Origin of the sequence: Sphingomonas chungangi (assembly GCF_013778325.1) — a bacterium.
Lineage (GTDB): Bacteria > Pseudomonadota > Alphaproteobacteria > Sphingomonadales > Sphingomonadaceae > Solisphingomonas > Solisphingomonas chungangi.
In genome coordinates this window covers 451584-565719 of sequence record NZ_JACEIB010000003.1, presented here as the reverse complement: position 1 = coordinate 565719, position 114136 = coordinate 451584, and the positions used below count along the sequence as shown (strand labels likewise).

Annotated in this window: 104 protein-coding genes (2 of these 104 only partly in view); 58 read left to right on the top strand and 46 right to left on the bottom strand. The window is 66.7% G+C overall.

Going from position 1 to position 114136, the window contains the following annotated elements; all coding sequences use genetic code 11:
- Positions 1-177, top strand: the 3' end of a protein-coding gene (locus HZF05_RS06960) for a TonB-dependent receptor (protein WP_160363633.1). The gene continues 2046 nt to the left of window position 1, outside the view; only the last 177 of its 2223 coding nucleotides appear in the window; its start codon lies beyond the left edge, outside the window; it ends in the stop codon at positions 175-177.
- A 63-nt stretch (positions 178-240) separates the two neighbouring features.
- Here the strand turns inward: HZF05_RS06960 and HZF05_RS06955 are convergent, their stop codons facing one another.
- Genes HZF05_RS06955 through HZF05_RS06945 form a run of 3 tightly spaced genes read right to left on the bottom strand, consistent with a single transcriptional unit; the run spans position 241 to position 3917 of the window.
- Positions 241-993 (bottom strand): SDR family oxidoreductase, encoded by a 753-nt coding sequence (locus HZF05_RS06955; protein ID WP_246331652.1) that lies wholly within the window; start codon positions 991-993, stop codon positions 241-243.
- An 11-nt stretch (positions 994-1004) separates the two neighbouring features.
- The gene (locus HZF05_RS06950; RefSeq protein ID WP_281367484.1) at positions 1005-1655 is read right to left on the bottom strand and encodes a TetR family transcriptional regulator; all 651 of its coding nucleotides are present in this window, start codon (positions 1653-1655) and stop codon (positions 1005-1007) included.
- Between the two features lie 60 nt (positions 1656-1715).
- Positions 1716-3917, bottom strand: a complete 2202-nt coding sequence (locus HZF05_RS06945; protein ID WP_160363631.1) for a molybdopterin-containing oxidoreductase family protein — start codon at positions 3915-3917, stop codon at positions 1716-1718.
- Positions 3918-4086: 169 nt separating this feature from the next.
- Here HZF05_RS06945 and HZF05_RS06940 point away from each other — a divergent pair, with 169 nt between their 5' ends.
- Positions 4087-5301, top strand: coding sequence for an acyl-CoA dehydrogenase family protein (locus tag HZF05_RS06940; RefSeq protein ID WP_160363630.1), 1215 nt, complete (start codon positions 4087-4089; stop codon positions 5299-5301).
- Positions 5294-6340 (top strand): phosphotransferase family protein, encoded by a 1047-nt coding sequence (locus HZF05_RS06935; protein WP_160363629.1) that lies wholly within the window; start codon positions 5294-5296, stop codon positions 6338-6340. Before HZF05_RS06940 ends, HZF05_RS06935 begins: the two co-directional genes overlap by 8 nt.
- On the opposite strand, the gene HZF05_RS06930 is transcribed toward HZF05_RS06935, so the two are convergent.
- Complete coding sequence (locus HZF05_RS06930) at positions 6337-7521, bottom strand: aromatic ring-hydroxylating oxygenase subunit alpha (protein WP_160363628.1); 1185 nt, start codon at positions 7519-7521, stop codon at positions 6337-6339. The genes HZF05_RS06935 and HZF05_RS06930 overlap by 4 nt on opposite strands.
- A gap of 86 nt (positions 7522-7607) precedes the next feature.
- On the opposite strand from HZF05_RS06930, the gene HZF05_RS06925 reads away from it, so the two are divergent.
- The 5 genes from HZF05_RS06925 to HZF05_RS06905 are packed head-to-tail and all read left to right on the top strand — an operon-like array spanning position 7608 to position 11886.
- The gene (locus HZF05_RS06925; RefSeq protein WP_160363627.1) at positions 7608-8366 is read left to right on the top strand and encodes an SDR family NAD(P)-dependent oxidoreductase; all 759 of its coding nucleotides are present in this window, start codon (positions 7608-7610) and stop codon (positions 8364-8366) included.
- A complete protein-coding gene (locus HZF05_RS06920) occupies positions 8363-8764 on the top strand; it encodes a Zn-ribbon domain-containing OB-fold protein (protein WP_160363626.1) in 402 nt (133 codons plus the stop codon). Before HZF05_RS06925 ends, HZF05_RS06920 begins: the two co-directional genes overlap by 4 nt.
- Positions 8761-9909, top strand: coding sequence for a thiolase C-terminal domain-containing protein (locus HZF05_RS06915; protein WP_160363625.1), 1149 nt, complete (start codon positions 8761-8763; stop codon positions 9907-9909). The genes HZF05_RS06920 and HZF05_RS06915 overlap by 4 nt, the downstream gene beginning before the upstream one ends.
- Positions 9906-10949, top strand: a complete 1044-nt coding sequence (locus HZF05_RS06910) for a phosphotransferase (protein ID WP_160363624.1) — start codon at positions 9906-9908, stop codon at positions 10947-10949. The genes HZF05_RS06915 and HZF05_RS06910 overlap by 4 nt, the downstream gene beginning before the upstream one ends.
- Before the next feature lie 10 nt (positions 10950-10959).
- A complete protein-coding gene (locus tag HZF05_RS06905) occupies positions 10960-11886 on the top strand; it encodes a DUF7064 domain-containing protein (RefSeq protein ID WP_160363623.1) in 927 nt (308 codons plus the stop codon).
- Positions 11887-11993: 107 nt separating this feature from the next.
- Here HZF05_RS06905 and HZF05_RS06900 read toward each other — a convergent pair whose 3' ends face one another.
- The 3 genes from HZF05_RS06900 to HZF05_RS06890 all read right to left on the bottom strand — a co-directional run bounded on the left by HZF05_RS06900 (position 11994) and on the right by HZF05_RS06890 (position 16802).
- The gene (locus HZF05_RS06900) at positions 11994-13178 is read right to left on the bottom strand and encodes an aromatic ring-hydroxylating oxygenase subunit alpha (RefSeq protein WP_160363622.1); all 1185 of its coding nucleotides are present in this window, start codon (positions 13176-13178) and stop codon (positions 11994-11996) included.
- 98 nt (positions 13179-13276) lie between these two features.
- Complete coding sequence (locus HZF05_RS06895; RefSeq protein WP_160363621.1) at positions 13277-14473, bottom strand: acyl-CoA dehydrogenase family protein; 1197 nt, start codon at positions 14471-14473, stop codon at positions 13277-13279.
- A gap of 1 nt (position 14474) precedes the next feature.
- A complete protein-coding gene (locus tag HZF05_RS06890; RefSeq protein WP_160363620.1) occupies positions 14475-16802 on the bottom strand; it encodes an enoyl-CoA hydratase-related protein in 2328 nt (775 codons plus the stop codon).
- Between the two features lie 144 nt (positions 16803-16946).
- On the opposite strand from HZF05_RS06890, the gene HZF05_RS06885 reads away from it, so the two are divergent.
- The 6 genes from HZF05_RS06885 (at position 16947) to HZF05_RS06860 (ending at position 22527) form a co-directional block, all read left to right on the top strand.
- Complete coding sequence (locus tag HZF05_RS06885) at positions 16947-17726, top strand: SDR family NAD(P)-dependent oxidoreductase (protein WP_160363619.1); 780 nt, start codon at positions 16947-16949, stop codon at positions 17724-17726.
- An 89-nt stretch (positions 17727-17815) separates the two neighbouring features.
- Positions 17816-19429, top strand: coding sequence for a GMC family oxidoreductase (locus tag HZF05_RS06880; protein WP_160363618.1), 1614 nt, complete (start codon positions 17816-17818; stop codon positions 19427-19429).
- Positions 19422-20417 carry a phosphotransferase family protein gene (locus HZF05_RS06875; protein ID WP_220129731.1) on the top strand — a complete coding sequence of 332 codons (996 nt, stop codon included), beginning with the start codon at positions 19422-19424 and terminating at the stop codon, positions 20415-20417. Before HZF05_RS06880 ends, HZF05_RS06875 begins: the two co-directional genes overlap by 8 nt.
- Positions 20414-20833, top strand: coding sequence for a DUF6285 domain-containing protein (locus tag HZF05_RS06870; protein ID WP_160363617.1), 420 nt, complete (start codon positions 20414-20416; stop codon positions 20831-20833). Before HZF05_RS06875 ends, HZF05_RS06870 begins: the two co-directional genes overlap by 4 nt.
- Positions 20817-22136 carry an acyl-CoA dehydrogenase family protein gene (locus HZF05_RS06865; protein WP_160363616.1) on the top strand — a complete coding sequence of 440 codons (1320 nt, stop codon included), beginning with the start codon at positions 20817-20819 and terminating at the stop codon, positions 22134-22136. Before HZF05_RS06870 ends, HZF05_RS06865 begins: the two co-directional genes overlap by 17 nt.
- A 28-nt stretch (positions 22137-22164) precedes the next feature.
- Entirely contained in the window at positions 22165-22527 is a 363-nt protein-coding gene (locus HZF05_RS06860) for an STAS/SEC14 domain-containing protein (protein ID WP_160363615.1), read from the top strand.
- Positions 22528-22530: 3 nt separating this feature from the next.
- Here HZF05_RS06860 and HZF05_RS06855 read toward each other — a convergent pair whose 3' ends face one another.
- Positions 22531-23592: an oxidoreductase family protein gene (locus HZF05_RS06855; RefSeq protein ID WP_160363614.1), complete on the bottom strand. Its 1062-nt coding sequence runs from the start codon at positions 23590-23592 to the stop codon at positions 22531-22533.
- A gap of 129 nt (positions 23593-23721) precedes the next feature.
- On the opposite strand from HZF05_RS06855, the gene HZF05_RS06850 reads away from it, so the two are divergent.
- Positions 23722-24282 carry a carboxymuconolactone decarboxylase family protein gene (locus tag HZF05_RS06850; protein ID WP_160363613.1) on the top strand — a complete coding sequence of 187 codons (561 nt, stop codon included), beginning with the start codon at positions 23722-23724 and terminating at the stop codon, positions 24280-24282.
- A gap of 105 nt (positions 24283-24387) precedes the next feature.
- Here the strand turns inward: HZF05_RS06850 and HZF05_RS06845 are convergent, their stop codons facing one another.
- The gene (locus tag HZF05_RS06845; protein WP_181638809.1) at positions 24388-24732 is read right to left on the bottom strand and encodes a 2Fe-2S iron-sulfur cluster-binding protein; all 345 of its coding nucleotides are present in this window, start codon (positions 24730-24732) and stop codon (positions 24388-24390) included.
- A 54-nt stretch (positions 24733-24786) separates the two neighbouring features.
- On the opposite strand from HZF05_RS06845, the gene HZF05_RS06840 reads away from it, so the two are divergent.
- From HZF05_RS06840 to HZF05_RS06825, 4 genes are all read left to right on the top strand, one after another.
- Entirely contained in the window at positions 24787-25797 is a 1011-nt protein-coding gene (locus HZF05_RS06840; RefSeq protein WP_160363611.1) for an NADPH:quinone oxidoreductase family protein, read from the top strand.
- 69 nt (positions 25798-25866) lie between these two features.
- Positions 25867-26628 (top strand): SDR family NAD(P)-dependent oxidoreductase, encoded by a 762-nt coding sequence (locus HZF05_RS06835; protein ID WP_160363610.1) that lies wholly within the window; start codon positions 25867-25869, stop codon positions 26626-26628.
- 40 nt (positions 26629-26668) lie between these two features.
- Complete coding sequence (locus HZF05_RS06830; protein WP_160363609.1) at positions 26669-27448, top strand: SDR family NAD(P)-dependent oxidoreductase; 780 nt, start codon at positions 26669-26671, stop codon at positions 27446-27448.
- A gap of 73 nt (positions 27449-27521) precedes the next feature.
- Positions 27522-28166 carry a TetR family transcriptional regulator gene (locus tag HZF05_RS06825; RefSeq protein ID WP_281367483.1) on the top strand — a complete coding sequence of 215 codons (645 nt, stop codon included), beginning with the start codon at positions 27522-27524 and terminating at the stop codon, positions 28164-28166.
- A 3-nt stretch (positions 28167-28169) separates the two neighbouring features.
- Here HZF05_RS06825 and HZF05_RS06820 read toward each other — a convergent pair whose 3' ends face one another.
- Complete coding sequence (locus tag HZF05_RS06820) at positions 28170-29588, bottom strand: aldehyde dehydrogenase family protein (RefSeq protein WP_160363608.1); 1419 nt, start codon at positions 29586-29588, stop codon at positions 28170-28172.
- Between the two features lie 150 nt (positions 29589-29738).
- Between HZF05_RS06820 and HZF05_RS06815 the strand changes: the two genes are divergently transcribed.
- The 3 genes from HZF05_RS06815 to HZF05_RS06805 are packed head-to-tail and all read left to right on the top strand — an operon-like array spanning position 29739 to position 33833.
- Positions 29739-31163 (top strand): aldehyde dehydrogenase family protein, encoded by a 1425-nt coding sequence (locus HZF05_RS06815; protein ID WP_160363607.1) that lies wholly within the window; start codon positions 29739-29741, stop codon positions 31161-31163.
- A 3-nt stretch (positions 31164-31166) separates the two neighbouring features.
- The gene (locus tag HZF05_RS06810; RefSeq protein ID WP_160363606.1) at positions 31167-32699 is read left to right on the top strand and encodes an acyl-CoA synthetase; all 1533 of its coding nucleotides are present in this window, start codon (positions 31167-31169) and stop codon (positions 32697-32699) included.
- A 9-nt stretch (positions 32700-32708) separates the two neighbouring features.
- Positions 32709-33833 carry an acyl-CoA dehydrogenase family protein gene (locus tag HZF05_RS06805; RefSeq protein ID WP_160363605.1) on the top strand — a complete coding sequence of 375 codons (1125 nt, stop codon included), beginning with the start codon at positions 32709-32711 and terminating at the stop codon, positions 33831-33833.
- Between the two features lie 4 nt (positions 33834-33837).
- Here HZF05_RS06805 and HZF05_RS06800 read toward each other — a convergent pair whose 3' ends face one another.
- From HZF05_RS06800 to HZF05_RS06780, 5 genes are all read right to left on the bottom strand, one after another.
- Entirely contained in the window at positions 33838-34896 is a 1059-nt protein-coding gene (locus HZF05_RS06800; protein ID WP_160363604.1) for an aldo/keto reductase, read from the bottom strand.
- A 17-nt stretch (positions 34897-34913) separates the two neighbouring features.
- The gene (locus HZF05_RS06795) at positions 34914-37118 is read right to left on the bottom strand and encodes a TonB-dependent receptor (RefSeq protein ID WP_160363603.1); all 2205 of its coding nucleotides are present in this window, start codon (positions 37116-37118) and stop codon (positions 34914-34916) included.
- 224 nt (positions 37119-37342) lie between these two features.
- Positions 37343-39172 carry an N-acyl-D-amino-acid deacylase family protein gene (locus tag HZF05_RS06790; protein ID WP_160363602.1) on the bottom strand — a complete coding sequence of 610 codons (1830 nt, stop codon included), beginning with the start codon at positions 39170-39172 and terminating at the stop codon, positions 37343-37345.
- A gap of 33 nt (positions 39173-39205) precedes the next feature.
- The gene (locus tag HZF05_RS06785) at positions 39206-40369 is read right to left on the bottom strand and encodes a thiolase C-terminal domain-containing protein (RefSeq protein WP_160363601.1); all 1164 of its coding nucleotides are present in this window, start codon (positions 40367-40369) and stop codon (positions 39206-39208) included.
- Complete coding sequence (locus HZF05_RS06780; RefSeq protein ID WP_160363755.1) at positions 40366-40764, bottom strand: Zn-ribbon domain-containing OB-fold protein; 399 nt, start codon at positions 40762-40764, stop codon at positions 40366-40368. The genes HZF05_RS06785 and HZF05_RS06780 overlap by 4 nt, the downstream gene beginning before the upstream one ends.
- A 138-nt stretch (positions 40765-40902) precedes the next feature.
- Between HZF05_RS06780 and HZF05_RS06775 the strand changes: the two genes are divergently transcribed.
- Entirely contained in the window at positions 40903-42504 is a 1602-nt protein-coding gene (locus tag HZF05_RS06775) for a GMC family oxidoreductase (RefSeq protein ID WP_160363600.1), read from the top strand.
- A gap of 7 nt (positions 42505-42511) precedes the next feature.
- Here the strand turns inward: HZF05_RS06775 and HZF05_RS06770 are convergent, their stop codons facing one another.
- From HZF05_RS06770 to HZF05_RS06750, 5 genes are all read right to left on the bottom strand, one after another.
- Positions 42512-42940 carry a lipocalin-like domain-containing protein gene (locus HZF05_RS06770; RefSeq protein ID WP_160363599.1) on the bottom strand — a complete coding sequence of 143 codons (429 nt, stop codon included), beginning with the start codon at positions 42938-42940 and terminating at the stop codon, positions 42512-42514.
- Positions 42937-44136, bottom strand: a complete 1200-nt coding sequence (locus HZF05_RS06765) for an aromatic ring-hydroxylating oxygenase subunit alpha (RefSeq protein WP_160363598.1) — start codon at positions 44134-44136, stop codon at positions 42937-42939. The genes HZF05_RS06770 and HZF05_RS06765 overlap by 4 nt, the downstream gene beginning before the upstream one ends.
- A gap of 76 nt (positions 44137-44212) precedes the next feature.
- Complete coding sequence (locus tag HZF05_RS06760) at positions 44213-44836, bottom strand: glutathione S-transferase family protein (protein WP_160363597.1); 624 nt, start codon at positions 44834-44836, stop codon at positions 44213-44215.
- A 24-nt stretch (positions 44837-44860) separates the two neighbouring features.
- Positions 44861-46360 carry a class I adenylate-forming enzyme family protein gene (locus tag HZF05_RS06755; RefSeq protein WP_160363596.1) on the bottom strand — a complete coding sequence of 500 codons (1500 nt, stop codon included), beginning with the start codon at positions 46358-46360 and terminating at the stop codon, positions 44861-44863.
- Positions 46361-46436: 76 nt separating this feature from the next.
- A complete protein-coding gene (locus HZF05_RS06750; RefSeq protein ID WP_160363595.1) occupies positions 46437-47051 on the bottom strand; it encodes a TetR/AcrR family transcriptional regulator in 615 nt (204 codons plus the stop codon).
- Between the two features lie 123 nt (positions 47052-47174).
- Between HZF05_RS06750 and HZF05_RS06745 the strand changes: the two genes are divergently transcribed.
- The 7 genes from HZF05_RS06745 to HZF05_RS06715 all read left to right on the top strand — a co-directional run bounded on the left by HZF05_RS06745 (position 47175) and on the right by HZF05_RS06715 (position 57451).
- Entirely contained in the window at positions 47175-48650 is a 1476-nt protein-coding gene (locus HZF05_RS06745) for an aldehyde dehydrogenase family protein (protein WP_160363594.1), read from the top strand.
- A gap of 120 nt (positions 48651-48770) precedes the next feature.
- Positions 48771-49190, top strand: a complete 420-nt coding sequence (locus HZF05_RS06740; RefSeq protein WP_160363593.1) for a GFA family protein — start codon at positions 48771-48773, stop codon at positions 49188-49190.
- Between the two features lie 21 nt (positions 49191-49211).
- Positions 49212-51530, top strand: coding sequence for a CaiB/BaiF CoA-transferase family protein (locus tag HZF05_RS06735; RefSeq protein ID WP_160363592.1), 2319 nt, complete (start codon positions 49212-49214; stop codon positions 51528-51530).
- Positions 51527-52402 (top strand): alpha/beta fold hydrolase, encoded by an 876-nt coding sequence (locus HZF05_RS06730; protein ID WP_160363591.1) that lies wholly within the window; start codon positions 51527-51529, stop codon positions 52400-52402. Before HZF05_RS06735 ends, HZF05_RS06730 begins: the two co-directional genes overlap by 4 nt.
- Positions 52399-53190, top strand: coding sequence for an SDR family NAD(P)-dependent oxidoreductase (locus HZF05_RS06725; protein WP_246331650.1), 792 nt, complete (start codon positions 52399-52401; stop codon positions 53188-53190). Before HZF05_RS06730 ends, HZF05_RS06725 begins: the two co-directional genes overlap by 4 nt.
- Positions 53191-53209: 19 nt before the next feature.
- Entirely contained in the window at positions 53210-54709 is a 1500-nt protein-coding gene (locus HZF05_RS06720) for a class I adenylate-forming enzyme family protein (protein WP_160363590.1), read from the top strand.
- A gap of 303 nt (positions 54710-55012) precedes the next feature.
- The gene (locus HZF05_RS06715) at positions 55013-57451 is read left to right on the top strand and encodes a TonB-dependent receptor (RefSeq protein ID WP_160363589.1); all 2439 of its coding nucleotides are present in this window, start codon (positions 55013-55015) and stop codon (positions 57449-57451) included.
- Between the two features lie 94 nt (positions 57452-57545).
- Here the strand turns inward: HZF05_RS06715 and HZF05_RS06710 are convergent, their stop codons facing one another.
- The 6 genes from HZF05_RS06710 to HZF05_RS06685 all read right to left on the bottom strand — a co-directional run bounded on the left by HZF05_RS06710 (position 57546) and on the right by HZF05_RS06685 (position 64463).
- A complete protein-coding gene (locus HZF05_RS06710) occupies positions 57546-58763 on the bottom strand; it encodes a cytochrome P450 (protein WP_160363588.1) in 1218 nt (405 codons plus the stop codon).
- A gap of 28 nt (positions 58764-58791) precedes the next feature.
- Entirely contained in the window at positions 58792-59919 is a 1128-nt protein-coding gene (locus HZF05_RS06705) for an amidohydrolase family protein (protein WP_160363587.1), read from the bottom strand.
- A gap of 83 nt (positions 59920-60002) precedes the next feature.
- Positions 60003-61145 carry an acyl-CoA dehydrogenase family protein gene (locus HZF05_RS06700; protein ID WP_160363586.1) on the bottom strand — a complete coding sequence of 381 codons (1143 nt, stop codon included), beginning with the start codon at positions 61143-61145 and terminating at the stop codon, positions 60003-60005.
- Positions 61146-61162: 17 nt separating this feature from the next.
- A complete protein-coding gene (locus HZF05_RS06695; protein WP_160363585.1) occupies positions 61163-61960 on the bottom strand; it encodes an enoyl-CoA hydratase/isomerase family protein in 798 nt (265 codons plus the stop codon).
- Positions 61961-62037: 77 nt separating this feature from the next.
- A complete protein-coding gene (locus HZF05_RS06690; RefSeq protein WP_160363584.1) occupies positions 62038-62340 on the bottom strand; it encodes a putative quinol monooxygenase in 303 nt (100 codons plus the stop codon).
- Between the two features lie 14 nt (positions 62341-62354).
- On the bottom strand, positions 62355-64463 hold the full coding sequence (locus HZF05_RS06685; RefSeq protein ID WP_160363583.1) for a PQQ-dependent dehydrogenase, methanol/ethanol family: 2109 nt from the start codon (positions 64461-64463) through the stop codon (positions 62355-62357).
- Positions 64464-64601: 138 nt separating this feature from the next.
- On the opposite strand from HZF05_RS06685, the gene HZF05_RS06680 reads away from it, so the two are divergent.
- The 6 genes from HZF05_RS06680 to HZF05_RS06655 are packed head-to-tail and all read left to right on the top strand — an operon-like array spanning position 64602 to position 70374.
- Entirely contained in the window at positions 64602-65360 is a 759-nt protein-coding gene (locus tag HZF05_RS06680; RefSeq protein ID WP_160363582.1) for an SDR family oxidoreductase, read from the top strand.
- A complete protein-coding gene (locus tag HZF05_RS06675; protein WP_160363581.1) occupies positions 65357-66352 on the top strand; it encodes a phosphotransferase in 996 nt (331 codons plus the stop codon). The genes HZF05_RS06680 and HZF05_RS06675 overlap by 4 nt, the downstream gene beginning before the upstream one ends.
- Positions 66349-67335: a DUF7064 domain-containing protein gene (locus HZF05_RS06670; RefSeq protein ID WP_160363580.1), complete on the top strand. Its 987-nt coding sequence runs from the start codon at positions 66349-66351 to the stop codon at positions 67333-67335. The genes HZF05_RS06675 and HZF05_RS06670 overlap by 4 nt, the downstream gene beginning before the upstream one ends.
- 26 nt (positions 67336-67361) lie before the next feature.
- Entirely contained in the window at positions 67362-68459 is a 1098-nt protein-coding gene (locus tag HZF05_RS06665; protein WP_160363579.1) for an LLM class flavin-dependent oxidoreductase, read from the top strand.
- An 11-nt stretch (positions 68460-68470) separates the two neighbouring features.
- Positions 68471-69412 carry an alpha/beta hydrolase gene (locus tag HZF05_RS06660; RefSeq protein WP_160363578.1) on the top strand — a complete coding sequence of 314 codons (942 nt, stop codon included), beginning with the start codon at positions 68471-68473 and terminating at the stop codon, positions 69410-69412.
- Positions 69409-70374: an SDR family NAD(P)-dependent oxidoreductase gene (locus HZF05_RS06655; protein WP_160363577.1), complete on the top strand. Its 966-nt coding sequence runs from the start codon at positions 69409-69411 to the stop codon at positions 70372-70374. The genes HZF05_RS06660 and HZF05_RS06655 overlap by 4 nt, the downstream gene beginning before the upstream one ends.
- Here the strand turns inward: HZF05_RS06655 and HZF05_RS06650 are convergent.
- The 4 genes from HZF05_RS06650 to HZF05_RS06635 form a co-directional block, all read right to left on the bottom strand.
- Complete coding sequence (locus HZF05_RS06650) at positions 70364-70663, bottom strand: putative quinol monooxygenase (protein ID WP_160363576.1); 300 nt, start codon at positions 70661-70663, stop codon at positions 70364-70366. The two genes, HZF05_RS06655 and HZF05_RS06650, sit on opposite strands and share 11 nt — an antisense overlap.
- A gap of 14 nt (positions 70664-70677) precedes the next feature.
- Positions 70678-71139: a PaaI family thioesterase gene (locus HZF05_RS06645; RefSeq protein WP_160363575.1), complete on the bottom strand. Its 462-nt coding sequence runs from the start codon at positions 71137-71139 to the stop codon at positions 70678-70680.
- 10 nt (positions 71140-71149) lie between these two features.
- Positions 71150-72310, bottom strand: coding sequence for an acetyl-CoA C-acetyltransferase (locus HZF05_RS06640; protein WP_160363574.1), 1161 nt, complete (start codon positions 72308-72310; stop codon positions 71150-71152).
- An 86-nt stretch (positions 72311-72396) separates the two neighbouring features.
- Entirely contained in the window at positions 72397-73314 is a 918-nt protein-coding gene (locus HZF05_RS06635; RefSeq protein ID WP_160363573.1) for a DUF2889 domain-containing protein, read from the bottom strand.
- Between the two features lie 287 nt (positions 73315-73601).
- Here HZF05_RS06635 and HZF05_RS06630 point away from each other — a divergent pair, with 287 nt between their 5' ends.
- Genes HZF05_RS06630 through HZF05_RS06620 form a run of 3 tightly spaced genes read left to right on the top strand, consistent with a single transcriptional unit; the run spans position 73602 to position 77732 of the window.
- Positions 73602-74855 (top strand): acetyl-CoA C-acetyltransferase, encoded by a 1254-nt coding sequence (locus HZF05_RS06630; RefSeq protein ID WP_160363572.1) that lies wholly within the window; start codon positions 73602-73604, stop codon positions 74853-74855.
- Positions 74856-74857: 2 nt separating this feature from the next.
- The gene (locus tag HZF05_RS06625; protein ID WP_343046843.1) at positions 74858-75607 is read left to right on the top strand and encodes an SDR family NAD(P)-dependent oxidoreductase; all 750 of its coding nucleotides are present in this window, start codon (positions 74858-74860) and stop codon (positions 75605-75607) included.
- A 10-nt stretch (positions 75608-75617) separates the two neighbouring features.
- Positions 75618-77732: a molybdopterin-containing oxidoreductase family protein gene (locus tag HZF05_RS06620; RefSeq protein WP_160363571.1), complete on the top strand. Its 2115-nt coding sequence runs from the start codon at positions 75618-75620 to the stop codon at positions 77730-77732.
- Positions 77733-77738: 6 nt separating this feature from the next.
- On the opposite strand, the gene HZF05_RS06615 is transcribed toward HZF05_RS06620, so the two are convergent.
- From HZF05_RS06615 to HZF05_RS06605, 3 genes are read right to left on the bottom strand one after another with little or no spacing between them, the layout of a single operon-like run.
- Positions 77739-78908 carry a CaiB/BaiF CoA transferase family protein gene (locus tag HZF05_RS06615; RefSeq protein ID WP_160363570.1) on the bottom strand — a complete coding sequence of 390 codons (1170 nt, stop codon included), beginning with the start codon at positions 78906-78908 and terminating at the stop codon, positions 77739-77741.
- Between the two features lie 13 nt (positions 78909-78921).
- Positions 78922-79542, bottom strand: a complete 621-nt coding sequence (locus HZF05_RS06610) for a TetR/AcrR family transcriptional regulator (protein WP_160363569.1) — start codon at positions 79540-79542, stop codon at positions 78922-78924.
- A complete protein-coding gene (locus HZF05_RS06605; protein ID WP_160363568.1) occupies positions 79542-80693 on the bottom strand; it encodes an aromatic ring-hydroxylating oxygenase subunit alpha in 1152 nt (383 codons plus the stop codon). The genes HZF05_RS06610 and HZF05_RS06605 overlap by 1 nt, the downstream gene beginning before the upstream one ends.
- A gap of 110 nt (positions 80694-80803) precedes the next feature.
- On the opposite strand from HZF05_RS06605, the gene HZF05_RS06600 reads away from it, so the two are divergent.
- Positions 80804-81508: a nitroreductase gene (locus tag HZF05_RS06600; protein WP_160363567.1), complete on the top strand. Its 705-nt coding sequence runs from the start codon at positions 80804-80806 to the stop codon at positions 81506-81508.
- A gap of 39 nt (positions 81509-81547) precedes the next feature.
- Here HZF05_RS06600 and HZF05_RS06595 read toward each other — a convergent pair whose 3' ends face one another.
- Positions 81548-82327: an enoyl-CoA hydratase gene (locus HZF05_RS06595; RefSeq protein ID WP_160363566.1), complete on the bottom strand. Its 780-nt coding sequence runs from the start codon at positions 82325-82327 to the stop codon at positions 81548-81550.
- Positions 82328-82420: 93 nt separating this feature from the next.
- On the opposite strand from HZF05_RS06595, the gene HZF05_RS06590 reads away from it, so the two are divergent.
- The 3 genes from HZF05_RS06590 (at position 82421) to HZF05_RS06580 (ending at position 85381) form a co-directional block, all read left to right on the top strand.
- The gene (locus tag HZF05_RS06590) at positions 82421-83608 is read left to right on the top strand and encodes an oxidoreductase (RefSeq protein WP_160363565.1); all 1188 of its coding nucleotides are present in this window, start codon (positions 82421-82423) and stop codon (positions 83606-83608) included.
- Positions 83609-83672: 64 nt separating this feature from the next.
- Complete coding sequence (locus HZF05_RS06585; protein ID WP_160363564.1) at positions 83673-84566, top strand: enoyl-CoA hydratase-related protein; 894 nt, start codon at positions 83673-83675, stop codon at positions 84564-84566.
- A 26-nt stretch (positions 84567-84592) separates the two neighbouring features.
- Positions 84593-85381, top strand: a complete 789-nt coding sequence (locus HZF05_RS06580) for an SDR family oxidoreductase (RefSeq protein ID WP_160363563.1) — start codon at positions 84593-84595, stop codon at positions 85379-85381.
- A 3-nt stretch (positions 85382-85384) separates the two neighbouring features.
- Here HZF05_RS06580 and HZF05_RS06575 read toward each other — a convergent pair whose 3' ends face one another.
- Entirely contained in the window at positions 85385-86170 is a 786-nt protein-coding gene (locus tag HZF05_RS06575) for an enoyl-CoA hydratase-related protein (RefSeq protein ID WP_160363562.1), read from the bottom strand.
- 102 nt (positions 86171-86272) lie between these two features.
- On the opposite strand from HZF05_RS06575, the gene HZF05_RS06570 reads away from it, so the two are divergent.
- Together HZF05_RS06570 and HZF05_RS06565 are read left to right on the top strand one after the other, a co-directional pair.
- Positions 86273-87265 carry an NAD(P)H-dependent flavin oxidoreductase gene (locus tag HZF05_RS06570; RefSeq protein WP_160363561.1) on the top strand — a complete coding sequence of 331 codons (993 nt, stop codon included), beginning with the start codon at positions 86273-86275 and terminating at the stop codon, positions 87263-87265.
- A gap of 10 nt (positions 87266-87275) precedes the next feature.
- Positions 87276-88421: a CaiB/BaiF CoA transferase family protein gene (locus tag HZF05_RS06565; protein ID WP_160363560.1), complete on the top strand. Its 1146-nt coding sequence runs from the start codon at positions 87276-87278 to the stop codon at positions 88419-88421.
- On the opposite strand, the gene HZF05_RS06560 is transcribed toward HZF05_RS06565, so the two are convergent.
- Positions 88370-89932, bottom strand: a complete 1563-nt coding sequence (locus HZF05_RS06560) for an AMP-binding protein (RefSeq protein WP_160363559.1) — start codon at positions 89930-89932, stop codon at positions 88370-88372. The two genes, HZF05_RS06565 and HZF05_RS06560, sit on opposite strands and share 52 nt — an antisense overlap.
- A gap of 91 nt (positions 89933-90023) precedes the next feature.
- On the opposite strand from HZF05_RS06560, the gene HZF05_RS06555 reads away from it, so the two are divergent.
- A complete protein-coding gene (locus HZF05_RS06555; RefSeq protein WP_160363558.1) occupies positions 90024-90806 on the top strand; it encodes an enoyl-CoA hydratase-related protein in 783 nt (260 codons plus the stop codon).
- Between the two features lie 3 nt (positions 90807-90809).
- Here the strand turns inward: HZF05_RS06555 and HZF05_RS06550 are convergent, their stop codons facing one another.
- From HZF05_RS06550 to HZF05_RS06510, 9 genes are read right to left on the bottom strand one after another with little or no spacing between them, the layout of a single operon-like run.
- Positions 90810-91547 (bottom strand): SDR family NAD(P)-dependent oxidoreductase, encoded by a 738-nt coding sequence (locus HZF05_RS06550; RefSeq protein ID WP_160363557.1) that lies wholly within the window; start codon positions 91545-91547, stop codon positions 90810-90812.
- Positions 91548-91561: 14 nt separating this feature from the next.
- A complete protein-coding gene (locus HZF05_RS06545; RefSeq protein ID WP_160363556.1) occupies positions 91562-93067 on the bottom strand; it encodes an aldehyde dehydrogenase in 1506 nt (501 codons plus the stop codon).
- Positions 93068-93088: 21 nt separating this feature from the next.
- Complete coding sequence (locus HZF05_RS06540) at positions 93089-93838, bottom strand: SDR family NAD(P)-dependent oxidoreductase (protein WP_160363555.1); 750 nt, start codon at positions 93836-93838, stop codon at positions 93089-93091.
- Positions 93835-95034, bottom strand: coding sequence for a cytochrome P450 (locus HZF05_RS06535; protein WP_160363554.1), 1200 nt, complete (start codon positions 95032-95034; stop codon positions 93835-93837). Before HZF05_RS06535 ends, HZF05_RS06540 begins: the two co-directional genes overlap by 4 nt.
- A gap of 26 nt (positions 95035-95060) precedes the next feature.
- Positions 95061-96224, bottom strand: coding sequence for an aromatic ring-hydroxylating oxygenase subunit alpha (locus HZF05_RS06530; protein ID WP_160363553.1), 1164 nt, complete (start codon positions 96222-96224; stop codon positions 95061-95063).
- Positions 96225-96235: 11 nt separating this feature from the next.
- A complete protein-coding gene (locus HZF05_RS06525) occupies positions 96236-97357 on the bottom strand; it encodes an acyl-CoA dehydrogenase family protein (RefSeq protein ID WP_181638808.1) in 1122 nt (373 codons plus the stop codon).
- Positions 97354-98310, bottom strand: coding sequence for an acyl-CoA dehydrogenase family protein (locus HZF05_RS06520; RefSeq protein WP_160363551.1), 957 nt, complete (start codon positions 98308-98310; stop codon positions 97354-97356). The genes HZF05_RS06525 and HZF05_RS06520 overlap by 4 nt, the downstream gene beginning before the upstream one ends.
- Before the next feature lie 5 nt (positions 98311-98315).
- Positions 98316-99458, bottom strand: a complete 1143-nt coding sequence (locus HZF05_RS06515) for an acyl-CoA dehydrogenase family protein (protein ID WP_160363550.1) — start codon at positions 99456-99458, stop codon at positions 98316-98318.
- A gap of 3 nt (positions 99459-99461) precedes the next feature.
- Complete coding sequence (locus HZF05_RS06510) at positions 99462-100685, bottom strand: acyl-CoA dehydrogenase family protein (protein ID WP_160363549.1); 1224 nt, start codon at positions 100683-100685, stop codon at positions 99462-99464.
- Positions 100686-100974: 289 nt separating this feature from the next.
- Between HZF05_RS06510 and HZF05_RS06505 the strand changes: the two genes are divergently transcribed.
- The 7 genes from HZF05_RS06505 to HZF05_RS06475 all read left to right on the top strand — a co-directional run bounded on the left by HZF05_RS06505 (position 100975) and on the right by HZF05_RS06475 (position 109056).
- Positions 100975-101481 (top strand): nuclear transport factor 2 family protein, encoded by a 507-nt coding sequence (locus HZF05_RS06505; RefSeq protein ID WP_160363548.1) that lies wholly within the window; start codon positions 100975-100977, stop codon positions 101479-101481.
- A complete protein-coding gene (locus HZF05_RS06500) occupies positions 101481-102263 on the top strand; it encodes an SDR family NAD(P)-dependent oxidoreductase (RefSeq protein ID WP_160363547.1) in 783 nt (260 codons plus the stop codon). The genes HZF05_RS06505 and HZF05_RS06500 overlap by 1 nt, the downstream gene beginning before the upstream one ends.
- Positions 102264-102421: 158 nt before the next feature.
- The gene (locus HZF05_RS06495; RefSeq protein ID WP_160363546.1) at positions 102422-104623 is read left to right on the top strand and encodes a TonB-dependent receptor; all 2202 of its coding nucleotides are present in this window, start codon (positions 102422-102424) and stop codon (positions 104621-104623) included.
- Between the two features lie 80 nt (positions 104624-104703).
- Positions 104704-105921, top strand: coding sequence for a cytochrome P450 (locus HZF05_RS06490; protein WP_160363545.1), 1218 nt, complete (start codon positions 104704-104706; stop codon positions 105919-105921).
- Positions 105918-106352 carry a Zn-ribbon domain-containing OB-fold protein gene (locus tag HZF05_RS06485; RefSeq protein ID WP_220129729.1) on the top strand — a complete coding sequence of 145 codons (435 nt, stop codon included), beginning with the start codon at positions 105918-105920 and terminating at the stop codon, positions 106350-106352. Before HZF05_RS06490 ends, HZF05_RS06485 begins: the two co-directional genes overlap by 4 nt.
- Positions 106353-106373: 21 nt before the next feature.
- A complete protein-coding gene (locus tag HZF05_RS06480) occupies positions 106374-107540 on the top strand; it encodes a thiolase C-terminal domain-containing protein (RefSeq protein WP_160363544.1) in 1167 nt (388 codons plus the stop codon).
- Position 107541: 1 nt separating this feature from the next.
- Positions 107542-109056 (top strand): class I adenylate-forming enzyme family protein, encoded by a 1515-nt coding sequence (locus tag HZF05_RS06475; protein WP_160363543.1) that lies wholly within the window; start codon positions 107542-107544, stop codon positions 109054-109056.
- Here HZF05_RS06475 and HZF05_RS06470 read toward each other — a convergent pair.
- Entirely contained in the window at positions 109053-109625 is a 573-nt protein-coding gene (locus HZF05_RS06470; protein ID WP_160363542.1) for a metallophosphoesterase family protein, read from the bottom strand. The two genes, HZF05_RS06475 and HZF05_RS06470, sit on opposite strands and share 4 nt — an antisense overlap.
- Positions 109626-109720: 95 nt before the next feature.
- On the opposite strand from HZF05_RS06470, the gene HZF05_RS06465 reads away from it, so the two are divergent.
- The 5 genes in view from HZF05_RS06465 to HZF05_RS06445 are tightly spaced (at most 56 nt apart) and all read left to right on the top strand, a layout consistent with a single transcriptional unit that may run on beyond the window.
- Positions 109721-110692 carry an NAD(P)H-dependent flavin oxidoreductase gene (locus tag HZF05_RS06465; RefSeq protein WP_160363541.1) on the top strand — a complete coding sequence of 324 codons (972 nt, stop codon included), beginning with the start codon at positions 109721-109723 and terminating at the stop codon, positions 110690-110692.
- On the top strand, positions 110689-111462 hold the full coding sequence (locus HZF05_RS06460; RefSeq protein ID WP_160363540.1) for an enoyl-CoA hydratase-related protein: 774 nt from the start codon (positions 110689-110691) through the stop codon (positions 111460-111462). Before HZF05_RS06465 ends, HZF05_RS06460 begins: the two co-directional genes overlap by 4 nt.
- The gene (locus tag HZF05_RS06455; RefSeq protein WP_160363539.1) at positions 111459-113060 is read left to right on the top strand and encodes a GMC family oxidoreductase N-terminal domain-containing protein; all 1602 of its coding nucleotides are present in this window, start codon (positions 111459-111461) and stop codon (positions 113058-113060) included. The genes HZF05_RS06460 and HZF05_RS06455 overlap by 4 nt, the downstream gene beginning before the upstream one ends.
- A 56-nt stretch (positions 113061-113116) precedes the next feature.
- The gene (locus HZF05_RS06450) at positions 113117-113932 is read left to right on the top strand and encodes an IclR family transcriptional regulator domain-containing protein (protein WP_220129727.1); all 816 of its coding nucleotides are present in this window, start codon (positions 113117-113119) and stop codon (positions 113930-113932) included.
- Between the two features lie 13 nt (positions 113933-113945).
- Positions 113946-114136: the 5' end (the start) of an SDR family NAD(P)-dependent oxidoreductase gene (locus HZF05_RS06445; RefSeq protein WP_160363538.1), read on the top strand. It continues 583 nt past the right edge of the window; only the first 191 of its 774 coding nucleotides appear in the window; it begins with the start codon at positions 113946-113948; its stop codon lies beyond the right edge, outside the window.

Sequence of the window (114136 nt, the reverse complement as noted above, 5' to 3'; positions counted from 1 at the left end):
CTGGTCGACCTGTCGGCCAAGTTCACGACGGCCGACAAGCGCTGGAGCCTGACGGTCTGGGGCAAGAACGTCACGAACCATGATTACCTGATCTATCGCAACATCCAGCAGCGCTATGACGCGGTCGCCTACGGCGACCCGGCGACCTTCGGCGCATCGGTGGGCGTCAAGTTCTGACGGGTCGCACGAGGGGCGGCGCGGCTGGGCGCGCCCCTCGTGTCGGCACCGCCGCACCCACGATCAGGTGGCGGTGAAGCCGCCGTCGCAGGGAATGGCTGCACCAGTGGTGTAACCGGCGGCATCCGATAACAGATAGGCGGCGAGCGCCGCAATCTCCGCCGGCGTGCCCATGCGATTGATCGGGTGCGCTTCCTTCACCGCCTCGAGTTGAGCCGCCATCGCCGGATCCTTCTCGGCATCGGCGAACATCGGCGTGGCGATAGCGCCGGGCAGGATCGCATTGGCGCGGATGCCTCGCCGCGCATATTCCACTGCCGCCGCCCGGGTAAGTCCGATCACCCCGTGCTTGGCCGCGATATAAGCGGCCGATTTCGGCACGGCGATGGCGCCGAGCACCGATGAGGTGTTGACGATCGCCCCGCCCCCATTGTCCAGCATTGCTGCGATCTCGTGCTTCATGCACAGAAAGACGCCAGTCAGGTCGACCTCGGTGACGCGCCGCCATTCGGCGAGGTCGACCTCGTGCAGCGCAACCGGTTGCTGGTCCACCCCGGCATTGTTGAAGGCGCCATCCAGCCGGCCGTAGGCGGACACGGCCTGCGCGACCATCGCGCGCACCTGCGCCTCGTCCGAAACGTCGGCGGCGACGAATTGAGCGATCCCGCCTGTTTCGCGGATCTCCTCGGCGATGGTCGCGTTCGCGGCGCGATCGGCGAGCGTCAATCGGGCGCCTGCCGCAGCGAACCGGCGCGCAGCCTCGGCGCCGATGCCGCTCGCGGCGCCGGTGACGATGATCGATCGGCCTTCGAGCATGGACATTCCTTTCAGAGGGGCTTGGCGTCGGGCACCAGCATGCCGTTCATCAGCAGGTCGATCAGCGTGCCGGTGTAGGTACGGCGCAGATCGTCGTCGACGCCATCGATCCCGAAGGCGATGCGCAGCGCCTGCTGACCGAAGAACAGGTGATCGCAGGCGCCGACCACGATGAAGTAGAACATCGTCGGGTTCACCGGCCGGATCCGGCCCTGCGAAGCGCATTGCTCGAGAATCTGGCGCTGCAGCGTCGCCAGCGGCTTGGAAATCCGCTCGCCGACGACGGTGTCGAGCTCCGGATCGAGATACATGTGATGGAGCAGGCGGTTGATGAAGGGATAACGGAAATAGACGGTGATGATTCCCTTTATGTGCAGCTTGAGCTTCTCGACGGGATCGATCTCCATCGTCAGCAGGCCTTCCATCTGGTCCATGCCGCGCCCCAGCACCTCCTCGACGAGCGCCAGCAGCAGCCCCTGCTTGCTGCCGAAATAATATTTGACGAGCGCCGAGTTCAGTCCGGATCGCTTGGCGATGTCGCTGAGCGAGACGTCGATGGTGCTCCGTTCGGTCATCAGCGCGCTCGCCGCGTTCAGTAGCAGGGCGCGCGACGGTGGTTTTTCCGGCCTGATGGCGACCTCTCGAGCCTGCCCCCTTCCCATAGGATTTCCTTTTCTAGCGACACGTGATCGGGCGACATTCCTCACCCGGTGGCTGCCCGCTCAGGCATCCATCTCCTCCCGGGCCCGGGCTTCCCACAATGTGAGACCGAGAGGCGCGATATCGACCGGTATGCCGCTCTGACGGGGCATCCGGTTGATCGACTGAACCTGTTTGTGGAGGGAGACGAGGCTGCCCGTATGCCCGCCCCGGAGGCCCAGAGGATCGGCGCGTGTCACCGTTCCCCAGCAATGCGCCATGGATACGACGCCGGGCTTCATCGTCGCATCCGGCCTCACATAGCCGATGATCGCGCCGTCGTCGGATTCGATGCAGACGCCCTCCTCGGCGCCGATCCTCAGCATGGCCATGTCATCCGGGTGCATGTTGAGGCGGTTGGTGCCATGTCGCCGCCGGGTCAGCACATTGCCCTGAAAACTGCTGTTGAAGCTCTCGACGATCCGTCGCGACGTCAGCAGGAAAGCACGCGCCGGCCGCCCCTCGCCCGCTACGAAAGCGTCGACTGCGGCGATCTCCTCGACGACGTCGGACGGGCAAAGGTCGAGCCGGTTGCCGTCGTCCTGCTCGGGGGCGCGGATGGTCTTTTCGATCGTACGGACGACGCCATGCGGGCTCCGTTTCAGCTCCTCGAAAGACACCGGGCTCGACGAGACAAGCCAGGCGATCAAGCTGTCGCGGCTCGGCATCGTTTCCATATCGATCTTGAGGCCGGGAGGCAGCATCGCGATGTCGGCACCGAACGGAATATTCTTGAGCTCCAGCTGGACGCCGAGTCTCTTCGCCAGCAGCCAGAAGAATTCGTCCTCTCCCATCGTCTGAGGCGGCGGCTCGACGATCTGCTGGGCATATTGGACGAAGGGGAAGTGGAACAGCCATTCGGTGAAGGTCGTCACCTCGGACCGTTCGAACATCAAGGTCGGTGCGATAACATAATGGGAGAGCCGCGCCGTCTCGCTGTCCGGCCGGGGATCGAAGGTGACGAGCAGTTCCAGCTCGCGCAACGCGGCCAGCGTCACTTCGGGCTCGCCCAGCGTCATCGCCGGATTGGATCCAGTGACGAACAGCGCGCGCACCGCCTTGTCGCCGCCGTGCAGCACCTCGTCGGGAAAGATCGAGGCGGGGAACTCGCCCATCAGCTTGCCGAAGCGCGGGTCGCTCGCGCATTTCGGCTCCTTCTCCCAGCTGCGATGGGGCGGATAGATCAGTTCCACCTCGGATCGCGGCACGAGGATGCCGGGATTGGGAATGCTGTCCCCGGCGCGGAGGTAGCCACCGATCAGCGCGGTCATCGCCTCGCAGAGATGCTCGGCGGTGTTCGAGAAGGCGGCCATATTGAGCCCGGTGCCGGTGCCGGTTCCCGGTTTCCTCGCTGTGCCGAGCAACTCGGCGGCCGCGATGATCTGTTCCGCCCCGACCCCCGCCGCTTTCGCCACTCGCTCGGCCGTGAAGGGCTCTACCGACGCGCGGAGCGCATCGAGATTGACCGTGTAGCGATCGGCGAAGGCGCGATCCTCCCAGCCGTGACGGAATATCTCGCGCAGCAGCGCAGCGAAGATCGCGGCATCGTAGCCGGGTTTCGGCTGGATGAAGATGTCGGCATAGGGCGCCGCCTCGGTGCGGCGCGGGTCGATCACGATGAACTTGATCCCCCGCTTCTTCGCTTCCTTAAAATGATGGTGGATGTTGATCCCCGGGATCGGCGTGTTGGGATAACCCGAATGCGACACCAGCGGGTTGAGGCCCGCCAGCAGGATCACGTCGGTCTGGGTGTAGAGCGGCTTGCCGCACGCCCAATGCCCGAGCCGGGCGGCCGTCACCCATTTGGAAGACTGATCCACGGTCATCGAGGAGAAGGTGGCCGGTGCGCCAAGCTCGTTCATCAGGCTCTTCAAGAACGGTTTGCCGACGCAGTCCGAATAGCTGGTGGTTCCGAAGAAGGAGCCGAGCGCGCGCGGGCCGTGGCGATCGAGGATCGCCCTTAGCTTCGCGGCAATCTCGTCGACCGCCTGATATTTGTCGATTGGATGATAACTGCCGTCTTCGGCGCGCTTCAGACAATGGGTCAGGCGATCCTCGGCGCCCTTGTGCAGGTCCACCGCCATGGTGCCCTTGATGCAGACATAGCCTTCGGAGACGATGTTCGCCCGGTCGCTGCGCGCCGAGACGATGCGATTGTCCTCCACCTCGAACACCATGCCGCAATTGGCGGCGCAGTTGCGGCAATAGGAGTAACGCTGTTCCATCCTCTTCCCCGGGGACACGGCCCCAGTTAATTGAGTAATGAAGTTTCCATTCGAACACAATATGGCCAGCCGCACTTCGTCGCATTTGTAATCGTTCAATTAATAACGCTTGGACGGGAGACATTCGCATCGCTATCGTCGCGGGAACGACAACGGCGGAGAGCAAGTGATGGATTTCACCTACAGCGCCAAGGTCCAGAACCTGCTCGATCGGTTGGGTGCGTTCATGGCCGCGCATGTCTATCCTGCCGAAGCCGACGAGCATGCCTGGCATGCCGATCCCGCCAATCTCTGGAAGCATTGGCCCGGCCTCGATCCGCTCAAGGAGAAAGCGCGCGAGGCGGGTCTGTGGAATCTGTTCCTGCCGCACGACTACGGCGATCTCAGCCCCGGCCTCAGCAATCTCGAATATGCTCCGCTCGCCGAGATGATGGGTCGCGTTCCGTGGTCCAGCGAGGTGTTCAACTGCTCGGCGCCCGACACCGGCAACATGGAGGTGCTGGCCCGCTTCGGCACGGGGACGCAACGGAAGCAGTGGCTGACCCCGCTGATGGCGGGCCGGATCCGATCCGCCTATGCGATGACCGAGCCCGCCGTCGCCTCGTCCGACGCGACTAATATCGCCACCACGATCATGCCCGATGGCGACGATTACGTCATCGAAGGCCGCAAATGGTGGATTTCCGGCGTGATGGACCCGCGCTGCGAGATCCTGCTGGTGATGGGAAAAACCCTTTCCGACAATCCGCGCCACCAGCAGCATTCCACCATCCTCGTACCGCGCGACACGCCGGGTCTCTCGGTGATCCGTACGATGAATGTGCTCGGCCGCACCCATTCCCCCGGCGGGGAGACGGAACTGCTGTTCGACAAGGTCCGCGTGCCGAGGGAGAATCTCATCCTAGGAGAGGGGCGCGGCTTCGAGATCGCGCAGGGCCGACTCGGGCCGGGGCGCATTCATCATTGCATGCGATCGATCGGCCAGGCGCAGCGCGCACTGGAGATCATGGCGCGGCGGGTGGACAGCCGCATGGCCTTCGGCCGCAAGCTCTCCGACCAGAGCAGCATCCGGCAGGATGTCGCGAAATCCTATTGCGAGATCGAACAGGCGCGGCTGCTGACGCTCAAGGCGGCCGACATGATGGACCGCCACGGCAACAAGGTGGCGCGCGATCTGATCGCCGCGATCAAGGTGGTGGCGCCGCGCATGGCGCAGACCGTCACCGATCGAGCGATACAGGCGCACGGCGCGATGGGGCTGAGCGACGACACGCCGATCGCCTACGCCTTCGCCACCAACCGCTTCGTCCGCATCGCCGACGGGCCGGACGAGGTCCACATGTCGCAGCTCGGCAAGCTGAAGATCGCCGAATATAATGGCTGACGATCCCGCCGGGGCGTGGCGCGAGCATGTCGACCTGGCGGCGCTCTCCCGCTGGATGGACAGGCAAGGGCTGGGCAACGGGCCGATCGGCGACGTAAGGCCGCTCGGCGGGGGCACGCAGAACATCCTGCTGCGCTTCACCCGCTCCGACCGCGACTATGTGCTGCGCCGCCCGCCGGCACATCCGCGCCCCGAGTCCAACGAAACGATGCGGCGCGAGGCACGGGTGCTCGCTGCCATTGCCGGATCGGGCGTGCCCCACCCCGCCTTGATCGCCGCGTGTGCGGAGGAGGAGCCGCTCGGCGTCAGCTTCTACCTGATGGAGCCGGTGGAAGGCGTGAACGCCGGCGTGGCGCTGCCGCCGTCGCATTGCACGCCGAAGGTTCAGCACGCCATGGGATTGGCGATGGTGGATGCGATCGCGACGCTCGGCACACTCGATCCTGACGCGGTGGGCCTCGCCGGCTTCGGCAAAGCGGAAGGTTTCCTGGAGCGGCAGGTGCCGCGCTGGACGCGCCAGCTCGGAAGCTATGCCGGCCTCGACGGCTGGGCCGGGCCCGACGCGCTGCCGGGGCGTGGCGACATCGCGCATTGGTTGGAGGAGCGCCGCCCGCCGGCCACCGCGGCCGGCATCCTCCATGGCGACTATCATCTGAGCAACGTGCTCTTCCGCCCCGACAGTCCCGATCTGGCGGCGGCGATTGACTGGGAGCTCAGCACGATCGGCGACCCCCTGCTCGATCTCGGCTGGCTGCTGGCCACCTGGGCGGGGGATGACGGCGGCCTGCCGATCGTGCCCGTAGCGCCCTGGGTCGGCTTCCCCAAGACCGGTGAACTGATCGATCATTATGCCACGCGCTCCTCGCGCTCCGTCGATCATGCGCGCTGGTACGCGGTGCTGGCCTGCTACAAGCTCGGGATCATCCTCGAGGGGTCGCACGCCCGTGCCTGCGCTGGCCTTGCCGAACGCGAAACCGGAGACCATCTCCACGCCAGCGCCATCCGCCTGTTCGAACGCGCCTTGGGTTGGATCGGCTAGGGCAGATAGCGTTCGACAAGATCGTGGAACGGCCCGATCGGCGCCTCCATGCCGCCGTAGCGCACAGTCTCCAGCGCTCCGCAGGAGAGCGCCTGCTGCTGCATCACGCCGGCGCCGAAATCCTCGCTGAATATCTCGTCCTGGAAGGCATAGGAACGGCGGAACAGGTCTTCGCCGCGCTCGCTCCGGATCGGCTGCGGCATCAGCATCGTATATTGCACGATCGTCCGGTCGACCGCACGCGGCATCAGGATCATCGAGCTGATGAAATAGGGGCTGGTTACGATGATCGTGTTGGGGAAGACAAAGTAGGAGTGCGTGATCGTCCGGTGGAGGCGATCCGAATTGAGTTCTTCCTCACCCGGCACGAACTGGATCTTGCCCGCCGTCTGACGGAGATGCTCGCCGAGCCACACCATCACCGGATTCACGTCGGCGTTCAGGCCGGCAACCGTCTTCGCGTGCAGCCGCTGAACGTGATAGGCCTCTAGGAACGGCTCGACCACCAGCTTCCAGTTCGACGCGAGATCGTAGTGGCGCTGGCCGTAGACATGCATCTCCCGCAGGCCGAGCGCGCACAGATCGGCATCGAGGCGGTCGGTGCCAGGCGGCAGGGGCGCTTCCCTGCCCTTCTCCAGTCCCACCCAGATATAGCCCGCCGTTTCATGCACCGGCATCGGCATCAAGCCGAGCGCGGCCTTGTCGGCGCTGGGGAAAGTCTCGGCGCGGGGGATGCCGACGAGCTGGCCGTCGAGGCCGTAGGTCCAGGCGTGATAGGGGCAGCTCACCCGCCCCGCCTTCACCGGATCGCAGCCGTCCACCACCTTCGATCCGCGATGCAGGCAGATGTTGTAGAAGGCGCGCACCTTGCCGGCGCGGTCGCGGGTCAGCAGCACCGGCACGCCGAAGCTGTCATCGGCGAATAAGGTGCCGGGCTCGGGCAGGCGGCAGGATGGCGTGATGGGGACCGCGACTTTGCGGAAGATGTGCGCCATCTCCGCCGCGAACCGCGTCGGATCGGTGTAGACTTCGGCCGGTCGGCTCGCCTCGGTGGTCGGCGTCGGGGCGCGATCGTGCGCGGGGAGCGCTCGGATCGAGTCGAGCTGGCTGTCGGTCAGCCGGCGCGGCAGCGGCACGAAGCGCTCGGCCGCTTCCTTCGGTTCGTCGGCGACTGTTGCCATGGCCCGCCTCCTGCACTTGTTCATTTACTTATTTGATTGATTATCAAGCCTCGCTATGGTGGCGTCAAGCAGGAGCGGAGAGAGGCATGGAGGGCGGGCCGCGATCGATCGCCGGGGCGCGCGTGATCGTCACCGGCGCCGCGAGCGGGATTGGCCGCGCGACCGCCCTGCTCTTCGCACAGGAAGGGGCCGCCATAGCGGCGCTCGATCTCGACGCGGCCGGCCTTCGTTCTCTTGCGGGCGAAGCAGGCCAAATCCTTACGATCCAGGCCGACGTCAGCGATGCCGCGAGCGTCCGCGATGCCACGGCGCGAGCGGCAACGACGCTCGGCGGTATCGACGTGCTGGTCAACAATGCCGGCATCTCGGCGATGATCCCGATCGACGCCGAGGATTACGACGCGCAATGGGATCGCCATGTCGCGGTCCTGCTCACCGCTCAGCAGCGCCTGATCCGCAACGCGCTGCCCGATCTGCGCCGGTCGGAATATCCGCGCATCGTCAATATCGCCTCAACCGAGGCACTGGGCGCGACGGCGGGCCTGAGCGCCTATTCAGCGGCCAAGGCGGGCGTCGTCGGCCTGACACGCTCGCTGGCCGTCGAGCTCGGCAAAGAGGGCATCACCGTCAACTGCATCTGCCCCGGCCCGATCCTGACCGGCATGACCGCCGCCATCCCCGACGAGCAAAAGGTCGCCTACTCCGCGCGGCGCACCGCGTTGCGCCGCTATGGCTGTCCGGAGGAGATCGCCCACATGGTCCTAAGCATCGCGCTGCCCGCCGCCTCCTTCCTGACGGGCGCGGTGATCCCGGTGGACGGCGGCCTGATGGCGCGCAACGCATGAGCCACGGCGCGCCGCCCGCCGATACGGTAGACGCGCCCTTCTGGGCAGGCCTCGCCGGGGGCGTGCTGCGCATCCAGCGCTGCGCCGGCTGCGCGCGCTGGAGCTGGCCGCCGCAATGGCGCTGCGGCGCGTGCGGCAGCTGGGAGATGGAATGGCCCGAGGTGCCGATGGAAGGCATCGTCCATGCGCTGAGCTGGACCCGCCACCCTTTCTCGCCCGGGATGGTCGACAAGATTCCCTACCCCGTGCTGCTCGTCGCACTGCCCGATGCCGGCGGGGCGCGGCTGCTCGGCCTGCTCGACGGGCCGGCCGAGGGCCTCGCAATCGGATCGCGCGTCACGGGTTTCCCGCAGGAAACACCGGACCACACCGCGCTGCGCTGGCAGCTCGCCCGATGAGGGGCGCGATCGCCGCGGTCGGCGTCGGCGAGACGCCGTATTACCGCCATGGCAAGGCGCCGGGCGACGAGACCCTGCTCACCCTGCAGGCGATCGTCGCGGCATGCGCGGATGCCGGCATCGATCCGCGCGATATCAACGGCTTCGCTTCCTATGCGGACGATCGCAATGCCGGCCACACGCTGATGCGCGGGCTCGGCACGCGGGAGATGCGCTGGGCCAGCATGGCCTGGGGCGGCGGCGGCGGCGGATCGGTCGCGGCGGTCGGCGCGGCGGCGGCGGCGATCCATTCCGGGCAGGCGGAGATCGTCGTGGTCTATCGCACCATCGCCGAGGCATCGAGCGGGCGGCTGCAGGATGCGGTCGCGCATTACGACATGGGGCCGCATTACACGCTGCACGGCATCAGTTCTCCCGCGCAGATTTGCGGCCTCAAGACCGAGCGGCTGATCCATGACGGCGTGCCGCGATCGGCATTGAGTGCTTTGGTCCGCGCGCAATATCACCACGCTTCGCGCAATCCCCGCGCGCAGGCTTATGGCAAAACGCTCGACGCGGCGACCTACGATGCGGCGCGGCCGATCGTCGATCCCTTCGGCCTCTACGATTGCTCGCGCGAGAACGACGTCTCGGTCGCGGTGATCCTGACCAGCGCCCGTCGGGCGCGCGCTCTGCGCAAGCCGCCGGTCTATCTGCTCGGCGTCGCGCAAGGCGGGACGATCGGCGAGGCGTGGGAGAACGAGCCGGACTATGGATCGGGCGGGTTCGAGGCGATCGCCGGCCGGCTCTGGGCGATGGCCAAGCTCGGTCCGAAGGAAATCGACGTCGCCCAAATCTACGACAATTTCAGCGGGCCGGCGGTGGCGGCGATCATCAGCCACGGACTGTGTTCCATCGAGGAGGCGCCGGAGTTGCTCACCTTCGACAATCTGATCGCCGACGGCGGCCGCATGCCTGTCAACACCAGTGGCGGGCTGATCGCGGAAGGGAATGCCCACGGCATGGGTCTGATCGCCGAGGCGGTGCGCCAGCTGCGCGGCGAATCGAGCAACCCGGTGGCGGGTGCCGAGACCTGCCTCGTCACCGGCGGGCCGCAGACGCCGCTGCTCAGCTCAGCCGTGTTCGGGACGGAGGCGACGCTGTGACGCTCGCCGCGCTGGAGGATGTCGATGTCGCGTGGCTGGAGCAGGCGCTCGCGCCACGCTTCCCCGGCGTGCGTATCGACGGCTTCCGCTTCGGCACGGTGATCCGGGGCATGGCCACCAAGGCGCAATTGCTGATCGAGTACGCCGAGCCCGCGGGCGCACCCGAGGCGATGTGGCTGAAAGGCGGGTTCGAGGCGCACAGCGTCCGCTCCGAGCCGCTCTACGCCGCCGAGACGCGCTTCTACCGCGATCTCGCGCCCCGTCTGCCGATCAACTGCGCGGACGCTTATTACGCCCATGTCGATCCGGACGGCGGCCGCGCCATCCTGCTGCTGGAGGATCTGACCGCACGCCATGCCCGCTTCGGCATCCCCGGCGAGGCGCTGTCGATCGAACAGGCCGAGCGGGCGATCGACCAGCTTGCCGGGCTGCACGCCGCGCCCCGGCGCGAACCGGACCTGATCGCCGCATTCCCCTGGCTCTCCGAGTCGAGCGGAATCGAGCAGGTCGACGTGATCGGCGAATATTTCGGCTATTGGGCCGCCGCCTGCATCAGCCCGCGTTTCGAAAAACTGCCCGAGGCGCTGCGCGACCGTCCACGAATGGAGGCGGCGCTGCGACGGATGCAGGTGTTCGATCGCGAGAACGGCCGCCACCATCTTGTCCACGGCGACGCGCACACCGGCAACATGTTCTACGAGCCGGATGGCACGCTCGGACTGCTCGACTGGCAGACGGCAATGCTCGCCCACTGGTCGGTCGACGTCGCCTATCTGTTGATCATCGCCATGACCGTCGAGGATCGCCGCGCCCATCAGGAGACGCTGCTGCGTCGCTATCTCGACCGACTGGCAGCGAGCGGTGGGGATGCGCCCGACTTCGACGCCGCGTGGCTCGCCTATCGCCGCCGCGCCGGCTGGTCGTTCCTGAACGCCCTCTGCCCGACCACGCACCACAGCGAAGCCATCTGCAGCGCCTGGGCCGAGCGGGCCGGCGCCGCCATCACCGACCTCGCCACCGTCGAGGCGCTCACCGCCTAAGGAGATAGCGATGCGACCCGTCACGTCCGAGGATCTCAAGCGCCACGCACCCGAGGCACCCGATCCCTATTGGCAAGAGAGCTTTTTCATCGGCTGGTACGATGCGCGCCGCCGGGTTGGCGGGCACCATCATATCAGCTTCTGCCCCTATGAGCGGCTGGCACACGTCTGGAGCCTCGTGTCGGTGGATGGCGTGGTTGCGGCGCGGTCGCAGGAGAATGCGATCCCGATGCCGGACGCCGATCTCGACGACGTGACCGTCGGCGTGCTGCGCTTCACCTCGGGCGACGGCGGGCGATCGGTGGGCCTGCGCGTCTCGGGCGATGTCGAGGTTTCGATCGACTACAGAGCCTTCACCGATCCGCTGACGCTCGATTTCAATCCCGGCGGCCTGCAGTTCGGCAAGGGCCATTACGAATCGATGGGCTGGATGAGCGGCACGGTGCGCGTCGGCGATCGCACGATCGCGGTGGCGGGCAGCGCCTGGCAGGATCACAGCTGGGGGCCGCGCAAGCTCGCCAGCCACAAGAGCGGCCGCTATTTCTGGGCGGCGTTCGGCGACGACCTCGCTTTTTCGGTCTATGGCCTTGACGACGAGAACGGGCGCAACAGCTTCGGCTACGTGCTGGAGAAGGGCGCGATCCACCGCATCGTCGATGCTACCTTCGGCGCGCAGGTGGCGGACGACGGCGTCTCGCCGGTGGCGATGGACGCGCGCGTCTATACCGATGCCCGAAGAGCGTGGCGGGTGACGGGCCGCGCCGATTCCAACGCACTGGTCGGCGGCGCCGGGTGGGCCGACGGCGGCGATTTCTTCGGCATGAACGGGCTGATGCAATATGAGTGCGGCGGCCGACTGGGCGAGGGTCTGTTCGAGCTCACCGAACTGCGCACGCCGCTACCGAGGCACATGAAGGAGCTGAACCTGAAGGCCTGAAGGCAAAACCGTTCGCGCGGAGCTTGGCGAAGGGCTGCCTTTCCTATTACGTCATCAAAGAAAAGGGCAGTGCTTCGACAAGCTCGGCACGAACGGATATTTTCGGATCAGATCCCCATCTGCTTTTCGAGCATTCCGTAAAAGGTCGGGATCATCTCCTCGAGCCCGCAATAGATCACATTTTCCAGCGCGCCGCTCGACAGGCCTTCCTGCGAAATCTGCGCCGCGCGGAAGTCCTCGCCGCCGAAGACGTTGAGGATCATCTCGTAGGAGCGGGAGAACAATTCCTCCGCCTTGGGATTGTCCGGCGCCTCGCGGGTCAGCATCATATAGTCGACGATCGTCCGGTCGGCCGCGCGCGGCGCCAGGATCATGATGCTGATATAATAGGGGCTGGTGACGACCACGAGGTTCGGGAAGACCTGATAGGCGTGGGTCACCGACTTGTGGATATTCTCGCCCGGGATATCGAGGATGTCCGGCGTGAAGGCCTGTTTGCCCGATGTCTGGCGGATGTTGCGGCCGAGCAGGCTGACCGTGCTCGGCACATCGGCGAACAGCGGACCGACCGACGCCGCATGAAGACGCTGGACGTGATAGCCTTCCAGGAAAGGCTCCAGCACCAGCTTCCAGTTGGCCTTGAGATCGAACACCTTGCGGCCGTAGAGGTGCATCCGTGGCAGGTTGAACGCCTCGAAGTCGATCTCCAGCTGATCGTCGAGCGTGCCGAAATCATAGGAGCGGTTCCGGTCGAGGCCGACCCAGACGATGCCGCCCTTCTCCAGGCATTCCAGCTGCGCCAGCGGGCGATCTGCCTTGCAGAGATTGGCGAAGGTCTCGGCGCGCGGCACGCCCAGCACCTTGCCGTCCAGCCCGAAGGTCCAGGCGTGATAAGGGCAGACGAGGCGGCTGGCCGATTGCGGCTCGCTCGTCTCGATGAGCTTCGATCCCTTGTGCGAGCAGGCGTTGAGGAAGGCACGCACCACACCGTCCTTGCCCCGCGCGACGATGATGTTCCTGCCGTAGGCATCCGTCGCGATCAGGTTCCCCGGCTTGGGGATCACCGCGCTCATCGTGATCGGCACCGGCAGCGCCTGGAACACCGTCTCCTGCTCCAGCGCGAAGCGAGCGGGATCGGTGAAGATGCTGGCCGGGCGCGACGCCTCGATCGCGCGGATCTCGCTGTGGTCGTGCGACGGGATGGCGCGGATCGCGGCGATCTGGCTGGCGCTCAGGCTCTCCAGCGTCGGGACGACGCGCTCGTTGGCGCGGACGGGCGTTGCCAGGTTCATGGCGGTCCTTCGTGATGCGGTGGCGGTTAAATCTACTATCGTTAGAATAGTCTCAGATCGACGAAAAAGTCAAGATTCGTGCGATGGGCCAAGCGCGGTCAGGCGAGCAGGATCTTGCTCAGGATGTTGCGCTGGATCTCGTTGGAGCCGGCGTAGATCGTCCCGGCGCGCTCGTTCAGGTAGCGCAGCGGCGCTAGCGCGGCGAAGAGCGGGCCGATCACCGGCCCCTCGCCATGCGGCAACGCCACCGGCCCGCCCGGCCGCGCGCCCTGCGGCTGGTAGGCGATGCCGTAGCGGCCGGCGACCTCCAGCCCCAGCTCGGTGATGTGTTGGGCGAGCTCGGTGCCCATCACCTTCATGACGGAGGCTGACATGCCCGGCGCTCCACCCGCCGACATCGCACGGAACTCGTAAGTCTCCAGCGTCGCCACGCGGATGCGCGCCTCGGCGAGGCGGAGGAGAAAGCCGGGATCGTCGGCGATGCCGGCTTCGGCGGCGGCCTCCTCGATCAGGTCCAGCCGGGCCTGGAACTCGGGCGCATAGGCGACACCTCCGCGCTCGAACTCCAGAAGATATTTGGCGACCGTCCAGCCATCATCGATCGCGCCGACGGCGTTCGCCCTTGGCACGCGCGCATCCTCGAAGAGTATCTCGTTCTGGATGTGCTCGCCGGACGGCGCGACGATCGGCTTCACGCTGACGCCGGGCGTATCCATCGGCACCAGCAGGAAGGTGATGCCCTGCTGCGGCCTGGCCAGCTTCGCCGTGCGCACCAGCGCGAAGCACCAGTTGGCGACGTCGGCATGGGTGTTCCAGATCTTCGATCCGTTGAGCACCAGATCGTCGCCTTCCGCATCGGCGCGCATCTGCAGCGCGGCGAGGTCGGAGCCGGCGCCCGGCTCCGAATAGCCCTGGCACCAGAAATGCTCGCCGTTCAGCATACGCGGCAGGAAATAGGCTTTCTGCTCGGCGGTGCCGTGGCCGATGATCGCGGGGCCGCACATCTGGATGCCCATTGGCGAGACCGGCGGTGCGCCGGCCGCGACCCGCTCGCGCGTGTAGATGTAGCGCTGCGCCACGCTCCAGCCGGCGCCGCCATATTCTGTGGGCCAAGCAGGCGCCGCCCAACCGCGCGTATGGAGTCGGCGCTGCCACTCCACCTGCAGCCGGTGATCGGCATAGACGCTGGTCATCAGCCGGCCGGCGTCCCGCAACTCGTCGGTCAGGTTTTCGGCGAGGAAGGCGCGCACCTCGTCGCGGAAGGCGATCTCTTGCGCGCTCCAGTCGAGATCCATGTCAGCGCCCCTTCCATTCCGGCTTGCGCTTCTGCGCGAAGGCGAGCGGTCCCTCGCGCGCGTCTGCCGACTTGAATAGCGCCTTCACCGCAGAGGCGCCGCGCTGTCCCCGCTCGCCATCGGCCAGCGACGGCACGGACAGGCCGAGCTGCGTCACCTGCTTGGAAGCGCGGATCGACATCGGGCTGCATTCGAGGATCTGCGCGGCCCAGCGCTTCGCCCCGGCCAGAGCCTCGCCGGCCGGCACCACCTCGTTGACGAAACCGAGCCGCTGCCCCTCCTCCGCACCGACGCGGCGGCCGGTGAGGATCATCCCCATTGCCTGCTTGAGCCCGATCTGGCGCGGCAGGCGCAACAGCCCGCCCGCCAGCGCGGCCAAGCCGACGCGCGGCTCGGGCAGCGCGAAGACAGCATTGTCGGCGGCGACGATGATGTCGCAGGCCAGAGCGATCTCGAAGCCGCCGCCCATCGCCACCCCGTTCACCGCCGCGATCACCGGCTTGGTCAGATCGTGCCGCCCGGTGAGGCCGGCGAAGCCGGTGAGCGGCATGTCGGTCGATGCGCCCCGCGCCATCGCTCGCGCGGTGGCCTTGAGATCGTTGCCCGCCGAGAAGGCCTTGTCGCCGGCGCCGGTGAATATCGCCACCCACTGGTCCGGGTCGGCGGCAAAGGCATCGAACACCTCGGCCAGCTCGGCGTTGGCCTCGGGCGTCAGCGCGTTCATCACGTCGGCGCGGTCGATCGTGACGATGGTGAGCGGGCCTTCGCGCTCGACCGTGCAATATTTGCGCGGGCGGGTCGCGGGATCGCGCGCGTCCCCCGCCTCGAACGTCGGCTTGCCGAAGGGATCGGTGCGGACGTGGCCCGCCGTGCCGATCGCGGAGGCTTCCATCGATTGCAGGATCGCCATCGTCGCCTCATCGTTCTCCGGCACGCGCGCCATGGTGCGGCGGCCGTCGGGCGTGCGCAGGATGACGATGCCGTCGATCGGCTCCCCGTCGCGGCCGTAGAGCACCGTGTAGGTTTCAATCGTCGCCGGCCCGATATAGTTCTCGGCCAGCTCCGGCACGGGATCGCGCGCCGCGTCCGCCTCGGCCTGCACCGAATAGTCGAGCGCCAGCGGCTGCACAGGCGGCCGGGTGCTTACCACCAGCGCGTGATGCTTGTTGACGTAGCCGCCCTGCCCGTAGAGCAGGCCGAGCTCGCCCGGCGCCGCCCTGAGCGCGCGCACCATCGCGCAGGTGGCGTGGGTCATGTAGTTGTTGAGCGGCCCGCCGAAGAAGGTGATGCCGCCCGTCACCGTCGGCACATGCTCCTTCGGATCGAGTCCCAGCGTGCGCAGCGCCATCTTGGGCACCACCGGGAAGCAGCTGTAGAGTTCCAGCTTGCCGAACGCCGCCGCGTCGCCGCCGGCGATCGCCACCACTCTGTCGAGCGCGGCGGTCTGCGCCGTGCTGTGGTCGTAGCGATCCCGCTTCAGATAGTCCTCGGGCTCGATCGCCGAGGCTCCGCCCCAGATATGGACCAGCCGCCCCTCGTCGACGCCCAGCTCCTGCGCCACGGCAAGGCTGGTGACGATCACCGCGCCGGCCTGGTTGACGCTCGGATTGGCGACCATCAGCTTCGGGTAGGGGAAGTTGATCCGGCGGTTGTCCGGCCCCACCTTGGCGATCTGTTCGGCGCTCGGCGCGATGCGGATCCAGGCGGAGGGATTGGTCGCCGCAACCTCGGCATATTCGGTCCACAAGGCGGCCGACTTCGCCTGCGCCTCGGCCGGCGTCTCGCCCCAGGCGTGCTGGGTTGCCATCTCGTAGAAGGGATAGACCTGCGCTGGGTCCATAACCTTGAGATGCTTCGCCGCCTCGCTCATCGCGAAGCGGCTGGAGGGGAAGCGCACCGCCTCCTCGCGCGAGGCCATCGGCGTCCAGTCGAGCGCGATGCCGGCCTTGCGGGCATGGTTGCGCGCATTGGTCGATTCGCCGCCGACGATCGCGGCGGTGCCCCCCTCGCCCTTGGCGATCCGCACCGCCGCCTCGTGGATCAGCCGGATCGGCGTCTCGCCGCCCATGCTGGCATTGACCTTGTGCGCCGGATCGATGCCGAGCCTCTCGCACAACAGAGAAACGGGATCGGCATAGCGCCAGGAGACCAGCCCGACGAGCGAGATCGTCTCGATTCGTCTGAGCAGCCCGCTGCCCCCGTCGGCGTCCGCCGCGCGTACGGCCTCGGCCATCAACGAGACCGGCTCAAGCGCCTGCGCCACATCCGCCGGGCGATCGACATGCTCGCCCACGCCGATGATCACGGGAATGCGGTCGGGGCTGGTCATGGACATCTCTCCTGCGGTCCCGGCTTGGTTAGTCAGGCGGGTGTGCCGCCGCAACCGATTTAATCGATCGCTTAGAAAGATTGACGCGGGGCGATTTTGCCGCTGTGCTGGTACGCATCCACCGACCACCGCCGGAGACGCTACATGTACGCACCCTTCGACCTGACGGGAAAGACCGTGCTGGTCACCGGCGGAAATATTGGCATCGGGTTGGCGATGGGTCAGGCGCTCGCCGACGCCGGTGCCGATATCGTGCTGTGGGGATCGAATGCAGAGCGCAATGAATGTGCACGCAACACCCTTGCGGCGAGCGGGCGGCACGTGCTCGCTCAACGGGTTGACGTCACCGACGAAGCGGCCATCGTCGCTGCAATGGCGGAGGCGATCGCCGAGATGGGGCGAATCGACACCGTGATCGCCAATGCCGGCACGGGCGGTATCGCGACACCTTTCGTGGAGACCACCGCCAACGATCTCCGCCGAGTGCTCGCGATCAATCTCGACGGCGCCTATTTTACCGCGCGAGAGGCATGTCGGCACATGGTCGCACGCGCCAGAATGGGGGATCCGGGCGGCTCGATCGTGCTGGTCGGATCGGCCGGCACCGATAGCGGCATGCCCCGCTTCGGCCCCTATGCGGCGAGCAAGGGCGCGCTCGCACCGCTGATGCGATCGATCCTGGCGGAACATGCCCGCCATGGCATCCGCGTGAACCTGATCCAGCCCGGCTTCATCCGCACCGAGATGACCGACCATTTCCGCGAAAAGGAAAAGACCGAGGAGTGGATCCTCGCCAGCATCCCACAGCGACGCTGGGGCCATCCGACCGAATGCGGCGGCATCGCCATCTATCTGGCGTCGGATGCGAGCAGCTACCAAAGCGGCAGCACAATCACCATCGACGGCGGCTTCCTCGCCTCGTGACGGTTGCACGGTCGGGACACCTTCTATAGCTAATCAGTCGATTAATATGAAAATCGGCGAGCTACGCCGGACCGGGTACGGGAGGAAGCATGCCGGCTGAGACCTATGACTATGTGATCGTCGGCGCGGGCGCAGCAGGCTGCGTACTGGCCTACCGGCTGAGCGAGGATCCGTCGATCTCGGTCGCGGTGATCGAGGCGGGCGGGCGCGACACGCATCCCTTCTTCCGCGTGCCCAAGGCGGTGCCAAAGCTGATGGGCCGCGCCGCCAACATCTGGGCCTATCCGACCAAGGCCGAGCCCGGTACCGGCAACAAGGTAGAGACCTGGCTGCGCGGCCGGGTGGTCGGTGGATCGACCTCGATCAACGGCCTCATGTACGTGCGCGGCCAGCCCGCCGATTTCGACGCCATCGCCGAGCTTTCCAGCGACGACTGGAACTGGCGGCACATCGGCGCCGCCTACGCCGCGCTGGAGGGGCATGAGCTGGGCGCGGAGGGCACGCGTGGGGGTGACGGGCCGCTCAAGCTATCGCTGCCCGGCAAGGACGTGCGAGGCCCCTGGCACGAAGCGGTGATCGCCGCGGGGCACGCGATGGGCCTGCCGGTGAAGGAAGACGTCAACGTGCCAGACGACGACGAAGGCGTCGGCTACAATCCGCGCACCGTCCACAAGGGACGCCGCGTGTCGGCCGCCACCGCCTTCCTCAGGCCCGCCGAACGGCGACGCAACGTCACCGTGATCACCGATGCCACGGTCGATCGAGTGGTGCTGGAAGAAACGAAGGCAGTCGCGATCCGCTACCTGAAAGGCGGGGCGGCGCAGGAGGTGCGGGCAACGCGCGACATCATCCTCGCCGCCGGCGCGATGGCCAGTCCCGGCATCCTTGAGCGATCGGGCATCGGCGACCCCGCCGTGCTGGAGCCGCTCGGCATAACCGTCCGTCATGCCTTGACCGGCGTCGGCGCCAACCTGATCGAACATCGCGCCCTGCTGATGCAGTGGCGGCTGACCGATCACCGCTATTCCTTCAACAACATTCATCGCGGCTGGCGGCTGGTCCGTGAGGTCGTGCGCTACGGACTGACCGGCAAGGGGCCGCTCTCCTCCGCCACCTTCGACATGGGATTGTGGCTGAAGAGCCGACCCGGCCTCAACCGGCCCGACGTGCAGTTTCTGGTGGCGCCGCACAGCCTTGATTTCAGCAAGATGGGCCGCACCACCGAACCGTTTCCCGGTATGTCGCTAGTGGTCTATCCGCTGCGGCCGACATCGGCGGGCACGCTGCACATCACGTCGGCCGATCCCGAGGCGTCGCCATGCCTCTCCCCCAACCATCGCGACACAGAAGAGGACCGGCGGGCGATGGTCGGCGCGATCCGCGCGGTGCGCCGCTTCACCGCGCAGAGCCCGTTGAAGGAGATCGTCGCCACGGAGACCATGCCCGGTCCTCAATACGAGACAGACGAGCAGATTCTTCAGGCTTATGATCAGTTCGCGACCTGTGGCTATCATGCCGTAGGAAGCTGCCGGATGGGCAAGGATGCCGCATCGGTGGTCGATTCCGAGCTGCGCGTGCGCGGGATCGCAGGGCTGCGCGTCATGGATACCTCGATCATGCCGGTGGTGCCCTCGGGAAACACGCAGGGGCCAACCATGGCGATGGCGTGGCGCGCCGCGGACGTGATCCGGCGCGGTGGCTGAGGGCACTGCCCTCGCCGAACCGTTGCGGGCGCTGGCGCCCCGGCTGGCGGCGGGCGCGATCAACGTCTCGATCCCCGAGCGGCTCTCCGGCGGCGCCAGTCAGGAAACATGGGCCTTCGCCGCGATCACGCCCGCCGGACAGGTGCCGCTGATACTGCGGCGCGCACCGGGCGGCGATTTCGAGCGCAATATCGCGGCGGGGCTTTCCACCGAAGCGGAAGTGATCCGGGCGGCGGGCGCGGCCGGCGTGCCGGTCGCGCCGGTGCGGCACATCCTGATGCCTGGAGACGACCTCGGGCGCGGCTTCGTCAGCGACCGGATCGAAGGCGAGACCATTGCCCGCAAGCTGCTGCGCGATGCCGCTTTCGCCGATGTCCGGCGTCGCCTCGCCGCCGATCTCGGTTCCATCCTCGCACGCATCCACGCCGTCCCGCCGGCATCGCTGCCGCAGCTGGCGACGCTCGGTCCGGCCGAGACGCTTGCTTACCTTCGCGCAGAGCTCGACACCTGCGATCCGCCGAGCCCGATCTTCGAGCTGGCCTACCGGTGGCTGGTCGAGCGTCGCCCGGCCGATGCCTCGCTCGCACTGGTCCACGGCGATTTCCGCACCGGCAACCTGATGATCGCACCGGACGGCGTGCGGGCCGTGCTGGACTGGGAACTGGTGCATCTCGGCGATCCGATGGAGGATCTCGGCTGGTTCTGTGCGATGCCGTGGCGCTTCGGACGGATCGAGGCACCCGCTGGCGGCTTCGGATCGCGCACGGCGTTGTACGGCGCCTATGAGGCCGCGTCCGGCGGCCCGGTCGATCCCGAGCGGGTGCGCTGGTGGGAAACATTGGCCAGCCTGCGATGGGGCCTCAACTGCCGCTCCTATGTCGCTCTTTTCCAAAGCGGGCAGGATCGATCGGTGGAACGCGCCATGATCGCACGGCGCGCGTCCGAAAACGAGATCGATCTTCTCCGCCTGATCGAGTTCGGCCCATGACGATGCAGGACAGGCCCGGCAGTGCGGCGATCCTCGAAGCGGTCGCCGCCTTCCTCCGCAACGAGGTGCTGCCGGCGGTGAGCGGCACCCTCGCCTTCCGCACGCGCGTCGCCGCCAACGCCGTCGATCTCGTGCGGCGCGAGATCGACGAGGCCGGCGCCAGCGATGCGCGCCTGCGCGCCGCCTTCTCCGCATTGCTGGGCAGCGAAGGCGAGGACGGCGCGCAACTCGCAACCCTGTCGAATGCGATCGCCGAGGGCCGTTTTGACGCCGCCACTCCCGGCCTCATGGACCTGCTCTGGTCGCTCGCCGAGGCGCGCCTCGCGATCGATCAGCCGACCTATCCCGGCCTCGCCCTCGCACACCGGCTGCGCACCGACACCGAAGAAGGATCGCCCGATGGACTTCAATCTTGATCCCGCGCTCGTCGAGTATCTAAAGCGGCTCGACGCCTTCATAGAAACTGAGATCAAACCACTGGAAGAGCAGGACGACAACATCCGCTTCTTCGATCATCGCCGCGAATATGCCCGCACCGACTGGGACCGCGACGGCCTGCCGCGCCACGATTGGGAGGCCCTGCTGGACGAGGCCAAGGACCGTGCCGACCGCGCCGGCTTTTATCGCTTCGCCGTGCCCAGGGAGTTCGGCGGCGAGGCCGGTAGCAACCTGTGGATGACAGTCATCCGCGAGCACCTCGCCGCCAAGGGGCTCGGCCTGCACAACGATCTGCAGAACGAGCATTCGGTGGTCGGCAATCACCCCTTGATCGTGATGTTCCGCGATTTCGGCACGCAGGCGCAGAAGGACGAGTTCATCCCCGGCCTACTGACCCGTACCCGGGACGTGCGCTTCGGTCTCACCGAGCCCGATCACGGATCCGACGCCACCTTCATGGAGACTACGGCGGTGCGCGAAACCCGCGACGGCGTGCCCGGCTGGCGTATCGAGGGCGAGAAGATGTGGATCACGGGCATGCACATCGCCACCCACTGCGCGGTCTTCGCGCGGACCAGCGGCAAGCCGGGCGACGCGAAGGGGATCAGCTGCCTCCTCGTGCCTCGCGACGCGCCGGGCATCGCGATCGACCAGTATCTCTGGACGTTCAACATGCCGACCGACCATCCGCGCTTCTCGCTCACCGACGTTTGGGTGCCGGAAAGCGCGCTGTTCGGGCCGGAGGATGACGGGCTGCCGCTCGCCCAGGCCTTCGTCCACGAGAACCGCATCCGCCAGGCGGCGAGCTCGCTCGGCGCGGGTGCCTATTGCATCGAGGAGAGCGTGAAATATGCTCGCGCGCGCAAGCCGTTCGGGCGCCCGCTCTCCGAGAATCAGGGAATTCAGTTTCCGCTGGTCGAACTCGCCACGCAGGCCGAGATGCTGCGCGCCTTCATCCGCAAGACCGCCTGGGAAATGGACCAGATGCCTCATCCCGAGGTCGCCAAGCGCATGTCCGACAAGGTGTCCATGTGCAATTACTGGGCGAACCGCTTCTGCTGCGAGGCGGCGGACCGGGCGATGCAGGTGCATGGCGGCATCGGCTATTCGCGGCACAAGCCCTTCGAGCACATCTACCGCCACCACCGCCGCTACCGCATCACGGAGGGCAGCGAGGAGATCCAGATGCGCAAGGTCGGCGCTTTCCTGTTCGGCTATGTCGGGCCGCGCAAGGACGAACTGTCGCGTCTGGACTGGAGGGATGTCGACTACCGGCGCTAGGATCGCTGAAAAAGGACGGGAGAGCAAAATGGGCGAACTGACGGTCGGCTACGATGCCGCGGGCGGGCTGGTCCGCACCCTGTGCGCCGGCTTCCTGACGATCGAGGACGTGCGCCGCTGGGGAGCACAGCTGCCGGTCGCCAATGCGGAAGCGCGCCGGGCCGGAAAGCCGGTCCTGCACCTCGTCATCGCGCTGGATTCGCCGGTGCAGAGCGGCGACGTCATCGCCGAATTCGCCACGATCGACATCCACCCCGTCGGCCCGCAGGACAGGATGGCGGTCGTGGTGTCCTCGAACCTCGCCAAGATGCAGGCAGCCCGCAACTTCGCCGATGGCCGCGAGCGGGGCTTCCTCGACGAAGCCGAGGCGATCGCGTGGCTGCGGGGCTGACGCTCAAGCCAGCAGGATATCCAACGTCCCATAGTCCATCGCGGCGGCCGAGGCGCGCTCGGTGATCGCGGCGCAATTCTCTTCGGGCTGCATCTCGACGATGCACATCACCCAGCTCACCTGGTGCATGCAATAGACCTTGAGGTTGGCGAACGCCTCCTCCAGCGACGGCGGGGCTTCGACCCCGAATGCCTCCAGTTTTTCCAGGTAATACGCGACGAGATCGCGATCGTGGGCACGGCGATCTTCGACCGAGAGGCCGCTGACGATCAGGTTCGCCGGATCCTGCATGTGGTGCGCGACCTGCACGCACTGCCAGTCGATCATCCGCGCCTCTCCGCTCGGCAGGCTGTAGAGCTGGCCGAAATGCGCGTCGCCGTGGCTCAGCGCCCAGGGTGCTCGGCGTAGCCAGTCGCGGCGCAGGCGGGTATGCGCCTCCAGCAGCCGGTCGCGATCGCGCAGCGAGGGGTGGAGCAGCTGGACGCGCGGGCGGCTCTGATACTCCTCCCAATGTTGGGGATCGTAGATCCAGTCGAGGCATTTGCCGGCATCGAAGGAACCGCCGTTGCGCAGCCAGTCGACCTTCCACAGCTCCGGATCCATCCATGATGCCGCCTGGTAGCGCGCCATCGCCTCCAGCCCGGCTGCGATCAGATCGGGCGAGCCCGCAGCGGTCGGTTCCTGGAACTGCGCGCCGAGCTTGCAGAGATCGTCGAGCAGCAGGATCGAATTGCCCTCTTCGTCGCTGTCGGCGAACAGGCAGTCGGGCGTGCGCGTCTCGTAGCGGCCGCCATAATTGCGGTAGAAGAAGGTCTCGCCGGCATAGACGCGCTCGGTGCCGATTGTCTTGCTGTGTGGCTCGAAGCCGGTCTTCACCCAGATCACGCGCTTCTCGGCGGTGCCGTCCGGGCGGCCGAAGGCGAGATCGACCTTCACCTTGGTGGCGGTGCCGTGGATCACCTGGATCACGCTGGCGTCGACGATCGGATCCTCGATCACCGAATCGAACCAGTCGGTGGTCAGTTGTTCCACCCTTGTCGGGAGCGCCATCGTCGGCTTTAGCATCGCCCTCTCCTCTTTTCTAAAGGCAGTAGGGCGTCTTTGCGCAAAAAGGTCAAGCGATCGATTAAATCCGCTTGATCGCCACGATCCGGCCTGCGAACGCTCCCGTACGAACAATCAGGAGACGAGCCCATGGCGCGTATTGCCTTCCCCGATCCCGCCGCGATGGATGACGATTTGCGCGAGTCGCTGCGCAAGCTCGGCTCGCTGAACGTCACCCGGATGATGGCGCATCAGCCCCGGCTGATGCACGCCTATGCACGGATGGGGGTCGAGATCCTGCGCCACGGCACGATCGATCCGGTACTGCGCGAGCTGATCATCCTGCGCGTCGGCCAGCTGTGCAAATCGGATTACGAGCACCACCAGCATGTCAGCGTCGCGCGGATGGTGGGAATGAGCGAGGCGATGCTGGCCGCCAGCGAGGCGAACGATCGCTCGACCTTCTCCGACCGTGAATGCGCGGCGCTCGCCATCACGGACGAGATCTATCGAGACAATTGCGCTTCCGCCGAAACGATCAAGGTCGCCCAAGCCCTGTTCAGCCCGGCCGAGCTCGTCGAGATATGCATCGTCACCGGCTTCTACATCATGACCGCCGGCTATCTGCGCAGCCTTGACATCGAGGTGGAAGATGCTCCTCCGCTCGGCGATCGGATGATACAGGGCGAGCGAAGCGCGATCTCAAACTAAGCACCCTTGGGAGCGTAGCCGTTCCGGCTCGACTTCCCGACGGGGTCATCCTGTCGGTCGCCCCGGCGCGGCCACGAGCCGGAACAGCTTTTGGCAAAGCTCGGCCTAGCGTTGTGCGTGCGGTACCTCAAAACGCATCCCGTCGGCGCAGTCACTCACCCTGAGCTGACAGCTCAGCCGCGCCTCCGGATGTGGATCGGGGACATATTCGAGCATTTCGCGCTCCATGTCGGAGGGTGCGGGCAGCGTGCCGCGCAAGTCGTCGAGCACATAGACGTGACAGGTGCCGCACACCATCGAGCCACCGCAATCGGCGTCGATGCCGGGCACGCCATGAGCCTTGGCGGCCTGCATCACGGAGACCGATTCGTCGGCGTCTATCGCGATTTCTCCGTCGTCCGACAGGAATATCAGCCTTTTCACCCCACCTCCGCTTGCACCTTCGAGCACATCTCATTACTCGATTAAATGAGGGCGGGCAGAACGGCAAGCGGGAGGCTGGGGATGCGGGCGCTGGTGAGCGTGAGGACGGGCGGACCCGAAACACTCGAACTGGCGACCCTGCCCGATCCTGTGGCCGGGCCGGGCGACATTCGTATCGCAGTCGCAGCGTGCGGCGTCAATTACCCGGACGCGCTGATCATCGAGGATCGCTACCAGTTCAGGCCGGAACGCCCCTTCTCGCCCGGCGCCGAGGTGAGCGGCGTGGTCGATCAGCTCGGCGAAGGAGTGAGCGGCTTCCGTATCGGAGACCGGGTTCTGGGCGGCAACGTCTGCGGTGGACTGGCCGAGAAGATGGTCCTCCCCGCGGTCCGTTGCTACGGCATGCCCGCATCGATGCCCTTTGACGAAGCCTCGGCCTTCCTCATGACCTACGGCACCTCGCATCACGCGCTGAAGGATCGCGCCCGTCTGCAGCCGGGCGAGACGCTGCTGGTGCTGGGCGCTGCGGGCGGCGTCGGCCTCGCGGCGGTCGAGCTCGGCAAGCATATGGGCGCGCGGGTGATCGCCGGCGTATCGAGCGAGGAGAAGCTCGCTGTGGCGCGCGCGCGCGGCGCGGACGCCGGCTTCGTCTATGCGCCCGGCCCGCTCGACAAGGCGCAGGGTCGCGCGCTGACCGAGGAGATAAGGGCGCTCGCCGACGGCGAAGTCGACGTGATCTACGATCCGGTCGGCGGCAGCTATTCGGAGCCGGCGCTGCGCAGCCTCGCGTGGGACGGCCGCTTCCTGGTCGTCGGGTTCCCGGCGGGCATCCCCAGCATTCCGCTCAACCTGCCGCTGCTCAAGGGCTGCCACGTTATCGGCGTATTCTGGGGATCCTTCATCGAGCGCTTCCCGGAACGCAACCGCGCCAACGTCGAGGAACTGCTCGAATGGTATGAGCAGGGTGCGATCCGCCCGCTGGTTTCGGCGCGCTTCGATCTCGCGCAGGGCGGGCAGGCGATTGCGCAACTTGTCGGTCGCGCGGTGGTCGGAAAGTTGGTGGTCGAGGTCGGCGGTGCGCCGATCGACTGAATTAATCATTCGTTTGACACTGCCGGACGGCGATCGCTAACCGGGCCGCGCACCGCGAAGGGGGAAAGCTTGTTCGATCTGTCCAATCGCACGATCCTGATCACGGGCGCCTCGTCGGGCGTCGGCAAGCACCTCGCCGGCACGCTCGCCGGATGCGGCGCACGGCTGGTGCTGGCCGCGCGGCGAACCGCGATGCTCGCCGAGACACAGGTGGGGATCGAGGGCGCCGGCGGCACCGCCGTCTCGATCGCGATGGACGTGGCGGACGAAGCCTCGGTGATCGCCGGCTTCGACGCGGCCGAGGCGGCGATCGGCCCGGTCGACAGCGTCGTCGCCAATGCCGGCATGACGATTGGCGGCAGCGCATTGGGCATGGCCGTGGAGGATTTCGATCGCATCTTCGCGGTGAACGCGCGGGGCGTGTTCCTGACGGCGCGCGAGGCGGCGCGGCGCATGATCGTGCAAGGCGCGGCCGAGCGGCAGCACGGCCGGATCGTGCTGATCTCCTCGGTGACGGCGCAATATGTCCAGCCCAACAACCCGATCTACAGCGCGTCCAAGGCTGCGGTGAACCAGCTCGGGCGCACGCTGGCGCGCGACTGGTCGGGCAAGGGCGTCAACGTCAATATCGTGGCGCCGGGTTATATGCGCACCGAGCTGACCGACGACTGGCTGGACTCGGACAAGGCGAAAGCCTTGCTCGCCACCTTCCCGCGGCGCCGGTTGATGGACGTCGATGTGCTCGATCCCATCGTCACCTATCTCTGCGCCGATGCGAGCGCGCAGGTGACCGGCGGCGTCTTCACCATCGACGACGGTCAGACGCTCTGACCGCATTTTTCAAACCCATTCAGAAAGAAGGACATCGGACATGAAGTTGGAAGGTTGCGCGGCAGTGGTGACGGGCGGCGCAAGCGGCCTGGGCGAGGCAACGGCGCGCGCGCTGGCCGAACAGGGCGTGAAGGTCGCCCTATTCGATCTCAATGCCGAACGCGGCGAACAGGTCGCAAGCGAGATCGGCGGCATTTTCTGCCAGGTCAACGTTACCGACGAGGCCTCCGTCGATGCCGGCTTCGCCAAGGCGCGCGCCGCACACGGGCAGGAGCGCATCCTGGTCAATTGCGCCGGCACCGGCAACGCGATCAAGACCGCCAGCCGCGCACGCGATACGGGCGAGATCCGGCACTTCCCGATCGACCAGTTCGATCGCATCATCCAGATCAATCTCGTCGGCACTTTCCGCTGCATCGCCAAGGCGGCCGCCGGCATGCTGACGCTCGACCCGATGGAGGACGGCGAGCGCGGCGCGATCGTCAACACCGCCTCGGTCGCGGCGGAAGATGGTCAGGCCGGCCAGGCGGCCTATTCGGCCTCCAAGGGCGGCATCGTCGGCATGACGCTGCCGATCGCGCGCGACCTGATGGGTGACGGCATCCGCGTCAATACGATCCTGCCCGGCATCTTCAACACGCCGCTGATGAACGGCGCGCCGCAGCATGTGAAGGATGCGCTGGCCGCCAGCGTTCCCTTCCCCAAGCGGCTCGGCAATGCGCCGGAATATGCGAGTCTCGCGGTCGAGATGTGCCGCAATTCCTATTTCAACGGCGAGGATGTTCGCCTCGACGGCGCGATCCGCATGTCGCCACGCTAGAACACCGAAAAACCCTGTGGACGCTACGTAATCGATTGTTGATCGCCACCATCGCTTTCCTTAAGAGGGTCCGATGGTGGCGACAGCGGTTGCAAAGACACAAGATGGCGAGAAGCTGTCATCCCGGGATCAGCTGCTGAAGGCAGCGGGTGCGCTCATGACCGAGCGCAGCACGATCGATATCTCGCTCAGCGATATCGCACGTAAGTCGGGCCTCAATTCGGCGCTCGTCAAATATTATTTCGGCAGCAAGAACGGGCTTCTGCTCGCACTGGTGAAGGACGTGCTCGGGAAGGGCATACAGCAGATGGACGGCCTGCTGGAGATGGAGCTGAACCCGGTCGAGAAGCTGAAGCTGCACGTCAAGGCGATCATTAACGTCTATTTCCGCTTCCCCTACGTGAACCGCCTGATCCACTACATGTTCGAGGATCCGGAACTGGGACGCGAGGTCGCCGAGACGATCTCCAAGCCGCTCGCCGAAACACAGCGCCTCCTGCTCGAGGACGGCATCGCCAAGGGTGTGTTCAAACCTGTCGACCCGATGATGTTCTACTTCATCATTCTCGGCGCCTGCGACCAGCTCTTCTTCGGCCAGCACATCCTGCGCTCGGCCTTCGGCATCGCCGAGATCGACGACAATCTGCGCCGCCGCTACACGGCGACGTTGCTCGATGTGATCCTGATCGGCATTGTCGCCGACAAGCCAGCCGGCTGATCCTCAACCCGCCGGCACCGTCACCCGCGTCTGCAGGCTGGTATATTCGAGTAAGCCGAGCTGGCCGTTCTCGATCCCGAAGCCCGATTGCTTGTGCCCGCCGAGCGGCTGATCCGCCGGTGCATCCATGATCGTGTTGACCCAGACGGTGCCGCAATCGAGCCGGTCGGCGATCGCGCCCGCCGCAGCGACATCGGCCGACCAGACCGATCCGGCGAGGCCGTAGGCGGTGCCGTTGGCGCGCGCGATCACATCCTCCGCGTCGCGGAACTTCAAGATCGGCAGCACCGGGCCGAACTGCTCCTCGCGCACGATCTCGGCATCGTCGGCAGGATTGTCGACGAGGGTGACCGGGAAGAAATAGCCCGGCCCCTCCGGCGCCTCGCCCTGGATGAGGCGGTAGCCGGCGGCGCGCGCCTCCTCGGCAAGGCGCGTCACACGATCGAACTGCGCCTTGTTCTGGATCGGGCCGAGTTGGACGCCGGGTTGGTCCCCCGGCCCCATCTTCGTGTCCTTCACGATCGCGACGAAGGCCTCGAGGAAGCGATCGTAGATATCCTCATGGACATAGACGCGCTTGGCCGCGACGCAGATCTGCCCGGAATTGAGCAGCGCGCCCCAAAAAATCTTCCGCGCCACCGCTTCCAAATCGACGTCCGGCAGCACGATCGCCGCGTCGTTGCCGCCGAGCTCCAGCGTGAAGCGCTGCACGCGGTCGGCCGCCGCGCGCATGATGTGCTTTCCGACCGCCGTCGATCCCGTGAAGGTGATCTTGTCGAAGCCGGGGTGCGCCGTCATCCACGGGCCGAGATCGGCGCCGCCCGAAACGATGTTGAGCACGCCGTCTGGCAGCAACCCTTGCAGCAATTCGCCCAGCCGCAGCGTTGCTAGCGGCGTGGTCGGGGCCGGTTTCAGCACCAAGGTATTGCCGGCCGAAAGCGCCGGCACGATCTTCATCAGCGCGGTGAGCACGGGGTAGTTCCAGGGGACGATCGCGCCGACCACGCCCAACGGCAGGCGGCGCGTCCGCACTTGGCGCTCGGCGGTCCCGCTGTCTTCGTCGGGATCGGTGAAACCCGCCGCCGACATCGCCCAATAGGCCGCGCCCTGCAGCTCGCCGGTCGCTACCTCATGCGGCTTGCCCTGCTCGCGGGTAAGCAGCGTCTTCAACTCGTCGAGATTAGCCTCGATCACCTCGGCGATCTTTGCGACCAGCGCGGTGCGATCGGCGAAAGGCATCGCCGCCCAGCCGGCAAAGGCCGCCCTTGCCGCATTTACCGCCGCATCGAGCTGCGCCTGCGAGCACCCGGGCGCCTCGGCGAAGGCTGCGCCCGTGGCCGGATCGGCGATCGCGATCGCCACGCTCTCGCCGAAGACGCTGCGACCGCCGATCGTCATCGTGAAAGCCCGGGACTCGCTCATCTCGCTCTCCAACGCCATATCTAATTTCTCGATTAAATCTATGCGAGCGCCCTGTCGACATCATTTTCAATCGATCGACTAACTCGGTTGCGGGGCGCTGGCGCCGATGCTACCGCCAAGCGCAAGCAGTGAGCGACGGAGACGGACGTCATGGATTTCGAGACGGGTTACACCATGACGATCGGCGGCCGGCCCGCTTCGGGCGACGGCACGATCGACGTCGTCAATCCCGCCGATGGCGACGTCTTCGCGCAGGCGCCCCGCGCAACCGCAGCCGATCTGGATGCGGCGGTGGTAGCCGCCCGTGCCGCCTTCCCGGCATGGCGCGATACGCCGATCGTAGAGCGCCGCCGCATCCTCTCCGAGGCCGCCCAGCGGATCGGCGAGCATGCCGAGGCGCTCGGCCGGCTCTTCACCCGCGAACAGGGCCGCCCGCTGCCACTCGCCATCCAGGAGGTCAAGGGCGGCGCCTGGTGGCTGCGCGCCACCACCAAGCTCGATCTTCCCGTCGAGGTGACCGAGGACAGCGAGACACGGCGGATCGAGGTGCATCATGTCCCGCTGGGCGTGGTCTGCGCGATCGTGCCGTGGAACTTCCCCGTCCTGCTGGCGATGTGGAAGATCGCGCCGGCGCTGCTGGCCGGCAACACGATGGTACTGAAGCCTTCGCCTTTCACGCCGCTCTGCATGCTCAAGATCGGCGAGCTGCTGCGCGGGCTGGTGCCGGACGGCGTGCTCAACATCGTCACCGGCGGCGACGAGCTAGGGCCGATGATGACGTCGCATCCCGGCTTCGCCAAGATCAGCTTCACCGGATCGACCGCCACCGGCAAGCGCGTGATGGAGAGCGCCGCGAAGGACCTGAAGCGCGTGACGTTGGAGCTCGGCGGCAACGACGCGGCGATCGTGATGCCCGACATCGATCTCGATGCGGTGGTCGAGCAGATCTTCCACGGCGCCTTCTACAACAGCGCGCAGGTCTGCATCGCGACCAAGCGCATGTATATCCATGAGGATATCTATGACGCGCTGCGCGATCGGCTACACGAGATCGCGCGGCGGGTGACGGTGGGCGACGGCGCCGCGCCGGGCACCGATTACGGCCCGATCCAGAACAAGCCGCAGCACGACCGCGTCATGGCGTTGATCGACGAGGCGAAGGCGTCCGGCCTGACGCTGCTGCAGGGCAAGGAGGTGCCAGCGAAGGGCTATTTCGTGCCTATCACCATCGTCGACAATCCGCCCGAAGATGCGCACGTCGTGACCGAGGAAGCGTTCGGGCCGATCCTGCCTCTGCTCAAGTTTCGCGACATCGACGACGTGATCGCGCGCGCCAACGATTCCGATTATGGCCTTGGCGGCGCAGTATGGTCGCGCGATATCAACAAGGCGGTGGAGATCGCCAGACGGATGGATACCGGCACCATCTGGATCAACCAGAACCTGCAGAATACGCCCTTCACTCCCTTCGCCGGCGCCAAGCAATCCGGTATCGGTGTCGAGAACGGCGCGGCCGGGCTGCTGGAATTCACCCAGCCCCGGACGATCTTCATCCCCAAAGCCGCGATCGCCTGACACATGTGCTGGCGTCATCCGAGCGAGGTCGCGCGCGACGCCCCCGATCGGATCGCCTATGTGATGGCGGCGACCGGGCGGATGATCAGCTATGCCAAACTCGACGCGCGCTCGAACCGTCTCGCTCAATTCTGGCGAACCGGAGGGTTGCAAGCCGGCGATGTCATCGCGCTGGTGGTCGAGAATCACGAGTGGGTGTTCCCGTTGGTCTGGTCGGCACAACGTTCCGGCCTGCTGTTCGTATCGCTGTCGACCAGCCTGGCCGCGGGCGATTTGGCCTACATCCTGCGAGACTGCGGCGCTGCCTTCGTCGTCTATTCGGAACGGACGGCCGAGCGGGTGGAGTCGGCGATGCGCGAGGCGCCCGGCACGACCGGGCTCCGGCTGGAGGGCACGGACGGCCTGATCGAGCGGATCGCTGCGCTGCCTGCCCACCCCGTTGCCGACGAAACGATGGGATCGGACATGCTCTATTCGTCCGGCACGACGGGGCGGCCGAAGGGCATTCGCCGCGTGATCGAGCCGGGCGCGCCGATCGACACCGCCACCGTGCTCGATACGCTCGTCGAGCGGCGCTACGGCTTCACCGCCGACACCCGCTATCTCTGCCCCGCTCCACTCTACCATGCGGCGCCGCTTCGCTGGTCGATGGCGGTGCTGCGTATCGGCGGGCTGGTGGTAGTGATGGACCGGTTCGACGCCGAGGCCGCGTTGGCGCTGATCGAGCGTCACCGGCTGAACGCAGCCCAGTGGGTGCCGACCCATTTCGTGCGTATGCTCAAGCTGCCCGAAGAGACACGCGCGACTTACGACGTCTCCTCGCTGCACATCGCGATCCACGCCGCAGCACCATGTCCGGTGCCGGTGAAGCAGGCGATGATCGACTGGTGGGGGCCGATCCTCAGCGAATATTATTCGGCGACCGAGGCGAACGGCTTCACCGCGATCGACAGCGCCGAATGGCTGGAGCGCCCCGGGTCGGTCGGGCGCGCATTGATCGGCACGATCCGCATCTGTGGCGAGGATGGCGAGGAGCTGCCGCCGCGTGAGGCCGGCGATATCTATTTCGAGAACGGCCAGCCGTTTTCCTATCACAATGATCCGGACAAAACGGCAGCCGCGACCAATGCCAGAGGCTGGACGACCCTCGGCGATGTCGGCTGGGTGGACGAGGCCGGCTATCTCTATCTGACGGACCGCCGCAATTTCATGATCATATCGGGCGGCGTGAACATCTATCCGCAGGAGATCGAGAATCTGCTGATCACCCACCCGGCGGTACGTGACGCCGCGGTGATCGGCATTCCCGATGCCGAGATGGGCGAGAGCGTCTGCGCCGTCGTCGAGCTGATGAATGGAGCCGAGGCGGGCGCGGAGCTGGCCGAGACGCTGCGGTCTTTCGCCCGCGAGAAGCTCGGCCCGATCAAGGCACCGCGCCGGGTCGATTTTGCCGAGAGCCTGCCGCGCGAGCCGACCGGCAAACTTTATAAGAGACTGCTTCGCGATCAGTATAGGGCTGAGGCCCAGGCCGGATAGGGACGAGAGATGGACTTCAGCTTCACCGACGAGCAGCGCCAGCTTCGCGACGGCGTGCGCGCCTTCCTCGCCCGGCGCTATCCGTTCGAGCAGCGTCGCATCGCGAGCCGGTCGAAAGCTGGATGGCGCCCGGAAATCTGGCAGGCGCTGGCCGAAGAACTCGGGGTTCTCGCGCTGCCGCTTCCCGTCGCGAAAGGCGGATTGGACGGCGATCCGGTAACGACGATGATCCTGATGGAGGAATTTGGCGAGGCGCTGCTGATCGAGCCGTTCCTCGAAACGGTGGTGATCGGCGGTGGCTTGCTCCGCGCGGCGGGGGGTGCGATGGCCGAAGCGGAATTGCGGGAAATCGCTGCGGGCCGATCGCGCCTCGCCTTCGCGTGGGCCGAGCCGGCATCGCGCTTCGCTTTCTCACCGGTATCCACGGTCGCGACGCTCGACGGTAAAGGCTGGCGGCTGGACGGCGTGAAATCCGTCGTCACGGCCGCACCCTGGGCGACGGGGTTGCTCATCACCGCGCGCACCGGCGAGAATGTCTCACTGTTCCTCGTCGATCCGCAGGCGGCCGGCGTCACGCTCTTTCCCTATCCCACCATAGACGGCCGCCGCGCGGCGGACATCCGGCTCGAAGGCGTAATCCTTTCCCGGGCGGCGCTGATCGGTCCGGAGGGGGGCGCGCTGCCCCTGATCGAGGCGGCGGGCGACGCAGGGATCGCCGCGGCCGGCGCGGAGGCGGTCGGCGTAATGCGCCGGCTGCTCGCCGACACCATCACCTACACGAAGCAACGCCGACAGTTCGGCCAGGCGATCGCCGACTTCCAGGTGCTCCAGCACCGCATGGTCGACATGTTCATGCAGATCGAGATGGCATCTTCGGCGGTGCTCCTCGCCACGTTGAAGCTCGGGGCGGACCCCGCCGAACGCGCCCGCGCCGCCTCTACAGCCAAGGTGACGGTGAGCCGCGCCAGTCGCTTCGTCGGCCAGAATGCGGTGCAGCTGCATGGCGGCATGGGCATGACCGACGAGCTCGCCATTGGCCATTATTTCAAGCGGGCGACGGCGATCGAGACCGAGTTCGGCACCGCCGACCACCATCTCGACCGCTTCGCCCGGCTGGGCCGGGCGGCCGCCTGATCGGTCAGCCGAAGGCGGGTGGGTCGAAGCCCTCGAAGCGCCCCATCGTCGCATCCAGCCGGCGCGGCAGGAAGAAGCTGTAGGGCGCCACCGCCTCAAGCCGCGACGCGAGATCGAGGCGCTCCAGCTGATCGGTGGAGAGCGCAAAGTCGCCCGCCGCGAGGTTGGCCGTGAGCTGCTCCAACTTCGTCGCGCCGACGATCACCGATGTCGAGCGGTAGCGGTGCATCGCCCAGTTCAGCGCGATCTCGGCGACGGTGCGGCCGGTTTCGTCGGCGATGGCGTGCAGCACGTCGAGGATCGCCCAGGTCTGGTCGCGTTCCAGCCGCCGGTGCTGGCTGGTGTCGACGCTCGCCAGCCGGCCGCCGTCAGGCGTCTCGCCGCGGCTATACTTGCCGCTCAGCACGCCGCCCGCGAGCGGGCTCCACGGGCACAGGCCCAGACCCGCCGCCGCCGCGAAGGGCAGATGCTCGCGCTCGATCACGCGTTCGATCAGCGAATATTCAAGCTGCAGCGCGATCGGCGCCGCCATGCCGTTGTGGCGTGCGCAATCGACGATCTGGGCAGCGAGCCAGGCCGGGACGTCGGAAAGGCCGTAATAGCGGATCTTGCCCTGCCGGATCAGCGCATCGAAGGTCTGCACGATCTCCTCAACCGGGGTCACTGTGTCCCAGGCGTGCATCCAGTAAAGATCGACATAATCCATGTGCAGCCGGCGCAGCGACGCTTCCAGCGCGCGAAACGCATTCTTGCGCCCGTTGCCCCGGCTGTTGATGTCGCCGGGCACGCCGCCGAAGGTATATTTGGTCGCCAGCACAACACCGTCGCGCACCCCCGATCCGGCCAGAGCGCGGCCGAGTACCTCCTCGCTCATGCCCGCGGTGTAGATGTCGGCGGTATCGATGAAGTTGCCGCCGGCATCGAGATAGGTGCGGATAAGCTCAACCGAAGTCGCCTCGTCGCAAGTCCAGCCCTTGCCCGATCCGAAGGTCATCGCGCCGAGGCAGAGCGGGCTCACCCGGAGACCGGAACGGCCCAGCGTGCGAAAGTCGTCGAGGGCCATTCCCGTCTCCCTGATGGTCAATAGTGAACGGTGAACGAAGCTCCCACCGATGCCGGTTCCCCATAGACCTGTTGAATGGCGAAGTCGCCGGGCAGCACCTGGATGCGATACTTGCTGTTGGTCACGTTGGTGCCGAAGACGTCGAAGCCGAAATGGCCATCGGGCGTGGTGTAACCGGCACGCAGGTTGAGCAGCGCGTAGCGCTTCTGGCTGAACCGCTCGGGTGAGTCGAAATAGAATTTCGAGGTATAGAAGAGGTTGGCATCGAGGTGGATGTCGCCCCAGCCGAACTTGTGTTTGTAGTCCGCCGAAGCGGTGCCGCTGAAGCGCGGCGAACGCGGCATGACGTTGCCGTCCACCGGCACGTTGGGATGGAGGAACAAGCCGTAGCTCGGGTTGGGCGTGTCGGTTCCCGGCAGGAATTTGTTGGTATCCTGCACATAGTCCACCGCGTCGCCGAACTGCTTGTACTGGGCGTGCGTGTAGGTGACGCCGAGGCTGAGGCTGAGATCGCGGGTCAGGTCGGCGCTGATCTGCGCGTCGCCGCCGTAGATCTCTGCCTTCTTGGCGTTGCGGTAGACGGCTGCCGAATTGACGTAGGCCGCGACCTGCAGATTCGAATATTTGTAGTAATAGGCCGAGGTGTCGAAGTGGAACGGCCCACGCGCAGTCTTGAAGCCGACTTCGTAGGCGTCGATCCCCTCCGGCTTGATCGGCACGGTGGAGAAGGCCGAAACCGGGATGAAGCCCGATTTATAGCCCTTGTTGTAGGAGAAATAGACGTTGGTCGCGCGGCCCAGTTCGTAGCGGACGTTGGCGCGCGGGGTGAGCTTGCGAAAGGTCTTGCTGCCCTCGCCGGCCAGGCCGCCGCAGGCGCTGCACAGGAACTGCCCTTGCGTCTTGTCGACGCTGTAGCGCAGGCCGCCGGTCAGGAAGAGATGATCGAGCACCTCGTAGGTCGCATCGGCGAAAGCGGCATAGGATTTGGTGCGCGAGATCGAGCGGAAATATTCGAACGGCGCACCGCCGCCGATGGTGACGATATAGCCGGGATACTGGTTCTTGTTGTGGTAATAATATAGACCCGTCACCCAGGTGAGCGGGCCGCCCTGCTTCGACGCGAGATTGAGCTCTTGCGTAAAGGTCTTGTCCCACACCCGCCAGCGGGGCGCCATGATCGGGGCGATCGTCCCATCGTAATCGCCGGCAAGGTTCGACTTGTCATTGCGATACTGGGTGTAGGAGGAAAGCGTCGCGAAGCCGAAATCGGCCTTGCCGGTCAGCGTGACAAGGTTGCTGTTGAGCGTGCTTTTGGCCGGAGCGCCGTTGGAGGTCTCCTTGGAGCCGGTGGCGATCGGCACACCCGGCGCCAGATATTGAGCCGAGGTCAATCCGTCATAGCTGCTCGTCAGGAACGGCGACGGGTCGTTGACTATGCTGTGCTGGTAGCCGAGCACGAAACTGACCGTGTCGCTGGGCTTGAACAGCAGCTTGGGATGGACCGTCCACTTGCGATATTGCGAGACCTTCTGCCCGGTATTGATATTGGTGATGTAGCCGTCGCCGCGTTCGTAGAACGCCGCGATATTGGCCGCGAACATGCCGCTGCCGGCCGACATGTAGGTGCTGGCATTGACCTTGTTGAAGCTAGAATAGCTGATCTTGGTGGTCATCGTCGGGTCGAAGGAGGGATCGCTGGTGGTGACGAGGATCGCGCCGCCGGTGGCGTTGCGACCGAACAGCGTCCCCTGGGGCCCCTTGAGCACCTGCACGCCGGTCACGCTCAGCAACTGGAAATCGGTGCCCAGCGGGTTGGGCACGTAGAAGCCGTCGACATAGACGGCGACGTTGGAATTGAGGCCGGGGCCGACCAGCGGACTGCCGACGCCGCGGATGGTCGGCTGCACATAGGGGCCGGAATAATCGAGGCGCAGGCCGGTGGCGGTCTGCGGCAGGTTGAGCACGGAGGCGACGCCCGAGGATTCGAGCTTCGCGGCCGACACCGAACTGACCGCGATCGGCACGTCGACCAGCCGCTCCGAGCGGCGCTGCGCGGTGACGACGATGTCCTGCGTGGTGGCTGGAGGCGGGGGCATCACAGCGGCCTGGCCCTGAGCGGCGTTGGCCGACTGGGCGAGCGCACTGCTTGTCGCTACCAGCCCGATGGCCAGTGCGGAAACCGACGCGGACAAGCGCACGGCTGTACGATCGGTCGTCGTCATCGGACTATCCCCTCCATCGGCGGCCGTCGTTCCGGCTCGCTCTGCTCCTCGCCACATGCCGGTCGGCGCCGGCTTTCTTCGATATCTAACAATCGTAGATTACGCGCGCAATTGGTTTCATCGAGCAATTAATCGCGTTCAGGAATGCTATGATGGGCGCGCGTTCCCGGTGCGCGACGGGGTGCCATCGCGCTGGGATCGATCATCGGTCCTTGTGCTGCGGCTCAGGCCGCCAGTGCCTCCGCCCGGAGCTTCGCCCTGGCGCCATCGTGGCGACGGCGGACAAGGCGGCCCGGATAGCTTCCGGTCGGCCCGTCGCCCCGGCGAGTGACCACGCCGGCGACGATTGTGAGATCGTAGCCGGTCGCGTCCTGCAGGAAACGCTTGGCATCGGCCGGCAAATCCTCGACCAGGCGCGGCTTGCCGATCGCGAGGCGCTCGAAATCGATGACGTTGATGTCGGCGCGGCGGCCGACCTCCAGCACGCCGCGATCGGCGAGCCCGTAAAGGTCGGCGGGATCGCGCGTCACCTTGCGGACCAGCGCTTCGACCGGGAAGGTGCGCCCCTTCTTCCTGTCCCGTCCCCAGTAGGAGAGCAGGAAGGTCGGGAAGCTCGCATCGCAGATGAACTGCACATGCGCGCCGCCATCACCCAGCCCCATCAGATACTGGGGATCGGCGATACAGGCTTCCTTCTTGCGCAGGTCGCCGTCGATATAGCCGGTCGAGAACCAGATCAGCACGCCGCGCCCCTCGTCGGCGATCAGCGCGTCGTAGCATATCTCCAGCGGGTCGCGGCCCTGCGCGCGACCCTGCGCGCCCATCGATTGCCCGAGATCGGGCTCGTAGTCGGTGTCGTTGAGGCTGTAGATGGCATCCATGTTCGCCTGCAGCGTGGCAAAGATATGCTTGAAGGGGTCGGCGGTCTGCGGGATCACGTCCGCCCCGCGGAGTATCGCCGTCTTCACCGCAGGCTCGCCCATCCGCTTGGCGCGCTCGGCCATGGGAAGCGCAGCGATCGCCATATAGCCCGGCCGCTGGGTGAATGGGTGGTAGCTGTCCAGCGTAATCAGCCCGCCCACCGGACGGGGCGAATATTGCGGGTGGATGTCCTCCCCAGCCTCGATCGCCTGCGCGATCACCCCTTTCGCCCTGGCATATTCGGCCTCGCCCAGCGCGATCCCTTCCGCGAAGGTGAAGGTGACGGGCTGGCCGGTCTTGCGGTGCAGGCGGCGCATCATCTCGATCTCGGCGGAGAGCGAATGTTTGTCGCGCAGATGGCCGATACCAGCCATGGTCTGTTCGCCAGCCTCGCCCTCGACGCCACCGGTGATGCCAGACGGGATCAGCTGCAGCACGCCGCCGCCGGCCTCGGCCATGGCGGCGGCGAGGACCTCCAGTTCCTCTTCGGCGGCCGTCGTGCCGGGCAGGATGCCGCCGTCGGATCCTCGATGCATGGTGACGCGCGAGGTGGCGAAGCCCACCGCGCCCGCCGCGATCGATGAGCGGACGATATCGGCCATCTCGTCCAGCTCGGCGGGGGTCGCGGGCTCGTCGGTCTCGGCGCGCTTGCCGAGTACGTAGGCACGCACCGCGCTGTGCGGCACGTGAGCGGCGATATCGAGCTTGAACTCGCGCCGCGCGATCGCGTCGAGATATTCGGGGAAGCTCTGCCAGTTCCACGGGATTCCGACGTGCAGCGCGGTGCCGGGAATGTCCTCGACACCCTCGGTCAGCGTGATCAGCCAGTCCTCGGTGCCCTGGCGCACCGGCGCAAAGCCGATGCCGCACGACCCGATGACGATGGTGGTGACGCCGTGCTGCGAGCTCGGCATCACGTCCGGGTCCCACGTCACCTGCCCGTCATAATGGGTATGCGGATCGATGAAGCCGGGCGTCACCAGTTTGCCGGTTGCGTCGTGGCTTTCCCTCGCCGGGCCGAGATCCCGGCCGATCTCCGCGATCTTGCCGTCGGTGATCGCCAGGTCAGCGACGAACGGCGCGCCGCCGTTGCCGTCGACGATCGTGCCGTTCTTCAGGATCATGTCGTACATCGCAAGCCTCTCCCAGGACTGCGGGCCGGGTTTCTACTCCTGGTCCGTCGAGAAAATCGCCGAGCTGACGAGCGGCGCGCCGGGGCCACCCGCGAGCAGGCAGTTGCGCGCGCCCGGCACCGGATTGGATGAGGTGCCGCGCAATTGCTCGATCGCCTCGATCGCCATGCCGATGCCGTGGATGAAGCCCTGGGCGAGATTGCCGCCGCCGGTGTTGACCGGCAGCTTGCCCGAGGGCGCGATGAGATTCTCGAAGCGCAGCACCTCGGACACGGTCTCCACCGTGCAGAAGCCGTGGTCGATCAGCGAGGCGATGCCCTGCTGCGCGAAATTCTCGTAGAGCTGGACGACATCGATGTCCTGCGGCCCGAGGCCGGTCTGCGCCCACAGCCGCCGCGCCACCGATTCGAAGCCGGCGGACGAGTAATTCGGCTCGTTCTGGCAGAGATCGCCCCAGCCCTTGCCCGCGCCCTGCGCCACGCCGCGCAGATAGACCGGCTTCTGCTTCAGGTCCTTCGCGCAATCGGCCGAGGTCATGATCAACACGCCGGCGCCGTCATTCTCCCGCGAGCAATCGAACAGGTGGAACGGCTCGGAGATCAGGCGCGAGCTGCGATAGACCTCGACGTCCAAGTCCTTGCCGTAGGTGACCGCCTTTGGATTGCGCGAGCCGTGATAATAAGAGGCGCGGACGAGATCCTCGACGCACTGCGCCGGCACGCCGTCATGCTCCATCATTCGCTGCGCGCGCATAGCGCATTCGAGCGCAGGGGCGACGAGGCCCGTGCCGATCAGATGGTCGTTCAGGTGATGCGCCATCACCGCACCCGAGAGGCGACCGCTATTGCCCTGCACCAGCGCGCGGAACACCGCGACCGTGCTGGCCTGCCCCGTCATGATCGCCGCCGCCGCGAGGCCGAAGGCACCGGCAATCCCTCCGCCGCCACCGCCCCAGATCTGGCTGGACCAGCACAGATCCTTCGTGCCGAGATCTTTCATCAGTCGGGTCGGCTCGTTATGGTCGTCCCCGTAGGAGACAAAGCCGTCGATGTCGGCGGGGTCGATGTCGGCATCCGCGCAGGCATCGACGATCGCGCCGACCAGCACACCCTGTTCGGGCAGCGGCGCGGTGCCGCGCTTGTATTGGCGCACGCCGATGCCGGCGACGGCGGTGGTCACGGGAAAGCGCGCGCTCATGCCGCCACCGCCGACCAGCGAATCATCGGGACGTCGCGACCCCAGACATGGCTGGAAGCGATCGCCCCCGTCATCTTCGTGCCGATCTTCGGCGTTTCGGTATCGGCGGCGAGGCCGAGCAAGCGGATACCGCCGGCCTCCGGCAGCTCGACGAGCACGGAGACATAGGGCGTACCGAGATTTTCGGTTCCGTCGAAGGGCTGCCAGGTGCGCGTCCAGCTGTAGAGGTCGCCCTCGATCGGGGTCGCCACCCACTCGAAATACCAGCTTCCGCAGTCCGCGCAGCGGAACGGCGCCGGCCAGTGCCAGTGGCCGCAGTCGGCACAACGCGGCAGCTTCAGCTCGCCAGCGGAGAGGGCGTCCCAATAGGGCCCGTCGGCACCCAATCCCTTCATCCAAACTCCTCTCAGGCGTCTAGCGCCTTGCCCTCAGTCTAATGGAATTAGATTTTTCGATCAAGGAGTGGCCCATGGCTTGCGAGGAGTCAATCGCTCGATTAACCCTGCCTTTAAAGCGGAGAGGGAGAGCCGGACATGGCCGCGGAAAGCTACGACTATATCATCGTCGGCGCGGGCGCGTCGGGCTGCGTACTGGCCTATCGGCTTTCGGCCGATCCGAAAAATAAGGTGCTGCTGATCGAGGCCGGCGGGCCGGACAGGAACCCCTTCATCCACATGCCCAAGGGCATCGCCAAGGCGATGGCGGCGCCCGGCCTGATCTGGCCCTTTATGACCAAGTCGGCGCCCTACACCAACAATCTCGAGGAGATGTGGGCACGTGGCAAGACGTTGGGCGGATCGAGCGCGGTCAACGGCATGATGTACGTGCGCGGCCAGGCCGCCGACTATGACGCGATGGCGGCCACCACCAGCGCCAACTGGAGCTGGGAGAAGATCGGCCGGGCCTACAAGGAATTGGAGAATCACGAGCTGGGCGCGGCCGAGACGCGCGGCGATTCCGGCCCGCTCCACATCACCATGCCGGACAATCGCGACGACCTCACCGAGGCGACGATCGAGGCAGCGGTTGCGATGGGGATGACGCGCAAGGAGGACGTCAACGATCCGGCCGACGACGAGCGCTGCGGCTGGGCGCCGCGCACCGTCTACAAGGGCCGGCGCGAGAGTGCGGCGGTGGCCTTCCTCAATCCGATCAAGGGCCGGCCCAACCTCACCATCGTCACCGGCGTGACGGTCGACAAGGTGACGATCGACGGCAAGCGCGCGACCGGCGTGAGCGGCGCGCGCGATGGCTCGCCCGTCAGCTTCAACGCGAGCAAGGAGGTGCTGCTCAGCGCCGGCGCATTGGCGTCGCCCGCGATCCTGCAGCGATCCGGCATCGGCCCGGCCGATCACCTGCGCGCGATCGGCGTGCCGCTGGTGCAGGAAAGCCCGCGCCTCGGCTACAACCTGCGCGAGCATCGCGCGCTCGTCATGCAGTTCCGCACGGACGACAAGGTCTCGCAGAACCGCCAGTATCGCGGCGCCCGGCTGGTCAAGAACGTCGCGGAATATTATCTCACCCGGCGCGGCGCGATGTCGTCCGCCACCTACGAGGCCGGCGCCTGGTTCAAGACGAAGAAGGGCCTCGACCGGCCCGACGCGCAATTCCTGATCGCGCCCTACAGCTTCGATTTCCCAAACGTCGTGCAGGTGGAGCCGGTCGGCGGCATGCACTTATGCCTCTACATCCTGCGTCCGGAATCAACCGGCACGGTGATGGCACGCTCATCCGATCCGCGCGCCCTGCCCGAGATCGTGCCGAATTATCACCTGGACGAGGGCGACCGGCAAAAGATGGTCGACCTGATGCACTATGCCCGCGAGATGATGGCGACCGCGCCGGTCGGCCCGCTGATCAAGGGTGAGACGCGCCCGAGCCGGGATTTCGCCAGCGACGACCAGATCATCGCCGCCTATGACGCGATGGGCAACGGCGCCTATCACGCCTCCGGCAGCGTCGAGGCCGGCGCGGACGAGAGCAAGCCGCTCGATCCGCGTCTGCGCGTACGGGGCATCGAGGGATTGCGCGTGGTCGACACCTCGATCCTGCCGTTCATCGTCGCGGGAAACACCAACGGCCCGGCGATGGTTACCGCCTGGCGCGCCGCCGACCTGATCCTCGAGGACGCCTAGGCCGGCGTCAGCCCAGGCGGTTCCAGATCAGCTCGTCGTGCGAACGGTGGCCATCGCCGGTCGTGTGGGCGGCGGTACGCAGCAACATCCGGTCCGGCGTCTCGAAGCTGACGTAGCGGACCAGCGGGGTGCCGATCAGCTGGGGGATCGCGCACATGTCGAGATGGTGGGTGACGGTATCGCCCTCCAGCGTCCATGGCCCGGAATAGGACAAGAAGGTGGACCAGTGCGCCGCCGCCTCGCCGCGCTGCCAGCCGAGGCTCATCAGGAAGGCGGACATCACGCCTGAGGCGTCGTAGATCAGCCGCCCTTTAGCGCCCGAGCCCATCGGCTCGCGGTGGAAGGCGCCATCGCGGAAGCGGCGCAGGATCTCGAGTTCCCAGCCGCCGAGCAGCCGTTCCCGGCTGACCGCGATCGCCGCCGTGTCCACATTCATGCCGCCGCTCCCTGGCCGAGGATCTCGTCGAGGAGGTCGTGATAGACGATCATCGCCGTCTCTAGCCCACCAAGATACACGTCCGGCGCCGCACCTGATGAGAGGCCGACCTGGCATTCGGCCGAGGCGAAGAAATCCTCCGGGAACGCCTGTCCGTCGGTGAGATCGAGCGAGCGTTGCCACTTGTCGCGCAATTTCTCGTCATCGGCAGGATCGCGGTTGGTCAGCATGAAATTGTCGACCAGAGTCCGCGCCGGCCCCTGGGGCGAGAAGACCAGCAAATTGACATAATCCTGGCTGACGATCAGCGCGCAATTGGGCACCAGCGTGTATACGAAAGTGACGGCGCGACGGATCAGGTCGATCGAATGCGCTCGCTCCTCGGCCAGAACACGGGTGAATTTCGGCCGGCCCGAGGTCTGGCGCAGATGCGAGCCGAGCCGGTCGACCTGCGTCACCGTATCCTCGAACCGGTTGCCCAGCGTGTTCGCGTGCAGACGGATGACGTGATAGCCTTCGAGGAAGGTATCGAGGATCAGCTTCCAATTGCCCGCTACGTCGTGCCGGCGATGCGCGAACAAATACATGTCGGCGACGCCCAGCGCATCGAGATCGGAGATCAGTTCGTCCGAGACATGCGAGAAATCATCATCGGCATCCTTGTCGATCTTCACCCAGATGATGCCGCCGCGCTCCTCGCTCTTCAGCTCGACGAGGCCGAGCGCCTGCTTGTCCAGCGGCTCGAACACCTCCTCGCGGGGAACGCCGCGCAGCTTGCCGGCGAGATCGTAGCTCCAGGCATGATAGGGGCAGACGAACAGGCCGGCCTTCTTCGCATCCTCGTCCTGCACCAGCCGCGATCCGCGGTGACGGCAGGCGTTGAGGAACGCGTGCGCCTCGCCCTGCTTGTCGCGCGTCACGATGATCGGCACGCCATAGCCGTTGCGGCAGACGTAGGTGCCGGGCGCCAGCATCGCCGAGGGCGCGATCGCCAGCGGCAGACGGCGGAAGGCGCGCTCCTGCTCCAGCCGGTAGCGTTCCTCGCCGAAATAGATTTCGGAGCTCAATCTGCGGGTCACGGCCGGGAAGTTGGGCTTGGCATTGTCGGGCAGCTTGCGCACCGCCTCGATCTGCCCGGCGCTAGGCGGCCCCTCGCCCGGGCGGCCCGGCTCGATCGCCTTGCTCATCACGTTCATGGCAGCACCTGTTATCTATTATTGTTAGATTAAATTGCGCTTCCCGCACGTACGAGTCAAGCCAAGGGTCTGGAGGTCAGACTGCGTTCCCGGCCGCCTTCATCGCCCGTCTGTAGGCTGGGCGTTCGGCGATACGATCGAGCCAGGCGGTGATGTGCGGGCGCGTCGAGAGGTCGATCGGGAACATCCCGCGCATCGTGCCGAGCGGGAAGTGGAGCATGATGTCGGCGGCCGTCAGGTCGGCGCCCGCGACGTAGGGCGACACGCCGAGCCTGCTGTCGAGCAGATTGATGCTGCGATCCATGCGCGCCCGGAAATGGGTGAGCAAAGGATGCCCGGTGTCGCGCAGCTGCAGCTCCATGAAGCCCAGCATGGTGGCCGGCATCAGCGTGCCGTTGGCGTAATGGAACCAGAAGAGATAGTCCGCATATCCGGGCGTGCCCGGCGCGTGGCGCAGCCGCCCCTCGCCATAGGTCTCCAAGACATATTCGGCGATCGCCCCGGATTCGGCGAGCACGAGATCGCCGTCGCGGATCACCGGCGCGAAGCCGAGGGGGTGGACCTCCGCCAACTCGGGCGGCGCCAGCATCGTCACGGAATCGCGGGCGTAGGCCTTGAGCGCGTAGGGGAGGCCCAGTTCCTCCATCAGCCAGATGATCCGCTCGGACTGCGACATATTCAGGTGATGGATCTCGATCATCGCAATCTTTCCCCTTCCGGAGTGTCAGCGCACCTTCACCAGCATCGTCTCCGCGTCGGCATAGCGCGCCTTCAATTCGCGCTTGGAAAGCTTGCCCGTGGCGAGGCGCGGCAACGGCTCCTCCTGCACCACCACGTACCGGGGCACCTTGTAGTCGGCGAGGTGGGCGTTGCAGTGTTCGATCACCTGCGGGATCTGCAGGCCCGAGGTGCTGCGGATCACCGCCATCACCGTCTCGCCGAAGCGCTCGTCCCGGGTGCCGATCACCGCCACCTCGTCGACACCCGGCATGGCGCCGATCACCGCCTCGATATCGAGCGGCCAGATGTTGAGCCCGCCCGAGATGATCATGTCCTTGAGCCGGTCGATGATCTGCATGTTGCCCTGCTCGTCGGCAACGGCGACGTCTCCGGTGCGCAGCCAGCCGTTCGTGAAGGCGGCGGCGGTCGCCTCGGGCGCATTCCAATACCCCTTCATCACCGCCGGCCCGCGCACCCAGATTTCGCCCGGCTCGCCCGGCGGACAATCCTTGCCGTCCGGATCGACGACGCGATGTTGCGTGAAGATCCCGCCGCGCCCGCATTGCTCGGGATGATCGAGCGCGCCCTCCTTCGACATGATGCTGGTGTTGCCGCCACCTTCGGTGAGGCCGTAGAGTTGACGGACGACGACGCCCTTCTCCAGCCATGCCTTTTGCAGCTCGATCGGCACGCGCGCGCCGCCCACCGCCGAAAGCTGAATGTGTGACAGTTCGGCATCCGCAAAGCGCGGCGACTGCGCGATCCATTCGAGGAAGGTCGGCACGCCGCAGAGGATTTCCATCTTCTCCTCGATCAGCAGGTCGAGCGTGCGCTCGACGTTGAATTCGGGTTCGATGAAGGCGGTCATGCCGAGATTCATGAAATGGAGCAGCTGGACTGTGCCGCCGCCGGTATAGAGCGGCGGGATGTTCAGCGACTTCGCGCCGACCCGGTAGACCGGCCAGTTGAGCATCGATTCATGCGCGTAGGCGATGGTCGTGCGGTGCGTGAACATCACGCCCTTGGGCTTGGCGGTCGATCCGCTGGTGTAGGCGATGACGATCGTGGCGTCGGGATCGTGGACATAGTCGATCGCGACGTCCTCGCCGTGCCGCAGCTTCGCGATGTCCGAGAGCGGCAGCACCGTCGCGTCCACGTCGGTTAGCCGCCCGCCCCGCGCCTCGTCGGTGAAGACGATCTTCGGCTGGCAATCCTGCGCGACCGAAGCCACCTCGGCCGCCTGATAGCGATAGTTGAGCGGCACCAGAATGGCGCCAGCCTTGATGATGCCGAAGGCGGCGATGCACCATTCGAGCGCGTTGGAAGCGAAGATGCCGACGCGGTCGCCGGGCTCGATGCCGCGCCGGCGAAGATCGGCGGCGACGCGATCGGTCCAGCAATGCACCTCGGCAAAACTCACGGGTTCGCCCGCGAAGACGATCGCTCGCGCCTCGGGCTGCTCGGCCGCCCACCAGCGGATTACCTCGCCGACAATGCCTGTCATCGCTCTCTCCTCGCAGCTAGCTCAAAACCTTACTGCGATAGATATTCCGGCAACCGCGATGGATTCAAGTGCGCGATTAGGACTCGATCGGCATCCCGTTCAGAAAGGCGCGCAGAGCCTGCACGAAGGTCTCTTCTTCGTCGAAGGGATGCGCCTCCACTGCAGCGAATATATAGGGGTACCGCTCGGCATTGATCTCGCCGTAGGGCGGTACGCCGCGTGCTCGGGCCGAGGCTGCGAACAGAGCCGATCCGTAAGTGAACTTCTCCGATCCTTCGAGGATCGTGATGTGCCAGCGCGCTGGCACGCCGCACACATCCAGCACATGCATCCAATGCTCGTAGGCGCCCATCAGCAGCGTGCGCGGGAAGAATTGCAGCAGCAGCGGCGCGGCATGCGGGTGGCGCAGGACGGAGCGCCAGCTCGCCGTGCTGATCCGCACGATCTCCTCGCGCCAGTCCAGACCCTCCTTGATCTTGGGAAGCGTGCCCTCGATCAGCAGCAGGCGCGAGACTTCCGAAAGCAGTTCGTCCTTGCTCTCGAAATGATGGTAAAGGGAAGGTGCGCGGACGCCGAGGCGCTGGGCGACGCGGCCGAGGCCGAAGTTCGCGAGGCCATCCTGCTCGATCGTGTCGAGCGCGGCGGCAGAGGCGTTCTGGCGGGAGATGATCGGCTTGGTCGGTCTCGGCATGGCATGAGCTAACCCGAGGCCGCGCCTCGACAAAGCAAATTCTTGGACTTGGGTGTGCCCATCCACCTTGCCGCTGCGCCTTCGCCTAACTATCGTAGGTTTAACTGACCGATGGAGAGCCTCATGCGGGAATCGCTGCAATTCTATATCGACGGTGCGTGGGTAGAGCCCGCAGCCCCGAAGCGCTGGGAGGTGATCAACCCCGCCACGGAACAGCCGGCCGGTGTGATCGCGCTCGGCGACCAGACGGATGTCGATCGCGCCGTGGCGGCGGCCAAGAAGGCTTTCCGCAGCTTCAGCCGTACCTCGCGTCAGGAGCGGATCGAGATGTTCGAATCGATCATCGCCGCCTACCGTCCGCGCCGCAAGGATCTCGCCGAGGCGATCACCGACGAGATGGGCGCCCCCGCCGAGATCGCCGAGAACCTCCATGCGCTGATCGGCCAGATCCACCTCAAGACGGCGATGACCGTGCTCAAGGACTACAAGTTCGAGCAGCAGCGCGGGACGACCTGGCTGATGCACGAGCCGATCGGCGTCTGCGCGCTGATCACGCCGTGGAACTGGCCGATCAACCAGATCGCGGCCAAGGTTTCGCCGGCGCTCGCCTGCGGCTGCACGATGGTGCTGAAGGCGTCCGAATATTCGCCCTTCTCCGCGCAGATCTGGACGGAGATCATGCACGCTGCCGGCGTTCCGGCCGGCGTGTTCAACATGGTGCATGGCGATGGTCCGACGGTGGGCGCAGCGCTCAGCAGCCATCCCGACATCGACATGGTATCCTTCACCGGATCGACCCGCGCGGGAATCGAGGTGGCGCGCAACGCCGCCCCGACGATAAAGCGCGTGCATCAGGAACTGGGTGGCAAATCCGCCAACATCATCCTGGCGGACGCCGACATCGCCGCCGCCGTCACCGCGGGCGTGAAGTCGGTCGCGCACAACAGCGGCCAGTCCTGCAACGCGCCGACGCGGATGCTCGTGCCGGCCTCCAAGATGGCCGAGGCGATCGTCGCCGCCCGTGCCGCCGCCGAAGGCATCATGGTCGGCGATCCCAAGGCGGGCGTCGAGGTTGGACCGGTGGTCTCGAAGGTCCAGTTCGACAAGATCCAGGGCCTGATCGAGAAAGGCATGGCGGAGGGCGCGACGCTCGTCGCCGGAGGGCCGGGTCGGCCGGACGGGATCGACAAGGGCTATTTCGTCCGCCCCACCGTCTTCGCCGACGTGAAGAACGACATGACAATCGCGCGCGAGGAGATTTTCGGGCCGGTGCTCTCGATCCTCGGCTATGCGGATATCGAGGACGCGCTGGAGATCGCCAACGACACGCCCTACGGCCTCGCCGGCTACATCCAGGGCACCGATCCCGAGGTGATCGCCGAGGTCGCCTCGCGGATGCGCGCCGGCCAGATCATCATCAATCAGGCGCATCCCGATCCGATGGCGCCGTTCGGCGGCTACAAGCAGTCCGGCAACGGCCGCGAATGGGGCGATCATGCCTTCGAGGGCTTCCTGGAGGTGAAGGCGATGCTCGGCCACCCGCCGCGCGGCACGCAGGAAGCGGTGGCGCGCACCGAGGCACTCGAACCCGCCAAGTGACATCCGACGCCGGCCTCGCGCGATGCGGAGCCGGCGCTTTTCCCTTCCAATCCCGTTTACAAAGCGCGATCGTCCCCGCATAAGCGGATATCGGTTCATCAATCGATTAAGGACATAAGCGTGGGCGAGGAAGCGATCGAAGGCGGCTGCAACTGCGGCAAAGTGCGCTACACGCTCGAGTCGCCGCCGCTCGCGGTGGCCGTCTGCCATTGCACGCGTTGCCGTCGCCAATCGGGCAGCGCCTTCTCGGTCAACCTCGTGATGAAGGCCAGGCACGTCCGCATCGAGGGCGAGCTTTCCGCCTACGACGATCCCGAGACCGACAGCGGTCAGCCGGTGAAGCGCGAATTCTGCGGCAGCTGCGGCTCGCCGATCCGCTCGACGCCCTCCGCGCAGCCCGCGCTGGTGGCGATCAAGGCGGGAACACTTGACGATCCCGCGCGCTTCGCGCCCGGCCTCCACCTCTATACCTGCTCGGCGTTGCCTTGGGCCGACATCCCCGAAGCGTTGCCGCGTTTCGAACGCGGGCCGACGGCCTGACGGTTGGAAGACGCAACGGCCATGCCCACCCGGATCGATCGTCCGCTCGCCGGCATCCGCGTCGTCGATTGCGTCTCCGGGCCGCTGGCGCCGATCACCCGCACCCTGGCGGAGCTCGGCGCACGGGTCGATCGGCTGGTAGATGAAACTTCGCTCGATCCGATCGACGATATCGTCGCCAATACCGGCAAGATTCGCCACGCCACTCCTTGCGACAGGGCGACGCTGGATGGGCTGATCGCCGACGCGCATATCGTGGTGGACGATAATGGGCGCGATCCGGCGCCATTTCTCGACGGCAACCCGGCGCTGGTCTGGATGAGCGTCAGCCCGTTCGGCGCGGGCAACCCCTATAGCGGCTGGCAGGCGACCGATCCCGTGTTCCACGCGCTTTCGAGCGAGCTCGCGCGATCGGGCATCCGCGGCCACGCGCCCCTGCTGCCGCCTGGCGAACTGGCTTTCCAGTGCGCCGGCACGCAGGGTGCCTATCTTCTCGTCGCCGCGCTCTACCGCGCACTGCGCACCGGCGAGGGCGAACATCTCGATTTCTCGGCACTGGACGGCGCGGTGCAGGCGCTCGATCCCGGCTTCGGCATCAGCGGCAGCGCCACCATGGGACGCCCGGCGCGCGCGCTGAACCGCGACCGGCCGGTCAAGGGCATACAATATCCGATCCTGCCCTGTGCCGACGGGCATGTCCGCATCTGCCTGCTCGCGCCCCGGCAATGGCGCGGCATGTTCCGGTGGATGGGCGAACCGGAGGCCTTCGCCGCGCCCGAATTCGACCAGATCGTCACCCGCTACAAGTCGCACGGGCTGCTGCCCGCCATCACCGCGCATTTCGCCGGCAAGACGAGGGAGATGCTCGAGCGCGAGGGCCAGGCCCATGGTGTGCCGATCGCCGGCCTGCTCTCGCTGGGCGAGTTCATGGCTTCCGATCATGCGCGGGCACGGCGCGCGCTCACCGAGGTCCCGGGGCCGGATGGCGCGCCAGTCACCGTGCCCAATGGCATGCTGGTGGTGAATGGCCAGCGCATGGGCGTTCCGGGCGACATTTCCGATGAAGATGCCACCGTGCGCGCCGGTGCGGAGGCGATCGATCGCCCGTTCGATGGCCTACGCGTGCTCGATCTCGGCGTGATCGTCGTAGGGGCGGAGGCCGGCCGCCTGTTCGCGGACGGCGGAGCCGACGTTGTGAAGGTGGAGAGCCGCGCCTTCCCGGACGGCAATCGTCAATCCTATCTTCCCTACAGTCTTTCCGTCAGCTTCGCCGCCGGTCACCGCAACAAGCGCAGCCTGGGCATCGATCTGCGATCCGAGGGCGGACGGGCGGTCTTCCTCAAGCTCGCGGCAACGGCGGACGTCATCCTTTCGAACTTCAAGCCGGGCACGCTGGAATCGCTCGGCATCGGCCATGAGGTGATCGCCCGGACCAATCCCGGGATCGTCATGGTCGACAGCTCGGCCTTCGGTGCGGACGGCCCGTGGAGCAAGCGGCTCGGCTACGGCCCGCTGGTCCGCGCGTCGACCGGACTTACCGAGCTGTGGCGCTATCCCGACGATCCCGAAAGCTTCAGCGATTCGGTGACCATCTATCCGGATCATGTCGCCGGGCGGGTAAGCGCGATCGGCGCGGTTGCCCTGCTGATCCGTCGCCTGCGCACGGGTGTCGGCGGCACGGCAAGCGTCGCGCAGGCCGAGGTGATGCTGGCGCATGCCGGTGCGGCTGCCGCGCGCGTTTCGCGCGGCGAGCCTCTTGCCAAGCCGCGCGACGTGCCATGGGGCGTCTTCGCCGCCGCTGGCGAGGACGATTTCGCGGTGATCACGGTGCGCGGCCAGGCCGACTGGAAGGCGCTCTGCGGTGCGATCGGCCATGACGAATGGCTGACCGATCCCGAGTTCGCCACCGCCGAAGGGCGGCGCGCGCACCGCATGCGGATCGATGAAGGCGTCGCCGCGTGGTGCGCCCCACGCGCACCTGCGGAAATCGCCGAAACATTGCAGGCAGCCGGCGTGCCCTCCGCACCGATGCTGCGCGTGGGCGATCTGCTCGACTTCGGCTATTTCACGGAGCGTGGCTTGTTTCGCTGCGAGAGCCACCCGTTCCTCGATGAGGAAGTCGTATCGGAACGCCACCAGTATCGCTCGACGCGCCATACCGAGCCCGCCCAGCGCCCCGCCCCGCTCGCCGGCGAACAGAGCATCGAGATCGTTCGCGAATGGATCGGGATGGACGAAGCAGACGCTGCCGCGTTGGCGGAATCCGGCGTCCTGGAACCGACACAGCCCGCGGTGTATGCGCTGATCGAGAAGACCCGCGCCAAGGCCGCAGTCGCATGACCGATGGCACGATCCGCACGGTCGACGTCGTCGCGGCGGACGGCGTGCGTCTGACGGCCGACGTCGGCGGGCCGGAGAGCGCGCCAGCAGTCATCCTGCTCCACGGCGGCGGCCAGACCCGGCACAGCTGGTCGGGTGCGGTGCGCACACTCATCGACGCCGGCTACCGGGTGATCAACTTCGACGCGCGGGGCCATGGCGACAGCGCCTGGTCCAGCGCCGGCGCGTACGATCTGGACGATCGCGCCGCCGATCTCAAGGCGATCGCGGCGCTGGCCGGGGACCGCTTCGTGCTGGTCGGCGCGTCGCTGGGCGGCGCCACGGCGATCCATGCCGTGGCGCAGGGCCTGCGCCCTCGGGCGATCGTGCTGGTCGACATCGTGCCTCATCCGGAACGCCAGGGGATCGACCGGATCGTCGGCTTCATGCGCCGATATCCGCAGGGCTTCGGGTCGATAGACGAAGCGGCGGACGCGGTCGCCGCCTACAATCCCGATCGCCCTCGCCCGCGTGACTCAATCGGCCTGCGCCGCAACCTGCGAGACAGCGAAGACGGACGATTGCGTTGGCACTGGGACCCGCGGATAGTCGAATCCGAGCCGGAGAAGCATCACGCCGTCGTCCAGCAATCGACGCTGGCGCTCGCGGCGCTAGAGCACCTTCCGGTGCTGCTGGTGCGCGGTTTGCACAGCGACGTGGTGAGCGATTCGGGCGTCGTGCGTTTCGCCGGGATGGTGCCGCGCCTCGATGTCGTCGATGTCGCGCAGGCCGGACACATGCTGGTCGGTGATCGCAACGATCATTTCAACGCCGCCATCGTCGCCTATCTCCACCGGCACTCGCCGCTCGAGACAGGGGGAGACCCCATATGAGCCTGCCCGACATGATCGGCTCAGCGCAGACCAGCGATCGCCTGAAGGGCCGCGTCGCGCTGGTGACGGGCTCTGGCTCCGGCCTCGGCCGGGGCTTCGCTCTGACGCTCGCGAACGCCGGCGCATCGGTGCTGGTGACGGGGCGCCGCGAGGCGGCGCTTGCCGATACTGTGGCGGCGATCGAAGAGGCCGGTGGTTGCGCCAGGGCATATGCGCTCGACGTCTGCGACGCAGCTGCCATCCCTGGTGCCTTCGACGCCGCCGAGGCGGCGTTCGGACTGGTCGACACGGTGGTCAACAATGCTGGCATCCCGGATGCCGGCCATGCGACGCGGCTCGCGCTCGAAAAGATCGACGCCGTGATCGGCACCAATTTCCGCGCCCCGTTCCTGGTTGCAACCGAGGCCGCGCGACGGCTCATCGCAGCGAAGCGGCGCGGCTGGATCGTCAATCTCGCTTCGATCGGCATCGCCCATTACACCGCAAGCACCTCGGCGGCGCTCTATTGCGCTACCAAGTCCGGCATCGCGCGGCTGACCGAGACGCTGGCGATCGAATGGGCGCCCTACGGCATCAATGTCAACGCCATCGCACCCGGCTTCTTCGCCTCCGAGATGACCGACGGGATGATCGAGCGCGTCGGCGATGGCATTACCCGATCTTTCCCGCGCGGCCGCATCGGCCAGCCGGGCGACCTCGATTCCACCCTGCTCTATCTCGTCGATCCTGCCTCGCACTTCGTGACGGGCACCTGCATCACGGTCGACGACGCGCAGGTAAGCCGCTGATCTTTCAGGAGACACCGTCATGCCGCAGACCATTCCGAGCGCTCTCGCCTGGTGGGCCCGGATGCGCCCGGACCAGCCCGCGCTGGTGGTGGGCGAGGACCGGCTGACCTTTCGTGAGCTCCACGCCTGGTCCGAGCGGATCGCGGCGCGGTTGATCGCGGACGGCATCGAGCCTGGCGACCGGGTCGGCATCTGTGCGACCAACAGTCCTACCTATTGCGCGCTGCTGATGGGCATCATCCGGGCCGGCGGCATCTGCAACCCGATCAACTTCCGCTATACGACGCGCGAGATCGCCGACCTCGTCGAGACGACCGAGCCGCGCTTCGTATTCGCGCTGCCCGACTACGAGGAGAAAGTGCGCGCCGCGGGCATGGACGTGCGACAGATCGCCGACATCACCGCGCTGCGCGAGGGTGAGGCCGCGGTGGTGGCGCACGACCCCCTGCCGGACGATCCGATTGTCATCATCGCCACCAGCGGATCGACGGCCAAGCCCAAGGGCGTCGTCTTCACCAACCGCTCGATGACCGCCTACGCCGCCGCCTGGGCAGCCGAGGAGCCCGCCGCCTCGCCCGGATCGCGGATCATCTCGCTGGCGCCGCTCAACACCTCGGCAGGCTTCGTCCAGTTCATGCATTATTCGACGCTGGGCTGCACCTGCCACATGCTCAACAGCTTCGTGCCGGAGGAGGCGCTGCGCATCCTCGTGGACGAGCGGATCAACCTGTTCGGCGCGGTGCCCGTCTTCTTCGAGGCGATCGCGCAATGCCCGGGCTTCGCGGATGCCGATCTTTCCGCAATCCGCATGGCGACGGTGGGCGGTGCGCGAGTCAGCCGGGCGCTGCAGGAGACCTATGCCGCCAAAGGCATCGTGCTGCGCCAGATCTACGGCCAGACCGAGATCGGCGGCAACGCCACCATCATGCCCGAGCATCTCGCCATGGTTGCGCCCGAGAAATGCGGCTGGGGCGGCATCTTCATGGACGTCAAGGTGGTGCGGCCGGACGGCAGCCGCTGCAATCCGGGCGAGACCGGCGAGATCCTGATGCGGTCGCCCGGCATGATGCAGGGCTATTGGCGCAACCCGGAAGAGACTGCCAAGGCGATCCGCGACGGCTGGCTCTGTTCGGGCGACATCGGCGTGATGGACGAGCACGGCCTGCTGACTTTTGTCGATCGGCTCAAGGACCTGATCATTTCGGGCGGGCTGAACATTTCGGCCGCCGAGGTGGAGCGGGTGGTGAGCGAGTTCCCCGGCATCGTCGAAGTGCTGGCGATCGCCGCCCCCGACCCCAAGTTCACCGAGACGCCGATGATCGTCTATCACGGCCCCGTCGAAGTCGACGTCGTCGCGCTGATCGCGCATTGCGAGACGCAACTCTCCAACTACAAGGTGCCACGCTACGTCGCCTATTCGGCCGACCCGCTGCCCCGCGTCGCCACCGGCAAGCTTTCGAAACCAGCGGTTCGCGCACGTTACGCCGAAGCCCACAAGACACTACCACGCGTGCGCTGAACCATAACCCTCCCGCCAGGCGATGTCGGGCGGCTGGTCTGACGGAGGAGGCCTTTCGAGGCTGCATCGCCACCCGCCACCTCCGACGCCTTGCGGGCGGTGCCTCCACCTTGCGAAGTGAGGGTTTTTGGCGTCCCCGATCACGGCAATTCTCGACACATCCCGAAAAAAACGCGGAAATGAGCCGGTTCCCGACGTGACTCGCCTTGACACAAGCCGAGCAAGCGGTGAGAGACGAAGTTCAATTTAATCAATCGTTGAATTGATTCTGCCGCAGAGACGGCGTGTTGGGGAGTGATTGGCATGATTCGTGCGTCTGGTTTCTTACTCGTCGCCTTGTCCACCACCGCAATGCCGGCGTGGGCTCAAACCACGCCAGCGCCCACGTCGGCCAAGGCCGCGCTCCCGCCAGGCGACGACATCATCGTGACGGCACGCCGCCACGACGAGCGCCTGATCGACACGCCGGTTGCGATTACCGCGGTCAGCGGCGCCAAGCTCAACCAATATGCCGTCACCTCCGTCTCCGATCTCGGCACGCAGGTGCCCTCGCTGATCGCCGGCAAGGCCTCGTCGGGCTCGTCGGCCAGCATCTTCCTGCGCGGCGTCGGATCGACCGCGCTGAGCGCCGGCTTCGACCAGTCGGTGTCCTTCGTCATCGATGGCCTGGCGATGAGCCGCGGCCGCGAGATCAGCCTGCCGCAGTTCGACGTCCAGCAGGTCGAGGTGCTGAAGGGCCCGCAGGCGCTCTATTTCGGCAAGAACACCACCGGCGGCCTGATCAGCATCACCAGCAACAACCCGACCGACAAGTTCGAGGCCGGGATCAAGGGCGGCTACGAATTCTACGCTCGCCAGCGCTATGTCGAAGGCTACGTCTCCGGCCCGATCAGCGACACGCTGAAGGTCCGCATCGCCGGCCGCTATTCGAAGAGCGACGGCGCCTTCACCAATACCGCAGCCGACACCTATACCAATTACATTCCCGGCCAGGAGCGCGTCCGCAATTCGGATCGACGTGGCTTCGGCGAGGACGGCGCGGTGCGCGGCACGGTCGTGTGGGAACCCTCGCCCAACGCCCGCTTCACCCTGAAAGCCGGCTATTCGAGCGTGCAGGACGGCGGCGGCACCGACATCATCGAGCGGCTCTGCCCGCCCGGCCGTACCGCACCCTTCCCCGCCTCCGGCCTGCCGGCCAGCCCGAACGCGGACTGCAAGGTCAATGGCCGCTCCGACCAGTCGGCGATCCCGACCCAGGTCGCCGATGCCAACTATCGCTATGCCCGCGACGGCCACATGTATGGCGACTTCAAGTCCGAATATGCCATCCTCACCGGCAACATCACCAGCGATCCGTTCGATCTCACCACGATCTCGGGCTTCTACCACTTCAGGCAGACCGACCTGAACAACGTGTCGGGCGAGGCCTATCCGGCCGGCTTCTCCGAACTGACCGACTTCAAGCAATATTCGGAGGAAGTCCGCCTCCAGTCGAAGTTCGACGGGCCGTTCAACCTGATGTTCGGCATGTACTATGCACATGGCGACTTCACCTTCAACACCGACGCCTATATCGCGCCGGTGCCGCTCGATCCCACGACCAACACCTATGTGTCGTTCAAGCGCAACGATGGCTTCAGCAGCGATTCGCTCTCCGGCTTCGCCCAAGGCACGCTGAAACTCGGGCAGCAGGTCGAGCTGTCGGGCGGGGCGCGCTACAGCTTGGAATCGCGCGATTCGTACCAGCAGTCGCTGCCCGCCAACGCAGCGTTCGCGGCCGCCTTCCCCGGCGACATCCGCATCGACGATCGCTATCGCGACCACAATCTCTCGCCCGAAGCCACGCTGCGGTGGAAGCCGAGCACCGACACCACGCTCTATGCTTCGTACAAACAGGGCTTCAAGGCGGGCGGCTTCAACATCTCGCAGACGCTGACCCCCGGCGTCGACGACGGCACCGGCCGCTTCGGATCGGAGAAGGCGCGCGGCGAGGAGGTCGGCCTGCGCACCCTGCTGCTCGATCGTCGGTTGAGCTTCAACCTCACCGCCTACAACTATACCTACAAGGATCTGCAGGTTCAGTTCTTCGATCCCACCACGACCGGCGAGGTCTCCGGCAATGCCGGCAAGCTGGTGACGCGCGGTGTCGAGGCGGAGTTCAACTATCGGGTGCCCGGTGTGCGCGGCCTCAGCTTCCGAGGTGCCGGTGCCTACAACCAGGCCAAGTTCCACGATTATATCGGCCAGTGCTTCTCGGGACAGACGATCGCGGAGGGATGTAATCTCGCTCCCATCGCCGCCCCTACGGCGACGGATCCCAACGCGGTCGCCTATACTCAGCAAAATTACGGCGGCCGTACCGCACCCAAGGCGCCGCATTTCGCCGGCCGGCTGGGGGCGACCCTCGAAGTGCCGGTCTCGGCTTCCGGCATGCGCGCCGTGCTCAACAGCGACGTGAGCTATACCTCGCGCTACAATTACTCCGATGCGCTGGAGCCGTTCGCGGTGCAGAAGGCCTATACCAAGATCGACGCCTCGCTAGCGCTGGTCGCCCCGAACAACCGCTGGACGCTGTCGGTGATCGGCCGCAACCTGACCAACAAGCTGGTCGTCACCACCTCCAACGACATCCCCTTCGCGGGCGGCACCGGCACGGGCACTGCCGCCGGTGTCGCTTCGGACCTCGACGTCTATGTCGAGAATCCGCGCGAGGTGTTCCTGGAACTCTCGGTCAAGTTCTAACGGAGCGGCCTCGCCGCTCCATCGGCGAGGCTCAACAAAAAGGGCGGCGCGGGGAGCATCCCGCGCCGCCCTTTTTCTATCGAGAGCCTCCGCGTCAGCCCTTGACGTCCCACTCCAGCACGAGGCTGTCGAGCGCCATCACGGTGCCGGCACGATAGTGGAAGGCGGGCTGCTCGGCGAGGCGGAAGCGGCCGATCTTCCCCATCCACACGCCATACATGGTGCGCAACTCGGTCCGCGCCAGGAAATGACCGAGGCAGAGATGCGCGCCGGTCGAGAAGGTCAGGTGCTTCTTGTCCTTGCGATCGATGTCGAATTTCGCCGGATGGTCGTTCTTGCTGTCGTCCCAGCCGGCCAGAGGTAGCGTGCACAGCACCATGTCGCCCACCCGGAAGGGCGCGCCGAGCAGATCGACATCCTTCTTCACCACGCGCGGCACGTTGACGACGCCGAACAGCCGCAGCCCCTCCTCCACAAGATCGGCCATCCGCGACGGATCGGCGATCAGCCGCTCCTGCAGCGCCGGCTCCTCGGCGAGGCGGTGGGTGGTGAAGGTCAGCATGTTGGTGACCGTGTCCAGCCCGCCGAGCAGTAGCAGGAAGCACATATTGAGCAACTCGGGCATGGTGAGCTTGCGCCCCTCCATGTCGGCATGGACGAGGAAGCTGGTGAGATCCTCCTGCGGATCGGCCCGCCGATCCTCGATGATCGCCGTCAGCTCGGCGTTGATCGTCGCTGTGACGCCTTCCAGCCGGGGATCGCCCTGCAGGTTGAAGAAATCGTCGACCAGCTTGCGGAAATCGTCGAAGCGATCGAGCGGCAGGCCCATCAGGATCATGAAAACGGTGACGGGAAACGGCGCCGCCACCTCCTGCACGAACTCGCAGCGGCCCTTGTCCTTCACCGCATCGACGATGCGGTTGGCGTGGAACACGATCTGCTCGTCCAGCGCCTTCACCGCCTTGGGCGAGAAGAAGGGCATGAGCAGCTTGCGATAGGGCATGTTCTCGGGCGGATCGTAGTTCAGCGGGATGAAGCGCGGAGGGTTCGGGATCGGCGGGATCTGCGAATGCTCGGTGGAGAAATGCTCGGTGTCCATCACCACCGCCGAGATCGTGTCATAGCGGGTCACCATCCAGTGCCCGCCATTGTTCGGCACGTAGAAGATACCCGGCGCCTCGTCGAGGATTCGGGCATATTCGCGGTGGAGATCGCGGCGGATGCCGGGATCGTCGTAGATGTCGAATGCGTGGACGAGATCGGCCGGCACGTGGGCGGGCACTTTCGGCAAGGTCGCAGCCGTCGCGTTCATCGGGGTTCCTCTTGGCGTCGCGCCGCGCTCAGTTCAGCCCGTAGAGCGAGGCGACATTGTCGTGGAGCAGCCAGTCGCGCTCCTGGGCGTTCAGGCCCTGGGTCTGCTCGGCGAGCAGCGCCATCGAATCCGGATAGGTGGAATCGAGGTGCGGGAAGTCGCTCGCCCACATCATCCGCTCGCGATTGAAGAAATCCTTGAGCTTCAGCGCGATGATGTCGTCCTGGAAGGTCAGGTAGATGTTCTCGCGGAAATAATGGCTGGGGCTGCGCGCCAGCACCGACTTGCCGGCGGTCCACGGATTGCGTTCCAGCGCGTGATCCATCCGATACATGAAATGCGGCACCCAGCCGGCATCGGCCTCGGCGCAGACCAGCTTGAGGCCCGGATGCCGCTCGAACACCCCGGCGAAGATCATCATGCCGATGATGTCCTGATTGCCGCGGATAATGCTCATGAACGCGTTGACCTTCGGCCCGCGCGCCTTGCCGATCCCGTCCTTGTAGGTGAGGATGTGGAAGCTGAGCGGCAGGTCGAGTGCCACCGCCGCCTCCCAGAAGGGATCGTAGAGCGGGCTGTCATAATCCTCGACCACCGGATAACCGGGCATCATCACGCCGCGCAGACCCATCGCCTTGATCCGCTCGAGATCCTTGATACCCTGCTCGACCGAGGTCATCGCCGTCTGGCCAAGGCCGATCAGGCGATCGGGCGCGGTCTCGCAATATTCGGCCATCCATTCGTTATAGGCGCCGAACATAGCTGTCCGATATTCGGCGTCGGGATGGTTGCACAGATACATGCCGAGGCTGGGGTAGATCACCTCGCCGCCGATGCCGTCGCGATCCTGATCGCGCAGCCGCTGCTTGGGCTCCCAGCCGCCCGAATAGCATTCTTCCAGCTTCACGTTGGCGCGATCGGCGAGCGCCTGCCCGCGATAGCCGGCGCCGGACGCCAGCGTGATCGGAAAGGGATCGGCCATGCCCTCGATGACGATCATCTCGCCACCGCCATCGCCCTGCACCAGGCGTGGCGCGCGATCCCTGAAACGCTGCGCCACGCGATCGCGATAGACCGACGGCGGCTCGGTGACGTGCGAGTCGGCCGAGATGATGCGCTTGGTTGTCAGATTTTCGGCGGTCGGGGTCGTCTGCATGGTCTTACCCTCCTGTCCTCTCCAGCCGGCAACCTAATGCAATTAGGTGAGGCCGACAAGCGCCGCCTTAACCGCCCGATTGATCAGAGCGAGCGGCTGACGACCTCCTTCATGATCTCGTTGGTGCCGCCGAAGATGCGCGTCACCCGCGCGTCGCGCCACAGCCGGGCGACGAGATATTCGTTCATGTAGCCGGCGCCGCCATGGAGCTGCAGCGCCATGTCGCAGATCCGGCCCTGCATGTCGGTGTGCCACTGTTTCGCCGCGGAGGCCTCCGCCGTGGTGAGCTCGCCGGCGACGTGGCGCTTGATCGCCCAGTCGAGATGCGCCCAGCCGACCTGCAACTGGCCCTTCATGTCGGCGAGGCTGAACTTGGTGTTCTGGAACTCGAACACCGGCTGGCCGAACGCCATGCGCTCCTTGGTGAACTTCACCGCCTCGTCGAACGCCCGCTGCGCGGCGGCATGGGCGGAGATCGAGATCGACAGCCTCTCCTGCGGCAGCTGGCTCATCAGATAGACGAAGCCCTTGCCCTCCTCGCCGAGGCACTGGGTGATCGGCACCCGTACGTCCTCGAAGAACAATTCGGAGGTGTCGGCGGAATGCATTCCCACCTTGTCGAGGTTGCGGCCGCGCTTGAAGCCGGCGGTGTCGGCATCGACCAGGATCAGCGAGATGCCCTTGGCGCCCAGCGTCGGGTCGGTCTTGGCGACGACTATGACGAGATCGGCATTCTGGCCGTTGGTGATGTAGGTCTTGGAGCCGTTGATCACATAATGGTTGCCGTCGCGCTTCGCGGTGGTGCGCACGCCCTGCAGATCGGACCCGGTGCCCGGCTCCGTCATCGCGATCGCGGTGATCACGTCGCCCGAGACCATGCCGGGCAGATATTTGAGCTTTTGCTCCTCCGACCCGTAATTCTCGATATAATCGGCGACGATGTCGCTCTGTAGCGTAATGCCGGCGGACGAGCCGGCATAGGCCAGCTCCTCGTCGATGACGGCGTTGTAAGCGAAATCGAGGCCCAGCCCGCCATATTTCTCGTCGACGGTCGGGCAGAGCATCCCCGCTTCGCCGCACGCCTTCCAAAAGGCGCGATCGACGATCCCCTCCTCCTCGTAGCGATCGAGATTGGGGATCAGCTCGCGCTCGAACATCTTGCGCACGCTCTCGCGGAACATGGCGTGATCATCGTCGAAAGCAGTACGGGCGGCGGTGTCGAGCATTGGATACTCCGGATAGATCAGCGGCCGGTATAGACCGGCAAACGCTTCTCGATGAAGGCGGTCATCGCCTCGCGATGATCCTCGGATTCGCTCAGCATCACCTGCTGACGGTCCTCGATCGCGAAGGCGTGGTCGATCGAGGGGGCGTCGATGTTCATGTTGAGCGCCTGCTTGGTGAGCGCGAGGCCCATCGGCGCGTTCGCCACCATCTCGGCCGCCATCGACAGGCCGGCGTCGAGCAATGCGTCCTCCTCCACCACGTCGCTGACCAGGCCTAGGCTCAGCGCCCGCTCGGCATGGATGAAGCGGCCGGTGAGCAGCAGTTCGGCGGCGAGGCTGGCGCCGACCAGGCGCGGCAGGAAGTAGCTGGAGCCGATGTCCGCGCCGCCCAGCCCGATCTTGATATAGGCCGCGTTCATGCGCAGCGTCGGCGCGCCGATGCGCACGTCGGAGGCGAGCATCAGCGAGAAGCCGCCGCCGCAGGCCGATCCGTGGCCGAGTGCCACGAACGGCTGCGGCAGCGATCGCATCGCCTTCAGCACGTCGCCCAGCGCCACCTGCACGCGCCAGCCGCGCTGCAGCCGGGTCTCGTTGGTGGGGATGCGCGCCTCCTTGATGTCGAGGCCCGCGCAGAAAGCGCGTCCGGCACCGCGCAGGACAACCACCCGCACATCGGTCCGCTGCTTCAGCCCGGAGACATAGTCGGCGAGCTCGATCACCATCTTCTGTGAGAGTGCGTTGAGCGAGTCAGGGCGATTGAGCGTGAGGATGTCGATCGCGTCGCGGCGCTCGACCAGCAGCGTTTCGTAGTGCATCCCGTCCTCCGCTCTTCGCCCGCCGGCCGCAGCCGAGGCACTACTTTAATCAGTCGGCTAAAATCGGCAAGGGCGGATCAACGGGCCGATGCACAGAGGGTGAGGATGCTCGTCGCCGGAGCCCCCGCCAGGAAGGGGCCGAGCGCCGCCATGTGCTCGCGCGTTTCCGGATTCTTCATGTGCTGCGCCAGCGCGTCGCGGGAAGCGTAGGATTCGACGACGCGATAGGCATCCGCCTCGCCCTCCACCCGGAACAGCCGGTAGTCGAGCGTGTCGGGCTCCGACGCGCCGACCTTCGTCGCGAGCGCGGCGAACGCCGCCTCGAACGCGGCGCCTTCGCCGGGCTTCACCATCAGGGTCACGATCTGGTCGAATGCCATGGGCAGGTCTCCGCTCATTGATGGATGGGGGGCGTGGGATAGGGATTGGGCTTGCCCTGCTTGGCGGCGCGCGCGCCGGCCATGATGTAGTTGCGCAGCAGATCGAGTTGCTCGGACGACAGCTCGCCCCAGCGCGGCATGCCCTGATCCTGCATGATCCCCTCGCTCACCACCTGGTGGAAGCTGTCGGCCGACCACGGCACCGCGGATTCGCGCAGATCCGGCGCCATGCCGCCCGCGCCCATGTCGTTGCCGTGGCAGTTGGAGCATTGATACTGCACGAACAGTTGCGAGCCCGCCTTGGCCTTGGCTTGGTCGATCGGCGTACCCGGCTCGTCGTGATAGGCCTTGGGCGCGGGCGGCGGCGCGGGCGGCAGGCTGGCCTGGCCGTCCAGCACGAAGGTCAGCACCCGCCGCTTCTGCGTGCGATAGTCCCACTGAGTCGGCGCGATGATGCCCCGGTACCCCGACAGGATAGTGATATACTGCTTGCCGTCGAGCGCGTAGCTGATCGGCTGCGAGGAGATGCCGGACTGCGCATCGAACGACCAGATCGTCTTGCCGGTGCGGGCCGAGAGGATGTTGAACTTGCCGGTCACGTCGCCGTGGAGGACGAGGCCGCCGGCCGTGCTGGTGACCCCGCCGCCCGGCAGCACCGGGATCGGCACCGACCAGACTCGCTTCTGTGCCGCCGGGTCCCAAGCCAACAGATAGGCCTTGGGGGGCGGCGATCCGCGGGGCGGGTTCTGCGTGGTGATGCCGTTGTTGAAACCGCGCCCCTGCACGGGCGCCCAGCTCTTCAGGTCTATGCCCTGATCGGTGTAATAGAAGCCGATGTCCTGCGCCGGAATGTAAACCAACTTGGTGACCGGATTGTAGGACATGGTCTGCGCGTTGTGTCCGCCCGCCGGCCCCGGCATCCCGAAGAAGGGCTTGTCGCCACCATAATAGGCCTCCGGCTTGACGATCGGGCGCCCGGTCTTCGGATCGGTACCCGCCGACCAGTTCACCGCCGAAAAAGGCTTGGCCGAGAGCAGCTTTCCGGTCTCGCGGTCGATGACATAGAAATAGCCGTCCTTGGGCGCCTGCATCAGCACCGGGCGCGTCCTGCCGCCGACCATCATGTCGGTCAGCTCGATGTCCATGCTTGCATTGTAGTCCCAGCTCTCGCCTGGATCCATCTGGTAATGCCAGACATATTTGCCGGTATCGGCGTCCACCGCGACGATCGAGGAGAGGAAGAGGTTGTCGCCGCCGCCGGGGCTGCGGATCTTCGCGTTCCACGGATCGCCGTTGCCGGTGCCGATGTAGAGTCGGTTGAAGCGCCGGTCGTAGGCCATGGCGTTCCATGCGGTGCCGCCGCCACCATATTTCCACCACTGGCCGGTCCACGTCTTTGCGGCCATCTTCATCGCGTCGTTCTCGAAGCCCTTGGCGGGGTCTCCGGGCACCGTCCAGAAGCGCCAGATCTGGTGGCCGTCATTCGCGTCATAGGCGGTGACGTAGCCGCGCACCGTCGAGAAATCGGCGCCGCCGTGGCCGATCACGACCTTGCCGTTGTACACGAAGGGCGCGCCGGTGATGTAGCGGCCGTCATTCGGCCCCTCCGTGGTCTGCACAGACCAGACGATATGGCCATCGTTCGCATCGAGCGCGATCAGCCGGCCATCCAGCGTTCCGGCGAAGATCTTGCCGCCCCAGTACGCGATGCCGCGCGAGCCCCAGCCCCAGCGCAGCTTCATGCCGGCGACCTTGCCTACCTCGGCGTCATATTTCCACAGGAGCTTGCCGGTGCGCGCGTCGAGCGCGTGGATCTTGCTCAGCCCTTCGGAGAAGAAGAGCTTCCCGTCGACCTCGATCGGCGCGGTGTACATGCTGCCGAGATCGTCGACGTCGTAGGACCAGGCAAGCTTGAGCTTGCCGACATTGCCTTCGTTGATCTGGGCGAGCGGGCTGTAATGGTTGGCATCCGAGGTGCGGCCATATTCGGGCCAGTTCGAATCACCGTCCTTCGCGTCCTCCGCCCAGGAGGCGGCCGGCTGTTTCGCGGGTGGCGATTCGCCTTTTGAGCAACCGCCCAGCACGATGCCGAGCGCTGCCAGCGCGATCAGGATACGGGCCATCCTCTCCTCCGCTCTTCAGGGGTGCGCGCGGAAACGGCTCGCCCTTCTTATACGATCACTTAAATCCTTTCGATGCGCGTTGACAACCTAGATTGATTAGGTTTAGCCGTTCGATTGAAACGGAGAGGAGAGAGGCCCGTGACGGCCCGCCCGCTGGATGGAAAGATCGCGTTCCTGACCGGCGGCGGCTCCGGCATCGGGCGCGCGACCGCGCTGATGCTGGCCAAGGCCGGCGCGCGCGTCGCCGTGGCTGATATATCGACCGCAGGTGGCGCGGAAACCGTCTCACTGATCGGGGCGCAGGGCGGGGAGGCGATCGCGATTGCCGTCGATGCGGCGGACGAGGACGCGATCGCGGCGGCGCTGCAGGAAGCTGCCGGCCGCTTCGGCGGTCTCCACCTCGCGCTCAACAATATCGGCGGCGGCGAGACGGGGAAGACGATCGTCACCACAGAAAAGGCGAGGTGGGACGACATCATCGCCCGCAACCTCACCGCCACCTGGCTGGCGATGAAGCACGAGATCCCGCTGATCGAGGCGAGCGGCGGCGGCGCCATCGTCAACATGGCGTCGATGGCGGGCGTCAGCCCGATGACCGACGCCTCACCGGCCTACGCCTCCGCCAAGGCCGGGGTGATCCACCTCACCCGCTACGCCGCCAAGGCCCATGCCGACGACGGCATCCGCGTCAACGCGATCGCGCCGGGGCTGACCCGCACGCCACTGGTAAAGCAGCATCTCACCGACGCCGACGTGTCGCGGATCGTGGCGGAGAGCCAGTTCATCCGCCGCGCCTGCGAGCCCGAGGAGATCGCGGCGACCGCCTTGTTCCTCTTCTCGCCCCAAGCCGCGATGATCACCGGCACGACCATCCCCGTCACCGGCGGCGTGCCATGAGCGCGGCGCTCAATCTCCGAGGGCAGGACGACACCCCCGCTTTCGCGCACGACTTCGCGCGCTCTGCAGGCGGTTGCGTGCGCCATGCGAGCCGGCTGGCCGGCGGCAGCTCACGCACCATCTGGTCCTTCGAAGTCGAGGGCGCGGCCAAAACCTGGCCATTCGTGCTCCATCAGGAAAGCGGCCTCGGCCCGTTCTTCGGCACGCGCTTCAGCCTGTCGCGAGAGGCGGCGACGCTGCGCGCTCTCCGCGCGGCAAGCCAGCCCGTGCCGCGCGTCCATGCCGTATCGCCGGCCGGCGACGCGATGATCAGCGATTGCCTGCCCGGCCGCGCCAACTTTACCTTCGCGGATGGCGCGTCGCGTCTCGCGACGATCGACGATTTCGCCCGCCGGCTCGCCGCGCTCCATGCATGCGATCCCCGGACGCTCGACCTGCCGTGGCCGGTGGCGAACACCCGGGCCGAAGCGACATTGGCCAACCTCGACGATCACGAGGACGCCTATCGCCTTACTGGCTATCGCGAGCCACCGGTCGAGGCGGCGTTCGCATGGCTGCGATCCGCCTGGTCCCCGCAGGAGACTCCGCCTGCCATGCTGCAGGGCGATGCCGGGCCGACCAACTTCATCCATGCCGACGGCCGCCTCACCGGTTTCATCGACTGGGAAATGGCGCATGCGGGGGATCCGCACGACGATCTCGCCTGGGTGTGGTTCCGCGTCGCGATGCTCGGCTTCGACAGCGACGTCCGCCCCTGGTTCGACGCCTATCAGCGCCATTCCGGCGTGGCGATCGAGGCCGCCAAACTCGACATCTTCATCGTTGCGGTGATGCTCCGCTGCACGATCGCCAACATTGTGCGCCGCCATAACGACCGCACCCCCTCCACCAATCGCATCGCCAAGACCGTCGCCTGGCTGGAGGCGGCACTCACCCGCGCGCAGGGCCGCGACACCGGCACCCTGCCCCCGCGCGGACTGGAGGCGGCATGACCGGCCCGCTCCAGCTCGAACAGGTCGCCTCCGCCGATTTCGGTCCGCCGCCCTCTCTCTCCGATAATGCCAACCACCCGCCGGTCGCGGACACATGGTGGCAGGAAAGCGCGCTCTTCACCTTCGCGGATGCCGAGGTCGGCTTCGGCTGCTGGCTGCGTTTCGGCGCGCACTACAATCGGGGCGCGGCCAACCTCTACACCTGGACGACGCTGGGCGACGACGTCCTCGACCGCCGGATGCTGATCGACCAGCCGCTCCCGCCCGGCGACATGACCGAATGCGCGATCGGCGGGGCTTCCGTCGCCACCATCGAGCCGCTGATGCGCTACGCGCTCGCGCTCGACATAGAAGACTGCGTGCTCCGTCTCGAATGGCGCAACTTCCGCCATCCGCTGACGATGAGCTTCAACGCCGGCGGCGCCACTCTCGCCAAGGGCCATTACAACGCCATGGGCGAGGCGACCGGAACGCTCCGCTGGAAGGGCAGAGAAATCGCGATACGCGCCGGAGGATTCAGCGATCACAGCTGGGGCGTGCGGCGTCAGCACCTGCCCGCATCGCGTTCCTTCTTCTGCGTGTTCGGTGACGATTTCTATGCGATGGCGATCCCGATCAGCACGGGCTCCACCCGCGCCGTGGTCGGCTACGTCTTCGCCGACGGAAAGCTCGGCCGGCTGGAGAGCGAGAGCGCGCTTGGCTACCATTTCCGCGAGGATTGGGTCAGCCCCGCCGGCTGCGACGCGCGACTTGTCGACGAGCATGGCCGCGTCTTCGCCATCACCGGTGAAACCTTCGGCCCGTCCAGCACCTGGCCGATGGGGCACGGCAAGTTCGTCACCCACGCGCCGGCACGCTTCCAATGCGACGGGCGCGACGGCCAGGGCATTCTCGAATCCGCGCAATTCGCCGCCATTCCACCAGCCGCCATCTCGCTCGGCCTGCCGCACGACAGCTGGTGGCTCAGCAATATCGGCGACTGACACACCCTTTCGAGAGGAGATCAACCGTGGACAACGACGTCGGCATCCTTCTGATGTTCCAGAACCAGAACGACAAGCAATCCGATCAGGCCGCATTCCGGGAGGATATGGAGTTCGGCGTCGCCGCCGAGGAGATGGGCTTCGGCCGGATCTGGATCGTCGAGCATCATTTCGACAATTATTCGATGTCACCGGACAATTTCGTCGAGCTCGCCTGGTTCGCCGGCAGGACGAAGCGGATCAAGCTGGGCATCGGGGCCGCGATCCTCCCTTGGAACGATCCGCTGCGCGTCGCCGAGAAGATCATCCTGCTCGATCACCTTTCGGAAGGCCGCGTGCTGCTCGCGCTCGGCCGCGGCCTCGCGCGGATCGAGTACGACAATTTCCGCATCCCGATGAGCGAGGCGCGAGAGCGCTTCGACGAAGCGGCCGACCTCGTCGTCAACGCGATCGAGACCGGCTATGCGGAGGGCAACGGCACCTTCTACAAGCAGCCGCGCGTCAAGCTGCGGCCCGGCCCGATCCGCGGCTTCCGCGATCGCCTGCATACCGTCGCCGCGACATCGGCCGAATCCCAGTTCACCGCCGCGCGTCTCGGCGGCGCCATGATGAGCTATGTGACGGCGGACACCGAGAAGCTGGCAGCCTCGCTGAACAATTATCGCGGCCACTATCGCGAGTTCCACCACGAGGAGGCGCCGTGGCCGGTGCTCACCGACGTGACCTACGTCCACACCGATTCCGAGAAGGCGCGCGAAGGCGCCTACAAATATGTCGGCGAAGCCTTTTCGATGGTGGTCGATCATTACGACATGGCCGGCGACCATTTCGCGGGCACCAAGGGCTATACCGCCTATGCCGCGGCGGCCGACGCGATCCGCGCCAGTCGTCAGGGCGCGATCGATGCCTATGTGCCGACCCAATTGTGGGGGACGCCCGAGGAGATCATCCGGCGCTTCCGCGAGCGGATCGCGATCACCGGCCCCTATACGCCGAATTTCCAGTTCAGCGCCGGCGGCGTGCCGCAGGACGACGTTCTGCGCGGGGCGGAATTGTTCGCGCGTCACGTGCTGCCGGCGATCACCGACATCCTCGGTGAGGAACGTTCGAAGATGGCGGCCTGAGGGAGGGAATAATGACGGGCGGAGAGGTCGATCCCGAACTGCTGGAACTGGCGGAGATGATGCCCAAGCGATCCTTCTCCGGCGCCACGCTGGAGGAAGATCGCGCGATGATGCGCGCGATGTGGGCGAAGTACCAGCGCCCCACCGGCGATGGCATCAGCCGCGAAGAGCGTCAGGTTCCAGGCCGCGATGGCGATCCGGAGGTGCCGGTCATCCTCTATCGCCCGGAGAAGCCGGTGCCGGGCGCGGGCGCGATCCTGCACATCCATGGCGGCGGCTTCATCGGCGGCGCGGCGGCCAACACGGAAGGCTGGAACCGGGTCGAGGCGGCGGCGCTCGGCTGCACCGTGATGTCGGTCGAATATCGTCTGGCGCCCGAAACGCCGCATCCCGGCCCCGTCGAGGATTGCTATGCGGCGCTGAAATGGCTGCACGGCGCGGCCGGCGAGCTCGGTTTCGACGCCACCCGCATCGCCGTGGAGGGCGTCAGCGCGGGCGGTGCGCTGGCAGCCGCGCTGGCGCTACTGGCGCGTGACCGGGGCGAGATCCCGATCGCCTTCGTGTCGCTGGTCTATCCGATGCTTGACGACCGCAGTGCGAACGCGACGCCCGATCCCGTCACCGGCCACATCGGCTGGACCTACGAGAGCAACGGCTTCGGCTGGAAGAGCCTGCTCGGCCAGGATGCCTGCGGGCCGGACGTTTCCCCCTACGCGTCCGCCGCGCGGGCGACCGACCTCACCGGCCTGCCACCGACCTTCATCGGCGTCGGCGCGCTCGACATGCTGGTGTTCGAGAATATCGACTATGCCCGCCGTCTGATCGCGGCCGGCGTGCCGACCCAACTGATGGTCTATCCGCGCGCCTTCCACGGCTTCGACATCGGCACCGCGCGGATCGGCGAGGATTTCAAGCGCGACCGGCTGGAATCGCTGCGCCGGGCAATCGCGTGAGGCCGCTCGAGGGGCGCATCGCGATCGTCACCGGCGCGGGACAACCGGTATCGCTCGGCCGATCGCACGCGCTGGCGCTGGCTGATGCGGGCGCGAAGGTGATCGTCAACGACAACGGCTCGGCACCGGACGGTTCCGGCGCCGACACCACACTCGCCGAGATCGTCGCGCGAGAGATCCGCGAGCGCGGCGGCGAGGCTGTGGCCAGCACCGACAGCGTCGCCACCAGCGAGGGTGCCGAGGCGATCGTCGCCACTGCGCTCGATGCGTTCGGCCGGGTCGACATCCTCGTCAACAATGCCGGCAACCAGCGCATGGCGCTCATCTGGGAGGCAAGCGACGAGGATTTCGACAGCCTGATCGCGGTTCACCTGCGCGGCACCTTCCTGATGACCCGCGCTGTCGCGAAGCCGATGATGGCGCAAGCGTCCGGCGTGATCGTCAATACCGCGTCCACCGCCGGGCTCGGCATGTACGGCAATGCGATCTACGCGGCCGCTAAGGAGGGCGTGATCGGCTTCACCCGAAGCGTGGCGCGCGATCTCGGGCCGCACGGCATCCGCTGCAACGCGATTCGCCCCGGCGCCGTCTCCCGGATGCGCGCCGACCCGCGCGCCGCCGAGCTCGCCCGCGAGGCGGAGGAGGAGCACGGCTTCCCCTGCGCCTGGAACCAGTTCCTGGTGCGCGACATGATCCAGTCCGTGCAGGACGCGCCGGCAACCGACCTCGATCCCGGCCATGTCGCCAACATCGTCGTCTGGCTCTGCTCGGACGCCGCCGACGCGTTCAATGGCCGAAGCTTCCGGACCGCCGGCGGCGAGCTCGCGCTGATGACCGATCCGGATTTCGAGCGATCCCTGTTCCTCGCCGGCGGCTGGACCTACGAGTCGCTGTGCGCCCCGCAGGTCTCAGCCTATTTCACGCGCGGCATCGCAAACCGTTTCCGCGGCGTCAGCGCCTGACCACCATCGTCGGCCAGACGTTCATCACTGGCGGCGCTTCCAGGATCGCCTCCATCGTCTCGCCGCGCGAGGCGCGCCACGCGAGATAGTCCCGATAATGCCCCTCGCTGTCCCATGTCTCGATCAGCAGGATGCGATCGGGATTGTCCTTGTGACGGACGACGCGAATGTCGCGATAGCCAGGCCGCTGCTCTGTCTCGTCGAGCATGGCGGGCAAGCGTTCGACGACGACGTCGCCCATGCCCGGCTTCAGGATCATCTCGAAGGTGATGGTCACGCCGTCCGACATCCTGTCCTCCTCTTCTATCCGATTGCGATACGCGGCGCCGGCGGGCCGAGGCGGAACACGCCCGATGCGCGCAGCACCGGTTCGCCGTCCACGTCCAGAATGCCGTCCGCGAAGATCATCCGCTTCGTGCGCCGGAGCACCCGTGCGCGCCCTTCGACCCACGCGCCGAGCGGAACCGGCGCGAGATAGTCGATACCCAGGTGGACGGTCAGCAGATATTGCTCCTCCAGCCCGCCGAGCCGGACGCTGAGCGGCAGGACGAGATCTGCGACGGTAGCGAGCCAGCCGCCGTGGCAGATGCCCATCGGGTTGCAATGCCGTTGCTGCACTCGAAAACCGAACACCGCGCCCTCGCTCTCGCGCCGCGCGTAGATCGGCCCGTTGCGGCTGACGAAGCCGTCGAGCAGCGCCAGCGGCCTGAAGCCGGCTGGCGCCTCATCCTCGTCCCGCGCGATAGCCCGCGCCGCCTCGTTCATGCGGTCAGGCTCACAGGGCCTCGATGATCGTCACGTTGGCGATGCCGCCGCCCTCACACATCGTCTGCAGGCCGTATTTGCCGCCGCGCGCCTTCAGCCCATGGATCAGGGTGGTCATCAGCTTGGTGCCGGTCGCGCCGAGCGGGTGGCCGAGCGCGATCGCACCGCCGTTGACGTTGAGCTTCGCCGGATCGGCATCGAGATACTTCGCCCATGCCATCGGGATCGGCGCGAAAGCTTCGTTCACCTCGTAGAGATCGATGTCCGACAGCGTCATTCCCGCCCGCTTCAACGCCTTCTCGGTGGCGTAGAGCGGCTCTTCCAACATGACCACCGGATCGCCGGCGGTCACCGTCATACTGACGATGCGGGCGAGCGGGGTGAGGCCATGCTCCTTCACCGCCTTCTCCGAGGCGATGATCACGGCGGAAGCGCCATCGGTGATCTGGCTGGAAGTGGCCGCCGTGATCACACCGCCCTCGACCAGCAGCTTCACGCCCTGCATGGCCTCGATCGAGGCATCCCAGCGAATGCCCTCGTCGACGACGTGCTGCTCCTCACCGCCAGCCGTGCGGATCGTAAGCGGCAGGATCTCCTTGTCGAACGCGCCCGCCTCGGTCGCCCTCTGGGCGCGCAGCTGGCTCTCCAATCCGTAGGCGTCGAGCATGTCGCGGCTAAAGCCCCACTTCTTCGCGATCATCTCTGCGCCGCGGAACTGACTGAACGCCTGCACGCCGTATTTGTCCTTGATCGACGCCGGCAGCGGGTCCGAACCTTCGGGCGAGCGCATCGCGGAGCCCATCGGCACGCGCGTCATGCTCTCGGTGCCGCCGGCGATCACGATGTCCTGCACGCCCGACATCACCGCCGTCGCGGCGAACTGGATCGCCTGCTGCGAGGAGCCGCACTGGCGGTCGATCGTCACCGCCGGCACGCTCTGCGGCAGGCCGGAGGCGAGCACGCAGTGGCGGCCGACATGCATCGACTGCTCACCCGCCTGCGTCACGCAGCCGATGATCACGTCGTCGATCGCATCCCCCGGCACTCCGGCGCGTGCTAACGCGGCATCGATGACTTTCGCGCCGAGATCGACGGGATGCCAGCCCGCCAACCGGCCGTTGCGACGCCCGCCCGCGGTACGGACGGCCGATACGATGAAAGCGTCTGCCACGATCATGCTCCCGATCTGTTCGGGTCCGCGCTAGCGGCTAACGCGAATTCCGACAATGGCCGGGAGGAAAAATTTTAATCGATCGATTATGGGATATCCGTTGCCAGCGCGGGCACCTCTGCCAGCGCGCGCAGCATATCGTTGAGATGCGTGCAGCCGGCCGTCCGCCGCAGCCGCTCCAGCACGACCACGCGCAGGTTGGCGAGCGGCACGTCAATCAATTCGCCGACATTGGCCATAGCCGCCGGGCATTCCTTGTAGGGCAACGTGCCCGGCTTGATGTCGATCGCCAGCAGACGCCCCTCGCCTGCATCGGCCGTCGCGCGAAGACGGTATTCGTGGATGGCGACGCGATCGCCGCCGTCCGGCGCGCTCGACGAATCCTGGAAAGCCGCGTCGACCCGGATCAAGCCTTCTTCCCGCCACACGTCGAGCCGCCGGGCGCGGCGGAAGTTCATCGGCGCCCGCTCGACGAGAGCATGCCAGCCCTCCGGATCGTCGCGGCGGGCAAGAGGCACTACGCGCGTGCGATTTTGGCGCATGTCGTTCTCGCCCTGCAACTGTAGCGCGCTGGAACCGGGTCGAAAGCCGATGCAGACTCCCTCCATGCGCTGCATATGCGCCCGGCGCGCCTCGCGCGTCGCGGCGACCTGCCAATCGGGCCTCCACACCGACCAAGCCCAATTGCAGACCAGCGTCGCCCCGGCGAGATCGTCGAGCAGCAAGTAGAGCGGGGCGCCCGCCATCCTTTCGGCATGGAATGCCGCATCGACCGCCTGGCGCAGATGACCTCCGGCCCGTGCTCCGGCCAACGCCGCGAACTCTGCTCGATCCGGCACGCCCGATATCCGCTCGATCACCCGCTGGCGGGCCACCACGTCGATATGCGCCTCTCGGAGCGTGGTGGGCGCCGCACCATCTGCCGCCGTCCAGATGTCGCGCGCATCACCCGCGAACGATGCCGGGCCATCCTCCCCTTCCAGCCAGATCGCATCAAGCGTCATCGTTCGCCGGACGGAGCGTGCCCGACGTTCTGGCGCATGGCCCATCGGATCGTGCGGCGGCGCGGAAAAGACGGGCAGGGGCACACCCGAGAGCGCAAGCCCCCTTGCCGCGGGCTCGTCGAGCCGAGAGGAGAAAGAATCGTTCACACCATCGCCATAGAGATACGCCGCCCCCAACTCCACCCTTGTCGCTGCACCGCAGCGTCACCATGTTAGTTACGCGATTAATCCCGTTTGCAAAATTCGTATTTCATGCCATGGCGAAACGAATCTCTGGAGGCCCTGCAATGTCCGAAGCGTATATCATCGATGCCGTCCGCACTCCCCGTGGCATCGGCAAGGTTGGCAAAGGGGCGCTCGCCCACTTGCACCCGCAGCATCTCGCGGCAACCGTGCTGAAGGCGATCAAGGACCGCAACAACCTCGACACCACCGAGGTGGACGACGTCATCTGGTCGACCTCCACGCAGAAAGGCAAGCAGGGCGGCGATCTCGGTCGCATGGCCGCGCTCGATGCGGGCTATGACATCACCGCCTCGGGCATGACACTCGACCGCTTCTGCGGCGGCGGTATCACCACCGTCAGCCTCGCCGCCGCGCAGGTGATGTCCGGCATGGAGGATCTGATCGTCGCCGGCGGCACCGAGATGATGTCGCTCACCGCCACCATGGCGCAGGAGGAAACCGCCGCCGGCATCGCTCAGCTCGGGATGGGATCGGGCAACGAGCGGTTGCGCCACAGCCATCCGCAGTCCCACCAGGGTGTGTGCGGCGACGCGATCGCCACGATCGAGGGGATTAGCCGCGAGGATCTCGACGCGCTCGGCCTCGTCAGCCAGCAGCGCGCCGCCCGCGCGATCGCCGAGGGGCGCTTCGACAAGAGCGTGGTGCCGGTGCTGGACGACGACGGCAAGGTCATCCTCGATCGCGAGGAGTTCCCCCGCCCGCAGACCACCGCCGAAGGTCTCGCCGCGCTGAAGCCATCGTTCGAGGGCATCGGCAACGTCGCGCTCGACGACAAGGGCACGACCTTTGTCGGTCTGATCAAGGAGCGCTATCCCGATCTGGAGATCAAGCATGTCCACCATGCCGGCAATTCGTCGGGCGTTGTCGACGGCGCGGCTGCGGTGCTGATCGCATCGAAGGATTATGCCGACAAGCACGGGCTCAAGCCCCGCGCGCGCATCGTCGCCACTGCCAACGTCGGCGACGATCCCACGCTGATGCTCAACGCGCCGGTGCCGGCCGCGAAGAAGGTGCTCAAGAAGGCCGGGCTCACCAAGGACGACATCGATCTCTGGGAGATCAACGAAGCATTCGCCGTCGTCACCGAGAAGTTCATCCGCGATCTCGATCTCGATCGCGAGAAGGTGAACGTCAACGGCGGATCGATCGCGCTCGGCCATCCGATCGGTGCCACCGGCGCGATCCTGATCGGCACCGTGCTCGACGAGCTGGAGCGCACCGGCGGCCGCTATGGCCTCGTTACCATGTGCGCGGCGGGCGGCATGGCGCCGGCGATCATCATCGAGCGCGTCTGATTGTGAAGGACCTGCGCGATCCGCTGTTCGATCTGAGCGGCCGGATCGCGTTGGTCACCGGCGGCAGCCGGGGGCTAGGGCTGGAGATGGCGCGCGCCTTCGCCGAGCGCGGCGCGGACGTGATCGTCGCCAGCCGCAAGCTGGATGCCTGCGAGGCGACGGCGGACGAGGTGCGCAAGCTCGGCCGTCGCGCTCATGCCATCACCGCACATTGCGGGCAGTGGGACGAGATCGATACGTTGGTTCATCAGGCTTATGCCGCGTTCGGGCGGGTCGACATCCTGATCAGCAACGCCGGCTCCGGCCCTGCCGCGCGCAGCCACGAGGTGACCGAGGCGCAGTTCGACAGTGTCGCCGGGCTGAACTTCAAAGGCCCGTTCCGCCTCGCCGCCGAGGTGGCGCACCGCATGGCGCAGGGCGATGGCGGCGCGATCGTCAACATCTCGTCGGTCGCTTCGCTGATGCCCTTCCCCGAAGCGGTAGTCTACGGCGCCGCCAAGGCCGCGCTCAACGCGCTGACGATCAGCCTGGCGCACGAATATGCGCCCAAGGTGCGGGTCAACGCGATCGCCCCCGGGCCTTTCCTCACCGATATATCGAAGGCCTGGACCGAGGAAGCGCGCGAGACCGCGCCGAACGCCGCCAAACGCCCCGGCCGACCGCACGAGATCGTCACCGCCGCGCTCTACCTCGCCAGCCCCGCGTCGAGCTTCACCACCGGCTCGATCCTGCGGGTCGACGGCGGCAGCTGAGGGCCGCGCCTTGGCACACGAGGCGCGCACCTTCTGCCGCATCTGCCAGGGCATGTGCGGGCTGGTCGCCACGATCGAGGACGGGCGCGTCGTCAAGGTGCGCGGTGATCGCGACAACGCGCTGAGCCGGGGATTCGCCTGCAGCAAGGGTCTCGCTTCGCCGGAGCTGCATTATGGGCCGAAGCGCCTCCTCCACCATCAGCGCAAGCGTGCCGACGGCACCCACCAGCGGATCGGCTTCGACGACGCGATCGACCTCGTCTCCGATCGCCTGCGCCCGATCGTCGCGCGCCACGGGCCGGGCGCGGTGGCCGCCTATGTCGGCACCCAGGCCACGTGCAACTCGATCTACCGCCCGCTCGCGATCGATTTCCTGCGCGCGCTGGGATCGCCCTCCCTCTTCTCCTCGATGACGATCGACCAGTCGGCCAAGTGGGTGACGATCGGGCGGATGGGCATCTATCTCGCCGGTCGCCAGCCGCTCAAGGGCGCCGACGTCTGGATGCTGTGCGGGGTCAACCCGATGGTCTCGATGTCGGGCTGGTCGGGCAATCTGCCGGCCTACGATCCCGTCAAGATCATCAAGGAGGCGCGGCGCGAAGGGCTGACGCTGATCGTAATCGATCCGGTGCGCACTCAGACCGCCGAGCATGCCGATCTCTTCCTGCAGCCGCTGCCCGGCCACGACGCGGCGATCTTCGCCGCCATCCTCAACATCGTGCTGTCCGAAGGATGGCACGACGCCAGTTTCTGCGCGGACTATGCCGACGGGCTGGAGGCGCTGGCCGCCGCCGTCGCGCCCTTCACCGAGGCGATGGTGGAACAGCGCGCCGATCTCCCGCCCGGCCAGCTGCGTCGTGCGGCGGAGATGTTCGCGCGCGACGGGCGGCGCGGCTGCGCGGGCGGCGGCACCGGGCCCAACATGGCCGCGCATTCCAACCTCGCCGAGCATCTGATCGAGGCGCTCAACGTCGTCTGCGGGCGCTTCTGCCGAGCGGGCGAACCGGTCCCGCGCCTGCCGGTCCTCCATCCCGATCGCCCGGTCCGCGCCGAGGCCCGCGGGCCGAAGCGGACGTGGGAAACGGGCCATAAAGGCGTCACCGGCATCGGCACGATGTTCGGCCAGATGATGACCGCGACTTTGGCCGACGAAATCCTCCACGACGGGCCGGGCGGCATCCGTGCCCTGTTTTGCGTCGGCTCCAATCCGGCCAATGCACTGCCCGACCAGCGCCATGCGGTGAAGGCGCTCGGCGCGCTCGACCTGCTGGTGACGAGCGACGTGGTATGGTCCGAGACGGCGCAGCTTGCCGACATCGTCTTCGCGGTGAAACAGCCGTTCGAGCGGCCGGACCACACCCATTTCCTCGAAAGCCTGGGCTTCGAGCTGCCCTTCGCGCAATATACGCCCGCTCTGGTAGATCCGCCGGAGGACAGCGATGTGGTGGACGACTGGCTGGTCTATTTCGCGCTCGCCCAAAGGCTTGGGCTGGCGCTGGAGCTCGGCGGCCCGCTCGACATGTCCACCGTGCCGGACAATGACGCGCTGCTGGAGCGGCTCGTCGCTGGATCGGCGATTCCCTACGAGGCGGTGAAGGCCTCGCCCTCCGGCGCGGTGTTCGATCGCGAGGCGCCGCTGGTCCAGCCACCCCGCCCGGGCAAGGCCGGCCGGCTCGATCTGGCGCCCGCCGATGTGCTCGCCGAGATCGCCGCGCTGTTGGCGGAGGCCCAGCCGGACGAGGGCGCCACCCACCTGCTCGTCTGCCGCCGCGAGCGCGAGACGATGAACAGCTTCGGGCGCGAGCTCGCGCCGACCCGCCGCCGCTTCCCGCGCAATCCCGCATGGCTCAATGGCGCCGACATCGCCGCACTCGGCCTCCATGACGGCGACCGCGCGCGGATCGTCGCCGGGCACGATGCGATCGAGACGGAGTTGCGCGCCGATCCGGCGGTGCGGCCGGGCGTGATCTCGATGTCGCACGGCTGGGGCGGCCTGCCCGATCGCGGCGATCCGGAGTGCGACGGCGCCTCCACCACCCGCTTGGTCTCGCGCGATCGGGCTATCGAATCGATCAACGCCATGCCGCGTCTGTCCGGCATTCCGGTGCGGATCGAGCCGATTTAGGGTCGACTATTCCAGCCCGAACTCTGCGCGGATGCTCTCGCTATGCTGGCCGAGCGTCGGAGCCAACGCGGCGGAGAAGGTCTGCCCCTCGATCCGGATCGGCGAGCCCATCAGGGTAAGGCTCGGCCCGTCCGGCAGCGCCACGTCGTAGGTGTTGCCCCGCGCGACGATGTGCGGATCGGTGACCACCTCCGCGAGGCTGTTGACCGGCACGGCCGCCGCATTGACTTCAGCGAAGCGCTCCAGCCAGTCGGCACGATCACGGGTCGCGAAGATCGCGGTCAGCGCGGCGGCGACCTCGCTATCCTCCATGCCGTTCTGCGGTTCGCGATCGTAGATCGCCTGCAGATCGGGCCGCTCGATCGCCTTGAGCAGCGCCTGCCAGGACTTGTCGGTCAGCGACTGGAGGAAGATCAGCTTGCCGTCCCGCGCGCGGTAATTATCCATCCGCGCCCAGAAGCGCATCCGCCCCTTGGCATCGAGATATCCGGGTCGCGAGACGGTGGCCTCCGGGTTGAGCAGCGGCTCGAGCACGTCCGGCAGCCAGTGCGCCGCCGATTCCACCGCCGCGATCTCGATCAGCGCACCCTCGCTCGTCCGTCGTGCCCCGTGCACCGCCGCGACCACGCCGAGCGCGCCGTGCAGGCCCATGGCATGCATCCCGACCGGCGCAGACTGCTGCCCGTCATATTTGCCGATCGCATCGCCCGCCGGCTGGCCGATTCCGCCAATCGCATCAAACGACCAGCCGTGCGAGGCCATCGTCTTATAGGGGCCGGAGCGGCCCATGCCCGAGATCGAGCAGAAGACGAGGCGCGGATTATCGCGTCGCAAATCCTCGAAGCCCAGACCGAGCCGATCGAGCACGCCGGCTCGCATCCCCTCTATCACCACGTCGGCCTTTTGCGCGAGCGTGCGGAAGGCCGCACAACCTTCCTCGCTCTGCAGATCGAGTTCCAGGCTCTCCTTCCCCCGGTTCCAGCGCAGATGCATGTAGCTGAAGCCATCCGCCCCGCCCGCGCCGAGCGGACCGGAGTAGCGCAGTGGATCGCCCGTCACCGGCGGCTCCACCTTGATCACCCGCGCGCCGAGATCGGCGAGATAGCCGCCGAGCGAATCCGGCCCGAACTGGGCTACCTCGATTACCAGCAGGTCGGACAGGAAGTCATAGGGCATCGGGATATCCGGATCAGGGGACGGGCTGGCCGCGCGTCGCGAGCAGAGGCTCGACCACGAAGCGCCGGATGAACTGGCGCAGCTGCGCCTCGTCGATCCCGAGCTGCTCGATCGTGGCCAGCAGCATCATCTGCGAGAGCGACAGCCACGACACGATCCGATCGAAATCGATGTCGCTGGCAAGCTCGCCGCTGCCGGCGGCGCGGGTCAGCAGCGAGTGCCAGCGTTCCCGCGCACCGATCTGGAAGGGGCTCGATGGCGCATGGGACCGGGCCGACAATTCCAGCTCCTGCACGAAGCGGCGGGCATAGGGATTTTCGTTGGCGACCTGCACCGAAACCAGCACCGCCTCCGTTACCGTATCGGCAAAGCTCGTCTGTGGACGCATCCGCGCGCGCAACGCCTCGTGCACCTTGTCCATCTCGGCCAGGCTAATCCGATCGACGATCTCCTGCTTGCCGGAGAAATGCTTGTAGATCGTGGTGCGGGACAGGCCGGCCTCCCCGGCGATATCCTCGACTGCGCTCTTGCGGATGCCGTAGCGCGCAAAGCAGCGCCGCGCCGCGGCGAGGATCGCGTCCTCGGTCGATCCCGGCTCAGCCGTTGACCGATCCGTTTCCAAAAGCATGTCCATCAGACGTCGAGACCCGCAAGATCCCGACGCAACTGGTGATGGAGATGCTGACAGGAAACCTCGCTGCGTCCGTAAAGGAAATCGACTTCCGGGCTGGTGCCGGCATTGGCCTGGATAGTCTCTTCCATCGGCCAGTCCTCGTTGATCGCCGCCTCCTCCAGAATCGCGAGGCTGCGGCCGACACGCGCCTTCACCTCTTCCGTCGCCGTCTCGGGGCGGAGCAGGAAGCGGATGTGGACATGGCATTCGGACGGAGACGTCATGGACGGCCACACCGTCCAGAATTCGTAATGGTCGGGCGCCGGGATCACCAGCGCATTGGGGTACAGCACCAGCACGCTCGCGAAATAGCGCCAGGCGACCTCCGGCGAGGCGCCGCTGCGCACGATCTCGGCCAGCCGGCGACGTGCGGTGAAGAGCTGCCCGTGCCGGCCATAATCCTTCCAGACGCCGACATTGGATTCGACCAGTTTCCCGACCCCGGTCGGATGCAGAAACTGGGGGTGCAGCACGTCATAAGCACCATCCATCACCAGCTTCCAGTTGGCGGGAATGTCGTATCGCCGCTCGAACAGAATCTCCATGTCACCGATTCCGAAGGTGGCGAGCTCGCGATCGGCTTCGGCGCCGAGGAAGCCGGCGAGATCGATCCCGTCGCGGCTCGACAGATCCACCCAGATCAGGCCGTGCCGCTCTTCCGAGGCGACCTTGATCAGGCTGGTGCAGGCCCGATCGATGGCACCGTAGGAGGCCTCGAAAGGAATGCCCCGCAGGCCGCCTTCACGCTCGTAGGACCAGCCGTGATAGCCGCAGACGAAGAAACGCTTCCTGCCCGTTTCCGCCATTTCCACCTTGCCGCCGCGATGGCGGCACATATTCAGGAACACCTCCACTCTGCCATCCGCCTGGCGAACAACCAGCAACGCAGTGCCCATCACCGTGCGCGTCACGAAACTGCCTGGCTCGGGAAGCTCTGATGCGCAGGCGACGACCAGGGGTTGGCGCCGGAACAGCGCTCGCTCGTGCGCCGCATGCGCCTCGCTGCTGAAATGCGCCGCCGGCACGGCGAGCATCGTGTCCGCCAGATCGGTAGTGCCCGCGCGGATATGATCGAGCATCCGCTCGTAAATCTCGATGCTGACATTCGCCATGACGATGGCCCCGAACCGACGATGAGTTGACAAAATACATTATATGACAACTGTTCATAGGGTCAATCTGGCCGATCCATTGCGCGCGGCCATCGACGGAGCAGACGATCATGACAGCCAGCGCCGACCCACCACCCCTATTCCTGGAACCGGCCGCGGCGTTCGCCAAGATCGTCGCGGAACGTCGCTCGGTGCGCGGCTTCCGGCCCGATCCCGTGCCCGATGCTTTGATCGAGCGCATCTTCACGATCGCTGGACAGGCGCCCTCCAACTGCAATGCGCAGCCTTGGATCACGCATCTCGTCTCGGGCGCCTCGCTGGCGCGCATCCGCGCCATGCTGCGCGCAGAAGCGGAGGCGAAGCGCTTCGATCCCGACGTGCCGGTGACGACAGCTTATGCTGGCGCCTACAAGGCGCGCAGGATCGGCGCGGCGGTGGCGTTGTTCGAGGCGACGGGCGTCGGGCGCGACGACGAGGCGGCGCGACAGGCCTCGACGATGCGCAATTTCGATCTGTTCGACGCACCTCACGCCGCCTTCATCTTCATGCCGCGCGTCTTCGGAATGCGTGAGGCCGCCGATATCGGAATGTATGCGCAGACGCTGATGCTGGCGCTGACCGCGCATGGCCTGGCGAGTTGTCCGCAAGCTGCGATCGGTCTGTTCGCGGGCGCGCTGAAGCGCGAGCTCGGCATCGCGGACGATCTCATCTGCCTGTTCGGGATCAGCTTCGGCCGGGCGGACGAGGCGCATCCCTCTTGCAACGCGATCACCCGCCGGGCACCGCTGGCGGAGTTGCTCGTCCGGCACGACTAGGAATGGGCAAGGCGCCTTCGATGCAGGGCCTTCCCTAGGTTACTGTGCCCGTCCCCTCGTCTGCACGGCGGACCGGCGAGCCTCGATCGATGCGGCATCCAGGGTCGCGTTGGCGGCCGAGGATCGCTGATGCTCCAGCGCCATGGCCGCACCGAAATCGAGCGCGAAACCGTCGTCGATCAGTCTCTTATAGCCTTGCACCATATCCTCGGGCGCACTCGCCATGTCCTGCGCGAGGCTGATCGCGACCTCGCGAAGCCGATCCGGCGGGACCACCATAGCGACCAGTCCCCAGCGCTCCGCCGTTTCGGCATCGAGAAAGTTGCCGGTCAGCGAGAGCAGCTTCGCTCGCCCGATCCCGATCGCGCGCGACAGCCGTTGGGAAAGGCCCCAGCCGGGAATCACGCCCACCCGCACATGGGTATCGGCGAAGCGCGCCGAGGTGGACGCGATGATCAGGTCGCAGGCCAGTGCCAGTTCGAAACCGCCCGTGATCGCGACTCCGTTGACCGCCGCGATCACGGGCTTGCGGCATCCCGAAACGGCGCGCACGGGGTCTGTCGCAGCCCCCGTCTCGTCGATGCTCGCAAGCATGCCGTCGGCGGTGCTCAGTTCCTTGAGATCGAGGCCGGCGGTGAACGCCCGCTCGCCCGCTCCGGTCAGCACGATCGCGCGAACCCCGGGATCGGCGTCGAGCCCACGGATCGCATCGTGGAGCGCGGCGCGCAGCGCCCGCGACAGCGCGTTCATCGCCTCCGGCCGGTTGAGTGTCACCAGCGCGACCGCGCCCTGCCGTTCGACGATGACGAGATCATTCACTGCGCACGCCCCATTTCAATCGATCGTTGAAATTACGTGTCCGCTTTGCCCATAGAGGGGTCCGGTGACAAGCGCCGCGACGCGGAAAGGGACATGATGACGATTCGACAGCCCGATCTCGAAGCCCTTTTTCAGCCCTTCGCCTGCAAGTCGCTCCGCTTGCGCAACCGCACCGTGATGGCCCCGATGACGCGAATGTTCGCGCCGGACGGCGTACTCGCCGGCGAGGTGGACGCTTATTATGCCCGCCGCGCGGCGGGTGGCACCGGGCTGATCGTCAGCGAAGGCACGGTGATCGGCCATCCGGTCTCGCATTTTTCGTCCACAGTGCCGCATTTCTACGGCGACGCCGCTTTGGAACGCTGGCGTTCGGTCGTCGCCGCCATCCATGCGGCCGGCGGCGCGTTCGTGCCCCAGCTCTGGCACACCGGCTCCTCGCGTCGCCGCAATCTCGTCTCGAATCCGGACGTCCCCAGCGTTTCCGCCTCGGATCTGAGCGAGGCCGAGCTTTCGGCGTCCGCCGGATCCAACGCCGCACCGCCGCACGATCACGCCCATCTGAAGCCGGAGCCGATGACGGATGCCGATATCGAGGCCGTGATTGCCGCCTTCGCCGATGCCGCACGGGCCGCCAAGGCGATTGGCTGCGACGGCGTCGCGATCCACGGCGCGCACGGTTATCTGATTGACCAATTCCTCTGGGCGCGATCCAACCTGCGCGAAGACCGCTACGGCGGCGACATCGGAAACCGCGTGCGGTTCGGCGCCGAGCTGATCGCGGCGGTTCGCGCGGCGGTAGGGCCTGATTTTGCGATCATGTTCCGCTTCTCGCAGTGGAAAAGCCACGATTACGGCGCGCGGCTCGCCGAAACGCCCGCTGAGCTGGAACGCATCCTCGGCCCGCTGGCGGAGGCCGGTGTGGACATCTTCGACGCGTCGACCCGCCGCTTCTGGCAGCCCGAGTTCGAGGGTAGCCCGCTCAATCTCGCCGGCTGGGCGAAGGCGCTCACCGGCAAGGCGGCGATGACGGTTGGATCGGTCGGCCTCGAAAGCCCGTTCACACCGGGCGGCCGGACCCCGGGCAGCGCGATCGCGACAGACAATGTCGCGGTCGCCGCCGCGATGGTCGAGCGGGGCGAGGTCGATCTGATCGGCGTCGGGCGGGCGCTGATCGCCAATCCCGATTGGGCGGACCGGGTGCGCGAGGGCGCGTTCGACCGCCTGCGCCCCTACGATGCGCGCGGGCATCGCCGCACGCTGGAGCAGATCGACGCGGAGTGACGATCCCGCTCGACAATCCTCTTTTCGATCGATAGTCACTTAATCGATCAATTAGGGGACCATTGTGGCCGACTACGAAACCATCCGCGTCGAGATCGCCGACCAGATCGCGACCATCACGCTGAACCGGCCTGATAGCCTCAACGCCTTCACCGTCGAGATGTCGCGCGAGCTGATCGCCGCCTTCGACCAGACCGACGCGGACGATGCGGTGCGCGCCGTGATCGTGACGGGCGAGGGTCGCGGCTTCTGCGCAGGTGCCGATCTTGCCGCGGGCGCCGACACATTCAATTACGCAGAGCTCGGCGACACCGGCCCGGTTCGCGCAGACGGATCGATCGACTGGGCGCACGATCAGGTGCGCGACACCGGCGGCCTCGTGACGCTGCGCATATTCAACAGCCTGAAGCCGGTGATCGCCGCGATCAACGGCCCGGCTGCTGGCATCGGCATGACGATGACGCTGCCGATGGACATCCGCTTGGCCGTGCCCGGCGCCAAGATGGGCTTCGTCTTCACCCGGCGCGGCATCGTGCCAGAGGCGGCGAGCAGCTGGTTCCTGCCGCGCCTCGTCGGCATCAGCCGGGCGATGGAATGGTGCGCGACGGGCCGGATCTTCCCGTCCGAGGAAGCGCGGGACGCAGGCTTGATCCGCTCGCTCCACGCACCCGAGGAGTTGCTGCCGGCAGCCCGTGCCATTGCGCGGGAGATCGCCGACAACACTGCGCCCGTTTCGGTCGCGCTTACCCGTCAGATGTTGTGGCGCGGGCTCGGCCTTGCCCATCCGATGGAGGCGCACAAGGTCGACAGCCGCGTCGTCTTCGCGCGGGGCCGTGGCGCCGATGCGGCGGAGGGCGTCACCAGCTTCCTCGAGAAGCGCACCCCCGCCTATCCCGAGCGCGTCGGCTCGGATATGCCGGAAGTCTATCCCTGGTGGGACGAGCCGGCCTGGTCCTGACCGGCGGCGAATAACGAGGAGAGATCATGGCGGACGGCGTGCTTGCGGGAAAGACGGCGTTCGTCGCCGGCGGATCGAGCGGGATCAATCTTGGCGTCGCCTTCGGCTTCGCGGAGGCCGGCGCGCGCGTCGTGCTGCTCAGCCGGTCGCGGGACAAGATCGATGTCGCCGTCGCAGGGCTGCGCGAGGCCGGGTACGAGGCGAGCGGTTTCGCTGCCGACGTGCGGGACTATGACGCGGTCGAGGACGCGCTGAAGCGCACGCACGAGGCTGATGGCCCGATCGACATCGTGCTGTCCGGCGCGGCGGGGAACTTCCTCGCTCCCGCCGCGAAGCTCTCCGCCAACGGCTTCAAGACGGTGGTGGACATCGATCTGCTCGGCACCTTCAACGTCTTCCGGGCGAGCTACGAATATCTGAAGAAGCCCGGCGCCTCGCTGATCGCGATCACGGCTGCACAGGCGGTCACCCCGATCGCCAACCAGATCCACGCCTGCGCCGCCAAGGCGGGCGTCAACATGGTCACCAAGTGCCTGGCGCTCGAATGGGGGCCGGAAGGTATCCGGGTGAACGGCATCGCGCCCGGCCCGATCGCCGACACCGAAGGGATGCGCCGCCTCGCCCCGACCCCGGAATGGGAGGCTGCCTACAAGGCCACGATCCCGATGCGCGATTACGGTACCAAGCGCGACATCGCCAATTTGGCGGTGTTCCTCGCATCTGATGCGGCGGGCTATATCAGCGGCACGATCGTCGATTGCGACGGTGCCTCGGGCCTCACTGCCGGCTCGGTCGTGCGCATCGACAAGACGTGAGATTCAGCGCCCCCGGAACGCCGGCTTGCGCTTCTCCAGAAAGGCGGCGACGCCCTCGGCGTGATCGGCGGTGCGGCCCGCCGCGCGCTGGTTGACCCGCTCCATCGCGATCGTCTCGGACAACGACTGGGTCATCGCCGCGGCTATCCCCTGCTTCGCGAGGCCGAGCGCGACGGTTGGCCCGGCCGCCAGCCGCGCGGCGAGCGCGGCAGCCTCCGCCTCCAACGCCTCGTTCTCGACCATCCTGTAGATCAGCCCCCAGTCGACCGCCGTCTCGGCCGGAATACGGTCGCCGAGCATCATCATGGCGGTCGCCCGCGCCTTGCCGGCGAGGCGCGGCAGCAGCCAAGTCGCGCCGAAATCGGGCACCAGGCCGATGTTCATGAAGGGCTGGAGGAAATAGGCCGATCGCGCCGCGATCACGATGTCCGCGCACAGCGCCAGCCCGCAGCCGCCGCCTGCCGCCGCCCCGTTCACCGCCGCAACCACGGGGATCGGCAGGCGCACGATGCGTTCGAGCAGTGGGTTGAAGCCCTCCTCAAGCCCCGCACCGGCGTCGCTTCGTCTGCGCTGACCCTGCGCGCCCGGTGCCAGATCCGCGCCCGAGCAGAAAGCGCGCCCTGCCCCCGTGATGAGCAGCGCCCGGGCGCCAGTGTCCCGCGCCTCGTCGATCGCGTCGAGCATCTCGGCGAGTGAGCGCTGAGAGAGCGCGTTGAGTTTGTCGGGCCGGTTGATCGTCAGTGTCGCGACGCCGTCCTCGATCGTGAACAGGATATGCTCGTACTCCATGCCCGTCCTCCGCAGCGGCTCGCAACTTGGCCGTTGCCAATGGCATGGGATTGCGGGCATGGGTAGTTTAAATCATCGATTAAATTCCGACGGAGGAGTGGCATGCTGAAGACCCGGATCACCGATCTGCTCGGGATCGAACATCCGATCGTGCAGGGCGGCATGATGTGGGTGGGCACAGCGGAACTGGCCAGCGCCGTCTCCAACGCAGGCGGGCTCGGCATTCTGACCGCGCTGACCCAGCCGACGCCCGATGCGCTCCGCCGCGAGATCGCGCGCTGCCGGACGATGACCGGCAAGCCCTTCGGTGTGAACCTTACCATCCTGCCCTCGATCAATCCGCCGCCCTATGCGGACTATCGCCGCGCGATCATCGAGGAGGGCATCACCATCGTCGAGACCGCAGGCTACAAGCCGCAGGAGCATGTCGACGAGTTCAAGGCGCATGGCGTCAAGGTCGTCCACAAATGCACCGCCGTCCGCCATGCGCTGTCGGCCGAGCGGATGGGGGTGGACGCCATTTCGATCGACGGCTTCGAATGCGCGGGCCACCCCGGGGAGGACGATATTCCCGGCCTGATCCTGATCCCGGCCGCCGCCGACAAGGTGAAGGTCCCGATGCTGGCGAGCGGCGGCTTCGGCGACGGACGCGGCCTGGTCGCGGCGCTGGCGCTTGGCGCTGACGGGATCAACATGGGCACGCGTTTCTGTGCGACCCGGGAAGCGCCGATCCACGACAACTTCAAGGCCGCGATGGTCGCCAACGACGAGCGCGCGACGGACCTCATGTTTCGCAGCTACAGGAACACGGCGCGCGTCGCCCGCAACGCGATCAGCCAGGAGGCGATCCGTATCGAGCGGGAAGGCAATCCGTTCGAGGCGATCGCGCATCTGGTGAAGGGCGCGCGCGGCAAGGAAGCGCTCGATAATGGCGATCTCGATCACGGCATCTGGTCGGCCGGCATGGTGCAGGGCCTGATCCACGATGTGCCGACCTGCCGCGAGCTGATCGACCGGATCATGGCGGAGGCCGAGGGCATCATCGCGAAGCGGCTCGGCGGCATGGCGGGTGCCCGCCTCGAAGCGGTCGCCTGAGGGCCGATCCATGGCTGGTGCGCTGGCGGGCTTGAGGATCGTCGAGTTCCTGGGCATCGGCCCCGGCCCTTTTGCCGGCATGATGCTGGCCGATCATGGCGCGGAAGTGATCCGGGTCGGGCGCCCCGGCGCGCAGGAAAGCTTCGGCGACTTCGATCGCTTCGATGTGCTGGCGCGATCGCGCAGGACGATCGCGATCGACATGAAATCGGCCGACGGGCTGGCGATCGTCCGCGATCTGGTCGGGAGCGCCGACGGGCTGATCGAGGGCTTCCGCCCCGGCGTGATGGAGCGGCTGGGGCTTGGCCCCGACACGCTGATCACCGAGAATCCCCGCCTCGTCTATGGCAGGATGACGGGGTGGGGCCAGGATGGCCCGCTCGCGCAAAGCGCCGGACATGACATCAACTATGTCGCGATCAACGGCGTGCTGAGCACGGTCGGGCGCCCCGGCGAGCGGCCGGTGGTGCCGGTCAACTATACGGGGGATTTCGGCGGCGGCGGAATGCTGCTGGCGTTCGGCATGGTGACGGCACTGCTCGCGGTTGCGCGCGGGGCGTCGGGGCAGGTAGTCGATGCCGCGATGGTCGACGGCTCCGCCTTGCTGTCGGGCATGGTGTGGCAGATGAAGGCGGCCGGCATGTGGAATGGGCCGGCCGGCGCCAATCTGCTCGACGGCGGCGCGCATTTCTACGACACATTCGCCTGTGCCGACGGGCGCTACGTCACGATCGGCGCGATCGAGCCGCAATTCTACGTGGCGTTGCGCCGAATCCTCGGCCTCGCCGAAGATCAGGCGTTCGACGAACAGATGGATAGGGCGCGCTGGCCCGCGCTGCGCGAGAAGATCGCCGCCGTCATCGCGACTCGCGCCCGGGACGAATGGTGCACAGCGTTCGAGGGCCACGACGCCTGCTTCGCGCCGGTGATGACGCTGGACGAGGCGCCGGGTCATCCGCACATCGCCGCACGCGGCACGCTGACCGAGACCAACGGCCAGATTCAGCCGGCGCCCGCGCCCCGCCTTTCGGCGACGCCACCTCTGCCACCCCGCCCGCCCCGTCGCGCCGGGCAGGATACGGAGATCGTGCTGTCCTTGATCGGCTATTCGGCCGAGCGGATCGCCGCGCTGCGAGCGAGCGGGGTGATCGCCTGAGCTTCCGCTCGCAGCCGGTCGCGCAGCACGTTCTTCTGCACCTTGCCGGCGGCCGAGAGCGGCAGCGCATCGACGAATTCGAAGCTGCGCGGCAGCTTGTAGCCGGCGATGTGATCGCGGCAGTGGGCGATCAGCGCCGCTTCGCCGGGGCGCCTGCCGGCGCGCGGGACGATCACCGCATGGACCCGTTCGCCCCAGCGCGGATCGGGCGCCGCGATCACCGCCACCGCCGCGACGTCGTCATGTCCAGCCAGTGCGCTTTCGACCTCGGCGGAATAGACATTCTCGCCACCGGTCACGATCATGTCCTTGAGCCGATCGACGACGGTGACATAGCCGGCCTCGTCCATCCGTCCCATGTCGCCGGTGTGCATCCAGCCGCCACGCAACGCCTCGGCGGTAAGCTCGGGCAAATCCCAGTAGCCCAGCATCACGCCCTGCCCCCGCGCCACGATCTCGCCAATCTCTCCGCGCGGCAACTCGCGGTCGTCAGGTCCGACGATACGCAGCTCACAGGTCGGCGTCGCGCGACCGGCCGAGCGCAGGTGGCCATTGATCCGCGCCGCCGGCTCATGGTCTTCCGGCGCCAGCGTACTGGCGACGGGGCCGAGCTCCGTCATGCCGTAGGACTGGTTGAAGCGCGCGCGCGGGAAAGCGGCGATCGCGATATCCATCAGCACCTCGTCGATCGGCGACGCGCCGTAGCGGATCTGCCGGATCGATCCGGTGTCGAACTCCGCAAAGCGCGGATGCTGGAGGAGCATCCGCAACATGGTCGGCACCAGAAAGATGTCGCCGGGCCGGTGCCGCTCGATCGCCTCCAGCACGGCAAGCGGCTCGAACTGCGGCAGGAAGATGCTCGCCTGTCCCGAATAGAGGGTGATGAGCAGGCCGGACAACGACCCTACGTGGAAAAGCGGCGCGACATTGAGATAAGCGCCGGTCGCGGGACCGTGCGGCTGGGCCAGCACGCCAAGCAGCGAACCCGCCAGATTGGCATGGCTCAGCATCACGCCCTTGGGAAAGCCGGTGGTGCCGCCGGTGTAGAGGATGGCGGCGAGATCGCCCCCGCGACGCAACGCATCTTCGGCCGGTGCGGCGCCTGCCATCCATTCGTAAAGCTTGGCGGTAGGAATGATCTGCGCGAGATTCGGCGCGGCTGCAGCGAGTGCCGGCACCAGCGGCTCGAACACCGTATCGACGAACAGGAAGCGCGTGCCGCAATTTTCCAACGAGTAGGCCATCTCCACGGTCGTCCAGCGGGTGTTGACCGGGTTGATGACGCCGCCGGCCCACCATGTGCCGAGAATGAAGACCACGAAATCGATACCGTTGCGACCGAGCATCGCCACCCGGTCACCCGGCTGAAGCCCTCTCGCCCGTAGCATGCCGGCAAATCGTGCGGCCCGATCCCGCAGCTCCACCCAGTTCACCACGGCGTCGGGATCGACGGCGGCGATCGCGTCGGGCATTTGCTGGACGTGCCGGTGCAGGCACTGCGTGAGATACATCGGCGTCCTCCCGTCTTCCCGGCATCCGGGGCGCGATGCTTGGTTTCATCGATCGATTAGGACAGGATGGACGCATCGGGAAAGGATGCCAATGCCCTACGCAAAACTGACATATGAAGTGACCGACAATGTCGCTTCGATCCGGCTGAACGATCCGGCAAGGCTCAACGCGATCGGCCCGGCGATGGGACGCGAGTTGCTCGACGCGATCGGTCGGGCATCGCGCGAGGCACGCGCGATCGTCCTGTCGGGCGAGGGACGCGCCTTCTGCTCGGGCGCCGACCTTGGCGACGAGTGGCTCGATATGGCCGATCCCGTGCGCGATGCCGGAGCTTATCTGGACGGCGTGTTCAATCCGATCGTCCATGCGATGCGCGACGCGCCGGTCCCGATGATCACGGCGGTGCGCGGCGCGGCGGCCGGGGTCGGCTGCGGCATCGCGCTGGCCGGCGATCTGATCCTGGCGAGCGAGACCGGTTATTTCTACCAGGCCTTCTCCCGCGTCGGCCTCTCGCCGGACGGCGGATCCTCCTATCTGCTGACGCGGGCGATCGGTCGTCCGCGCGCGATGGAGCTGATGCTGCTCGGCGACCGCCTCCCCGCCGCCAAGGCCTTCGATTGGGGATTGATCAACCGCGTCGTGGCCGACGACGCGCTGGACGGCGAGGCGATGGCCATGGCGCACGATCTGGCGAACGGGCCGGCCTCGATCGCGGTGATCAAGCGCGTCGCCTGGGCCGCGCTCGACAGCAGCTTCGAGACCGCGCTCTCGAACGAGCGCGCCGGCCAGCGCGACGCCGGTCGCACCGAGGATTTCGCCGAAGGAATCCGTGCCTTCCAGGAACGCCGGCCCCCGCGTTTCACCGGGCGCTAAAACTCAGCCGACGGTCAATCCACCGTCGACCACGATCGTCGCGCCTACGACGTAGGAGGCGCGCGCTGAGGCCAGGAAGCAGACCATCTCGGCAACCTCGCGCGGATCGGCGAGCCGCCCGATCGGCAGCTGCGCGCCGAACGTCTCGATCTGGTTGCCGAAAGCTTCATGGAGCATCGCGGTTTCCATTCCGCCGGGGCAGACGGCGTTCACCCGGATTCCCCGGCCGATATATTCCAGCGCCAGCGACCGCGAGAAACCGAGCACGCCGTGCTTGGCGGCGGTGTAGGCGCTGGTCTGCGCCATGCCGCCGATCGCGTTGGTCGAAGCGATGTTGACGATCGCTGCCTCGCCGCTTTCCAGCAAATATGGCAACGCCACGCGGACACCGAGGAATGGGCCGGTTGTCATCACCCGGAGGAGGTGATCCCACAGCTCCGGCGTGGTCGCCTCGAAAGGATGAACGCCGTGCAGCCCGGCATTGTTGACGAGAATATCGAGCTTGCCGTAGGTCCCGACCGTCTTCTCGACCGCCGCCGCCCACTGCGCCTCGCTCGTCACGTCGTGCTCGATGAAGGCCATGCGCTCGTCATACGTGCCGGCGAGCGCCAGCCCCTGATCGACGAGGACATCGCTCGCCATAACGCTCGCGCCCTCGCGATGGAATATCTCGGCCATCGCCCAGCCGAGCCCCCGTGCCGCGCCCGTGATCAGCGCCACCTTGCCGGCAAGTTCTCCCATGTTGGTCTCCGTTTCTAGCGTCCGTTACCGTCCCTCATCGGAAGGTGCGACGGTCGCCCGTCGAGCAGCACCGTCTTGGTCTCGAGATAGGGGTGCAGGCCCTCCACGCCGCCTTCGCGGCCGACGCCAGACTGCTTGAAGCCGCCGAACGCGATCGAGAAATCCATGCGAATCGCATTGTGGCCCATCGTGCCGGTGCGCACCTGCCGCGCGACCGCATAGGCACGGTCGATATCGTTGGTGAACACCGCGCCGTTGAGACCGAACGGACTGTCGTTGGCGATCCGCACCGCGTCGGCCTCGTCCGCCGCCGGGATCACCGCGAGCACGGGGCCGAACACTTCCTCCTGACCCAGCCGCGAGCGGTTGTCGACGTGGCCGAACACGGTCGGCTCGACATAATAGCCGCGATTGAGGTGTGCCGGGCGCCCGCCACCGGTCGCCAGGGTGAAGCCGTCGGCGCGGGCGCCCGCGATATAACCCTCGACCCGATCACGCTGACGCTGTGTGGCGAGTGGCCCCATCTGCGAGGCGGGATCGAACGGATCGCCGACCCGTATCGCCCCGAAGGAGGCGGCCAGCGCCTCGACCAGCCTGTCGTGCCGATCCCGCGTGACGACGACGCGAGTAAGCGAGGCGCAGACCTGCCCGGTCATGTCGCCGGCATGCTCGGCGATCGTCCGCGCGGCCGTCTCGACATCGTAATCGTCGAGCACGATCGCCGCCGATTTGCCGCCCAGCTCCAGCGTATAGCGGGCCATGCGCTCGCCGAGGATCGAGGCGATGCGGGTGCCGGCAGCGGTCGATCCGGTGAAGGCGATCTTGTCGATGCCGGGATGGCGGACCAGCGCCTCGGAGGCCTGGCGATCGGCGGTGACGACGTTGACCACACCCTTGGGCAGGCCGACCGACTCGGCCACCTCGGCCATCAGCAGCGCATGGCCCGGCGCCTCGGGCGAGGCCTTGATCACCACCGTGCAGCCGGCGAGCAGGGCGGGCGCGATCTTGAAGGCGATCAGCGAGATCGGCCCATTCCACGGAATGATCGCACCGACCACGCCGACCGGCTCGCGCACCAGCAGCCCGAGCTTCGCGCCCGAGAAGGTGCGCCGCTCCTCCTCGAACGGGAAGCGCGTGGCGAGGCTGGCATAATAGGAATAGAGGCCGGCGACGCCCGCCGAATAATCCTTCGCCATCGAATGGAGGATGCCCATCTCGTTGGGCCAGATCGCGGCGACGTCAGGCAAGCGCTCGGTAAGCTTTTCGGCGATGGCGGTCAGATAGCCCGCGCGCTCGGCATGCGACATGCGCGGCCACGGCCCCTCGTCGAACGCCAGGCGGGCAGCGGCGACGGCGCGCTCGATATCCGCCTCCTTCGCTTCCGCGACGCGCAGGTAGAGTTGCTCGGTGGCGGGCGCGATCACGTCGATCGTCGCATCGGTGGAAGGCGCCACCCATTCGCCGTCGATGAACAGCTGGCCCGGGTTCTTGATCGGCGCGTCGAGCGTCTCGATGGTCATCGGATAAGTCCTTCTTGCGTATCAGGCGATGGTCATGCCGCCGTCGACGCAGATTTGCGCGCCGGTGACGTAGCTACTGTCGGGCGAGACGAGCCAGACCGCCGCTGCGGCGATCTCGTCCGGGCTCGACATGCGCATCATCGGCACGCGGATCGTGCCCTTGAGCGCGGGATTGGCGGCCGAGGAGCGACGCGCCAGCGGCGTGTCGGAGGCACCGGGCAGCAGCGCGTTCACGCGGATGCCGCGCTCGGCATAATCCACGGCGGCGCCCCGCACGAGGCCGAGGATACCCGCCTTGCCGGCGCAATAATCGGCGCTGTGCATCAGGCCTTTCACCGCCGCCGCGGACGAGATGGCGACGACCGCACCGCCGCCTTCGTTGCCTATCATCGCGGCGATCTGGTGCTTGAGGCAGTAGAACATGCCGGTGAGGTTGACGCCCAGCGAGAAGCCCCATTCCGAAGCCTCAATCTCGTGCACCGGCTTGGCGGCCTGCGGTACGCCGGCGCTGTTGATCGCGCCGTCGAGCCGGCCGAAGGCATCGAGCGTCGCCGCGACGACGGCACGGACATCGGCCTCGTCGGCCACGTCCAGCGCCGCGAACCGTGCGGTGCCGCCCGCCGCCACGATCGCCTCGACGACGGCACGGCCGCCCGCCTCGTCGCGATCCGCCACCATCACCGCCGCGCCCTCGCGCGCCAGCCGCTCGGCGGATGCGCGGCCGATGCCGCTGCCCCCGCCCGTCACCAGGATCGCGCGGGTCACGGTCATGCACTTTTCTCCAGGATCAGGGGTAGGCTGGAAATGCCCTGGTTCTCGCCGGACTCCCAGCGCAACACGGCATCGTCGGGCAGGCGGATGCCGGAATAGCGCGCGAGGATTTCCTCGAGCGCGACGCGCAGCTCCAGCTTGGCGACGAACGAGCCGATGCAGCGATGCACGCCAGCGCCGAAGCCGAGATGCGGATTGGGCAGGCGATCAAGCACCAGTTCGTCGGCGCGATCGAACTTCGTCGTATCGCGATTGGCGGCGGCGAAGCTGAACAGCACCGGTCGCCCGGCGTGGAGCGGGCAGCCCGCCAGCTCGGTATCCTGGGTCACGGTGCGGCGCAGATAGGACGCGGGCGAGGCGAAGCGTACCATTTCCTCGGTCGCCAGCTCCAGCATCGCCGGATCGGCGCGCAGCCGTGCGGCATCGTCGGGGTGCTGCGCGAGCCAGTGTATCGTCGAGGCCAAGGCGATCGCGGTGGTGTCGAAGCCGCCGAACATCAGCAGGCGGATCATCGCCGCCTTCTCGTCCGCGCTCAGCGGCCGGCCATGGACCTCGCCGAAAGCCACCGCGGACAGGATGTCCCGCGCCTCGCCCTGCGGCCCTTCCGCCTCCCGCGCGGCGATGCTGCCGCGGATATAGGCTTCGAGCTCACCCGCCGCTTCTGCACCGCGCGGATTACCGCGCTCGTGGTGGAGATCGCGCACCAGCCCGTCGAGCCGTGCAGCGTCCGCCTGCGGCAGGCCCAGCAGCTCCAGCGCCATCATCACCGGCAGCGGCCGGGCGAAGACCTCGACGAAATCGATTGCGGCCGCATCGCCGATCGCATCGAGCAGCGAGACGACCATGCTGCGCACCGCCGACTCCAGCCCAGCCACCCGCTCGCGCGTGAGGAAGCGGGTGAGCAGCGAGCGATATTCGCCATGCAGCGGCGGATCGTAATCCTCGGGCGGCATCCGGTGGCCGAAATCGAGATCGGGGAAGGCGGTGCCCTGCGCGGAGGAGAAGAGCCTGGGGCTGGTCACCAGCTTCATCACGTCGTCATACCGGGTGACGACGTGGAAGCCGCCGTAGAGGTCGCTCTGCGGCAGACCCGAGCAGGCCTGCATGTCGCGCCAGATCGTGCCCGCGCGGACGCGATGCGCGGGCTCGCGATGATCGAAGCGGGCGAAATCGTCCCGCATTTGCCCGTCGGCCATGACGCTCTCCTCGCTCGTATCGACGGTTAGGCGGCGTGCGCCTCCAGGCATTCGGTGACGGCGTCCTGGAACATGCGGATCTGCACCTCCATGCCGCCCAGCTGCACCTCCTCGAGCGTGCCGGAACGCAGGCCCTTGTCGCACATCTCGGCCGCCCAATAATCTTCCTTGGCGAACACCCGCTCCATCAGGTCGAACGCCTCGCGCATCTTGCCGGCGTAGCGCTCGTCGCGCGGCGGCGCGTCGTAGAGCTGGTAATAGTCGATCTCGGTGCGCTGGTTGTCGACCGGGCGCACCACGCCCAGGCTGATATAATGCGGGCTGACGACGATGATGCCGTTGGGGAAGCCGATATAGGAGAAGACCATCATCTTGCGCATCGCGCCGAAACGATCCGTGATGGCGGCCTTGTCGAAATTCCCGCGATGCGCGGCGTTGCGGATGTGCGGCCCGATGCGGTCGATCATATTCTCGGAGTCGACGCTGAACTGGGCGAGCGAATCCTTGTGCAGCCGGGTGACGTGATAGCTGTCCAGCATCGAATCCATCAGCAGCTTCCAGTTCGCCTCGACCTTGAAGGTCGCGTGATCGAACAGGAACAGATCCTTCATCGAGAAGGCGTCGAGATCGGCGGCGAGCTCGCCCTCGACCGTCGAGAAATCGGGCGGGCTGTCCGGATCGAGGCCGACCCAGATCAGGCCCCCCGCCTCGCTGCAGGGCAGTTCCTTGAGGCCAAGCTGGGATTTCTCCAGGCCGGGGAAGGTCTCGGAACGCGGCAGGCCGATCAGCCTGCCTTCGAGATCGTAGGTCCAGGCGTGATAGGGGCAGACGAGCCGGCCGGCGGAAACCGGGTCCTTCGACAGGCACAGCTTCATGCCGCGATGCCGGCAAACGTTGGCGAAGGCCTTGGCGGTGCCGTCCTTGGTGCGGGTGAGCAGGACCGGCATGCCGACGATGTCGACGCTGGCATATTCGCGCGGCTTGGGCAGCAGCGCGGACGGGCCCGCGATCACCGGCACCTTGCGGAAGATCGACGCCATCTCGGCATCGAAGCGCGCCGGATCGGTATAGTGCGAGGCGGGGATCGAATCGCGCACCTCGGGCAGACGGATCTCGTCGAGCGCGGGCATCGCCTCCAGCAGCTTCTGCTGGCCGGGGGTGAGGAGGTCGCGGGGGGTCGGCTGGTCCATGACGGGCTCCGTCAGACAGGGATCGGTTCGGGGGCGATGTGGGGTTCCGCCAGCATGTCCGCAAAGGCCAGGCGGGCGACGCGTTCCTTATGCTCGGTCGAACTGCCGCCGAGCATCTGGTTCAGCTTCGCGCGCTTCAGGAACAGGTGGCAGGGATGTTCCCAGGTGAAGCCGATGCCGCCGTGTAGCTGGATCGCGTCTTCGCAGATCGCGGCATAGGTGTCGCAGGCATAGAATTTGGCGCTGGAGGCGAGCGCGGACGCGTCCTCGTCCGCTCCGGCGAGCGCGGACGCCGCCTGGCGGACGAGCGCGGTGGACGCTTCCAGCAATACCTTCCAACTCGCGGCGCGATGCTTGAGCGCCTGGAACGAGCCGATCGGGCGGCCGAACTGCTCGCGGATGCCTAGATAGTCGACGGTGCGCGCGAGGATCTCGGCCGCGCCGCCGATCGCATCGCAGGCCAGCGCGACGGCGATCCTGTCGCCGAGCGCTTCCCAGCCATTCGCGCGGGGGCGGAGCAGATCGGCCTCCGGAACCGCGACGAAATCGAGCCGCACCGTGCCCAACTGGCGGGTTAGATCGGAGACCAAACGTTTCTCGCAGGAAACACCGGACGCGTTCGAATCGACCGGCGCCAGCACGATCTCGTCGCCCACGCGGACGGGCAGCAGCAGCAAATCGGCATCAGCCGCGAATGGCACATGCTCGACCACGCCCGAGACGGTGCCATCCTGCCACACCGGCAGGGCGCGGCCCGCAAGCGCGATCGTCGCGACAGTTTCGCCGGCGACGATCGCGGGAAGGATCTTCGCCTTGGCCGTTTCGCTGCCATGCGCGGCGATCGCTTCGGCGGCGATCGAGGACTGCATCGCCGGCACCGCCGCGAGTACGCCACCCAACTCCTCGAACAACACGCCAAGATGCGCCATGCCGAGGCCGAGCCCGCCCTGCGCCTCGTCGATGCCGAGGCCCAGCCAGCCGAGCTCCGCCATCGTCGACCATAAGGCGCGATCCATCGGCGCGCCCTCCTCGCCAGGGATCGCGTCGATCGGGCCGGGATGCTCGCGCAGCACCTGCCGGATCGCGTCGCGCAGATCGCCGAGATCGATGCCCTCGTCCGCCATCGCCGTCATCCCGCCTGCGCCATGCGTTGCGCCGCGGCCGGTGCATCCGGCCACAGGCGATTGGCGATCTCCAGCCCGATGCGGTGGACGCCGCCGGCCTCCGCCTGCAGCGCACGGATGCGGTAGAGCCAGAAGTGCAGCAGATGCTCGGTCGTCACGCCCATGCCGCCGTGGAACTGGTGGAGATCGAACAGCAGCCGCTGCACGCCCTGCTGAGCGAAGCTCGCCGCGCAATCGGCGTCGACCGGATCGCCGCTCCACGCCGCGCGCAGCGCCAGGTAATAGCAGCTCTGGGCGTGGGCATGGCACTGGACGAGGCGGTGCTGCACCGACTGGAAGGAGCCGACCGGGCGGCCGAACACCTCGCGCTGCTTCACATAATCGATCGTGAAGGCGATCGCCGCCTGCGCCGCGCCCGCTACCTCGGCGGCCAGCGCCACGCGCCACCACTGGCGGAGCGCCTCGCCCGCGCCGGGCAGGCGCCGCGCCTTCGCCAGATCGGGCGCCTTGCGGAAGCGGCCATAAGGGAAGGCCAGCACGCTCTCGACCGGCTCGACATCGGCCGGCTCGATCGCCAGCACCGCGACGTCCTCGCCGAGATCGACCAACGCGGTTCGCGCGATCGGCAGGTTGCGATGCGCCTTGTCCATGGCCTTGCCGTCGATCAGCGCCACCGGCCCTTCGATCGCTTCTCCGAGTACCATCGGCGCGACCAGCCCGGTCGCCGCCGTCTCGACGAGGACCGGCAACCGCGCCGTCTCGATCGTCACCAGCGCGGCCTCGATCGGGCCGATCTCGCGCGCGGCGGAGAGGAAGCCGCTGTCGGCTAATATCCCCTGCAGCTCGGCATTGAAGCAGGAATAGCCGAAGCGTTCGGCCTGCGGCAGCTCCGCATGATCCTGAAGGATAGAGTGGAGGGCGGAGACCAGGGCCTCCTGATCCTCGGAAAGCTGGAAATCCATGCGCGTCAGCCCCGTGGCAGCCCGAGGCCGCGCTGGGCGACCAGATCGAGCTGGATCTCGTTGGTCCCGCCGGTGATGCCGGCCGGGATGTTGATGCGGTAATAGTCCTCAAGCAGTGCGTTGCCCCCGGACAGACAGTCCGGCAGGAATTCGGCGAGGAAGTTCAGCATCTCGATCACCGCCTCGAGCGAGGCGACGCGAGAGAGATTGGCGTCCGTGTTCGACGGCAGCTTCTTCACCCGCTGGTCGACGACCAGATAGGTGAGCATCCGCGCACCCTCGAACTTGGCGGCGATCGATCCGGCGCGCGAGCGGACGATCGGGTCGTCATGCCAGCGCCCTTCCTCCTTCAGCTGCTCGACCGCCAGTTCCAGCGCCTGCAGCCCGGTATGGTAGCGCGGCACGCCGACACGTTCGTAGCTGAGCGCGTGGGTGACGATCGTCCATGCCTCGCCTTCCTCGCCGACGCGGTTCGCGACAGGCACGCGCACATCGGTGAAGAACACCTCGTTGAGATGCCCGTCCTTGATCATACCCGGGAAGGACGTGACCGAGATGCCCGGCGTGTCCATCGGGATCAGCAGGATCGAGATGTCCTTCCGCGTCGGCCCGGTGCGTGCGAGCAGGAAGCACCAATCGGCGGTGCGCGCATAGGACGTCCAGATCTTCGATCCGTTGACGATGTAGTGATCGCCGTCGCGCTCGGCCCGCGTGCGCAGCGCGGCGAGATCGGTGCCGGCATTGGGCTCCGAGAAGCCCTGGCACCAGATCACCGTGCCGCTGGCGATGCCCTGCACATGCTGCGCCTTCTGGGCCTCGGTGCCGTATTTCAGCAGCGTCGGGCCGATCCAGTTGACATTCATATATTGGGGGCCACGCGGCTCGCCGGCAGCCTTCATCTCCTCGCCGAGGATGAAATGCTCCCAGTCGGGACTCTCGTTGCCGCCATATTCCTTCGGCCAGTGCGGCACCAGCAGGCCGCGCTCGGCGAGCTTCGCGCAGAACTCCCGTGAGAATTGCACCTGCAGGTCGGAGGCGTAGCTCTCCGGCACGTAGGTCTCGTCCCAGTCGGCCGGCAGCAGATCGTCGAGCGCGGCCTTGACCCGCTCGCGATACTGGACCTGCTCCGGCGCCCAGCCAAATTCCATCGATTATCCCCCTTGGCCGGCAGCCGCCGGCTGCGGCTCGCGCGGGAGCTTGAGCCCCCGCTCCGCCACGATGTTGCGCTGGATCTCGGAACTGCCGCCGGAGATCGTCCAGGCCCAGGAATACAGATAGTCCTGCATCCAGTAGCCGGTCTCGTTGGCACCGCCCATCAGGACGGGCTGGAGATATTGTCCGGCTACGCCGCCCAGCGTGACGCCCAGCGCGGTGAAGTCGCGCAGCAGCTCGCTGTAATAGATTTTGATGATCGAAGGTTCGGTGCCCTGCTTTGTTCCGCGCATCGCCTGCGTCAGCAACTCGTTCACCAGCAGCCGCAGCGCCTGCATTCGCGCGTAGATGTCGACCAACCTGCGGCGGATCTCGTCGTCGTCGATCAGCCGCCCGCCCGCCGGCCCCTCGGCTTGCGCGGATTCGAGCAGCATCCGGAAGCCGACGCGCATCCGCTCGGTGAGTTCCAGCACGGACAGTCCGCGCTCGGACGAGAGCGTGGATTGCGCCACCGCCCAGCCGCCATGTTCCGGGCCGATCAGGTTCTCGGCCGGGATCTCTACATCATCAAGGAAGATTTCGTTGAAATGCGAGGCGCCGGTCATCTGCTTGATCGGGCGCAGAGTCACGCCCGGCGCCTTCATGTCCATGATGAAATAGGAGATGCCGCGCGTCTTGGCGGCCGCCGGATCGGTGCGCGCCAGCAGCAGGCAGAAATCGGCATGATGTGCGTTGGACGACCAGGTTTTCTGGCCGTTGACGACAAAGACGTCGCCATGCCGCTCGGCCCGCGTGCGCAGGCTGGCAAGATCGGACCCCGCATTGGGCTCGGAGAAGCCCTGGCACCAGATTTCGTTGCCGGTCAGCACGGCGGGCAGGTGTCGCTCGCGCTGCGCCTGCGTGCCCCATTCGAGCAGGGTGCCCGGCACATGGTGGAGCGCGATGAAATAGAGGATCAGGCGCGGCGCGCCGGCGCGGGCAATCTCTTCGTAGAGCACGATCTGCTGCGCGAAGGAAAAGCCGCTGCCGCCCCATTCCTTCGGCCAGTGAGGCGCGCCGTAGCCGCCCGCCATCATCGCGCGGAACCACGCCTTCTGGAAGGCGACATGCTCCTCCTCCGGAGCCCCGAGCATCTTCTGCTGCCAGTCGGCGGGCAGGTTCGCGGCGAGCCACGCGCGCACTTCGGCCCGGAACGGCTCCAGCGCCTTCAGTTCATCGAGCATGTGACACCCTCGCCGCACGCCATGCCGCCGGCAGGCGGGTAGCTTCCCATAACGATAGGCTCAACGGTTCGACGCACGAAGCCCTTCCCTCTCCCGCTCCCCTCGTGGCTGCGGGACCATTTTGTGCGATTAACGGTCGCATGTTCGATATATGCTCATTCAAGGAGAAGGGGGCGACTGTCAAGCCACGCGCGATCGCCCGCCATAGAATTAGCTTTATGGTCGATCTTCGCACGTTTGCGCTTTATCGAATCGCTGGCTATCGGCAATCGGGAAAGGCAGCAAGGACATGACGACGGACCCGCTGCAGCGGCTGATCGCGATTGAGGAAATCAAGGCACTCAAGGCGCGCTATTTCCGCTGCGTCGATACGAAGGACTGGGCGGGGCTGGAGACGGTGTTCGCGCCGGACATCGTGTTCGACCGGACCTACAGCCGCAGTACGCGCGACCCGTGGACCGGCGACTGGTCGCCACCTCCGCCCTCGCCCCCATGGCTCGTCCACGGTCGTGAGGCGGTGATGGCGATGGTTCGCGCTGCGATCGAGCATCTGCGCACCGTCCATCACGGCCATATGCCGGAGATCGACGTAATCGACGAATCGCACGCCACCGGCATCTGGGCGATGTCCGACGAATTGCGGGCACCCGACGGCACGCTGCTGCTCGCCGGGCGTGGCCATTATCACGAGACCTACATACGCCTGGCCGATGGCTGGGCGATCGCGAGTTCCGGCATCCACCGGCTCGAAATCCTGCGCGGGCCGGATCCCGCCGCGACCAAGGGAGAGCAATGATGGACATCGGCGTCGCGGGCAGACACGCGATCATCTGCGGCGGCAGCCGGGGCATCAGCCGCGCCGCCGCGGATCGGCTGGCGGCGGAGGGCGCGCGGGTGACGCTGGTCGCGCGCACGGCGGCCACGCTGGAGCAGGTCGCCGCCGAGATCGCTGCCGCGACCGGGGCGGAGGTGAGCTTCGTCGCCACCGACCTCACCAGTCCCGAAGGCCGCGCTCACCTGATCGCCGAGCGGCCGGCGGCCGACATCCTCGTCACCAATGCCGGGGTGCCGCAGCGCCCGATCCCTTACCGGGAGCTCGATCGCGAGGAATGGATTCGCTGGTTCGACGCGCATTTCTTCTCGGCGATCGACCTGATCCATGCGTATGCGCCGGGCATGTGCGATCGCCGTTTCGGGCGGATCGTCAACGTCTCGGCCAATTTCATCAAGTTTCCGCAAATCGGCGTCGGCCATTCGCACGCGGCGCGTTTGGCGCTGGCCGGAGCCATCGCGTCGCTGGTGCGCGAGGTGGCGCCGTTCAACGTCTCGATCAATTCCATCCTGCCCGGCCTGATCGACACCGAAGCGCTGCGTGACGCGCTCGGCCAGCGGGCGAAGGCGAAGGGCGTGACCTACGAGACGGTGGAGGCCGAGGTCCGCAAGCGCACCGCCGCCGGTCGACTCGCCGATCCCAAGGAAGCCGGCGACCTCATCGCGATGCTGTGCGCGGCGCAGATGGGCTACGTCACCGGCCAGAATATCGTCAACGATGGCGGCGCGTTCGAAGGGCTGTTCTGACCCGCTCGCCGGTGCCGTGGCGAACCGGCAACATCTCTTGATGCTTCGCGGATCGCTTCAACACGCGATTGACAATCCGATCCCGCCCGACCTATGGGTTTGGCCGAACAACGAACGCATGAGCGAATAACGCTCAAAATAACCCGAGGGGGAGGCCCATGACGTCTCGATCGACCGCATCGCCTGAAAACCGTTTCAACCGCGTCTCGCTGCGCGCCGGCACCGGCCTGCTCGCCGCCGCGCTGGCCACCGCGGCGCATGCCCAAGCTGCGCAACTGGCCGCTGCCCCCGCGCCGCAGGCGGCCGCCGACACCGGCTCCACCCAGGAGATCGTCGTCACCGCGCAAAAGCGCTCCGAAAAGCTGCAGAACGTGCCGATCTCGATCTCGGCGGTGACCGGCCAGATGCTCGCCAAGTCCGGCATCACCGCCGTCGCCCAGCTGCAGCAAGCGGTGCCGGCGCTGCGCCTCAACTATTCGGGCAACACGGTGCAGCCCTCGATCCGTGGCATCGGCAGCTCGGTCGCCGGCCCCGGCCTCTATTCGAACATCCCGATCTACGTCGACGGCTATTACATTTCCAGCCCGACCTCGTCCGACATCGATCTGATCGACGTCGAGAATGTCAGCGTGCTGAAGGGTCCGCAGGGCACGCTGTTCGGCCGCAACGCGACCGGCGGTGCGATCCAGATCACCACCAAGACGCCGTCGCACGAGACGCAGGGCCTCATCAAGCTCAGCTACGAGTCGTTCGATCACTCGACGGCCGCCTTCTACGGCACCACCGGCATTACCTCGACGATCGCGGTCAGCCTGTCGGCCTCCTACGAGCACGGCAACGGCTACATCACCAACATCACGGATGGCGACGATCATTTCGGCGCGTTCCGCAAATGGTCGGTACGCCCGAAGGTGCTGTGGACGCCGACCGACAATCTGAGCTTTACGCTCGCCTACGCCCACACCTATGCAGACGATCCGCTGCTCAACGCGGTCAACGCGCGCGTCGGGCCGGACGGCAGGCCGATCACCACGGGCAACGTCATCCCCGGGCTGGTCATCGCGACCCGGCCCAACGAGGTCTCGGTGAACGGCCCGAGCTTCAACACCGTCAAGACCAACTCGGTCACGCTCACCAGCGCGCTCAAGATGGATTGGGCGGACCTGACCTCCTACACCGGTTACCGCAAGGACAGCGTCAACCAGGCGTTGGATTATGACGCCACGCCCGCTGCGATCGATGATTCGGCCTGGACCATCCCCGACAAGCAGTTCACGCAGGAAATCAACCTGACGTCGAAGCCTGGCGGTCGCCTCTCCTGGGTCCTCGGCGCCTTCTATTACTGGGCGACCGACACCTACGACTACAATCTCAGCCTGGGCGGCGCGCCCTATGTGAACGCCTTCGTTTCAAAGAACACCACCCGGTCCTACGCCGGTTTCGCCGACGCCACCTACGAGGTGCTGGACAATCTCTTCGTCACCGGCGGCCTGCGCTACAGCAAGGACGACCTCAAGCTCGCCTATCCGGCCGGTCCGCTCGCCGGGCTGTCAGGCAAGGCCTCGTTCCACAATTTCTCGCCGCGCGGCGTGATCCGCTACCAGTTGACGCCGCAGTCCAACGTCTATGCGTCCTACACCAAGGGCTACAAGTCGGGCGCGCTGCCGGGATCGGCCTTCGATCCGACTTTCACGCCGGTGAAGCCGGAGAAGATCGACGCCTACGAGGTCGGTTACAAGATCGCCAATCGCCGCCTGCGCTTCAACATCGCCGGCTTCTACTACAATTATAAGGACGTGCAGGTGGCGTCCTATGGCTCAAACGGCACCAGCATCACCCAAAATGCCGCGTCCGAGCACATCTACGGCGTCGATGGCGAGCTCGCCTACGCCGTCACGCCGGACTTCAACATCAACCTGAGCGGTGCGTGGACCCACGCGAAATATAACAGCTTCGACAATGCGATCGGCTATCAGCAGGATCCCACGACCGGCGCGATCGGCGTGGTCAACATCCCCGCCAGCGGCTTCCCGGTCCTCCAGACGCCCCGCTTCTCGGGCACGATCGGCGCCGACTACGGCTTTGACCTCGCCGACGGTCGCCTGGTGGTGAACGGCAGCTACTTCTATTCGAGCCACTTCTACTTCGATGCGGTGAAGCAGCTGCCACAGAAGGCCTATGGCGTGCTCAACCTGCGCGCGACCTGGACCGATCCTTCGAAGAAGCTCGATCTGTCCGTGTACGCCACCAATGTGACCGACAAGAATTACCGGCTTGCCAACTTCACCGATCCGCTTGCCAGCCGCCAGGTGTGGGCGGAGCCGCGTTCGGTGGGCGGATCGATCACCTATCACTACTGAGCCGCTTTTTCGGCTCGGGGCGTGTGCGTATTAGGGGGGTGTCGCCGCAGGGTGGCGCCCCTCGCCCTTTGGAGGTGCAGATGGCTACGATCTCCCGGCACGGCGTGCCGGATCATGTCCGCGACGAACAGATCGTCGACTACGACTATTTCGCGGACGCGCGGGTCACCGACGATCCGCAGCTCGATCTCACCAGCCTACACGGCGATGCGCCGGACATCTTCTACAGCCCCCGCCAAGGCGGCTTCTGGGTGGTCACCCGCTACGATCTGATGTCCCAGATCCTGCGCGACACCGATCACTTCTCCAACCGCGAGCTCGACATCCCCAAGTCCAACAGCGACAACCGGATGATCCCGCTCAACCTCGATCCGCCCGAGCATCTCGGCTACCGCATGGCGCTGATGCGGCATTTCGACCGCAAGCATATCGCCGCGCTGGAGCCCAAGCTGCGCTGGTGGGCGAACCACCTGATCGACAAGGTGATCGCGAACGGCGGCTGCGAGTTCACCGAGGATGTCGGCGCGGGCTTCCCCGTTTCGGTCTTCATGGAGCTGATGGGCTTGCCGCTCGACCGGTTCGAGCAGTTCCGCGACATCGTCCACGAATATTTCGGCGGCACCACCGTCGAGCGGCGCATAGAGCTGCAGAACATCATCATCGAGACGATGCGCGACTATTTCGCGCGCCGCCGTTCCGAGCCGCAGGACGACCTGATGAGCAAACTCGTCCAGGAGCAGGTGAAGGGCCGCCCGCTGACCGACGAGGAGCTGGATTCGATCGGCTTCCTGCTGTTCATCGCGGGCCTCGACACCGTCGCCAACACGCTGACCTTCACCTGGCGCTTCCTCGCCGAGCATCCCGAACTGCAGGGCCGGCTGGCGAACGATCCCGATTCCGCGACCGATTTCGTCGAGGAGGCGCTGCGCCGCTTCTCGATCGTGCAGCAGACGCGCGTGGTGAAAAAGGATTATGACTTCGAGGGCGTATCCTTCCGCGAGGGCGACATGGTCGCCTGCCCGCTGATGCTGGGCGGCATGGACGATCGCCGCAACCCCGAGCCGACGAAGTTCGACATCGACCGGCAGGATCGCGCCCATGTCGCCTTCTCGACCGGTCCGCACACCTGCGTCGGCAACTTCCTGGCCCGCGCCGAGATGCGCGTGCTGGCGGAGGAATGGATTCGCCGCATTCCGCGCTTCCGGATCAAGCCGGGCACCGAGCCGAAATGGCGGATGGGCGGCGTGATGGCGCTCTCCGACGTGCACCTCGAATGGGATGCGGAGGCGAAGGCGTGACCTACAGCTTCCTGCAGCACAAGATCAGCGGCGCGATCGAGGCCGACGATGAATATTGGCGCTGGCTTGAGGAGGGCGAGTTCCGCCTGCCGCGCTGCGCATCGTGCGACCACTGGACCTGGCCCGCGCATTTCCGCTGCGGCCAGTGCGGATCGTGGGAGTTCGCGTGGACACCGGTCACGCTGGAAGGCGCGATCTTCTCATGGACGCGCAGCTGGTACGCCTTCGATCGCGTGATGGAGCGCAAGGAGGATGTGCCCTACGTGTCGCTGGTGGTCGAGCTTCCGCAGGCGGGCGGCGCGCGCGTGATGGGCGTGCTGACCGGCGACGACAGCCGGGCCGCGATCGGCGCCAAGGTGCGCGGCACGATCCTGCCGCCCTCGCCCAAGACCAAGCATTATCCGTCCGTCACCTGGGCGATCGTTTCCTAAGCCAGCGCCGGGAGAGAGTGTGTGAGCAAGTTTCGCGGCGCCGCGGCCATCGCCGGCATCGGCCAGACCCCTTATTACAAGCGCGGCACGTCGCCGGATCCGGAGCTGAAGCTGGCGCTGCGCGCGATCACGGCGGCGGCGGACGATGCCGGCATCGACGTGCGCGACATCGACGGCTTCGTCTCCTACGCCTCCGAGCGGAGCGACCCGGCCAAGCTGATGCCGGCGCTGGGCACGCGCAACCTGCGCTTCGCCTCGCTCGCCTGGTTCCATGGCGGCGCGCTGCCTGCTACGCTCAACCTCGCGACCGGCGCGATCCTGTCGGGCCAGGCCGAGATTGTCGCGGTCTATCGATCGATGGCGGAGAATAACAGCCAGCGGCTGCGCGTCGTGGTGGCGCAGAACGACACATCCTCGCAATATCTGGTCAACGGCCTCGAATCCCCCGCGCAGATCCTGGCGCTGCGTGCGCAGCGACTGATGGAGCATGACGGCGTGCCGCGCTCGGCTTTGTGGGCGGCGGTGGAGGCCTCCTACCACCATGCGCGCAACAATCCGCGCGCTTACGGCCGCATGACCGAGATGGACGAGACTGTGTACGAGAATGCCCGTCTGGTCTCGGAGCCCTATCGCCTGTTCGACTGCTCGCGCGAGAATGACGGCGCCGCCTGCGTGCTGGTCGTCTCGGCCGAGCGCGCCAAGGATCTGAAGCAGAAGCCCGCCTACATCCTCTCCGCGCCGATGGGCACGATGGAAGGCGGCGGCGCGCTCGAAGAGAATTGGCGGCCTTATTACGGCACCGCCGGCCATCGCGAGCTCGCGCAGCGCATGTGGGCGGAATCGGGCTACGGCCCGAAGGATGTCGATGTCGCGCAGGTCTATATGAACATGACGTCGATGGGCATCGGATCGATGATCGACCACGGCTTCTTCACGGCGGAAGAAGCGGGCGACTTCTGCACCTTCGAGAATTTCGTGGCGCCGACCGGCAAGCTGCCGATCAACACGTCGGGCGGCGATCTGGCCGAGGGCTTCATCCACGGCATGGGCCTGATCCCCGAGGCGGTGCGCCAGATCCGCGGCACCTCGGTCAACCAGGTGCCGGGCGCGAAGCTGTCGCTGGTCACCGGCGGACCGGGCGACATCGTCAGCAGCACCGGATTGCTCGGCAGCGAGGAGACGCTCTGAGATGGGCTTCACGGTCACGAGCGCTTTCCGCTGGTGGGTGCGCGAGCATCCGAACCGTGTCGCGGTGGATTTCGACGGCGAGGAACTGACCTACGCCGATTTGAGCGCCTGGTCCTCGCGCGTCGCCGCCGCGCTGATCGCGGACGGCATCAGGCCGGGCGACCGCGTGTCGATCTGCGCGGCCAACACGCTCGATTATGCGGTGCTGATCGTCGCGATCATGCTGTCGGGCGGCATCCACGCACCCTTGAGCTTCCGCTCGAGCGCACGCGAGCTGCGCGGATCGCTCGACACCGTGACGCCGTCGCTGCTCTTCACCGACGCCGATCGCGCCGGGACCGCGCGCGAGGCGTTGGGTGACGAGGCCGGCAAGCTGCGCTCGCTCGACGTCATCCGCCCGCTGCGCGAAGCGACCGCCCCGGCGCCCAGCACGCTCCACCATGCCGAGCCCGACGAGCCCGTCTTCATCATCGGCACCAGCGGATCGACCGGCACGCCCAAGGGGGTGGTCTACTCACACCGATCGATCATGACCTACGCGGCCGAGTTCGCGATCATGGAGCCGCGCACCGGCAATGGCGGCAGCATCCTCGCCGCCGGCCCCTACAGCTCGACGTCGGGCACGCTGCTGCTGATGCAGTTCCTCTCGGTCGGCAACACGATCTACACGCAAAGCCGCTTCACGCCGGAACTGGCACTGAAGCTGCTACAAGAGAAGAAGATCACCACCTTCCTCGCCTCGACCATCTTCTTCGAGCGGATCGCGGCGCTACCGGAGTTTGCCGCAGCCGACCTCTCCACCATCGCCTTCGCGCAGATCAGCGGCGCGCGGGTGAACCCGGCGATCCTGCAGGCCTATCGCGAGAAGGGCGTGGTGCTGCGTCCCGCCTACGGCTGCACCGAGGCCGGCGGCGCCTGGGCGGCGCGCGACGAGACCGCCTTCTCCGAGCCCGAGAAATGCGGCCCCGGCGCGATCTTCACCGAATTCGCGATCCGCGGCGAGGATGGCGGCTTCGCCCCAGCCGGCACCGCGGGCGAGATCCTGATCCGCAGCGGCGCGCTCTCGCAAGGCTATTGGAACAACCCGCAGGCCACCGCCGAGACCTTCCGCGACGGCTGGCTCCACACCGGCGACAAGGGCGTGCTCGACGAGCGCGGCAACCTGACCTTCATCGATCGCATCAAGGACATCATCATCTCCGGCGGCCTCAACATCTCCGCCATGGAGGTGGAGAGCGTGATCGCCGAGGTGCCTGGCGTCGAGGAGGTGGTGGTGCTCTCGGCCCAAGACGACCAGTTCGGCGAGACGCCGCTCGCCGTCGTGCACGGCGACGCGCGGGTGACGATCGACGCGATCATCGCCCACTGCAACGCCCACCTCGCCAACTACAAGGTGCCCCGCTACGTCGCGATCGAGCCCGAGCCGCTGCCGCGCATGGCATCGGGCAAGATCTCGAAGGTGATCCTGCGCGAGAAGTTCAAGGACGCGGCTGGCATGTTGCCGAAAGTGCGCTAGTCCAGATCCACGATCCGCGCCTCGCCCTTCGGCAGATCGAGTAGCGCGAAGCTGCGGACGAAGCCGGTATCGGTCGGCCGTCCGTGGCCGATCGAGCCCGGATTGACGACCAGCATCCCGCCCAGCCGCCGCACCACCGGCTCGTGCGTGTGGCCGTAGAGGACGATATCCGCATCCGCCTCGGCGAAGCGCGGGAAGAGCGGATGCGCGGGCGTCACATAGGCATGATCGGAGGGCCACGGCGTCGAATGGACGAGCAGCAGCCGCTTGCCTTCCAGCGTCAGCGCGGCCCGATCGGGCCGTGTTTCGAGCCAGGTGAGATCGTCCTGTTCGGCCACCGCCGCCCGCCGTGCCGCCGCGCCCGGCCCGCAAAGGAAGCTTTCGTCGTGATTGCCCCTGAGAACCACCGCATCGCGGGCGCGCAGCGTCCGCACGACCTCCGCCGAGAAGCGCGACTGGTCGATGATGTCGCCCAGCGCGAACAGCCGGTCGATCGGCCCCATTCGCTCCAGAGCGACCGCCAGAGCACCGGCCTGGCAATGAATATCCGAGACGATCCCGACGAGCATGATATCCCCTTGACGCAGGGCTTGCCCGATCGCAAGAGTCCGATATAGCAACATACGAGCGGTTATCGCACATTGCGATAGCCGGAGGAGACGGGATGGCGCTGCATCCGGATTGGCGATCAGCTATGGTCCTGCCTGCGGTGTGTGCGCCGATGATGGCGGTGTCCGGCCCCGAGCTGGTCGGCGCGGCGTGCAAGGCCGGGATCATGGCGGGCCTGCCCCGCCACAATGCCCGCACTTCGGAAGAGTTCGCCGGCTGGCTCGATGATCTCCGCCGCGATTTCGATGCTCATGCTGCGGCGCATCCCGGCGCGCCGATCGGCCCGCTCGCGGTCAACCTGATCAATTCCCGCCCGCTCGACGAACTGATCGCCGATCTCGATCTCTGCGTCGCGCGCGGCGTGCGGCTGTTCATCACCGCGATGGGCAACCCGACCGATCTCACCAAGGCCATTCACGATCGCGGGGGCATCGTCTTCCACGACGTCACCAGCCTGCGCTTCGCCGAAAAGGCGATCTCCGCCAGCGTCGACGGCCTCGTCTGCATCGGCAGCGGTGGCGGCGGCCATTCTGGCACGCTCAACGCGCTCGCCTTCCTGCCGCGCGTGCGCGCGATGTGGGACGGCACGATCGTCTTCGCCGGCAGCGTGTCGAACGGCGCCGCAATCCGCGCGGCCGAGATATTGGGCGCGGACCTCGCCTATCTCGGCACCCGCTTCATCGCCACGCAAGAGGCGCGCGCCGACGCGGCGTACAAGGCGATGCTGGTGGAAGGCGGCCTGGCGGACCTGCTCTACACCGACCGCGTGACCGGGGTGAACGCCAACTGGCTGATCCCCTCGCTCACCCGCCACGGCCTCGATCCGGCCGACCTGCCGGCCTCGCCCGGCCATCGCCGCCACGATCATCTGCCCGAGGGCGTGCGGCCGTGGCGCGAGCTGTGGAGCGCCGGACAGGGGATCGAGACGATCACGGACATCCCTGACGTCGCCGAACTCGTTGCCCGCCTGCGGCGCGATTATGTCGCCGCCTGTACGATCCCCGACTGGCGGGAGGCGGCGGCATGACGATGATCGCCGACCTGATCGACGGCCGCACCGATCCGCTGCTGATCGCGGATCGCGGCGCGGTGCGCGTCGTGATCCTCAACCGGCCGGATGCGCGTAACGCGCTGACCCGCCAAATGCGGCGTGATTTCGCGGCCCTGCTCGCCGAGGCCGATGCGGATGCGGCGATATCCGTCATCGTCCTCACCGGCGCGGACCCGGCGTTCAGTGGCGGCGTCGATCTGCGCGAGACCATCGCCGGGCGCGCCGCGCCGGTCGAGCCCAATCCCGGCGTCGCATTGCGCCGCGTCGCCAAGCCGGTGATCGCCGCGATTAACGGCGCCTGCATCACCGGCGCGCTGGAGATGATGCTGAGCTGCGGGTTCGCCATCGCCTCCGACCGGGCGCGCTTCGCCGACACGCACGGCCGCGTCGGCCTGTTCCCGCGCTGGGGCCAGGGCATGCTGCTGACCGATGCGATCGGCGTGCGCCGCGCGCGCCAGATGATGCTGACCGGCCTCCCCGTCGACGCAGCGACCGCGCTCGACTGGTGCCTAATCAACGAAGTGGTGGCGCACGACACGCTGATCGCCCGCGCGCTGGAGCTGGCCGAGGCGATCGCGATGACGGCGGGCGATCACCCCCTCCCCTTCCGCCTCCATGTCGATATGCTGCGCGAGATCGGCGCGGTGCGCGCGGCCGGCGCGGCCGTGATCGAGCGCACCATGCTGCACCGTTTCGATGAACAGCGCGGCATTCCGCATATCGGCAAACAATGGGATCGCATGTGAGCGACTATGATTATGTGATCGTCGGCGCGGGTGCGGCCGGCTGCGTGCTGGCCTACCGCCTGTCCGCCGATCCAGCGACGCGGGTGCTGCTGGTGGAGGCGGGCGGCAGCGATGCCCACCCCTTCATCACGATGCCCAAGGGGCTGGGCAAGATCCTGTTCAACCCGCGCTACCTCTGGCCGTTCATGACCGAGCCCGAGGCAGTCTCCAACCACGTCGGCGAAAGCTGGGCGCGCGGGCGCGTGCTGGGCGGCTCCACCGCCGTCAACGGCATGGTGTGGGTGCACGGCGAGGCGGCGAACTACGAGAAGCTCGCCGGGCTGGCCGGCGAAGACTGGCGCTGGGAGCATATCGCGAAGGCCTATCGCGAGCTCGAGGGGCACCAGCTCGGCGCCGGGCCGGTACGCGGCGGCAAGGGGCCGCTGCGCATCTCGCTCTCCGACTATCGCACGAAGCTGACCGAGGCGATGATCGCCGCCGGCGAGGCGCTGGGGCTGAAGCGCGAGGCCGACGTCAACGATCCGCAGGACGGCGAGCGGATCGGCTACGCCCCACGCACCATCTGGCGCGGCCGGCGCGTGACCGCCGCAACCGCCTTCCTCCGCCCCGCGCGGCGGCGGCGCAACCTCACCGTCGTCACCGGCGTGGTGGTGGACAGGATCGCCGTCGAGAATGGCCGCGCCGTCGCCGTGCTGGGCACGAAGGATGGCGAGACGGTGCGCTACGTCGCGAAGCGCGAGGTGCTGCTCTGCGGGGGCACGATTGCCTCGCCCGCGATCCTGCAGCGCTCGGGCATCGGCCCGGCCGAGCATCTGCGGTCGCTCGGCATAACCGTGGTACATGATGCGCCGGGCATCGGCGCCAACCTGTCCGAGCATCGCGGCATCGTCATGCAGTGGAAGGTGGCGGACGCCCTCTCCCAGAACGCATCCTATCGCGGCGCCCGGCTCGTCCGCTCGGTGCTGCGCTATTTCGCGCAGCATAAAGGGCCGATGACCGGCGGCGCCTACGACATGGGCGCCTGGTTCAAGACCAGCCCGGATCAGCCGATCCCCGACGGGCAGATGCTCATGTCCCCCTACAGCTTCGATTACAACGCGACATCGCTACGCGTCGAGCCGTTCGGCGGCTTCAACATCTGCGTCTACAAATTGCGGCCGGATTCGCGCGGCTCCATCCTGATCCGGTCGACCAATCCGGCCGACCTGCCGACGATCACCGCCCGCTACGCCGCCGACGAGCGCGACCAAGCGAGCGTGCCGATGCTGGTGCGCTACGCACGCCGCTACGTCGCGCAGGCACCGCTGGGCGGCATGGTGATCGAGGAGACGCGGCCTGGCGCGCAGTTCGCAAGCGACGACGAAATCTTCGAGGCCTATCGCCGCTTCGGTTACGGCAACTACCACGCCTGCGGCACCTGCCGCATGGGATCGGACGCGGCATCGGTGGTCGACGGCGCGCTGAAGGTACGCGGCATCGATGGCCTGCGCGTGGTCGATGCCTCGGTCTTCCCCTTCATGCTCGCCGGCAACACCCAGGCGCCGGTGATGGCGATCGCCTGGCGCGCCGCCGACATCCTGCTGCGCGGCGAGAAGTGACTGGTCGCTGGCCGGGGTGCGTGCAATAATCGCACGAAGCATTTCCAGAGGGGCGAATGGATCACATCGATAGCGGCAACGCGATGGCGGACAAAAACGAGGCAGCCAGCGGACGAACGCTGCGTGACGTCGATCGTATGGGCGGTTTCGCCAAGGGCCTTTCGGTGATCGAGGCGTTCGGCCGTGGCCGCAACCGCCTGACCATTGCCGAGGTGGCGCGGCAGAGCGGGCTTGATCGCGCATCCGCGCGCCGCTGCCTGCTGACGCTGGTCGAAGCCGGCTATGCCGCCGCCGACGATCGCTATTTCGAGCTGACGCCGCGCATCCTGCGGCTCGGCCATTCCTACCTCGCCGCCTCGCTGCCACGCCTGATCCAGCCGACGCTCAACCAACTGTCGGACCGGCTGCAGGAATCCTGCTCGGCCGCGGTGCTGGACGGCAAGGACGTGATCTACATCGCGCGCTCCGCGCAGAACCGCATCGTCGGCGCCGGGCTCCACGCCGGCAGCCGCCTGCCCGCTTACTGCTCGACGCTGGGGCGCTCGATGCTGGCGGCGCTACCCGCCGACCGCGCGCGCGCCATCCTCGAATCGAGCGACCGCACCCAGCTCACCGAACGGACGCTGACCGGCATCGACGACCTGATGGCCGAGCTCGATCGCATCCGCGCGGCGGGCTACGCCTATATCGATCAGGAGCTGGAGATCGGATCGCGCTCGGTCGCGGTGCCGATCCGCAACCTCTCGAACCGCACTGTCGCGGCGATCAACGTCGGCCTGCACGTCTCGCGCGGCACGCCCGAGCGCGTCCAGGAGGAGATCCTGCCCGCTCTGTTCGACGTGCAGGCGCAGCTCGCCGAAATCCTGCCCTGATCCCGGAGACCCGATGCGCAACCCCTCCACCGATCGCCTCGCGGGGCGCGCCGTCATCGTCACCGGTGCCGCCTCGCGCGCCGGGATCGGCTTCGCCACCGCCGAACGCCTTGCCGGCGAGCGCGCGCGCGTCTGCCTGACCGACATCGACGGCCCGGCGGTCGAGGCGCGTGCGGCGGACTTGCGGGCGGCGGGCGCGGACGC

Excerpts from the sequence above, each read along its gene's own strand:
- HZF05_RS06660 (WP_160363578.1), top strand. The coding sequence starts at position 68,471 with ATGACGGGCGGAGAGGTCGATCCCGAACTGCTGGAACTGGCGGAGATG.
- HZF05_RS06495 (WP_160363546.1), top strand. The coding sequence starts at position 102,422 with ATGACGTCTCGATCGACCGCATCGCCTGAAAACCGTTTCAACCGCGTC.
- HZF05_RS06465 (WP_160363541.1), top strand. The coding sequence starts at position 109,721 with ATGGCGCTGCATCCGGATTGGCGATCAGCTATGGTCCTGCCTGCGGTG.
- HZF05_RS06505 (WP_160363548.1), top strand. The coding sequence starts at position 100,975 with ATGACGACGGACCCGCTGCAGCGGCTGATCGCGATTGAGGAAATCAAG.
- HZF05_RS06730 (WP_160363591.1), top strand. The coding sequence starts at position 51,527 with ATGACCGATGGCACGATCCGCACGGTCGACGTCGTCGCGGCGGACGGC.
- HZF05_RS06565 (WP_160363560.1), top strand. The coding sequence starts at position 87,276 with ATGGCTGGTGCGCTGGCGGGCTTGAGGATCGTCGAGTTCCTGGGCATC.
- HZF05_RS06860 (WP_160363615.1), top strand. The coding sequence starts at position 22,165 with ATGGGCGAACTGACGGTCGGCTACGATGCCGCGGGCGGGCTGGTCCGC.
- HZF05_RS06930 (WP_160363628.1), bottom strand. The coding sequence starts at position 7,521 with ATGGCAACAGTCGCCGACGAACCGAAGGAAGCGGCCGAGCGCTTCGTG.
- HZF05_RS06865 (WP_160363616.1), top strand. The coding sequence starts at position 20,817 with ATGGACTTCAATCTTGATCCCGCGCTCGTCGAGTATCTAAAGCGGCTC.
- HZF05_RS06630 (WP_160363572.1), top strand. The coding sequence starts at position 73,602 with ATGTCCGAAGCGTATATCATCGATGCCGTCCGCACTCCCCGTGGCATC.
- HZF05_RS06500 (WP_160363547.1), top strand. The coding sequence starts at position 101,481 with ATGGACATCGGCGTCGCGGGCAGACACGCGATCATCTGCGGCGGCAGC.
- HZF05_RS06925 (WP_160363627.1), top strand. The coding sequence starts at position 7,608 with ATGGAGGGCGGGCCGCGATCGATCGCCGGGGCGCGCGTGATCGTCACC.
- HZF05_RS06610 (WP_160363569.1), bottom strand. The coding sequence starts at position 79,542 with ATGGACATGCTTTTGGAAACGGATCGGTCAACGGCTGAGCCGGGATCG.
- HZF05_RS06475 (WP_160363543.1), top strand. The coding sequence starts at position 107,542 with ATGGGCTTCACGGTCACGAGCGCTTTCCGCTGGTGGGTGCGCGAGCAT.
- HZF05_RS06470 (WP_160363542.1), bottom strand. The coding sequence starts at position 109,625 with ATGCTCGTCGGGATCGTCTCGGATATTCATTGCCAGGCCGGTGCTCTG.
- HZF05_RS06885 (WP_160363619.1), top strand. The coding sequence starts at position 16,947 with ATGTACGCACCCTTCGACCTGACGGGAAAGACCGTGCTGGTCACCGGC.
- HZF05_RS06920 (WP_160363626.1), top strand. The coding sequence starts at position 8,363 with ATGAGCCACGGCGCGCCGCCCGCCGATACGGTAGACGCGCCCTTCTGG.
- HZF05_RS06775 (WP_160363600.1), top strand. The coding sequence starts at position 40,903 with ATGGCCGCGGAAAGCTACGACTATATCATCGTCGGCGCGGGCGCGTCG.
- HZF05_RS06800 (WP_160363604.1), bottom strand. The coding sequence starts at position 34,896 with ATGGCCCTCGACGACTTTCGCACGCTGGGCCGTTCCGGTCTCCGGGTG.
- HZF05_RS06785 (WP_160363601.1), bottom strand. The coding sequence starts at position 40,369 with ATGAGCGCGCGCTTTCCCGTGACCACCGCCGTCGCCGGCATCGGCGTG.
- HZF05_RS06715 (WP_160363589.1), top strand. The coding sequence starts at position 55,013 with ATGATTCGTGCGTCTGGTTTCTTACTCGTCGCCTTGTCCACCACCGCA.
- HZF05_RS06555 (WP_160363558.1), top strand. The coding sequence starts at position 90,024 with ATGCCCTACGCAAAACTGACATATGAAGTGACCGACAATGTCGCTTCG.
- HZF05_RS06675 (WP_160363581.1), top strand. The coding sequence starts at position 65,357 with ATGAGCGCGGCGCTCAATCTCCGAGGGCAGGACGACACCCCCGCTTTC.
- HZF05_RS06900 (WP_160363622.1), bottom strand. The coding sequence starts at position 13,178 with ATGAACCTGGCAACGCCCGTCCGCGCCAACGAGCGCGTCGTCCCGACG.
- HZF05_RS06765 (WP_160363598.1), bottom strand. The coding sequence starts at position 44,136 with ATGAACGTGATGAGCAAGGCGATCGAGCCGGGCCGCCCGGGCGAGGGG.
- HZF05_RS06820 (WP_160363608.1), bottom strand. The coding sequence starts at position 29,588 with ATGAGCGAGTCCCGGGCTTTCACGATGACGATCGGCGGTCGCAGCGTC.
- HZF05_RS06955 (WP_246331652.1), bottom strand. The coding sequence starts at position 993 with ATGCTCGAAGGCCGATCGATCATCGTCACCGGCGCCGCGAGCGGCATC.
- HZF05_RS06535 (WP_160363554.1), bottom strand. The coding sequence starts at position 95,034 with ATGGCCGACGGGCAAATGCGGGACGATTTCGCCCGCTTCGATCATCGC.
- HZF05_RS06685 (WP_160363583.1), bottom strand. The coding sequence starts at position 64,463 with ATGGCCCGTATCCTGATCGCGCTGGCAGCGCTCGGCATCGTGCTGGGC.
- HZF05_RS06725 (WP_246331650.1), top strand. The coding sequence starts at position 52,399 with ATGAGCCTGCCCGACATGATCGGCTCAGCGCAGACCAGCGATCGCCTG.
- HZF05_RS06570 (WP_160363561.1), top strand. The coding sequence starts at position 86,273 with ATGCTGAAGACCCGGATCACCGATCTGCTCGGGATCGAACATCCGATC.
- HZF05_RS06750 (WP_160363595.1), bottom strand. The coding sequence starts at position 47,051 with ATGCCGAGACCGACCAAGCCGATCATCTCCCGCCAGAACGCCTCTGCC.
- HZF05_RS06805 (WP_160363605.1), top strand. The coding sequence starts at position 32,709 with ATGGACTTCAGCTTCACCGACGAGCAGCGCCAGCTTCGCGACGGCGTG.
- HZF05_RS06890 (WP_160363620.1), bottom strand. The coding sequence starts at position 16,802 with ATGACCAGCCCCGACCGCATTCCCGTGATCATCGGCGTGGGCGAGCAT.
- HZF05_RS06855 (WP_160363614.1), bottom strand. The coding sequence starts at position 23,592 with ATGCTAAAGCCGACGATGGCGCTCCCGACAAGGGTGGAACAACTGACC.
- HZF05_RS06840 (WP_160363611.1), top strand. The coding sequence starts at position 24,787 with ATGCGGGCGCTGGTGAGCGTGAGGACGGGCGGACCCGAAACACTCGAA.
- HZF05_RS06940 (WP_160363630.1), top strand. The coding sequence starts at position 4,087 with ATGGATTTCACCTACAGCGCCAAGGTCCAGAACCTGCTCGATCGGTTG.
- HZF05_RS06810 (WP_160363606.1), top strand. The coding sequence starts at position 31,167 with ATGTGCTGGCGTCATCCGAGCGAGGTCGCGCGCGACGCCCCCGATCGG.
- HZF05_RS06580 (WP_160363563.1), top strand. The coding sequence starts at position 84,593 with ATGGCGGACGGCGTGCTTGCGGGAAAGACGGCGTTCGTCGCCGGCGGA.
- HZF05_RS06755 (WP_160363596.1), bottom strand. The coding sequence starts at position 46,360 with ATGACAGGCATTGTCGGCGAGGTAATCCGCTGGTGGGCGGCCGAGCAG.
- HZF05_RS06770 (WP_160363599.1), bottom strand. The coding sequence starts at position 42,940 with ATGAATGTGGACACGGCGGCGATCGCGGTCAGCCGGGAACGGCTGCTC.
- HZF05_RS06815 (WP_160363607.1), top strand. The coding sequence starts at position 29,739 with ATGGATTTCGAGACGGGTTACACCATGACGATCGGCGGCCGGCCCGCT.
- HZF05_RS06460 (WP_160363540.1), top strand. The coding sequence starts at position 110,689 with ATGACGATGATCGCCGACCTGATCGACGGCCGCACCGATCCGCTGCTG.
- HZF05_RS06710 (WP_160363588.1), bottom strand. The coding sequence starts at position 58,763 with ATGAACGCGACGGCTGCGACCTTGCCGAAAGTGCCCGCCCACGTGCCG.
- HZF05_RS06605 (WP_160363568.1), bottom strand. The coding sequence starts at position 80,693 with ATGGCGAATGTCAGCATCGAGATTTACGAGCGGATGCTCGATCATATC.
- HZF05_RS06635 (WP_160363573.1), bottom strand. The coding sequence starts at position 73,314 with ATGACGCTTGATGCGATCTGGCTGGAAGGGGAGGATGGCCCGGCATCG.
- HZF05_RS06895 (WP_160363621.1), bottom strand. The coding sequence starts at position 14,473 with ATGGATCTCGACTGGAGCGCGCAAGAGATCGCCTTCCGCGACGAGGTG.
- HZF05_RS06850 (WP_160363613.1), top strand. The coding sequence starts at position 23,722 with ATGGCGCGTATTGCCTTCCCCGATCCCGCCGCGATGGATGACGATTTG.
- HZF05_RS06590 (WP_160363565.1), top strand. The coding sequence starts at position 82,421 with ATGATGACGATTCGACAGCCCGATCTCGAAGCCCTTTTTCAGCCCTTC.
- HZF05_RS06550 (WP_160363557.1), bottom strand. The coding sequence starts at position 91,547 with ATGGGAGAACTTGCCGGCAAGGTGGCGCTGATCACGGGCGCGGCACGG.
- HZF05_RS06695 (WP_160363585.1), bottom strand. The coding sequence starts at position 61,960 with ATGCACTACGAAACGCTGCTGGTCGAGCGCCGCGACGCGATCGACATC.
- HZF05_RS06825 (WP_281367483.1), top strand. The coding sequence starts at position 27,522 with ATGGTGGCGACAGCGGTTGCAAAGACACAAGATGGCGAGAAGCTGTCA.
- HZF05_RS06670 (WP_160363580.1), top strand. The coding sequence starts at position 66,349 with ATGACCGGCCCGCTCCAGCTCGAACAGGTCGCCTCCGCCGATTTCGGT.
- HZF05_RS06735 (WP_160363592.1), top strand. The coding sequence starts at position 49,212 with ATGCCCACCCGGATCGATCGTCCGCTCGCCGGCATCCGCGTCGTCGAT.
- HZF05_RS06690 (WP_160363584.1), bottom strand. The coding sequence starts at position 62,340 with ATGGCATTCGACCAGATCGTGACCCTGATGGTGAAGCCCGGCGAAGGC.
- HZF05_RS06540 (WP_160363555.1), bottom strand. The coding sequence starts at position 93,838 with ATGACCGTGACCCGCGCGATCCTGGTGACGGGCGGGGGCAGCGGCATC.
- HZF05_RS06830 (WP_160363609.1), top strand. The coding sequence starts at position 26,669 with ATGAAGTTGGAAGGTTGCGCGGCAGTGGTGACGGGCGGCGCAAGCGGC.
- HZF05_RS06705 (WP_160363587.1), bottom strand. The coding sequence starts at position 59,919 with ATGCAGACGACCCCGACCGCCGAAAATCTGACAACCAAGCGCATCATC.
- HZF05_RS06615 (WP_160363570.1), bottom strand. The coding sequence starts at position 78,908 with ATGCCCTATGACTTCCTGTCCGACCTGCTGGTAATCGAGGTAGCCCAG.
- HZF05_RS06645 (WP_160363575.1), bottom strand. The coding sequence starts at position 71,139 with ATGAACGAGGCGGCGCGGGCTATCGCGCGGGACGAGGATGAGGCGCCA.
- HZF05_RS06720 (WP_160363590.1), top strand. The coding sequence starts at position 53,210 with ATGCCGCAGACCATTCCGAGCGCTCTCGCCTGGTGGGCCCGGATGCGC.
- HZF05_RS06650 (WP_160363576.1), bottom strand. The coding sequence starts at position 70,663 with ATGTCGGACGGCGTGACCATCACCTTCGAGATGATCCTGAAGCCGGGC.
- HZF05_RS06560 (WP_160363559.1), bottom strand. The coding sequence starts at position 89,932 with ATGTATCTCACGCAGTGCCTGCACCGGCACGTCCAGCAAATGCCCGAC.
- HZF05_RS06780 (WP_160363755.1), bottom strand. The coding sequence starts at position 40,764 with ATGAAGGGATTGGGTGCCGACGGGCCCTATTGGGACGCCCTCTCCGCT.
- HZF05_RS06530 (WP_160363553.1), bottom strand. The coding sequence starts at position 96,224 with ATGGACCAGCCGACCCCCCGCGACCTCCTCACCCCCGGCCAGCAGAAG.
- HZF05_RS06525 (WP_181638808.1), bottom strand. The coding sequence starts at position 97,357 with ATGACGGCGATGGCGGACGAGGGCATCGATCTCGGCGATCTGCGCGAC.
- HZF05_RS06515 (WP_160363550.1), bottom strand. The coding sequence starts at position 99,458 with ATGGAATTTGGCTGGGCGCCGGAGCAGGTCCAGTATCGCGAGCGGGTC.
- HZF05_RS06950 (WP_281367484.1), bottom strand. The coding sequence starts at position 1,655 with ATGGGAAGGGGGCAGGCTCGAGAGGTCGCCATCAGGCCGGAAAAACCA.
- HZF05_RS06600 (WP_160363567.1), top strand. The coding sequence starts at position 80,804 with ATGACAGCCAGCGCCGACCCACCACCCCTATTCCTGGAACCGGCCGCG.
- HZF05_RS06795 (WP_160363603.1), bottom strand. The coding sequence starts at position 37,118 with ATGACGACGACCGATCGTACAGCCGTGCGCTTGTCCGCGTCGGTTTCC.
- HZF05_RS06575 (WP_160363562.1), bottom strand. The coding sequence starts at position 86,170 with ATGGAGTACGAGCATATCCTGTTCACGATCGAGGACGGCGTCGCGACA.
- HZF05_RS06510 (WP_160363549.1), bottom strand. The coding sequence starts at position 100,685 with ATGCTCGATGAACTGAAGGCGCTGGAGCCGTTCCGGGCCGAAGTGCGC.
- HZF05_RS06790 (WP_160363602.1), bottom strand. The coding sequence starts at position 39,172 with ATGTACGACATGATCCTGAAGAACGGCACGATCGTCGACGGCAACGGC.
- HZF05_RS06545 (WP_160363556.1), bottom strand. The coding sequence starts at position 93,067 with ATGACCATCGAGACGCTCGACGCGCCGATCAAGAACCCGGGCCAGCTG.
- HZF05_RS06945 (WP_160363631.1), bottom strand. The coding sequence starts at position 3,917 with ATGGAACAGCGTTACTCCTATTGCCGCAACTGCGCCGCCAATTGCGGC.
- HZF05_RS06450 (WP_220129727.1), top strand. The coding sequence starts at position 113,117 with ATGGATCACATCGATAGCGGCAACGCGATGGCGGACAAAAACGAGGCA.
- HZF05_RS06915 (WP_160363625.1), top strand. The coding sequence starts at position 8,761 with ATGAGGGGCGCGATCGCCGCGGTCGGCGTCGGCGAGACGCCGTATTAC.
- HZF05_RS06870 (WP_160363617.1), top strand. The coding sequence starts at position 20,414 with ATGACGATGCAGGACAGGCCCGGCAGTGCGGCGATCCTCGAAGCGGTC.
- HZF05_RS06760 (WP_160363597.1), bottom strand. The coding sequence starts at position 44,836 with ATGATCGAGATCCATCACCTGAATATGTCGCAGTCCGAGCGGATCATC.
- HZF05_RS06520 (WP_160363551.1), bottom strand. The coding sequence starts at position 98,310 with ATGGATTTCCAGCTTTCCGAGGATCAGGAGGCCCTGGTCTCCGCCCTC.
- HZF05_RS06905 (WP_160363623.1), top strand. The coding sequence starts at position 10,960 with ATGCGACCCGTCACGTCCGAGGATCTCAAGCGCCACGCACCCGAGGCA.
- HZF05_RS06880 (WP_160363618.1), top strand. The coding sequence starts at position 17,816 with ATGCCGGCTGAGACCTATGACTATGTGATCGTCGGCGCGGGCGCAGCA.
- HZF05_RS06490 (WP_160363545.1), top strand. The coding sequence starts at position 104,704 with ATGGCTACGATCTCCCGGCACGGCGTGCCGGATCATGTCCGCGACGAA.
- HZF05_RS06700 (WP_160363586.1), bottom strand. The coding sequence starts at position 61,145 with ATGCTCGACACCGCCGCCCGTACTGCTTTCGACGATGATCACGCCATG.
- HZF05_RS06745 (WP_160363594.1), top strand. The coding sequence starts at position 47,175 with ATGCGGGAATCGCTGCAATTCTATATCGACGGTGCGTGGGTAGAGCCC.
- HZF05_RS06935 (WP_160363629.1), top strand. The coding sequence starts at position 5,294 with ATGGCTGACGATCCCGCCGGGGCGTGGCGCGAGCATGTCGACCTGGCG.